Below are 115,343 nucleotides of genomic sequence, written 5' to 3'. Positions count from 1 at the left end.
TATTTCCAATCTTATGCGGGAATTATACGACATACGAGTATTGAAGATGCGATTTTAATCTTAAAAGCCGTCTTCGTTGGATCATTTGCTGCGGTTTTAGTTTCGGGGTTTATTCGAAATACCTTAGGATTTGAACATGTCTTTAATTTGTCGGCTTCCATATTAATTATCGATTTCTTTATTTGTTTATTCTGGATGATTATTCTTCGCTTTTTTGTGAAGAGTTTCTATGAATCCTTTATAAATCAATTTAAGCCTACCATAGGCGTTTTAATCTATGGTGCAGGTTATACAGGAATGTTGACAAAGAATGTTTTCCAAACAGATCGCAGCACGAATTATAAAATTCTAGGTTTTATTGACGACAATGAGTCTAAGATTGGTAAGACGATCGAAGGTATTAAGGTCTATAGCTTGCCAGAGGTTTTGGATAAGTTTGTGGGATCAAATGATGGTTTAGAAGTTATTATGGCCATCAATAATATGTCTGCTAAGTCGAAACGTAAAATTTCAGATATCTTCTTGGATCGCGGCGTTATCGTAAAAGCTTTACCTCCCGTAGATAAATGGGTAGAGGGAGAGTTTGCTATGAATCAAATTCACAACGTGAAGATTGAAGACCTTTTAGGTCGTGAGGTGATTCAGATGAACAATAAGCGCATAGGCGATGAGATTTCGGGGAAGGTCATTTTAGTGACTGGTGCTGCGGGATCTATTGGTAGTGAAATTGTTCGTCAATTAATTGCTTATTTCCCTGCTAAGTTGGTTTTAGTCGATCAAGGTGAATCTCCATTATATGATTTGGAATATGAATTAGCTGGTAAAGTGCCTGCTAACGTGCAGTTAATAGTGAATGTAGCAGACGTATCAGACACGCGACGTGTTAGTAAGATTTTTAAAATACACCGTCCTGATATAATTTTCCATGCTGCGGCCTATAAACACGTTCCTTTGATGGAAAATAATCCTTATGAGGCTATTAAGACAAATGTGATAGGTACCCGGATTTTAGCTGAGCTAGCTTCTGAATTGGGGGTCGAAAAATTTGTCATGGTTTCCACGGATAAGGCGGTGAATCCAACGAATGTGATGGGAGCGACGAAGCGTTTAGCAGAGATGTATACGCAGTCAATGAATCAACTGGAAGGAGTTAAGACCAAGTTTATTGCGACGCGTTTTGGCAATGTATTAGGGTCTAATGGATCCATAATTCCGTTGTTTAAGAAGCAAATTGAGCGAGGTGGACCAGTGACAGTGACCCATCCGGAGATTACGCGGTATTTTATGACCATACCGGAGGCGTGCGAACTCGTTTTAGAGGCGGCTACGATGGGTCAAGGCGGCGAAGTTTTCGTCTTTGATATGGGAGAGTCGGTCAAGATTATTGACCTAGCAAAGAAGATGATTACGCTAAGTGGATTACGAGTTGATAAGGATATTGAGATTCGGTATACGGGTTTACGTCCGGGCGAAAAATTATATGAAGAGTTATTAAATAACGACGAAAATACACTTCCGACGCACCATCCTAAGATCTTAGTGGCAGAAGTAAATACGCCGTCTTACGCTTATATGGAAGTGGCGACGAACGAATTAAACCTCTTGCTATCCAGCGGAGACAATAATTCAATGGTAGCGAAAATCAAGGAGATGATTCCGGAATACAAATCAAATAATTCGATATTTGAGACCTTAGATAAGAAATCGTCTTAACTAATTACACTCTTTTTAACGATCCAGATAGCCGCTAAGGTAAATAGCGGAGCAGCGATTACGTCCACACCATAATGAACGTGTTGGATTAACAATAAGCTAATGAGGACAAAACTGAGTCCGACAGCTGCCCATCTCTCCTTTGAGGTAGGTAAAAAAAAGCAAACAAATACCATCGTGGCCGTATGTCCCGAAAAGAACAGGTCTTTTGTGATGGCTAGATTATCCCCATAGATGAACATTTCAGCGAGGGGATCATGTAAATCCACTAGGCCAATGGGCGGTTCTAAAGCGACTAAATAGATTGATATAAAGCGAAATGCCGTCTCTAGATTAAATGCCCAGGCAAACCAAAGAAATTTTTTGGGCTCATGCAACAAGCGATATAATAGGTAAATAACGGAAATATAGATAATCCCAAAAATCAAGTAGGAAACATTTAGCGCCGGAATTGCGTTAAGTAATGGATCGTTCCACTGAACGCCTTTTCTTAATTGGATCCATTGGAAATAATTATCCGCCTTGATTGGAAAGATAGAGAATACGGCCAAAGCTCCTACGAATTGTAGGGCGAAGGTTCGATTTTTAAAGGCAGCTTTCCAGGATTGTTTCAAGTTTGAATGAAAATTAGGTAATTTAGGAAGCGAAATTAGTGCTAAAAAATAAAATAAGATGAAAAAGATCTCAAAAATTACAGTTTTTGTGTTGAGCATCATCACGAGCGCTTTTCATTTTTCTTGTGGCAGTGCCACAGAAGAAAATGCAAACAAGAAGATTAAACAGACAAATAATATGGATCAGAAACTAGAGAAAATAACTTTTGGAGCGGGATGCTTCTGGTGCGTGGAGGCCGTTTTTCAACGCGTAAAAGGGGTGAAAGCAGTTAACTCAGGTTATATGGGCGGAAAGATGAAGAATCCGACCTACCGGGAAGTTTGTTCTGGTTTGACGGGTCATGCGGAGGTTTGTCAATTAAATTATGATCCGAAGGAAGTGAGTGTGGCTACGTTGCTGGAGATTTTTTGGCAAACACATGATCCCACTACATTGAATAGACAAGGAGCAGATGCGGGAACGCAATACCGTAGCGCGGTGTTTTTCCATACGCCTGAGCAGCAAAAAGAGGCGGATGCCTGGAAGCAAAAATTGAATGATTCACATGTTTTCCCGAATCCAATCGTAACGGAGATTACAGCTGCATCGGAGTTCTATGTGGCAGACGACTACCACCAGAATTATTTCAATGAGAATGGGACGGAGCCTTATTGCCAGATCGTTATTAAACCGAAGATGGATAAGTTTTTAAAGGCCTTTAAATCAAAATTAAACTAGAATCCACCTTTATCGTAGAAACTACGCCGGCGGGAAAGTTTTAAATCCTGCAAAAGGGTTGATTTAACCCGGAGATCGAAGGAATAATTACTTGAACGGCCATAGAACGGACTTGCTATCGGAGTCCAGTTGAAATTCATTTCCCAGCAATGTAGGTCGCGGTGCACGGACATATTCGTGTAGGTCAGGCCTTTGTATTTAAAGTCAAAACCGGAGGTTACCGAGAATTTCCATTTCTCGGAAAGACTTAGGTCCCCTTGGAAACTAAGTCCACTGATGTTTTGGGGTGAAGCTAAACCGGTCTTGTTCATGCTATATTGATAGGAGAAAGAGAAATTCCAAGGCACATTCCAGTCGACATAGTCGTCTAGATTTCGGTTTATTTGGTTCATTTGTGCCTCGCTAGCATTTTTATTTTCTTTTGGCTTAGGCTTTCCTGCTGAGAAACGACGGCCTAAAGAGAAGTTAAAACCTTGTAAACGGGCTAATCCAGCCCCTTGGCTAAACATATAGTCAGGCGTTCTTCGTCCAATATCGAAAAATAGGGGATCAGCCACATAGAGATACGGATCGAAACTTCCACCCATATTAATGTCAAAATCTTTCACACGGGAGGCGAGGTTAAAGCCGATATTGGAGAGGGCGTATTCTTTGGCAAGTAAATTATAACTACCGTTCAAACCGAAATTATCCAATATCCGTACCTTTTCTGTTAGCACACTAGCGGTGTCTGACTTAGTTTTTAACTTCGCCTCTAGCGTATTTTGGATGCCAAAAGAAATCGCCCCCGAGGCACCCCCATAACTCATTGTACGTGGATCAAAAGTGCTGATTCGCCGAATATCGCCTATTTGCTCCTTGCCATCCGTATTGATGAATTTCCGATTATTGATACGCACATCTTGGAAATACCCTAAACTTGGATCAGAGTTATCAGGCGTATAGCTTAAACTAACCGACGGAACTACTGTGTGTCGGATAGCTTCTAAACGACCCTTTTTGAAACGTAATGTCCCAAATAAACGCGTATTCATGCTCGCTGAAAATGCAATCTGCGAATTGAATTTAGGTAAACCTCCCACGGTATCGATGCGGACTGTCGAATCAGCAGGGACATACGTATATTTATAGGATCTAGTATACATATTACCAGACCAAGAAACGCCTGGAGTCAAGTTGATATGTTTCGTTAATTTCAGGTTAGGTAACGATAAAGGAATGCTATAATTAAATTTCGTTTGGGCCTTTTCCCACAGAATCGGAAGCGTACTCGCATCCACCGGAATCACCCCTGCCGGCACATCGTCAGCTCCCGTGGGAATAAAGGGTCTTTGAATGGTTCCTCTAAGTGAATTGGAAGAACGCGGATAGACGTCAAATTCGTAACGCGTGTAGGGATCGCCTATTTGGTTCGTCATTGAAATACCTCCAGAAAAATCTAAACCGACACGAAATTGATCAATGAATCGATCCCCTAAAGAGTTTTTCTTTTTGAAGGGTTGTATTTGGTTTAGGCCAAAGTTAAAATCCGTTCCAGCATCGAAAACTCGAGTACTTGTATTTTGGTTGATTCTAAGGTTAATGCTGGTGCGGACTGTCTGTCCAAAATTACGGGAATACTGCACCGATGAACCGATCGTATTCGACAGGTATTGCTGTGTATTAAACGTATTGAATTGATTGTATGAATTGGAGGCGATGTTAACGGAAGCCGAGAAACTTGAATTTCCTGAGCTGCGTGGCGCATGAGACCATTGCAAGGCAAAGTCGGTCCGCTTTGTCGGGGCAAATTCATCCCCATTCGTATTGCGATTGAAGGCTAAATTAAAGCTTCCCGTATACCGGTAACGCTTATTATATTGCGAATTAGCACCTAGTCCCCAGCCACCTTTGGAGTATATTTGGCCCGTAAATCGTACCCCAATATTTTCACTAGCTGCCCAATAATACCCCCCCTCGCGTAAATAGAATCCACGGCCATTTGGCTCTTCTCCATAGGTAGGCATGATAATACCTGATTTTCCGGCTTCTTTAGGCTGGGAATAGGGAAAAAAGCCAAAAGGTAAGCCAATAGGCAATGGAATATCATTTAATTCAAAGTGAAAGGGGCCGGAGATGATCTCTTTTTTACCCACCACCTTGATCTTACTAGCCTTTATGTGAAAGTGAGGATGCGTTAAATTACAGGTGGTATAAATGGCATTTCGAATGTATAGGTTCTCTTCCTCGTCTTTTTTGACATTTTTACCTTGCACAAATCCCTCTCCTTGTTGTGTGACAATACCTTTAATGATGGCCCGCTTTGTCTTGAAATTATAGCGTATTTCGTCTGAATCGTATTTATCACTTCCCTGCAGAAAGACTGGAAGTCCGATCATTTTTTTAGTTAGCGTATCCTTAGTTCCGATCGCGTAGACTTCATTTTTTGCCCAATCGAGGCGTATATAATTAGCTTCGAGAGAGATTTCTCCGTATTTGACTTTGGCACCTCCATATAGATTCACTACTTGTGCATCTGCGTCTAAGATCGTAGAGTCTACGGCAGAATAGTAAACCGTAGTCTGCAAATTAGCGGCCGTATCTTTCGGGATGGATTTTTGTAAAGTATCCGTCGAAATTACCCGCTGTGCTTTCGCTTCTGAAAGAGAAGAAAAAAGGAGGAGCAGGGTAATAAAAAGGTAATATGTGGATTTCTTTACCAAATGGAATTTAAAAATTATATTTGTACTTATAAATACAAGCCTACAAAATTACATCTTTGCTTGTTATCAACGTATAACAATTAGAAAATAATGTTTAATCAGATAAAATCTATCGGTTTATTTTTCTCGCTGGGTTTATTGCTGACAGCATGGATGCCTAGCGGCATTCAGAAAACGGATAATAAGAATAAGATCAAAGTGGTTTGCTTAGATGCGGGCCACGGAGGTAAAGATCCGGGATGTTTGGGTCCTAAAGGGTCTCATGAAGGAATTGTAACCTTGCATATTATTCAGGAGTTAGGGAGGAAGCTAAAAGCAGCTCATCCGGATTTGAAGATTATTTATACGCGTGATACGGATACATTTATTGAATTGAACGAACGAGCGAATATTGCTAATCGAAATAAAGCGGATCTTTTTATTTCCGTGCATTGCAATGCGGCGGCGAATAAAAATGCGTATGGAACGGAAACCTATACCATGGGTTTGCATAAAACAGATGGTAATTTGAACGTAGCGAAGCGAGAGAACTCCGTTATCTTACAAGAGAAGGACTATCAGAAGACTTATGATGGTTTTGATCCGAGCTCTCCGCTGGCGCATATTATGATGGCGAATTACCAAAGTGCTTTTATGGCGAGCTCGGTAAAATTCGCTTCGAAAGTGGAAGAGCAGTTTACGAAGACCTATCAACGTAAGAGTTTTGGCGTGAAGCAGGCCGGTTTTTTAGTTATCTGGCGAACGGCGATGCCTAGTGTTCTCGTAGAAACGGGATTTTTAACGAACCCAGAGGAAGAGAATTATTTAACTTCCTCCACAGGTCAATCAGAGGTAGCGACGGCAATTGCCACTGCCTTTAAAGCTTATAAAGAAGAAATAGAAAAATAGATACGATGCTTAAAAGCAATGAATTGAAAGTAGGGTTTTTGGCACTATTAGCCTTTTTAATCCTTTATTTCGGATTTAATTTTCTGAAAGGGAATGATATATTCTCATCGGCTCGTATCTATTATGTAGAATACGAGAATGTAGATGGCTTGATGGTTTCTAATCAAGTGATGATAAATGGTATCGAAGTAGGAAAGGTGAAGAAAGTGGAAATTCAACCCTCTAAGTCCAATAGAATTTTAGTCACCCTTCGCCTTAGCCAGGATATGGTGATTCCTGATAAAACAGTTGCGGTTCTATCTGATGGAGCGCTTTTAGGCGGAAAAATAATTCGCTTGCGTCTAGAGGGCAAGGGAAATTTAGCAGAGGAGACCCTTTTAAAAGGCGAAACAGAGGTAGGCTTAACCACCTTATTGAAAGAACGTGCGATTCCTGTGATTGCTAATGCCGATTCGCTTTTAGTTTCCTTTCGTCAAATTTCTACTAAGTTTGACAATACAGGAACCTACCTGAATACCTTGTTGAAAACATCGAATGAAACGGTGTCGAATCTGAATGGATCGGTGAATGGCATTGTAGCTGATAATCGGGCGAATATTGCTCAGATTTCTTCCAATATGAAGACTTTGTCATCAGACTTAATGGAAACCGAGAAGCAATTGCGCCCTTTATTAACAAAGTTCAATTCGGTGGCTGATTCGTTACAAGCACTAAGGTTAGGTAAGACTTTGAAAGAAGTCGATGCTGCGGTCATTTCGCTGAAGAAGATTGTGCAAGGTTTAGAGCGTGGCGAAGGCACGGCGGGTAAATTGATTAAGAATGATAGCCTATATGTAGGTTTAAATAAAACACTCGTTGATCTAGATAAGCTATTGCTTGACTTCAGATTACAGCCGAAACGGTATATTGGCATTTCCGTTTTTGGAAAGAAAAACACCCCTCCTTCTAATTAATCTATGTCTACGATTCAAGTGAAAATTACAGCCAGTCCTGAGCTGTCTGATATTTTAGTCGCTGAACTGAGCGAAATTCAATTCGATATTTTCGAAGATGCTGATTCGGGGGTAATTGCTTATTGCCCTGAAGTGGATTTTTCTGTGGAGGCTTTAGCGGAGATTATGTCCCGCTATGGTTTAGAAACCTACGAAACTAATCGAATTGAGAAGCAAAACTGGAATGAAGTATGGGAAAGTAATTATGATCCTATTCGAATCGAGGACTTAGTGTTGATTCGCGCCAGTTTTCATCCGTCTGAGCCTGGTTTTCAGGTAGAGTTAGTCATTAATCCTAAAATGTCTTTTGGAACGGGTCACCACGAAACGACTTCGCTGATGGCGAAAGCTTTGTTCGATGTGGATATAACGGATAAAAGTGTTTTAGATGCAGGAACGGGTACGGGTCTATTGGCTTTTGTGGCAAAGAAACGTGGTGCGGGATTCGTGCGCGGCTTTGATATCGACGAATGGTCAGTAGAGAATTCTATCGAAAATGCCGGCTTAAATGCTTGCGAAGAGATTCCATTCGTGCTGGGAACTATCCTTGAAGAGGATGAGACCACGTATGATGTATTATTAGCCAATATTAATCGAAATATCTTATTAGCAGAAATGGCGGAGTATGCTGTGCGCATTAAGCCAGGTGGCCTACTTTTCTTGAGTGGTTTCTACACCGAAGACATTCCACTTTTATTGGAATCCGCTGAAAAGCAGCAACTTAATTTAATTTCTCAATCATCAAAAAACAACTGGGCTTGCTTGCAATTGAGAAAAAAACCTTAATTTTAAAGGTTTGACTCTTGTAATCCGGAAAATCGGATGTTTTTAAAATGAAAATAGCTCCTAACAAACCTTTCAAGGTTGTTTATTCTTTATTGTCTCACGAATGCCTCGGGTACTTATTCGAAGTCTTTGTGGTGCAATTAAATGAGAAGGGAGCTTTGACTTGGGAGTATCAAACGCTTACTTCTCGGAATTTCCATGAATTTGAACATTCGCTGGATGAGCGCGATCGCACTGCGGTAGGTTTGATCGAGAGTATGAAACCAATGGCGGTTTACGAGAAGTTCAATACTTCGAAGAGGAAGACGGTGGAGGAATTCTTTTTAAAGACGTTTGACGCGGAAAAAGGAGAAAAGGAAATTCAAGAGGCCGTCATGTCGGTAATTGAGAAGAAGAGGGGTCAGGTTTTTGGACTTATTTGTCCAGAAAAGACACTTTTTATCATGGGAAATGATGGAAATCCGATGCGTCAATCCGTTCAAATCGAAGCGGAGGCCGTAGATGTATTATTCCATTTTATGCGTAATGAGGAGAATACACACTATTTCCCTACGCTGAAATACCTAGGTAATAAATTAGAGTTCCAGCACAAGGAGGCGGTTGTTTTATGTGATGAACCGGCTTGGATGCTGATGAACCAGAAGTTATATCACTTCAATCCAGAATTAGAGGGCAAAAAATTGCGTCCTTTCTTGAATAAGAAGTTCGTGGCGATTCCCAAGAATATGGAGGAAGATTACTTCCGAAAATTCGTGAAGGCCATGGTCGCTCGCTACCCCGTATACGCGAAAGGTTTTGAGATTACAAATACCGAAAAGCCTGTTCAATTCTTGCTTTCTTATGGGCCCACAGCGCCTAAACTAGAGGATGAAGAGACTTTTAAAAAGAAGGCTGCCTTAGAAGCGGCTGATCGTTGGAATTTTGTGTTGTCCTTTCAATATGGCAATAATCGATTCCCTTGGGATGGTCTGTCGTCAGATGCGAATGTACTCTTTGAAAAGAAAGGGGACAGCTATGCTTTCCAAAAAATTATGCGTTCGCATGTGAAGGAAAAAAGAGCTTTCCAGCTTTTGAAAACCTTAGGGTTAAAGATGGAAAATGATGGTAGAGCTTCCATGCAACGTGGAGAGGCCGTTCAATGGTTAACTTCAAGTAAAGAAGCTCTCGATCAAGCAGGTTTTGTAGTTCAGTTTAAAGGGGATGGGCAAGCCCCACGTTATTTCCTCGGAAAGCCAGAAATCAATATTCGCATTGGTGAAAAATTAGATTGGTTTGATATTCAGGCGGTGATTTCTTTTGGGGAGTTCTTAATTCCTTTCTTGAAAATTCGTCAGCTCATCCTCCAAAAGAAGAAAGAATTTCATCTGCCGGATGGTTCTATCGCGATGATTCCGGATAACTGGTTCCATGATTACCAAGATTTATTCTATTTCTCAGAGACACGTCCCGGGGAAGAGGGTGTTTTCTTGCGTCGTCAGCATTATCAGCTAGTGCAGGAATGGGAGAATCAAGACCTAGTGAAGACGGCTTTACGCTCTAAAACGGTCAGTGATTTAACGCTTGAATCAAAAGAATATCCTATTCCTAAGAACTTTAAAGGAACCTTACGTCCGTACCAATTAGATGGTTATCGCTGGATGCGCACGCGTCAGGCGGCTGGTTTAGGCGCCTGTTTGGCGGATGATATGGGTCTAGGTAAAACGGTACAGACACTTTGCTTATTACAGAGTTTGAAGGAACAAGGGGAGACCTTGCCTACCTTACTAGTGATGCCTACCTCCTTGTTATATAACTGGGAGATGGAGGCGAAGAAATTTACGCCTCAACTACGTGTTTTAGTCTATAGTGGACCTCAAAGGGAGAAGCTGCAGGCTCAGATCGGTAAAGTTGATTTACTTCTTTGCTCTTTTGGAATGGTGCGATCTGACATTGAATGGTTCGAAAAGCAAGCCTTTTCGTATGTCATTTTAGATGAGTCGCAGGCGATTAAGAATCCGATGGCGAATATTACCAAAGCCGTTCAAAAACTAAATGCTAAATTCCGTCTCGTCATGACGGGAACTCCGCTGGAGAATTCGACGATGGATCTTTGGTCCCAAATGAATTTTGTCAACACCGGCTTACTCGGAACGCAGCGCTATTTTAAAGATCATTTCCAATTGCCTATCGAAAAGAAGGCGGATATGGAGAAGAAAAAACGGCTATACTTCTTAATTAAGCCCTATTTATTACGTCGCGAGAAGCGTCAAGTGGCCGCGGATTTACCAGCTAAAATGGAATCAGTGACTTATTGCTCGATGACCGAGGAGCAGGAACGTTTGTACGATAAGACGAAATCGTTCTATCGGGATGTTTTATTGAAGCAGATTAAGGACGAAGGTTTACAGAAATCTCGATTCTCCGTATTGCAAGGTCTCACGAAATTGCGCCAGCTCGCGAATCATCCATTGCTTTGCGAGGAGGGTTATACAGGTGATTCTGGTAAGATGGAAGCTGTTTTAGAGAAATTAGAAACAGTATTAGAGCAACATCACAAAGTGTTAATCTTTAGTCAGTTTGTACAGCACCTGAACTTGATTAAAAAGGCTTTAGATGAGCGCGGTATTGCATACGCCTATTTAGATGGTAGTACGCTTGACCGGAAGGGCCAGGTGGAGAGTTTCCAAAAAGACGATGGTCAATCGGTTTTCCTTATTTCCTTAAAGGCGGGTGGTGTAGGCTTGAACTTGACAGCGGCTGATTACGTTTTCTTATTAGACCCGTGGTGGAATCCAGCGGCAGAAGCTCAGGCCATTGACCGGGCACACCGAATCGGCCAAAAGAAAACGGTATTCACCTATAAATTCATTTCGAAAGAAACGGTGGAAGAGAAAATTCTGGCCTTGCAGCAACGCAAGAAGGATTTAGCCTCCGAATTAGTCACGTCAGACGAGAGTATCTTACGCGCCTTGAGCGAGGACGAGGTACTCGATTTATTAAGCTAAAATCTTAACGAGAATATTTTTAGCCACTTCATGACTGATGAAGATGGGTTCTGCGTCATTGATGGAGACGAAAATAGATCGATCAAATTCATTTATCTCTTTAATATCTAGTTTTGCTCCCAGACTCAAATGCAGCTTTGTTAGCAATTGTAAGAATACCGCAGAATCTTGAGCCACTCCCATTAATTTACAGGTTTTGTTTGCCTTGATTTCGGATAAGTGAGAATAGGCTAATTCTGGTAAAACGCCTTCTTTGTTCGGAATAGGGTCACCATGCGGATCGGTTTTAGGGAATCCGAGGTACTCATCTAATTTGTTGACTAAATCATCGGATTCGATGTGCTCTAATTGTTCCGCGATTTCATGCACTTCATCCCAGTTAAAACCCATTTTATCGACTAAGAATACTTCCCAAAGTCGGTGCTTCCGCACAATGGATAACGCAATCTTTTCTCCCGTAGGACTCAAGCGCACGCCTTGGTATTTCTGGTAATTCACCCAACCCTTTTCGGCTAATTTGCGTAACATATCCGTAACGGAGGCTGCTTTCGTTTGCATTAGCTCTGCAACGGCATTGGTCGAAATCTCTTCAGATGTTGCTTCTGAGAGGCGGTGAATGACCTTTAGGTAGTTTTCTTCTGTAAATGAAATTGCCATAGGGCAAATATAGTAAATTAAATTTTTAGGTTAATCTAAAAAATATTTTTAAATTTGTTAAAATTTAAATTATGTCGAGTCCTTGGCGTTCTAGTCCTAAAATGAAATCCCTCTCCGAAGTGTTTGGGACAATACCCGTGCCCACGGGGAATGGTTTCTGGAAGAATTTGCGTGCCTTTATGGGACCTGGTTTTTTAGTCGCAGTAGGCTATATGGATCCAGGAAACTGGGCAACGGATTTAGCTGGTGGCGCTTCGTTCGGCTATACTCTTCTTTCGGTTATCCTTGTTTCGAGCATCTTTGCCATCATTTTACAACACTTAGCCTTAAAACTAGGGGTGGCCTCAGGTCGTGATTTAGCACAAGCCTGCGGGGATGCTTTTTCGAAGCCGGTCGCCATCTTTTTATGGTTCGTCTGTGAAATAGCCATTGCCGCTTGTGATTTAGCGGAGGTGATTGGATCGGCGCTAGCCTTGCAATTGCTTTTTGGGATTCCGATTCTAGCTGGAATTGTGATCACGATATTAGACGTCTTTTTGATTTTATATTTCCAAAACAAAGGCTTCAAGGTCATTGAATCCATCGTTTTATCCTTACTCATCGTCATCGTTTGCTGTTTTGCCTACGAACTATTTATTTCGCAGCCTTCCATGTCGGGCATCATGGCCGGCCTTGTTCCGCAATCATCCGTCGTGATGAACCCGAGTCAACTGTATGTGGCGATTGGAATTTTAGGGGCAACGGTGATGCCACATAATCTGTATCTGCATTCGAGTATCGTGCAGACGCGTGCCATCAAAGATACGGAGGAGGATAAAGAGAAGGCCATTAAATTCGCCACTTGGGATTCTACCTTATCACTTGGATTAGCCTTTTTTATTAATGCAGGGATATTGATTTTAGCCGCCGCCGCCTTTCATGGAAATAACTTACAACATGTGGCGGATATCCGGGATGCCTATCAATTATTGGATCCGGTTTTGGGGAGTAAATTAGCGAGCATCTTGTTTGCTGTTGCCTTATTAGCTTCAGGCCAAAATGCTACCTTAACCGGAACCCTAGCTGGCCAAATCGTCATGGAAGGATTCCTCGATTTACGAATTGCTCCATGGCTTCGTCGCCTCATCACTCGATTGATCGCCATTATTCCCGCCTTTTTTATTACCTGGATTTATGGGGAATCGAAGATAGGGGAGCTGCTAGTCTTTTCTCAAGTCGTCCTATCGATGCAATTAAGCTTTGCCGTGATTCCTTTAGTACTTTTCACGGGGGATAAGCAGAAGATGGGAAAATTTGCGAATTCGGCGCTTTTGCAGGGAATCGTTTGGGCGATTACTGCGATTATTTTAGGCCTGAATATGTACCTGCTGGCTCAGGTGTTAGGATTCCTTTAAACCAAGTGTCGTCACCTAAGTAATCGATAGCTCTCCATTTAACAGCTAGTTTAGGTTCAGGAATTCCTTCTCCTATCGATTTTGGACTTCTGATTTTCCAAATTTCATCTACTAGCCCGTCCGCAAATAATCGCTCCATAGTTTTGGCGCCGCCCTCTACGAGGATGGATTGAATTGGTAAGGACGCTATTTCCGCGGATGATTGCAAAACTAGGGTTTCTCCGCCATCTTGTTGGACTTTTGCCGTTAAGGGCATTCTGCCAGACGGATCTACTACAATCCGTATCGGATTTGCTCCTTTCACTAGTCGAGTTGTTAACGAAGGGTCATCGTTGATGATGGTTTGGACACCCACTAATATACCCTGGTGCTCTGCGCGCATTTGATGTACGCGAATAGCGGATAATTCAGTAGAAAGTTGAACTGGCACTCCTGCAAGACCTGCGATGAAACCATCAGCGGAGCAAGCGTATTTGAAGGTAATATAGGGTCTTTTTAGGCGAAAAAAAGTAAAGAAATGGCGGTTAATCCATTCGCCTTTTTCGGCTAGTAAGCCTATGTGGCAGGTGATGCCTGCGGTTTCTAATGCGGAGACTCCTTTCCCCGCTACTAGTGGATTGGGGTCTAGATTTGCGATATAGACTTCTTTGATGCCGGATTGAATGAGTAAATCAGCACAGGGAGGAGTTTTGCCAAAGTGGGAACAAGGTTCAAGTGTGACAAAGGCAGACGCGCCTTCAACCGATTCGGTGGCATGATGAATGGCATTTACCTCTGCATGTGGCCCACCATAGTGCTGGTGATAACCTTCGCCTAAAATGCAATCATTCTTTATGATGACGCAACCGACGAGTGGATTAGGTGCAACGCGCCCTGTGCCCAGTAAGGCTAGGTCGAAAGCGCGTTGCATCCAAATCTCTTTATTCAACATGTATTGGTTTGCGGTTACTCGATAAATAACTGTAAATCGCAGGAATGATGTATAGTGTCAAGGTAGTCGAGAATAACATACCACCTACTACGGCGATACCCATTGATACTCTACTTTGGGAACCAGAACCTAAAGCTAATGCGATGGGTAAAATACCAAGAATCGTACAAAGCGAGGTCATAATAATAGGACGGAAACGAGCTACAGCCGCTTCTTGAACCGCTTTTGTTTTTTCAGATCCAGACTCTTTTCGTTGGTTCGCAAATTCTACGATCAAAATACCATTCTTCGTGACCAATCCGATGAGTACGATGATACCGATTTGGGAGAAAATGTTCAAGGTTTGGCTGAAGTCCCAAAGCGTTAATAAGGCACCCGCCACCGCTAATGGAACGGTAAACAAGATGATAAATGGATCGATAAAGCTTTCGAATTGTGCCGAAAGGATTAAATAAATCAACAAAATCGCTAAAGCAAAGGCGAAAAGAAGGGAAGAGCTAGACTCTTTGAATTCCTTACTTTGGCCATCATACGCAGTAGAGAAAGAAACATCAAAAGTCTCTTTCGCTAATTTATCCATCTCATTCAATGCTTCACCTAAAGTAACTCCTTTTGCCATCTGCGCGGTCACCGTAGCGGCCACGTAGCGGTTATAGCGGAAGAGCTGCGGCGGCGTACTTTGCTCCGTGATCTTCACCAGGTTATCCAGCTGTATCAAATCCCCACGGTTGTTTTTCACGTAAAGAGATTTCAAATCGGAAACATCATTCCGCATCGGACGGTCGATTTGACCGATGATTTGGTATTGTTTTCCATCCATCACGAAATAGCCAAAACGTCTACCCGATAGACCTAATTGTAGGGTTGTAGCCACGTCTTGTATGGAAACTCCTAGGTTTTGGGCTTTATCACGGTTAATTTCTAGGCGTAGTTCAGGCTTCGTAAATTTCAAGTTGACATCTGCCACCTCGAACTTCGAACTCTCCCGAACTTTGGCCATAAACAAAGGAATATTCTTCTTCAAACTCTCGAATGTCGATGCCTGAATGACAAAGGCAACCGGTAAACCACCGCCACCACGCTGACCAGTGGATAAAGTGGGCTCCTGAATTAAGGTCGCGCGCGCTCCAGTGAATTTCTTAATCTTCGGTTGAATCGCATCCGCAATTTGTTGCTGCGTTCTTCGGGTTCCCGGATCCGCTAAAATAACACGCATACTTCCCGTATTCGAACCTCCATTTCCAAAAGGAGGGGAGGTGATCGAGTAAACGGCATAACGCTCATTTGCAGGAATTTCAGAGATTAAAAACTTAGCCATCTCATCCGTATAATTCAACATATACTCAAAAGTGGCGCCTTCCGGAGCTGTCGCATTAATACGAAGGCCACTCCTATCTTCTAAAGGGGCTAATTCTGATGGTATTGCCTCAAATTTAAACAACGCATAAATAATGCCAAATAAGGTGATCATAATCACCCAAGCCATCCAGCGAATTTTAATAAATGCGGCGAGGGAATCTTGGTAGCCTTTCGTTAAGGCGACAAAGAAAGGCTCAGTAACTGTATAGAACCAAGGTTTTGTATGACTTCCTTTCAATAAACGGGAACTCAACATCGGTGTCAAGGTTAAAGAAACAAAGGCAGAAATAATGACGGATCCCGCAACTACAATTCCAAATTCACGGAAAAGTCGACCCGTAATTCCTTGCAAGAAAATCACTGGCAAGAATACGGCGGCTAAGGTCACCGTAGTTGAAATGACTGCAAAATAGATCTCTTTCGAGCCTTCTATCGCGGCGTCCCAGGGACTTAGACCCTCCTCGATTTTGGTATAAATATTCTCTAAAACCACAATCGCGTCATCCACGACAAGTCCAATAGAAAGAACGATACCTAATAATGTTAACACGTTTACAGAGAAACCAGCCAAATACATAAAGAAGAATACGCCAATTAAGCTGACCGGAATGGCCGTCAAAGGAATAATCGTCGATCGCCAATCCCGTAAGAACAAGAAGATAATGATGGTTACCAATAATATCGCCATAAAGATGGTTTCTTGGACCTCTTCAATCGATTTACGTACATAGCGCGTATTATCGAAACCTTCTTTCATCTCCACATCTGCCGGCAAGGTCAAGCGAATTTGCTCCACTTTCTTGTGAATGGCATCTACGATTTCGATCTGATTCGAACCGGGTTGAGGAATTACTGCGATGGAAATCATCGGCTTTAAATCCCGCTTAAAGAAGGTCTTGTTGTTCTCTGGTGATAGTTCTGCTCTTCCCACATCCGAGAATTTTACCGAACGGTCCCCTTCTTCTTTGATGATCAAATTATTGAAATCTTCCTCCGTGGTCATACGACCCTGGGTTCTCACGGTTAACTCAGTATTAGCCCCTTCGATACTTCCAGAGGGTAACTCGATATTTTGTTTCGCAAGAGCAGAAACGATATCAGGTGCCGTTAAACGAAAGGAGGCCAAACGTTCCGGATCAATATGCAAACGCATCGCATATTTTTGCTCGCCCCATAATTGAACAGAACTAACTCCTGGGATGGTTTGGAATTTCTCCTTGATATTACGTGTCGCTAATTCATTTAATGAAAGAAGGTTCCGCGTGGAAGAGAATACATTAATATTATAAATCGGACCTGCATCAGCGTCCGCTTTCGCCACGATAGGAGGGTCCACGTCTTTAGGAAGCTGCCCCATCGAGCGAGATACGCGGTCACGCACGTCGTTCGCCGCATCCTCGATATTTACCGACAAATCAAACTCGACGGTGATACTCGACCGACCATCGCGGCTCGAGCTCGAGAGGGTACGAATACCAGCGATACCATTGATGGACTCCTCTAAAGGCTCCGTGATTTGGGATTCAATAATATCTGCATTTGCTCCAGTATAAGACGTTTGCACGTTTACTACGGGCGGATCTACGGAAGGATATTCCCGAACACCTAAATAGGTATATCCGATGATACCAAATACAATGATTGTAATGGACATCACAATCGCAAGTACCGGTCTTTTTATACTAATCTCTGAGAAAGATGCCATAGCTGGATTATTTTACGACTTCTTTGATTTCAATTTCACCATCTGGTTTCACTTGAAGGATACCGTTCGTAATCAAGGTGTCTCCGATCGCTAAACCATCTAAAATTTCTACGGTCTTTTCGCCGCGTGTTCCTAAAGTCACTTTAGTAGAAACAGATTTGCCGTTTTTTACTACATATACCTTACTGCCTCTCGCTTCAGGAATGACCGCTTCCGTCGGGATCAAAATCGCTGATCCTTTAGTTTTCAGAATTAAATTCACCTTCGCAAAGGCTCCAGGAACTAATTGATTACTTGGATTAGGAGCTTGTGCTCTAATTTGTAATGTACGTGTTTGAGGGTCGATTTTAGGATCAATCGCATACACACGACCTAAGAAAGTTTTATCCTCATTCTCCGTTTCGAACTCAATAGTACCTCCATTTTTTACTTGGGTGGCATATTTCGCCGGGATGGAGAATTCAATTTTCGCCGGATTCGTATTAGTTAAAGTCGCGATTTTCGTCGTGGGAGAGATATAACTTCCCATACTTATATAGCGAAAACCAATTCTTCCCGCAAACGGTGCGCGCAAAGTGGTTTTTAAGATTTGTGCTTTTAAATCTTCAATGTCTGCCGAAATCGTATTGACCGAGTTTACAGCAATATCATATTCGCGTTGCGAAATAGCTTCTTTTTGAAGAAGGATCTTTTGGCGAGCTTCATTATCCTCTGCTAATTTTTTATTGAAGCCAAGTTTACGTAGACGAGCCTGCAAATCGTCGTCATTAATTCGAAAAAGAACGGTGCCTTTCGCTACTACATCCCCCTCTTGAATATTCAATAAAATAATGCGTCCAGCGACCTCAGAACGTATTTCTACTTCTTCATTGGGCAGAATAGAGCCCGTCGAATTGATCATATCATCTAATCGTGTGGATTTAACGACGGTAACAATCACCGCGGTTTTGCCGCCTTTTCCCCCGGGGCCTCCTTTTTCTTTACCTTTTTCCTTCGTCTCAGCGGGGAAAAAAGTCTTTTTAATTTTGGGATAAAACGCTAATCCTAAGATCAAGGCAATGGTTAGTATAGACAGTAATGTCTTTGTTATTTTATTCATGGTAATAGGTTTACATACTAAGGTAATTAAATCTTTGAAAAGGCTTACCCTATCTTGTAGGCTTAATTGGTTAAAGAATTAGAAATCCAGGGCATAAAGTGCTCATTTTCAATTTCGTTCATCACGAAATGACTCTGCGCATTGCCAATATTTTTTATACTCGCTAGTTTGTGCAAAATAAATTCTCGGTATTCATCCATATCTGCAACGACGATTTTAAGCAGAAAATCGCTGTGTCCTGAAACGCAATAGCATTCCGCTACCTCCGCTAAATTCATCACATCTTTTTCGAATTGATTCAAATATTCTGCGGCGTGCTCTTTTAAGGAAATATCACAAAAAACGGTTAATGTTTTACCTAGTTTAGCTGGGTTAATCATCGCGCGGTAGCCCGTAATCACGCCGTCCTTTTCCATTCGTTTAATCCGTTCGTGGATAGGAGTAGCGCTCATTCCTAGTCGAGCCGCCATTTCTTTGTTCGAAAGAAAGGCATCTTCATGCAGAAATGCGAGGATCTTTTTATCGATGTCATCAATTTTTGCCATGCGCTTATTTTCTCTCGTTTTTTTCTAGAAGTAGGCCTATGGAAACTATTCCTGACAGCGTATCTACGCGCATCGATTGTTCCATTTGAATTTTGTAGTTTCCTTTTCGAGGGAATTTCAGTGCAGGATATACAAGAAATTTTTTCTCATAGATATCGCCAAAACCAGCACCTTTCGGCTTCCCTGTCTTGGGGTCATATAAAATAGCTTCAGCTAAGCCTTTTTGTATGGTTTTGCCCTTTGCATCTAAAATGCTGGGACTGATATACAAATTATAAAAGGGATAGGAATTATTTTGTCGCACCACCACGTAAACCGCATAGCTACTTAAAGAATCAGGAATACTTACGTCAAAACCTATAGGTTGCTTTTGAATCCAACCCATTTCGTCAAAACTCTTCGTCTCATCTAAAGCAACTCCTGATTCACCACAAGCGGTAAGCAGGAGGCTTAGAACTAAGATTATTCCAATACTAGGCTTCAGGTGTGGTAGGCGCTGCACCATCTCTAGGAGGTCTTGGTTTAAACTTCTTTTTCTTCTTGAATGGTTTCGGGGTTGCTGTCGAACCATCCGCTTGAGGCGTGGTACCCTCTGGTCTTGGTGGGCGATTTTCGCCTTCTGGGCGTGGCCCGCGGTTTTCACCTTCTGGACGAGGCCCGCGATTTTCACCTTCTGGGCGAGGCCCGCGATTTTCACCTTCTGGACGCGGCGGTCTAGGTCCACGATCTGGGCGAGGCCCACGATCTTGTCCTTCCGGACGAGGTCCGCGATTACCACCTTCCCGATTTCCACCAGGCTTGCGGTTATTGCGATTGCCTGATTTAATGCCGCCATATTTCTTATCCATCCGCTCTAAATCAGAGTTTAGCTCAGATAAAGTAGGTTTTTCCACTGTAGGAGCATCTGGATTTAGATCCTCAAACGACTCAGGAATAATGCCTTTCTTATTTAAATCAACGATTTCCGCTACGCGATCGCAGCTTACGGGAATCCAAATAGCTTCTTCACCTACAATGCCAAACCACATCATTCGCTTGAAGATGTCTGTCTTTTGCAAGACGGCTTCCCCGCGCTTAGTTTTTATTCTGCCTTCAATCGTTGGAATGCTTTTCAAGGCATCCATATACGTCTCTAATTCGTAGTTCAAGCAGCATTTCAAGCGCCCACATTGGCCACTTAATTTGACTGGGTTGAGGGAAAGATTTTGGTAGCGTGCCGCTGAAGTGGTCACGTTTTTAAAATCAGATAGCCAGGTGGAACAGCATAATTCGCGTCCACAAACGCCGATTCCACCTAATCGACCCGCCTCTTGGCGTGATGAAATCTGTTTCATCTCGACCCGAATCTTAAATTCGGTCGCGAGTAATTTGATTAATTCACGGAAATCGACGCGGTCTTCGGAAGAATAATAGAAGATCGCTTTTGATCCATCGGATTGGAATTCCACATCCGATAATTTCATATTTATCTTAAGATCGTGAATGATTTGACGGCCACGGTACATGGTGGGTAAATCACGCGCCATCGATAGCTCGTGCTTTTCGATGTCTTTATCTGTCGCTATACGGAAGATAGTTTTGACCTTATCGTCGTCTTTGATGTTTTTCTTCAATAATTGAAGTCTAACTAATTCTCCTTGAAGGGAAACAACGCCTAATTGGGTTCCGCTGCTCGAATCGACCATCACGGAATCCCCCGTATGCAATTCTAAAACATCTGTATTGCGGAAATATTCTTTTCTACCCCCTTTAAACTTCACCTCTACGATATCGTAGCGTTGAAAAGAAGGTACATCTAGGTCTGAAAGCCAGTCAAAGACGTTCATTTTATTGCAGCCACCGGTGCCGCAGCCCCCATTACTTTGGCAGCCTTTAACTTCACCAGTTTCGCTGGCAGATCCACAAGATCCGCTAGAACACGATTTACATGCCATATCTTAATACATCTAATCCGATGTCTCTTCTAAAGTTTTTGCCTTCGAATTGAATGGTTTGAGCGGCCTTTTGTGATTTCTGGATCGCTCTTTCCAAGGTATTCGAAGTTCCAGTTAGCGCCATTACACGGCCACCGCTGGTACTAATTTCACCGTCTTTCGACGTTGTTCCTGCGTGGAAAACGATAGCGTCTTCCACTTTTTCTAGCCCTGATAGGACATCACCTTTGCGGTATTCTTCTGGATACCCACCTGCGACTAACATAGTAGTAACAGCGAATTGGTCCAAAATTGAAATTTTTTGTTCGCTCAGCGTGCCATTAGAGGCTGCAATTAACAAAGATAGGAAATCTGATTCGATTCTAGGTAAAACTACCTCGGTTTCGGGATCTCCCATTCTAGCATTGTATTCGATGACATAAGGCTCCCCTTCGTGGTTCATTAAACCGATAAAGATGAATCCTTTGTAGTCAATGTTTTCGGCTTTTAATCCTTTCACCGTAGGTTCGATCACCTTTTGCTTCACGACCTCCATGAATTTTGCATTCGCAAATGGAACCGGCGAAACCGCTCCCATACCTCCGGTATTTAAACCTTCGTCATTTTCGCTGATGCGCTTATAATCTTTCGCTTCAGGAAGTATGACGTAATTTTCACCATCGGAAAGGACAAAAACGGATAATTCGATGCCACGCAGGAATTGTTCGATCACGACTTTGGAACTCGCATCGCCAAACTTCGCCTCTAAAAGCATCTCATTCAAAGCTGTTTCCGCCTCCTGAAGAGTCAATGCGATAATCACCCCTTTCCCAGCCGCTAAACCATCTGCTTTTAACACGATGGGAAGCGATTGTTTTTGAAGATAGGCCAGGCCATCTGCAATCGTATCTTTCGTAAATGTTTGAGAGGCTGCCGTAGGAATGCCATACTTGTGCATAAAGTTCTTCGAGAAGTCTTTGCTGCCTTCGATTTGGGCTCCGTCTGCGCCAGGTCCTACAATGCTTACGTGTTTTAGGTCGTCGTGAGATTCAATAAAGTTCCGAACGCCTTTCACTAAAGGTTCTTCTGGGCCTACTACCACTAATCCGATGTCATGTGCACGGATGGCCGCCACGATTCCATCAAAATCCGTCACGCCGAAATCTAAATTCGTTCCGCATTGTGCGGTTCCTGGATTACCAGGGGCAATGTATAAATTACCTAGGATAGGGCTTTGGCTAATCTTCCAAGAAAAAGCGTGTTCACGGCCTCCAGCACCTAAAATTAAAACGTTCATATGTTGATTAATTGGCTAATTCACTTAAAAACTTAATACGCATTAATCGAAGTTCCTCTTCGGTCACATCTTCAATTTCACAATTTTCTAATGCATCTGCGATGTCATCGGTGTCCGCAGACATAAAATATTCGTAGATTTCGTCTTGTTTATCTAGCTCGATGACCTGATTTATGTAATAGTCTAGGGTCAGTTTCGTTCCAGAGAAGCAAATGGTCTCGATTTCCTCAATCAATTCCGCCATGCTCACCTCTTTTTGTTCGGCAATCAGGTCTAAGTCGATTTTGCGATCCACTTGTTGGATGATGTAAATCTTAATTTTGGACTTATTTACCGTCGATTTAACCACCACTTCCTTCGCAGTTTCGATCTCATTTTCCTCTACGTAGCGATTAATTACTTCGATGAAAGGTTTACCAAATTTCACAACTTTACCCATTCCTACCCCGTTGATTTGGGCCATTTCGTCCTGTGTAGTCGGATAGGTGGTTGCCATTTCTTCCAAAGAAGGATCCTGAAAAATAACGTAAGGAGGTAAATTTTTCTCTTTCGCAATTTTCTTGCGTAGGGTTTTCAGAATTTCGAAAAGTGCATCATCGTAAGCTTTCGCACCTAAGGCCGCACTATCATCATCACTTTCTGTAGGTTCAGCCTCTTTTTCGTAGTCGTGATCTCGGTAAAAGGTAATAGGGAAGGATTGCTTTAGGAAAGCGGTACCGGCCTTAGAAATTTTAAGCACACCATAATTCTCGATGTCTTTTTCTAGGAGGCCAAAGATTGCCATTTGCTTAATAAACGAGATCCAAGGAGATTTTTCGTCTTCGATGGGCACTGGCTTCGATGCGGTTTTGCGCATTTTCGGCTTCTTAGGCGTATCCTCATCTGAATCATCGTCGTCATCGTCGTCGTCTTCATCTACTTCTGGGCTAATCCAAGAAAGATTTTTCCCTGTCCCAAACAAGGATAATTTCTCCTGCTCGTGGCTCGCAATGAAGGAATTGGATTTACCAACTAAGAAGTCTGCGATGTGTTCTGCGTCGAAAAGTTCGCCTGTTTGTTTCACCGCTTTTAAGACCAGACTTACTTCGTCTTCTGCCTTAAAAGTAGGCGTAGGGTGCATACAATTATCGCAGAATCCACAGTTTTCTGCCATGTGCTCCCCAAAATAATGAAGCAATTGCTTGCGGCGGCAAACCCCTAAATTCGTGTAATAGACCATTTCAGAAAGTAGAATTTTAGCATTCTCCTTCTCTGTAACGGCTTTATCTTTATTAAACTTATCTAATTTCAATATATCATCGTAGGTATAGAATAGGATACAAGTTCCATCTAAACCATCGCGTCCAGCTCGCCCCGTCTCTTGGTAATAACCCTCTAACGATTTAGGGGCGTCATAGTGAATCACAAAACGTACATCGGGTTTATCAATCCCCATCCCAAACGCAATCGTCGCCACCATCACATCCACCTCTTCATTCAAGAAAGCTTCTTGGTTCGACATTCTCACCTGTGGCTCTAATCCGGCGTGGTAGGGCAGGGCTTTCACGCTATTCACGTGCAATAATTCGGCAATTTCCTCCACACGCTTTCTTGAAAGGCAATAAATGATCCCCGCTTTCCCATTATGGGACTTAATGAAACGGATTAATTGCTTGTCAATGTCCTTCTTCGATCGGATCTCGTAATAGAGATTCTTGCGATTAAAGGAGGTTTTAAATACAGTTGCATCTTCCAGATTTAAGGTCTTTTGGATGTCGATTTGCACTTTCGGTGTTGCCGTAGCCGTTAAAGCGATGATGGGCATTTTCTCATCGATCGTCTCGATGATAGTACGTATTTTGCGGTATTCAGGTCTAAAATCGTGTCCCCATTCCGAGATGCAATGTGCCTCGTCGATGGCCACAAACGATATTTTAGCTTGTTTCAAGAAATTCAGGTTCTCCTGCTTATTCAGTGATTCTGGGGCGATATATAATAATTTAACCACTCCAGAAATGACCTCAGCTTTTACGCGGTTGATTTCAGCACGCGTTAAAGAGGAATTTAAAAATTGAGCATTAATGCCAAAAGCGACCATTTGGTCCACTTGATTCTTCATCAAAGCGATTAATGGAGAGATAACGATAGCCGTTCCTTCCATCACAATAGCAGGTAATTGATAGCAAAGCGATTTGCCCGCGCCCGTAGGCATCAGAACAAAACTATTCTTGCCTTGAACGGTATTTAAAATAATGGCTTCTTGTTCTCCCCTAAATTGGCTAAAACCAAAGGTTTTTTTTAGCTGTTCCTTCAAGCTATCGATGGTTATTGGATGGGGCATAATGTGATTATATGTGATGTTTCGGCGATTGTTAATTTCTGCGGGCTTCTACTTATCTTTGCCCCTATAAATTCTTCTAACATTGAAATTAAGCAAAAATATCCAATCTACAGCAAAAAATGTTTTAACTCAGGAAGCCGAGGCAATTCTGCAGGTAAGTGCCGGAATTAATTCCGATTTTGAGGCTTGTGTGGAACATTTATTAAGCATTCCAGGGAGAATTGTTTTTACGGGAATAGGCAAATCTGCCATAATTGCCCAAAAAATCGTCGCCACCATGAACTCCACCGGAACTCCGGCCTTGTTTATGCACGCGGCGGATGCGATTCACGGCGATTTGGGGATGATTCAGGAGGGCGATGCGGTGATTTGCATTTCGAAGTCAGGCAATACGCCGGAGATAAAGGTTTTAGTGCCTTTGATCAAGCGTTTGAAAGTGAAGTTAATTGCGATGGTCTCGAATAAGAACTCGTACTTAGGCCAGCAATCTGATTATATATTACACGCCTTAGCGGAACAGGAGGCGGATTTATTGAATCTAGCACCTACAATATCCACGACGGTAGCTTTGGCTTTAGGCGATGCTTTAGCGGTTTGTTTATTAAAATGCAAAGGATTTACGGCACAGGATTTTGCCAAATATCATCCAGGCGGCGCTCTAGGCAAACGCCTCTATTTAAAAGTGGCGGATCTTTATCCGACGCACGATTTCCCAGCCATTCCACAAACGGCTACTATTCAAGAAGCCATTCACGAGATTTCATCGAAGCGTTTAGGTGCGACGGCGGTATTGGATTTAAAAGGTGATTTAGTGGGAATTATTACGGACGGGGACGTTCGCCGTACGTTAGAGAATTCGAAGGATTGGTCATCGATTGTGTTAGCGGATATGATGAATACGACGCCGAAGACGATCGAAGCGGAGGCATTTGCCACCGAGGCTTTGGCCATCATGCAAAGTAAAAATATCACTCAGTTGGTGGTGACGGCAAATAAAAAGGCCGTGGGATTTGTACATCTCCACGACCTGTTGAAAGAGGGTATCGTTTAATAATTAACGCATACGGTTCGATGATTGCACCAGCATCTCGTCCTTGCGGATCAGGCGGTTCGCAATCATATTAGCTAGCAGTGAAACCACCAAAGCGTAGAATCCGTAGCCATATTTTCCCTGAATTTCCGGTTCAAACGTAGGCACCGCCTCCTTGAAAATCACCCAAAAAGCATAGCCCATCGCTCCCGCTAATACAAGGGAATTGACTAGGCCTAGCATCATTTGACGCAGGCGGTTTTTGAACGAGAAAATAGTCACTAAGGTGATAATTGTCGATAAAGTCACTAAAAGCGCTATCGCGATCGTGCTGTGCGCTGCAACTTCTTTCTCATTTTGAAATAATAACCATTGGTTCGCGAAAAGCTCCGCTTTTTGGCCAGATGTGCCTATTTTTTGCCAAATAGAAATGCCCGATGTCGCGATGGCATTGCCAATAATCGCTATGGCTAAGAAAAGGGTTTGTGGTCTTTGAATCATAATTTTATGGAAATGAATAGGCAAAATTACGCATTTTTTGTGAGCTAGAGTCAGTCTTTTCGTTTTGTGGCCTGAAGTCCATGGATCTCTTTTGATATAGAATCAACTGCACCATATAATTCCAAATAGATACCCGCCCTGGGCGTTCTTATAAAACCTATCTGAGTATTTGGTCTAATATTTCCGTAAATAGTAAAGAATACACTATCCATAATCCTCAAAGGTTTCCTAATTGTCAATTCTTTATACACATATTTCAAAGATCTTAGATTATTAGGGTAGTCACTAAGCACTCGAATTTCTACGACAGAGTCATTTTTTTTGCTAATTAGTAGTCTTTTTCCTGTATCCCAGCTACAACAGGTTACATCATAATCACCCAGGATGCTTTCAATTGGTGACGGATTAATGTCTTGCTTTTCACAGCTGAGAACAGCAAGAAAAAATACAAATAGTCCAGCAAAAAGGGTGATGGAGGATTTCATAGGGGGTTGATTTTGGATGCATCTATGTTAGTTTGTAAGTTTAGTGGCCTGAATTCCCTGAATCTGTTGTGTTATAGAGTCAACAGCTCCAAATAAACTCAAAACTGTGCGTGCCTTACGCGTCCTAAACAATCCAACCTCTGTATTTACTCTATAAGTTCCGACGATAGAAAAAAAAGTACTGTCCATGGGATACATAGGTTTCCTAATTGTCAATTCTTTATATAGATATTTCAAGGATCTTAGATTGTTAGGGTAGTCGCTAAGCACTCGAATTTCTACAACGGAGTCATTTTTTTTGCTAATTATCAATCTTTTTCCTGTATCCCAGCTACAACACGTTACATCATAATCCCCTAGGATGCGTTCAATTGGAGAAGGATTAATGTCCTCCTTTTCACAGCTGAGCACAGCAAGAAAAAATACAAATAGTCCAGCGAAAAGGTTGGAGGATTTCATAGGGGATTAATTTAGAATAATTCTAATTTTGTCTACTTGATTGTCTTTTTTTGAACCAAAGCCCAAATGAAGATAATAAACTCCACGAGGTAAATCGGCGACATCTAAATCAATTTTCTTTAGGTCAAATGCGTGTGCCGGATCTATTGAAATATCCTTTTTCTTTTGTTTTAAATCTAAAGATTTTACTGACTTGTTTTTTTCATCATAAAGATCCAGATTGTCAGGTATGCTCTCTGTTTGAAGTGGTGCATCTAAAAGTATTGATAGTGTGGACTGCGTAGGATTGGATGCTATTCGATAGCCACAGTTGTTTACATTGACTATAATGCTCTTTCCTGTGCTACATGTACCATTAAAAGCTTTTATTGTTAGATAAAAACTACCTGTGTTATTTGTTCCAAAACATACTCTATCGTTAGGTACAGTTAGTGTATTGGTATTTAAGAAAGAGCCATAACTTGGCCATCCAGAATAGGTAAAATGAGTTGCGGTTGGTGTCCCCGTTCCAGTAGAAGCAGACATACAATAGCCTAGCGATTTACATATAGAAGTTGAATTATAATTAATTGAAAAAGTCCCATCTGTTGTTAATTGAACGTTTTCGGGACTCCCAACCCAAATAGGGTTCGATGGTTTTGAAAATGAAGTGCCATCGGGCAAAGTGACATTTAACGTAACAATTCCCCATCCTTTATTTGACCCGTTATTAGCCGTTGTAAATGTTGTGCCTGAACCAGAGGTGTTTGTAAATAAATTAGCTGGGCTTGCCGTCCAATTAAATGTAACACCATCAGGCAGATATCTTAAGTTTGAAAAGGTAGTATTTCCACAAATTTTTTCTGTGCCGTTATTCGCATGTATTGTTTCAATGATCCATCTTAAATGTTCTGATATCTTTGTGTATTTACCACCTTGGCCACATCCTGCTTGTAAATCACCGGCTAAATTACTACTAACAATTCCAATAGCAATTGTGGTTGTATCTAAAGGTGAACTAAAATTGGTTAATGGTCCTCCGCTATCCCCATTGCAGGCGTCATTTGTGTTTGGACCGGTTGCGTAAATTTTCTTTTCGCTGACAGAGCTAGAATTATTAACCAAGCTAACATTCGTGGTTAGTAATTGCTGTGAATAGTTTTCTGTGTTTGTTTTACCCATACCATACACTTTACCGCTTTGGCCGTTCTGCCACATGTAGGTATTTGCAGAACTCGCAAGTTTGATAGCCCTTAAGGATGACTCAATAGAAAGAGGTTGGCTTAATTTAATTAAGCCAATATCATTTGATGGGTTAGGATTATTAACAAACTTTTCGTTGTTGGTATATGTCACTTGTAAAGCTGAGTTGCCATTAATGTCATTGCGGTTCATGATTCCTGCATAAACTGGAGAATATCCTGTAGTATGTCCCGCTGTCAAAACCCACCTATCGGCAATAATCATTCCACCACCCGAGGAACTTGGATCCCCCAATAATACATAGAATGGTGCAGTTGTAGCGGTGCCATTGATAATAGTTGGACTTGTCCTAGCTGTTTTTTGTGTTGTTTATTCGCGGGAACGGCGAATACAGCAGATATTGACAAAGAAAAGATAATTATTAGTTGTTTCATAGAACAAGCAAAAGAAGATTAGAAGGATTTATTAAGCTGAATTGGCCTCAATTTAATAAAATAATTATAATTTTATCATCAAATAATGCCAAAAAATAACTTACTTCTCACTCATCAATTTCGCCGCAATTTTTGCCGACGATAAACAAAGCGGAATTCCTCCACCTGGGTGCACGCTCCCGCCTACCCAATACAGGTTTTTGATGTTCTTACGGTAATTCGGGTGGCGTAAAAACGCCGCGAAGCGGTTATTCGACGCATTCCCGTACAAGGCTCCACCGGCAGACGAAGTTCTCGCCTCGATGCTGCGCGGATCTAATAGGTCCTCAGCGACGATGTGTTTCTCGATGTCTACGCCTAAGTTGCGCGATAATTTTGCAATCACATTTTGGCGCATTTTCGCCACGAGCGCATCCCAATCTTGTCCCTCGTTAGCGGGTACATTCATCAATACAAACCAGTTTTCGCCACCTTTCGGGGCGTCGCCTTTTTCCATTTTCGAGGAGATGTGCAGGTAAATAGTAGGGTCGCCGTTGATGGTTTTGTCCTCGAAGATGGTCTTGAATTCGCTCTTATAATCGTCTGAGAAGAAGATGTTGTGTACGCCTAATCCATCGAATATTTGGTCAATTCCCCAGTAAAAAATGATGCCTGAGCTGGATTTCGGCTGGTTTAAAAGCTTTTTAGGTGCCGGCTCTTGCGATAGTAACTTTTCGTAGCTCGGCCGAATATCCGCGTTGCTAGCGATGTAATCGAATGCATACGTGCCTTTATCGGTTGCTAGGCCGGTCGCCGTATTATTGGAAGTAGTGATTTGGGATACCTTCTCTCCTAAATGAAACTTCACGCCTAATTCCGTCGCGAGACGGTGCAGCGCCCGAGGGATACTTATAATGCCTCCTTTGGGGAAAAAGGCGCCTATGTTGTATTCTAAATGGGGTATGATCGATAAAGTCGCGGGCGTTTGGTAGGGATCTGAGCCATTATACGTGGCATAGCGGTCAAAAAGCTGTACCGTTTTCGGGTTCTTAAAACGTTTTGCGTGAGAACGGTGCATCGTGTTAAATAAGCCTAAACGATGTAGGTTTGCATAGCCTTTCAAGGCTTTAGAACCCGTCCAAGTAGATATAGAATGTAATGAATTGTCGAGAAATAGATCACTAATGATGTGGTAGTTTTCGCCGATTCCACGTAAAAAAGCGGATACGTTTTCTGACGATTCTCCTAATTCTGAGGCAATCGCCGCAGCTGTTTCCTCCGGTGCCGCATTCGTCTGTAAGCGAGTGCCATCCTCCCAAAAGTAGCGGCAAATCTCCGGCAATCGCTCATAAGTGAAATAGTCCCGCGGATTTTTGCCTGCCAGCGTGAATAATTCGTCCACTAGGTGGGGCATTGTGAAGAGGGACGGGCCGGCATCAAAACGAAAGCCGTCCATTTTAATCTCGGCTAGCTTTCCACCTACATAGGTATTAGCCTCGAAAACGCTGACTTCGTGCCCCGCCACCGCGCTGCGAATGGCAAAGCCCAAGCTACCCATACCTGATCCGACAATTCCTATTTTTGACATAATACAAAATTAGCTAAAAAAGAATAAAAGGGTAAATGTTTTTCACTCCCTGACCTTTTCCGTAATTTTGCTCGAATTTTAATTTTTTTTATGCTACGTACACATACAAATGGCGAATTGCGCATCGAACACGCGGGCACTGAGGTAATACTTTGTGGCTGGGTTCAGCGTTCACGAGATAAAGGGGGGATGATTTGGGTGGATCTTCGGGATCGTTACGGAGTTACTCAGTTGATGTTAGAAGAAGGAAAATCGTCTGTGGAGGCTTTAACGCTGGCCCGTAGTTTGGGTCGTGAATTTGTGGTGGAGGCGAAAGGTACTGTGGTAGAGCGTTTGTCTAAAAACGACAAGATGCCTACCGGAGATATCGAAATCAAAGTAAGCGAATTGCGCGTATTGAATCCGGCTAAATTGCCTCCCTTCTTAATCGAAGATGAGACCGATGGCGGCGATGATATTCGCATGAAATACCGTTATTTAGACTTGCGTCGTAATCCGATTCGTGAAAATTTGCAATTGCGTCACCGCGTGGGTCGTGAAGTGCGAAATTACTTAGATAAGCAAGATTTTATCGAGGTGGAAACACCTGTTTTGATCAAATCAACTCCTGAAGGTGCGCGCGATTTCGTCGTACCTTCTCGGATGAATCCAGGCGAATTTTATGCCTTGCCGCAGTCTCCGCAAACCTTTAAGCAATTATTGATGGTATCCGGTTTCGACCGCTACTACCAAATTGTGAAGTGTTTCCGGGATGAAGATTTGCGCGCAGATCGCCAGCCGGAATTTACTCAAATCGACTGCGAAATGTCGTTTGTGGAGCAAGAAGATATCCTGAATATGTTTGAGGGATTGATTCGTCATTTGTTCCAAAACGTGAAAGGCTTCGACATCGGAACGGTGCCGCGCATGACCTATGCGGACGCGATGAAAAACTACGGTTCGGACAAGCCGGACATTCGTTTTGAGATGAAATTCGTGGAATTGAAAGGCGACGACGTGGATTTAACGTCTGGCAAAGATTTTCAAGTTTTTGATGCGGCGAACACCGTAGTAGGTATTTGTGTCAAAGGTGCAGCCGAATATACCCGCAAGCAAATCGATGAATTAACGGATTTTGTTCGTCGTCCACAGATTGGCGCAAAAGGCTTAATCTACGCCCGCGTTCAAGCGGACGGCGTGGTGAAATCATCGGTGGATAAATTCTATTCAGAAGCAGATTTAGCGACTTGGGCAGCGGCGTTTAGCGCGGGGCCAGGGGACTTAATTTTGGTTCTTTCAGGTGAAGGAGACAAGGTGCGTAAGCAATTGAGCGAATTACGCTTAGAAATGGGAACGCGTATGGGATTACGTGATCCGAATAACTATAAAGTGCATTGGGTAGTAGATTTCCCACTATTAGAATACGGTGAGGAGGAAGATCGCTGGTTTGCGATGCACCATCCATTTACTAGCCCTAAGCCCGAGGATATTCCGTTGATGTTAGCTGGGGAATTGGGTAAAGTTCGTGCGAACGCGTACGATTTAGTCGTGAATGGGGTGGAAGTAGGAGGAGGTTCGATTCGTATTTTCCAAAAAGACCTTCAGTCGAAAATGTTCGAAGTTCTTGGATTCACCCCGGAGGAAGCTCAAGCACAATTCGGATTCTTATTAGATGCCTTTGAATATGGGGCGCCTCCGCACGGTGGTTTAGCCTTTGGTTTTGACCGTCTTTGCTCGTTATTTGGTGGAACCGATTCAATTCGTGATTACATCGCTTTCCCTAAGAATAACGCGGGACGCGACGTGATGATTGATTCTCCATCTCCTTTAGCGCAAGCTCAATTAGATGAATTGAAGATCAAGACGACGGTTTAGTTTACTGAATAGAATGAAAGAGGGGGCCGCGCAGCGGCCCCCTCTTTTTTTTAAAAATCGTAGTGAAAAACAGGACTCGACCATTCTCCGGCGTTGATATTCAACACCTCTTTAATCTCGCCTTTGTGGATATCGAAAACCCATCCGTGCAAGTGAGGGAATTGGCGATTTTTCCAGGCTTTTTGAACGATGGACGTCTTCGCTAGGTTTTGGATCTGTTCCGCTACATTCAATTCCACTAGTTTATTGAAGCGTGCCGTTTCATCCGTGATGTCATGCAAATCTTCGTAGTGTTTTTCGTAGACTTCTTTGATGTTGCGAAGCCACTTATTGATTAGGCCATAATCTTGGTTCGTCATCGCTGCCTTCACGCCACCACAATTATAGTGACCACAAACAATGATGTGTTTCACCTCTAAGACTTCAACGGCATATTGCAAAACGGACAATAAATTAATGTCTGTATGCACCACCATATTGGCCACATTTCTGTGAACAAAAATATCACCTGGATCCGCATGCGTAATTTCTTCCGCAGGTACGCGGCTGTCTGCGCAACCAATCCAAAGGAAAAGAGGAGTTTGGGTTTTCGACAAATTGTCAAAATAGGTCGGGTCTAACTCTAGTCTTTCGCTAGCCCAAGCCTTGTTACTCAATAATAATTTTTTGTATTCTTTCATGATTATTTCTTTTTTAAATCTGCCTCAATGCCTCTTTCGTGAGCTGTGGCGATAAATTCATCTATAAGTTGTTTGATATCGTGATCCATGAAGTGCACTTTAGACAGATCTATGTAGACTTCAGATCCCGCTGGAATCTTTCGAAGCGCTTCTTTTAAAGACATTTTGTGCAAGAAGGTTACATCCTTTTGGAATTTAATTAATACCTCATTTCCGTTTTGAAAAACCGTAAAGACAGACGAATAATTTGTCAGTATTACGAAGATTAATCCTACTAAGGTACCTATAAAAATTCCCCATAATAAGTCGACACCTACGACCACGGCGACAGTGACTAAAAAGGGAACCCATTGCTTCCAGCCTTCTGCAATTACCTTTTTGAAAGCGGATGGATGGGCAAGTTTATATCCCGTGTACAATAAAACACTCGCTAAACAGGCCAAAGGTATTTTGTTTAAATACAAAGGCAAAGCAAGTACCGCTGCGAGAAGCAAGATGCCATGGAAAAACCCGGACATGCGACTTTTTCCACCAGAATAGACATTTGTAGAGGATCGCACAATCACCGAAGTAATCGGAATTCCACCTAATAATCCACTGGCTACATTACCCACGCCTTGTGCTAAAAGCTCTCTATCTGGCGATGAAATTCGCTTTAATGGGTCTAATGAATCTGTTGCTTCTAAGGACAATAAGGATTCTAACGAAGCGACAATCGCTAATGTTAAGGCGATGGAATACACTTTAGAATTTGTGATAAAACTCCAATCAGGCGAGACTAATCCGCCCCAAACCTCGCTAGTCGAAGCAAAAATAGGCAGATTCACCATATGGTCTTTCGAATTCCCTAAATACCAGTCTGGCGCCCAGATTGCGAAGCTTTCATTCATCGCTACTCCCGCCAAAACCACAAATAAGGAGGCAGGAAGCGCGTTCATAAAGCGAAAAGTTTCGCCTAGTTTCGTCCACGAAAACAGAATAATTAATCCGATGGCAGAAATGAATAAGGCCCCAGCTTTCAGGGTAGAAAAGGAGGCTAAAATTTCTGAAAAGGTATTTTTTCCATCTTTTTGGTCAAATTCAAATTCCCCAATAAAGTTCAAATCATTTCCAATCGCATGTGGGATTTGCTTTAAAATAATGACAATTCCGATCGCAACTAACATGCCTCGAATGACAGATGAAGGGAAGAATCCTCCGATTTTCCCCAATTTCAGCAGCCCAAGAGCGATTTGAATTCCACCGGCAAGTATGACAGCAACTAAAAAGCCAGGGAATGAACCTAGTTCAATAATGGCTGTCGCCACGATGATGGTTAATCCAGCGGCTGGGCCACTAACAGATAATTCTGATCCCGATAAAAGAGAAACGATAGTTCCTCCCACGATACCAGCCACAAGGCCAGCTAATAAGGGGGCTCCCGAAGCGAGGGCGATACCTAGACAAAGGGGTAAAGCGACTAAAAAGACCGCGATTCCTGATTTCCAATCCCCTTTAATAAAGGATTGAATGTATTCTGATTGTTTCATAAAGTTGTTTAAATGGTTCTAAAAATCAATTAAACAGTAAAATCAGGCGGGGTTTGGTGTATATTCAAATATCCTGAGGCAAGTGCATAGTCTTCCCCAGGAATTAGTAATCGAATTAAACTTTCCGAAAATTCATATGGATGCAATAGATGAACAAAGTCCGAATTTTCGGTGGAATCCTCATCTACTAAATCTTCATCATCTGAGTTAATCGGAGGGATATTTTCGGATTTGTGCTGGGAAAGAGGTGCTTGAGTCTGAAAAATTACTTTCGATTGTTGATCTCGTTCCTGGATTAAAATAGGCTCAGTTGCATCGAATTTATCCTTTGCGAATTTCCATTCTTTTTTCAAGCGACCGCCACTACCAAACTCATGGTATTCTCTCCAGCGACCTACTTTTACGCTATCGTCTAAGCGACCGTCTTCCTTTAAACCCCCACTCGGATAAAAGGAATAATAGGTGCCGCGTACTTTTCCATAAAAGCGAGGAATCACCTCTTGAATTTTCTTTTTAGAGGCATCATAATAGTGAATAATGGACCCGGCTGTAAAACCTTTTTCAAAGTAGACCTTATTTTCTAATTCATTTTCTGGACCATAGTTTTCCCAGCGCCCATCTTTTACGCCCATGAAGTAGAAACCTTCCTCGATAAGTTTTTGATTCACATATTTCTTGAAAGGTCCGTGGCAGATTTGAGCATTTTTCGTGTCCTTTGAAGGAATAGAAACGACACGGGATTGAGAAGGGTCAAAGATGAAAATATCCTGAGAATAAGGACTTAGGGCTTCATCTTCCACATATTTCACTACATTAACTTCTTCGACGGTCATGCGAACACCGCTACCATAGTTGCCTAGTTTGCGTTCGGTTTTGATGCTTTCGTATTCGTCTTTTGGCTGGAATTTTTTCTTTGCTGTTTTGACTATTTTTTTACCCAAATCCTTCACCCCTAAGCTCTCTATAAAAGCTTTACTATCTTCTTTGAATTTTTTCGCTTCCGCCGCCTTACCTTCTAATCCAGATGTAAATCGACCGCCTAATAAACCTTTTTCGTGAACAGAGGTATCTATGAGGGGTTTGGACGTTGAAATAGCCCGATTCTGTGCTTGAACGAAAAGGCTCAAACAAAACAGTAAAAAGAAAAGGGGTAAACGAGTCGGCATTATAAGCGCACTTTTAATTTTCCCAAAATTACGAATTAAACTTATTACCTGAGAGACTTTGTGTATTTTTGTAAGGATTTTTTGAGGCCTTATTGCATTACAACATTGGAAAAAGAAGCAAAAATATATGTAGCTGGACACCGCGGAATGGTGGGTTCCGCCATCGTTCGAAAATTACAAAGTGTAGGATATACGAATTTGTTGCTGAGGACCTCAGCTGAATTAGACTTACGGGACCAAGCAAAAGTGGCAGCCTTCTTTGCCACCGAAAAACCTGATTATGTGTTTTTAGCGGCCGCTAAAGTAGGCGGTATTATAGCGAATAGCACCTATCGCGCTGATTTTTTATACGAGAATTTGGCTATCCAAAACAATATCATTCACGCCTCCCTTGTGAATAAAGTTAAAAAATTGCAATTCCTCGGATCGTCTTGTATTTATCCTAAATTAGCGCCTCAGCCTTTAAAAGAGTCCTATTTATTAAGTGGATACTTAGAAGAGACGAATGAGCCTTATGCCATTGCGAAGATTGCCGGCATCAAAATGTGCGAAGCTTATCGGGCACAATACGGCTGTGATTTCATTTCCGTGATGCCTACAAATTTGTATGGCCCGAACGATAATTATGATTTAGAAAATTCTCACGTGCTGCCTGCTATGATTCGTAAGTTTCATGAAGCTAAAGAACGAGGAGAGACTTCCATGACACTTTGGGGAACAGGATCACCGATGCGCGAATTTTTACACGCAGATGATTTAGCCGAAGCCTGTGTCTATTTAATGGAAACATATAGCGATTCCGAACTGGTGAATATCGGCACTGGTATCGACGTAACCATTAAGGAATTAGCCGAAACGGTCAAGCAAATTGTTGGATTCGAAGGATCCATTCAATGGGATACATCGCGTCCGGATGGCACACCTAGGAAATTAATGGATGTAGCTAAATTACATTCTTTGGGCTGGAAACATAAAATCGAATTGAAAGACGGGATCGCATTAGCTTACCAAGATTTCTTAACGAATGTCAATATTCGCAAATAATGGTATCTAAAGAGTGGTTTAGTACCTGGTTTGATTCCCCTTATTATCATATTCTGTATGCGCAGCGGGACGAAAGTGAAGCGGCAGATTTTATCGCCTCGCTTCAGCAAAAACTGCATTTAATTGCCGGAGCTCACGTTCTCGATGCGGCTTGTGGGAAAGGTCGTCACGCCATTACTTTAGCGCAATTGGGATTCACCGTGGACGCCTTCGATTTATCCCCTGCGAATATTGAGGCAGCTCAAGAGTTTGAAAACGAAGACCTTTTGTTTTTTGTACACGATTTACGGGAGCCTTTACCTCTCGAAAACCAATATGATGCGATTTTTAATTTCTTCACTAGTTTTGGTTATTTCGATGATCAAAATGACAATCAAAAAGCATTCAACACCTTCGCTGGAGGGCTAAAAGAGAACGGCTTGCTGGTGTTGGATTTCTTTAATCCCATCCATGTCTTAGCGAATTTAGTTCCTTCTGAAACGGTGATCCGGGAAGGGATTTCGTTTCAAATTAAGCGTTGGTCAGCATCAGGATATTTGCATAAATCAATCGATTTTACAGATAAAGGGCAAAACTATTCTTTTGTAGAGAAGGTCGAATTAGTCGCGAAAAACGACTTCGTTTCCTATGCCGCACAAGCAGGATTTAGTTTAGTCGACCTGAAAGGAGATTACAAACTATCTCCTTTCGACGAGGCAGCGTCGCCTCGAATGATCTTTGTTTGGGCTAAAACAACATTTTAATTCTTCTGAAATTTAATGGACACCTGGTTTTCTAGCTCAGGGAAATTAATCACATAATTCCCCGCTTTAAGCTGTGAGATATCGATAGTTAGAGTAAAATCTCTTCTCTCTACTCTATAATCTCTCATCTCTTTTCCTTGTAAATCACTAATTCGGATTCGGTAGGAAGACGCCGCAAAAGGACTAGGGATGGCAATGTGTAATTCCTCGATAGCCGGATTAGGGAAGGCATAAAAAGTAGCATATGGATTGTCAGCCGTGGCAGCTAAAATCGTTATTCCATAAGATGCTGAGGCCAAACAACCATTAGCATCTTTCAATTTTACTTTATAAATACCGTTTGCTGTTGGTTTATACGTCGTGGCCGTGGCTCCTGAGATGGCTACGTCGTTCAAATACCATTGTATCTCTGTTCCAGTAGATGTCGTTAATATACCTTGATTAAAGGTGATTAGCGGTTCTAGTGGACTCGTTACTGTAATAGTGGACGCAGTTGACAGTACAGGACAAATGCCATTGAAGCTTGAATTCAGCGTATAAGCTCCTGAAGTATTTACGTCTAATTTGTTAGTTGTGGCACCTGCAATGGCTGTTCCATTTTTAAACCATTGGTAGTTAGGCGTTCCAGAGACTGGAGTGCCCGTTAAGGTGATTTTGTTCCCTAAGCAAACAGTGGAGGCCCCTGTCGGACTCACAGCTACAACGGGGCTAGTGCCTGTTGTGACGTTCACTTGTACTTTCGGGCTTGGGCAAGCATATGATTTGAATTTCATTCCGTACAAGTAATAATATCCGGATTGAATTTGCGCGCCGTTAAACAAAGCACCAGTTAATTTTAATACGCCTGGAATTTCATAAGGGTAACCGATGTTCGTTGGAGCGTTAATTGTATCTGCTTTGGTCCGATTACTTCTAAATATAGAAGAGCCATTTGAACAGACGTGAGATAAAAGGTAATTTCCTGCCTTAGGAAAAGGTAGGTTTAGGATAACCGTTTGCCCAGGATCCGTTTTATCGTCGATTAATTGACTGTTGACTGTCGTGGCGTTAGCAGAAGTTCGAGTTGCGGTCAGATCTTTAGTAACAGAGGCAATTAATTCTCCTGAGTCTTTGTCGAAAATTCCAAAAGTCACCGTCCCTGACGTACCTATGTATACGATTGCTGACTCTAAAATAGTGGGTTGGGTCACAGTAAAGATAGGTTCAGGACCAAAGTTACTGTAGTAGTTACCACTCCCAAAGTCCGCTTTAGTTGCCGGCCCCATCGTCGTATTTAAATTATCAAATGCCGCATAAAATGTCCCGGTAGACGGCGCTTTTAATGACGTCCCAGCGCCTAAAAGTGTATTTCCGTTATACCATAAGGGACTCCCGTTGCTCGCCGCTAAACTCAATTCTGACGCTCCACTACAAATGGTTCCTGTGACAATAGGAGCAGCTGGGTTTTCAATAGTTTTATTATTTGAGTAGAGGTCGTTCGCTGAATTTTGATCCCCCGTTAATTGCGGTTTTAACAGGAATGTATAACTCGATCCTGCTATTAAAGTAACATTTCCTGCAAGTGTTACATCTGTTTCTCTTCCAGAGGCTAAGGTACTAATGGTACCTGTTGCGGTACCCACACTAGTCGCACCTGATTTTATCTCCAATAGAACGGGAACATTCGTTTGAGTCAATGCACCTACGTTTTTTACTTTGGCTATAAAACTCGTCAACCCATTGCTAGCACATATGGCTGAGCTTACTTGAGCTACGGAGACCGCGGAAAAATCTTTCGAAGCCTGTAGAATTTGCAAAGCATAATCCTTGGATTCCCCCGAGCTAATACCTCCACAAGATGGCGCGGAACCACTTCCGTTTTCTGCCACCCAACGCATACGGTAATAATTATCTTGCTTTAAGTTACTTGGAATGCTTATTGAACTTGCGGTATTGGCTGAATTAAAGAGCTCCTCTCCTGAGTCAACAAAATCCCCATCTTGGTTCCAGTCAGCGTACAGGCGAACCTGCTTTGATCCTGTTCCAGCAAAGTTGAATTTCACTGGTACGGTTGCTCCTAATTCTGCGGTAAATACGGGCTTAAGCCCAGTGGAATCTTTGACTGTTCCTAAGCTAAATGTTTGGAAATTAGTCGTGGCAGTCGATGGAGTAATAGCACAATATGCCGTCCCGCCGATTCCGGAAACCGCTAAACCGAAGTCTTGATTACTATTCTTTAACGTGCCTTTGTGTTTGATAGTTAAGGTAAAAGTTTGGCCGGGAAGCGTATTGCTGATAACTATTTGCTCTACGTTGTCGCGAATATTGTCGCCTGGGACAGCCAGGCTTGCCGGGTTTGCCGGGTCTAACGTATAAGGCAAAAATGTGGATGAGCCACTAGTCAGCCGAATGTCTAAATCATTCACTAATCGAGGAGTCCGGTCATTCAAACCTGAAGATGTCGACGCCTCTGGGTCAGTCCAGGCCAAAGTGACTTTTAATGGGCCATTTCCTGACGCTATAAAGGTATACGTTTTTGTTTCACCTTGACCTAATTTCCCTTCCGTCAGTTGATGGCTATTCCCTGTATTTTTAACGACTTCAGCCGCTCTATCTAGTTGAATTAGGCCCCAACCCGACTTATAATCTGGGCCTGCGGATTCCATATCTAAAGTCGTATGTATCGCCACCGCCTTTAAGGTGGAGGATAACATAAAGGTATTTTTATTTAGACGGTTGTATAATTGTTGAACCAAATACAGAGAGCCAGCAGCTTGTGGAGAAGACATGGATGTTCCACTTTTAGTATCGTAGGATTTATCATTTGAATTATCCGTAGAGAATATACTGGTGCCTATGGCCATGACATCAGGTTTTACACGTCCATCATCTGTAGGACCCCAGCTAGTAAAGCTTGAAATACTTAGGTCGGATCCCTTCGTTGGAATAAGTGAAGAAATAGACGCAGCTCCTACAGTTAGGATGTTTTTCGCCGTTCCAGAGGTAGAAATGATATCGTAGCCATCGTTTTTAGCTCTAGCTTTATTAGAAGAGTCACTAGTGGATCGGAGTAAATAGTAGGCTCCTGCTGCAGGGCCATTTTCATTACGGCTATTACCGGCAGATTTGACAATTAGGTAGTTAGGGGCATTGTAGGCAATGCGATCCCATGTTTGTGTATTTGCATCATATAAACCAAATTTAAAGTCTTCATCCTCACTCACGGCATCATTTCCCCACCATTGCCATTTTTTCTTGGTTTCATCGTAGACCCAGCCCGCTTGGTATCCATAGGAGTGGTTACTGATTAAAAGTGATGTGGAAGCGGTACTCATTTCTGAATTATCATTAGAAAAATCCCAAAATTTTAAATCCGCCCCATAAGCCATACCTTTCGCTGAAGGACTAATACCACCGGCGATTAAGGTTCCAGCTACGTGTGTAGCGTGGTCATTCGTAGTGGCAATAGTTTGTGCCGCTGTAGCTCTTCCACTAAATTCTTGGTGCGTAGATAATACTCCTCCACCATCCCACATGCCTAATTTGCCTTTAATGGAGTCAGACTTTCCCGTAATGCCGATATTTAACGAGGCGCCTGGATACAAAAGGTTAGTTTTGGTCATTTTAGCCGCCTGTTCATTGGATTCATTCTTTAAATAGAGCGCTTCGCCTATTTCAGAAAATCCCTGAAAATGGAGGGTATTATCTTTTCCTAAATCCACTTTAAGCGGAATACCTCTTTTTTTTGCTATCTCCTGAGCACCCCGGTAAATAGAATCTTGTTGCATGCCCATACGTAAGGCACGCTCTTTTCTGAACGATTCTTGCGCCAGAGCTGAATAGCTTAGTAGGAAAAGTAGGAGTATACGTAGCTTCATAAAGGGCTAATTTAAGAAATTATTTTATTTCTACATTAAACGTTTTTCGGTGGAGTATTGTTTGACCATTTTCGAGTGTGGCTTTTCTATGTTGAAGCGTAGGATAGCCGGCATTCCGTTCCCAACCATAACCAGGGTGCTCAGAAGCTGCTTTTTCCATCCATTCGTCCCGGTAGGTTTTGGCCAAAATAGAGGCAGCCGCTATCGAAAAATACTTCGAATCCCCTTTTACCACACAGGTATGTGGGATTAATGGGTAGCTATAAAAGCGATTTCCGTCGACCAATAAATGCTCCGGCCGATGTTTTAACTGATCCACCGCTAGGTGCATCGCCAATATACTCGCCTTTAAAATGTTGATTTCATCAATTTTCGCCGCATCCACCTCTGCGATGGCATAATCAATCGCATATTCCCGCACTAAACGCTTTAATTCATTGCGTTGACGCAAGGTCATTTGCTTCGAATCTGTCAGAAAAGGATGGTGAAAATCGCGCGGCAAAATAACCGCTGCGGCAACTACTGGACCCGCTAAACAACCTCTCCCTGCTTCATCTAAGCCGGCTTCTAATCCGATAGGGGAATAAAAGGGGAGTAGTGCGGACATGTTAGCGGTTGAATAAAAGGCGTTTCCCCCGAACGGCTTCGTTAAAAGAACCGTTCGAATAAGCTAAGTGACCTGAAACAAAGGTATGTGCCACTGAGGCGGAAAAGGTTTGACCTTCTAAAGGTGACCAGCCACATTGGTACAGAATATTCTCCTTAGAAACGCTGGTCGGTTTTTGTAGATCGATGATCGCTAAATCAGCCCAATATCCCTCGCGAATGTAGCCACGCTCTTCGATTTGGAAACAATCCGCTACCGCATGCGCCGTTTTCTCGGCGATGAGCTCGAGGCTGATGTGACCTTCTTTGGCAATATCAATCATAATTAATAGTGGGTGTTGCACTAAGGGCAAACCTGATGGCGACTTCCAAAATTCCTGGGACTTTTCCTCCCAGGTGTGTGGCGCGTGATCTGTCGCGATAATATCCAATTCCCCGGAGATCAAAGCCTTGCGCAGAGCCGTCTTGTGGTGCGCATCTTTAATCGCAGGATTGCATTTAATTTGATTGTCCAAAGTATCATATTGGGAGGCGTCAAACCATAGGTGGTGAACACAAACTTCCGCCGTAATTCTCTTATCCTTCACCGCTTTTCCTGTCTCGAACAAGGCTAATTCTTCCTCTGTCGATATGTGCAAGATGTGTAAACGGGTATTATTCTTCTTCGCTAAATCCACCGCCATGGAGGACGATAAATAACAAGCCTCCTCGTTTCTAACCAAAGGATGGATGTAAGCCGGGGCGTTTTCTGGGTATTTTTCTTTGAAAAGAGCCGTTCTTGCGCGTACCGTAGGTTCATCCTCGCAGTGCGTCGCGATAAGCATTTCGCAGCTGGAGAATAATTTTTCCAAAGTCTGCGTATTATCTACCAGCATATTGCCCGTCGATGAGCCCATAAATATTTTAACGCCGCAAACATCGCGGGGATTGGTCTTTAAAACCTCCTCTAAATTATCATTTCCGGCCCCCATGAAGAAGGAGTAGTTAGCTAAAGATCCAGCCGCCGCAATCGCGTATTTATCCGCCAATAATTCCTGAGTTAAAGCATTGGGAATTGTGTTCGGCATCTCCATAAAACTCGTCACTCCTCCCGCCACAGCTGCGCGCGCTTCACTAGCGATAGTTGCTTTATGGGTTAAGCCAGGTTCTCTAAAATGTACTTGATCGTCGATCATCCCTGGGAAAACGTGTTTTCCTTTAAGGTCTAAAACCACATCTCCAGGAGTAGGCGTAATTTCTGTAGCTATTTTAGCTATTCTTCCTTCTGAAATACGAAGATCGGACGTGATTATTTTACCCTCATTAACTATTTGGGCATTTTTTAGAACGTAATTAGTCATTTAGATCAGTGATTTTGAATTCTGTTCGGCGGTTTTCTTGGTGTGCTTCTTCGCTGCAATCGACGCCATCGGAGCAACCGTTGATGAGCTGCGTTTCTCCATAGCCTTTGGCTTTGATTCTCGCTGCCTCGATTCCGTGTTCGATGATGTATTTAACGGCTGATTCAGCACGTCTTTGCGATAATTTCACATTATAGCTCGCACTTGCACGTGCATCGGTGTGGGAGCCTAATTCGATGGAAATGTCGGTATTATCCTTTAATACCTGTACGATTTTATCTAATTCTACAGCTGCATCCGGACGAATAGTTGATTTATCTAAATCGTAATAGATCGGATTAACATCAAATAAAGCACCAATTTCCTCGCCCACTTCGGCTTGGCCTAGGATAATTTTGTGGTCAAAAGTCGTGTCAGTCAATTCTTTCTTCAATAATTGCCTTGGAATATCCCGGCCATCCATCAAAAACTCACTGCGCTTGGTTAAAAATTTCTCTTTGCTGGCATTGAAGCTTATTTGGTCGGCAGGATTTAAGTCGATGATGTCTAAATATCCTTTTGCATCCGTAAACATCACCGGCTGAATTTCTCCGTTACGTTTGATTCCTACTTTTGCGTTAGCAATTGGCTTGTTTCTAGCATTCAGGATTTGTGTTCTTAGATGATATAAAGCCACTTTTGCTGGCTCAGAACTCTCCGTGATGGTGATTTCATTCGACCACCAACGATCCTCGGAACCAGTGGACTCGAAATAATAGATATCATCATCCCCTTTTCCACCTACGCGGTTCGAGCTAAAATAGCCTTGGGTCACATCCGATAAAAATAGGCCAAAATCATCGCCCACCGAATTCACCGGTATGCCGAGGTGTTCGATTTGGATTTCATCACCGCTACGGCTAGCCACGAAGATATCTAAACCACCTAGACTAGGGTGTCCATCAGATGAAAAGTAGAGTTTGCCATCTTCGGAAACATAAGGGAAGATTTCGTTACCCCGTGTATTAATAGTCGATCCTAGATTTATCGGTCTTCCAAAACGTCCTGAATTATCCATCGGTGCCCGATACAAATCCAGTCCGCCTTTTCCTCCGCGTCTATTAGAACTGAAATAAAGCGTTTTCCCATCTCTCGAGAAAGCGGGACTTCCGTCCCAGCCAATCGAATCAGAAATGGCTAATCGTTCTGGGGTAGACCAGCTGCCGTCTCTTTTGGTAGATATATACAAATCCACATCCGGCGACGGATCCTTGCTTTTACCCGAATTTCCTCTAGCAAAAACCATCAAATTCCCCTCCTTCGAAAAGGCGGGCGTTCCCTCGTTTGCATTTGCATCCAATAAATTAGGGCTGAACAATTCCAGCTTTTCGATCTCTCCGGGTTTTTTCAGGTGAGCTTTATAGAGACCTAAGAAGGGCAGTCCGTTGTTTTTATAAATCAAAGGCTTCTTCGAACTCGTTAAAATCAGGTCATCCCCCATTTTAATCGGGCCAAATTCCGCTTGATTCGTATTACCCACTAATCCCTGAATCTTTACCGGACTCGGCTTTTTATTGTATTCCTCTACCGCTGGTAAATTATCTAATTCGATTTCGGCCTTCACCACTAATTCGCGGGACGGTTTGGAATCGATAAATTCTTTCAGGTATTTTCTCGCATCCGCATATTTTCCATTCGCTTTCGCGGCGTAGGCAAGATTCAAGTTGATGTTTTTGTCTTCGTAGCCCTTTTCTTTGGCAATTAAATAAAATGGCGTGGCAAACTGGATGCGGTTCGAAAGTCGATAGGACTCCGCTACAAAATAATTTGTTTCAGCGGCTCTGAAGTATCTTTGTGCCAAAGGTTTAACTTCCCGAATCGTCCACTCATATTCCCCTAATTCGAAATTTTGCTTCGCTTTTCTGAACAGACGCGCGTCATAATTACAGCTACTTACTAAGCCGACGATCGCTATCAAAAAGAGGTAAACGCTTGAATAGAATGGCTTTAGGAATTTCATATATGGCTAAACTAACGTAAATGTAAATACAAACCCGATTATTTTATATACCTTTGCCTAAATTTCGACAATCGAAAGCAAGATGACAAACGTTCGTCATCATTTATTCCCAGCAGTGATGTTGTACAATTATGAGAAAAAGAATTTCAAACGACGATAATCGTCGTGACAGCCGACCATCAGAAGGTCGTGCATCAACAGACAGATCCACAGGAAGATCTGCAAGCAGATCAGATGGTCGCCCTTCAGGAGGCCGTGATTTTAACGGACCACGTAATGACTCTAGTGCCCCTCGTGAATTCAGAGGTCCACGCAATGACTCTAGCGCGCCACGTGCACCTAGATCAGAATCAACTAATCGTTTTTCATCAGAACGCAAACTATACCAAGGTGGCGGCGAACGCAAGCCTTATCAAGGCGGAGATCGTAAACCATTTGATGGCGAGCGCAAACCTTATCAAGGAGGCGGCGAACGCAAACCATATCAAGGTGGAGATCGTAAGCCATTTGATGGCGAGCGCAAACCTTATCAAGGAGGCGGCGAACGCAAACCATATCAAGGTGGAGATCGTAAGCCATTTGATGGCGAGCGCAAACCTTATCAAGGAGGCGGCGAACGCAAGCCTTTTGGTAGAACTGAAAATCCAACACGTACACCTTATAAAGGAGATAATCGCTGGGATCGCGATGCGACCCCGAAGGTTGAGGGTTCAGAAGAGTCGACTACACCGCGTGATGAAAATCCAACTGCGCGCATTGAGCGTAAGTATGAGGAGCGCACAGAGCGTTCTGCAGATCGCACGGAGAGTCCAGAAGGATCTCGCAATCCACGTTATTCGGATCGCGAGACCTTTAAAAGCCGTTCGCGTTTTGATGCAGGTCCCGCTTTCGAGCCACAATATAAATTAGATCGCTACAAGGAGCGTGCTCCGGCGAAAATCCAAAAGAAAATCGCCCAAACCGATCGTCGTTCTGACGAAATTCGTTTAAATCGCTACATCGCCAACGCGGGAATTTGTTCTCGTCGCGATGCAGATAAATTAATCGAGGCGGGTGAAATCAAAGTAAATAACAAGGTAATCACAGAAATGGGCTACCAGGTGCATCCGACGGATATCGTAAAATACGGTAACCGTAAGTTAAACCGCGAAAAACCAGTTTACTTGTTATTAAATAAGCCAAAAGACTTTTTAACAACCACCGACGACCCGAACGATCGCAAGACCGTCATGGAATTAGTGAAGAACGCAACAGAATCGCGTATTTACCCGGTGGGACGTTTAGATAGAAACACGACAGGTTTATTGTTGTTAACAAACGACGGTGAATTAGCGGATAAATTAACGCATCCATCGAACGAGATCGAGAAGATTTACCAAGCTGAATTAGACAAGCCCTTGACAGACGAGGATTTCGAGAAAATCAAGGAAGGTTTAATTTTAGAGGATGGCGAAATTAAAGTAGATGATTTAGCCAAAGTCACTCCAGACGGCTACGTCATTGGCGTTAAAATCCACTCTGGCAAAAATCGTATCGTTCGTCGTATTTTCGAACACCTAGGTTACGAAGTAACGAAACTAGATCGCACCACTTTCTCTGGCCTAACGAAGAAAGATCTTCCACGCGGAAGCTGGAGATTCTTGACGGAGAGAGAATTAGTGAAGTTGAAGTATTTGATGTAGTCGAAGCGGAGCTTCGTCTACAGTAGCCAGTAGCCGGTAAACAGTAGACAGTCGCTAATCAGAAACTGACTACTGACTACTGACTACTGGATACTAGTTACTAACAAAAAAGCCTGCTGATTTCAGCAGGCTTTTTTTTCTATATATTCATCAACGACTCTCTTCGTCTCATCTTTCCAGCTGGAATGCCGAACATCATCTTGAAACGACGGCAGAAATACGCGGTGTCTTTGTAACCTACCTCGGAACCGATCGCACGGATGGATTTCTTCGTCGTACGAAGTAAACCTACCGCCGCTTCCATACGCTGGTACTCGATATAATCTTGAGGGTTAATACCCGTTAACATCTTGAAATATTGACCTACATAGTCCTCAGAAACGTTAGCAACGTTTGCTAAAACTTTGTTCGATAAATCACCGCCTAAATGATCCTTGATGTAGGCGAAGATATCGATTAAGCGAGGATCCTTGAAATAAGTCGAGTTCGTCGCTAATTGCTCTACGAACAAACGGTTCTCGATGATGTAACGAATCACTTCAATCACGATCTCTTCCGTTTTGATTTTGATAATTCGTCCTTTACCAATGGCATCAGAAAGATCTTCTTCTAAGATCTTGCGGATGGTTGCCGCTAATTTATCGTCGCGTTTGATTATGAACGGAGGAATATCTAGGGAAGTAAAGAAGTTAACTGAATCGAAAACTTTCGCTTCGAAGGCCACCATTCCGAACGAGTTAGGTTGCGTTCCGATTTGAGCTGCGTCGGTGTTTTGGTCAAAATACAATTCCCGATGTGTCATGAACTCTTCATTGTTCACGGCTTTCGGTTTTTCTGCATTTCCGTAAGTTACGCTGATCATTTTACCGCCAGGGATAAATAGCATATCGCCCTCTTCTACCGGCGTCTCCTCTTCACCAAAAGATACCTCCCCTTTGTACAATATCAAGAGTGAATTTTCTACATCATAGAAATTCTTGATACGAATCGGTTGTAATATTCTAATGTTTCTCGCTTTGATGAATTTGACACCTAAGGACTCAATGATCTTGTTGTAATCTTCCATAATTTATCACCAAACGGTGTAATTAATACGATTTCCTAAATAAACCTGGACAAAACTAATAAAACAGATAATAATTCCAAATTATTTCGTCGATTAATTTGCGTGATTTGTCCTGTTTTTTTTCGGGTATTTATTTGTAATATATCAATAAGAGGCAGATTATCGGATGGAAGTAATTCGGAGCATCTGCTTTGGCCTATTTTATGATTATTTCGAGGAAATTGTAAATTTCAATTTTTTTCAAAATTTAGGGCATTTTTTATGTAAATTTGTGTTTTACTATCACAAAATCAGATGGGCTTATTTAATTTTCTTTCGAAGGATATTGCCATGGACTTAGGTACGGCGAACACCTTGATTATTCACAAAGATCAGGTGGTCGTAGATGAACCTTCCATAATTGCATTAGATCGTAACACCAATAAGGTGCTAGCGGTGGGTCGTCAGGCAATGATGATGCACGAAAAAACAAATGATAACATCAAGACAATTCGTCCCTTAAAAGACGGTGTGATTGCTGACTTTACCGCGGCAGAATTAATGATGCGTGGTTTAATCAAGATGATGGATAAAGGAAATTCCTTCTTTTCTCCAGCCTTACGAATGGTGATTTGTATTCCATCAGGTATTACCGAGGTGGAAAAAAGAGCCGTAAAAGACTCCGCAGAACACGCTGGAGCACGTGAAGTGTATATGGTACACGAACCTATTGCTGCGGCAATCGGTATCGGAATTGATATTGAACAACCGAATGGATCACTTGTAGTAGATATCGGAGGAGGAACCACGGAAGTGGCGATTATTTCTTTGAGTGGTATCGTAGTAGAAAATTCGATTCGTGTAGCGGGGGATGAGTTCACGCGTGACATTAAAGATTACTTATTAAGAGAACATAAATTAGTTATCGGTGAGCGTTCTGCTGAGCAGATCAAGATTCAAGTAGGATCTGCTTTACCAGAATTAGAGAATCCTCCAGCGGATTTTGAAATTCGCGGCCGTGATCAAATGACAGGTATCCCTAAGGAAGTCCTAATCAATTATTCGGAGATTGCCTATGCTTTAGATAGCTCGATTACTAAAATTGAGGTGGCGATTATGGAGACTTTACAAAGAGCTCCAGCTGAATTATCTGGCGATATTTTCCACAACGGTATTCATTTAGCGGGTGGTGGTGCGATGTTGTACGGATTAGATAAGCGTATCGAGAAGAAGACGCAATTGAAAGTGCACGTGGCGGATGATCCTTTGAAGGCGGTAATTCGTGGAACGGGGGAGATCTTGAAAAACTTAGAGAAATACCGTGCGGTATTGATTACCTAGTAGGGGATGAATCAACTGTTTGAGTTTTTATTGCGTCAGCGAAACCTGCTCTTGTTTGTTCTGCTGCAGGGGATCAGTCTTTGGTCTGTGTTTACTTACAATAATTACCAGCATACTATTTATTTTAATACGACGAATGCTTGGGCTGCATCAATTTTGTCCACCCGACAAGAAGTGGCATCTTACCATCAATTGCGGGAAATCAATGGCGAATTAGCCTTAGAGAATCAAAAATTACATCAACAAATTTTTCAATTGCAGGCGCAAGTACAACAGAAGGCTGATCTTCCGGTATTTTTTAGCACAGCTGCCTTAGATCGCTACAAACCCATTGCTTGTAAAGTAATTGACCAAAGCACGCGTAACTCCCAAAACTATTTAACCATCGAAAAAGGCTACAAAGACGGTATTAAGCCCGGAATGGCCGTAATTTCTTCGACTGGAATTGTGGGGAAGGTGATTTCATGTACCCAGGATTTGGCTTTAATCGTATCAGTTTTACACACAAGCAATACGGTTTCTTCGAAAATCAAATCATCCGGCGAACTAGGCTACCTTAAATGGCCAGGCTACCAGACGGAAGTGGCAGAGCTAATGGATGTATCCAAATACAAGAAAGTGGTCAAAGGCGATACCATCGTCACCTCCGACTATAATGCGGTGTATCCTCCTAATATTCCGATTGGGATTGTGGCTAAAGTCGGTTTGCAGGATGACGGCACTTTCCATGACATTAAAGTAATGTTATTGACTCATTTCTCCACACTGCGGTATGTGTATGTGATTGAGAATAAATTTTCGGGACAGCAGGAGAAATTAGAACAAGCTAAACCTAAAATCGACTAACATGAGCGCAAATTTTCAATACAAGTGGTTGATTGCGGTTGTTGTATCGATCGTCGTTCAATTATTATTCTTGCGGGATTTGGCCTTATTTTATTATGGATTTTGCTTCATCTATTTATGGGCGATCGTGAAAGCACCGATTGATACGCCGCCTGTTTATCTAATTTTTGGTGGATTCGCCTTAGGCTGGTTATTAGATATATTTTATAATACGCACGGCATGCATGCCTTTGCAACGGTTTTAGTGGCTTGGTTGCGACCAGCCATCTTTAGCTTTTTGACACCTGCGAATGGGTATGATGAGCGGTCTTCCATTAGTTTTGATGAGATGAAATGGATGTGGTTTTTCCCCTATTTAGGTATGATGTTGTTCACGCATCATCTCGTATTGTTTCTATTAGAGGCAAGTAATGCCAATTTATTCGGACTCAGCCTGTTGAAGGCATTTTTAAGTACCCTTTTGGGACTTGTCGTATTTACTTTGTTAGAGTTATTTAACAAAGGCAAATAAGTCTTTTTGTCATCTTTCATTCTTGGCGTTTAAATTGTAAGCATAGGGATATCTTATAGATAAACCGCCATGAGTACAGAAACAAGTTCAGCCATCGCGCTGACAGAATCGCAATCAAGATCACTCTTCGAAAAAGAGTTTGTGCCTCACCTAGATGCGATGTATAATTTTGCCCTTCGACTAACGAATGACGAGGATGATGCGCATGATTTAGTGCAAGATACGTGCATGCGCGCATTTCGTTTTATTGGGTCTTTTGAACCTGGTACCTATGCCAAAGCCTGGTTATTCCGCATTCTCAAGAATAACTTCATCAACGATTACCGAAAAAAATCCCGAGGTCCATCCAAAGTAGAATTCGAATGGGTGGAGCAATCTTTTGCCGGGGACGACGATCCGGAACCCGCTTTTCAAGCGGATTTGAAGGCTGAAACGGTGAATGAAATGCTAGGGGATGAAATTACGACTGCCATTCAGGCTTTACCTGTTGATTTTAGGATGATCATCATCCTGTGTGATTTAGAGGAGTTTAGCTACGAGGAAATGGCCAAAATCCTGAATATACCCATCGGTACCGTACGTTCTCGACTCCACCGCGCTCGTGCCTTTTTAAAAGAAACCTTAGCCTCCTATGCGGAAAAGAGGGGCTATAAAACTGACATGTTGTCAGCCTAGTCAGGAACTAATTTAGTAGAAGCTCTGTTATAAAAATTATGAAGACGAATTGTTCCCACCAATCTGATTGCCTGAAGCTGATCCAACGAATCTTGGATAAGGAAGCGACTGCGGAGGAAGAGTCAACATTTTTAGCTAACAAGGATCAGTGTTTGCCTTGTAAAGAAGGACATGAGCTGGAATTAGCTTTGCGTAAAGCATTAAAATCCTCCTGCCACTCGAAATGCCCATCCAGTTTGATGGATAGCATTCGTTTAAAAATATCATCGATTCTACTGCTTATATTGCTCTTAATTCCCTTATTTTGTTGGTTCATATAATCATCAGAATTTTTGGAAGGCAAACTCATCATATTTTCCGCCCCTTCGGGCTCTGGCAAAACTACTATAGTTAAAGAATTATTAGCGCGCAATGCTGATTTAGGCTTTTCTATCTCGGCGTGTACGCGGGATAAACGGGGTCGCCATGAGGAGCACGGAAAGGATTATTATTTTTTAACGCCCGATGACTTTCGCCAAAAAATCGCAAATGATGAATTTGTGGAATGGGAAGAGGTCTATTCTGGTGCCTATTATGGAACGCTAAAATCAGAGATTGAGCGCATTTGGGCGACAGGAAAGCACGTGATTTTTGATGTGGATGTTCGTGGAGGCTTGGCCTTGAAAAAATATTACGGGGATCGCGCATTAGCGGTTTTCGTGAAGGTTCCTACCCTCGAAATGCTGGAAGATCGTTTGCGTTCACGTGGCACAGAAGACGAAGAGGCTTTGTCGAAGCGTATATTTAAGATGAAATTTGAGTGGTCATTCCAGGAACAATTTGATGTAATTTTAGTGAATGATAAGCTGGAGGAGGCCTTGGCTGGTGCGCAAACCTTATACGATCAATTGAAGAAAGCATGAAAGTAGGCCTGTTTTTTGGTTCTTTTAACCCCATTCACCAGGGTCATTTGATCATTGCGCAGGCCGTGTTGAATCAGACGGAGGTAGACCAAATTTGGTTCGTCGTTTCTCCCCAAAATCCACATAAAAAAACCAAAAGTCTCTTGCACGAATTTGATCGTTTAGATCTAGTGGACCGGGCTATTGCAGATAATTTTGCCTTCAAATCGTCAGATATCGAGTTTCTTTTAACGCGTCCTTCCTACACGATAGATACGCTGGTTCATTTAGCCGAGCGTCATCCGGAGACCGAATTCAAACTCATTTTAGGGGGCGATAATTTAGAACAGTTCAAAAGCTGGAAAAACTACCACCAAATACTTGATTATTATGGCCTCTATGTCTATCCCCGAGGAGAAGAGCCAAGCTCAGATTTGTGGGAACATAAGAACGTTCAGCGGATCGAGGCGCCTGTTTTACATATTTCGGCTACCTATATTCGGGCCTGCATTCAACAAGGGCAATCCATTAAATATCTAGTTCCTGATGAAGTGGAGGCCTTAATCTCTACTAAAAACTTCTACCTTTAGGCCTTTCCGCCTAATCGATGAATTCCTATTTTTCTCGTTTTCCTTTTGTCCGAATCGTCCTGTTTTGGATGTTGGGAATCCTATTTTCAGGAAGTCATTATTGGCTTTTTCTTTCATCCCCTTTACTTTTCTTCCCCTCTCGTACTGTAAAAAGTATAGGTATTTCGGCACTGCTGATCGCGAGTTCGATGGCCTGGACTGATTATTTAAAACCCCTAGTAAGCAAGCCCCCTAGCGACGCCTGGGTTTTTCAAGTGGAAGGTCAAGTGGAGCAAAAACCCAAAAGCTGGTCTGTTTTAGCTCGCTGTTTAGGTACTCGGAATTCCTCAGCGATTTGGAGCCCAAGTCCGGGATTATATCGGCTGTATATGTCTAATCAAATACCCAGGCCTAGGTCAGGGGATGTCTATGAAGTTCGCGCAGGATTAAAGTCGTTTCCTGCACCACTCTTCCCACATGAGAAAGATTGGCGAGAGTATTATGCGTTGAAGGGCATTGGGGGATCGGCCTATGTTTCGGTAGATCGAATTCGGCTTTTGCGGAAAGGCGTGGAGGAGGCGAGCTTTTTCGAAAAAGCGCAGGGCTATTTTGTTAGTTTGTTAGAGCGCGCTTTTGAGCCGGGCCGTGATCGGGATGTCGCGGAGGCGATGTTGTTAGGCGTGAAGACGAAGATTGATTTTGAAACACTGTCCACCTATTCGGCTCTAGGGGCGATTCACATTTTGTCGGTTTCTGGACTACATGTGGGTCTTTTGTATATGGGTCTTTCCTTGATTTTTGGTTTTTTATTGAAGCGCCGGCCGGTGGGACCCTATGTGTTTTTTGGGTTGATGATGGCCTTGCTGTGGTGCTATGCGGGGATTAGTGGTTTTTCTTTGCCGGTGCTGAGGTCCGCTTGGATGTTTTCAGTGATTTTATTTGCCAAAACCTTCCTCCACAGACAAGAGAGTCTGAATACCCTCGCCTTTAGCGCTTTTGTGCTGCTGTTTATACATCCAGCCTCTTTGTATGACCCAGGTTTTCAACTATCTTATTTAGCGGTTTGGGGATTAATCGCCTTTCAGCAACGCTGGGCTAGGCTTTTTCGATTTACAGGGTTGTTTCGCTGGCCTTTGACCCAAATTTGGGAATTAACCTGTGTCGCTTTAGCTGCTCAAGTACTTACCTGGCCATTGATTGTGTTTTACTTTCATCAATTACCGCACCCGGTTTCTTTTTTTCTACTTAATCCCTTTTTGATTCTGTTCTCTTCTATTGCGCTCTTTTTAGGTTTTTTGCTACTGGGGATTGGCTCTTTTTTGCCCGAATGGGCCTTTCAGCCTTTGGCTTATTTACTTTCAACTAGTTTTCGATTACTGCATGGATTGATGTTTCAATGGGTGGAGCGCTTTACCTCGGTGATTCCTTTTTTGCGCATTTCGCCGCTTGAAATTTTGGTTTATTTTATGGCTATTGCCCTCTTAGTTTGGGCGCCTCGTAGGTGGAAAGGTTATGCACTCGTTAGTTTGTTGTTTTGGCAAACACCAAAGTCAGAACCAGCGGCGTACCTGAGTACTTTAAAGGGCGAGGCAGTTTGGGTTGAAAAATTAGGACGACATTCCATTGCCTCCTTACCTGTATCTGTTGAACCTGCCTGGATTCAATCACATCTAAGCCCATTGTGGTCGAACGAAGGAGTGAAGGATACCTTGACGCGGCGCTGGCCTTTAGAAGGAAATATTCAATGGAATTACCATGGCAAGCATTTTGCCTATGTTCGACAACCCACGGAAGGTAGGGGGCAATCCTATTTGATTTTGGGCAAAGAGATAAAATACAAGAACCCGATCTGGCTAAAAAGCTGGCGGGGTGCCACTTGGTATTTCATGAAGAAACCCTCTGCTTATTGGATGGGAGTGTTGAATCCTTATCTACCGCGGCGCTATTATTTCTTGGATGAGCGGCCTGCTATCCAATTATAAAAAAAAGGCTGCCGGTGAGGGCAGCCTTTCGGAAATTAGCTTGGCTTCTTCTCGTTGCGCTTACGCTCACTTGGATCTAACCAAATTTTACGCATACGTAATGATTTCGGAGTGATTTCTAAGTATTCATCCTTTTGGATAAACTCCATACACTCTTCTAATGAGAAGTTTAATTTAGGAGCAATTTTTGCGTTTGTGTCCGTACCAGACGCACGCATATTCGTTAATTGCTTTGATGCTTGAAGGTTCACTTCGATGTCATTTTGGCGATTATGCTCACCTACAACCATTCCAGTATAGATTTCTTCACCTGGATCGATGAAGAACACCCCTCTATCTTGTAATTTATCAATGGCATAAGGAATAGCAGGACCTGTATTCATCGAGATCAATGATCCGTTGATACGACCTGGAATCGCTCCTTTAAATGCTTCGTATTGAATAAAACGGTGGGCCATGATCGCCTCTCCGAAGGTAGCCGTTAACACTTTCGAACGTAATCCAATCAAACCACGGGATGGAATGTTGAATTCTAAGTGTTGTAAGTCCCCTTTAGGTTCCATGATCAATAACTCGCCTTTTCCTTGAGTCGCTAATTCGATTACTTTACCAGCTACTTCTGCAGGAACGTCTACTACTAATGATTCGATTGGTTCTAGGCGCTCTCCATTTTCTCCTTCTTTAAAGATAACCTGAGGCTGACCTACTTGTAATTCATAACCTTCACGACGCATCGTTTCGATTAATACAGATAAGTGAAGAATACCACGACCAAACACTAAGAATTTATCTTCGCTATCTGTCGTAAGCACTTTTAAGGCTAAGTTTTTCTCTGTCTCTTTGAACAAACGATCACGTAAGTGACGAGATGTCACTAATTTACCCTCCTTACCAAAGAAAGGGGAGTTGTTAATCGTAAACAACATGTTCATCGTAGGCTCATCGATAGCGATACGCTCTAAAGCCTCTGGATTCTCTGCATCAGCGACTGTGTCACCAATTTCGAAATCTTCGATACCTGTAATGGCACAAATCTCACCACACTCAACTTTTTCTACTTTTACTTTTCCTAGACCTTCGAATACTTGAAGTTCTTTGATACGCATTTTCTTCGTTGAACCATCCGCTTTACATAAAGCAATTTGCATGCCTTCTGTTAATGTTCCGCGCTCTAAACGACCGATCGCGATACGACCCACGAAAGAAGAATAGTCTAATGACGTAATCTGCATTTGTGGTGTACCTGCTTGTACTTTAGAAGCTGGAATGTGCTCAATAATTGCATCTAACAAAGGAATGATATTATCTGTTGGTTGTTTCCAGTCAGTACTCATCCATCCCTGCTTAGATGAACCATAGATGCAAGGGAAGTCTAATTGATCTTCTGAAGCCTCTAGGTTAAACATCAAATCGAATACACTTTCGTGTACTTCGTCTGGGCGACAGTTTTCTTTATCTACTTTATTTACAATCACGATAGGCTTTAAACCTAAAGCAATAGCCTTAGATAAAACGAAACGTGTTTGAGGCATCGGGCCTTCGAAAGCATCCACTAATAAGATAACACCATCTGCCATACGTAGAACGCGTTCTACCTCACCGCCAAAGTCGGCGTGACCAGGTGTATCAATAATATTAATTTTTACCCCGTTATAACGAACAGATACGTTTTTAGACGTAATTGTAATCCCTCTTTCTCTCTCTAAGTCGTTATTGTCAAGGATCAAATCTCCAAATTCTTGATTTTCTCTAAAAATCTTGGAGGCATGAATGATTTTGTCAACTAGGGTCGTTTTACCGTGGTCAACGTGGGCAATAATGGCAATGTTGCGAATGCTTAGCATAAAAATGTATTCGTTGAATGAAACGAAATTCCTTTAATTGGGAAATTCAAGGTGCAAAGGTAGGTAATATTTCTTTGAAAAGTACTATTAGCAAATTAAGAAACAAGTGCTTTCGGATTATTTTTCGTAGGACGCGCGACACTGTTCGCTTCGATTTTTGCTAAAATGCCTGCTGCATCGATTCCGCATAGGGCATAAAGTTCTTTTTGCTCCCCATGTTCGATGATTTCGTCTGGAACTCCCAGGCGAATTAGTAGAGAGGTATAGCTATGGTCGACCATGAATTCAGCAATGGCTGAACCGAATCCGCCTTGAATTGCGGCGTCTTCTACGGTAATGACCTTCTTAAATTCTTTAAAAATGCGGTGCAATAATACTTCGTCTAAGGGTTTTACGAAGCGCATATCAAACAAGGCAGGTTTTAGTCCTTGAGCACGCGCAGCTTCGCAAGCAGCGATTGCTTCATTGCCAATATGGCCAATGGACAAGATGGCGATTTCTTCCCCCTCCAGTAATTGCACTCCTTTACCTATTTCAATTTCCTCTAAGTCAGTTCTCCAAGCGGGCATAACACCCTCTCCACGTGGATAGCGAATGGTCATCGCTTTTTCATGGGACTTGAACGTATCTAAAGACGCTGTGTACATGATATTACGCAACTCTTGCTCATTTCGCGGGGCAGCCACAATCATATTAGGCACACAACGCATGAAGGCTAAATCAAGTAGACCATGGTGCGTAGGCCCATCTGCTCCCGCTAGTCCAGCGCGATCTAAACAAAAGATGACCGGTAGTTTTTGCAAACAAACATCATGTACGACTTGGTCGTACCCGCGTTGCATGAAGGAACTGTAGATGTTGCAGAAGACGGTTAAGCCTTGTGTAGCTAGTCCAGCGGAGAAAGTTACGGCATGTTGTTCCGCAATTCCCACGTCAAAAGCCCGATCAGGCATCGCCCGCATCATAATATTCATCGAAGATCCCGATGGCATCGCCGGCGTGATTCCCATGATTTTAGGATTCTTTTCGGCTAGTTCTAATAGCGTATGACCAAAAACCTCCTGGTATTTAGGTGGCTGTGGATCATCAAACGTTTTCTTATGAATTTCACCCGTCGTTTTATCAAATTTACCTGGCGCATGCCAAAGAGTTTGATCTTTTTCGGCTAGTGAATACCCTTTTCCTTTGGTCGTTATGCAATGCAAAATCTTCGGTCCAGGAATATCTTTTAAGTCATTTAAGACGGTCGTTAAATTATCAATATCGTGACCATCAATCGGGCCAAAATACCGTAAATTAAGCGATTCAAATAAATTACTTTGATTTAAAAGGGTGGCTTTCAACCCATTTTCGATCTTCGAAACAATCTCTTGTGCCGTCTTCCCGAACTTGGACATCTTTCCTAACAGATTCCAAACATCATCTTTCACCTTATTATAGGTGTGAGACGTGGTGATATCTGTTAAATATTCTTTCAAGGCCCCCACATTTGGGTCGATTGCCATGCAATTATCGTTCAAGATAATCAGCATATTGTTCGGGATATCGCCCGCGTGGTTCATGGCTTCGAAAGCCATTCCTGCGGTCAGCGATCCATCCCCAATCACAGCGATGTGCTGCCTTTGTGTTTCTTTTTTATAGCGTGATCCCACCGCCATTCCTAACGCTGCTGAGATAGAAGTAGAGGAATGACCTACGCCAAAGGTGTCGTATATGCTTTCAGAACGCTTCGGAAAACCGGAAATACCTCCTATGATGCGATTCGTATGAAAAATATCCCGGCGTTCTGTTAAGATTTTGTGTCCGTAAGCTTGGTGCCCCACATCCCAAACCAATTGATCGTCCGGGGTATTAAATACATAATGCAAGGCTACTGTTAACTCGGTTACACCTAAAGAGGCGCCAAAATGGCCTCCGTTCACCGATACGTTGTCGATAATAAACTGACGCAATTCGGCGCAAACTTGAGTTAAGTCTGATTTCGGCAACTTACGCAAATCCTCCGGAGAGTTGATTTTACTAAGTAATGGACCGGCTTCAAATTGCATAGACGCTTGTGATGTAATGGTGAAAGAGTAACAAGGCAAAGGTAAAAATGTTTTTAAGCCTTAGTCATTTTTTTGACTCGCTTTGAATAATCTTTTTTGTTCGTAATCGGTTAAACTGTCGTATCCGGACTGTGATATTTTGTCCAAAATGGAGTTTAACTCTTCCTCTGGAACTATTTCGGGTTCTTTTCTAGTTTGAATTTTCTGGTTTACTACCTGTACAAATTCTTTAATTTTAATTTCAAATATGGCTTGAGGGCGGGAGGCGGCTAAAAAGTTTTTGGCAAAAATAAATCCTAATATTGCCCCTCCTAAATGGGCAATATTCCCTCCAGCGTTCGATCCGGTCGTTTCAATGAAGGACCAAAGCACATAAAATGCGGAGATGTATTTTATTTGCACCTGCCCTAATAAAAGTAAACGCACCTCGTAATTAGGTCGAATCGTGGCTGCGGCAACTACCACCGCAAAAACCCCGGCAGATGCCCCATTCATAAAATTAGGCCCTTTCTCAATGAAAAAACTTACGGTATTCATGGTGATGATAAAGGCTACCGCTCCGGCCAATCCGCCATAAAAGAAGAGTTGAACGAGGCGCTTATTTCCGATAAAATCCTGGATAATAATACCGAACCAATACAGGAACATCATATTAAACACCAGGTGGAAGACCTCGATGTGCAAGAAAAAATAGGTGAGCAGACTCCAAGGTCTTTGGAGGATCAGATCAAGAGAGGATGGAAGAGAAACTTGCGCAAAAAAGGCGTCAAATAATTCAGATTTTCCAGCGATCAATAAGCCTACACGGACGATCATTAAAGCGATGAAAATGGCTCCATTAGCTATAATAATCTTCAGTAAGCCTTGTCCAGGCTGCTGTATAATATTTTTTATATCGGTCCAAATACTGCGCATGTTAATAGAAGCTGTCTCGTTTTTGGCGCCAAATCAATAATAAAATCACGGCAAATAGCATACCGCCTAAATGGGCAAAATGGGCCACATTATCCCCTTCAGCAGCGGATCTGCCAGCATAAAGCTCATAAAAGGCAAATCCCATCACTAGGTATTTTGCTTTCACCGGAATGGGGATAGGAAAGACAAACATCTCGGAATTAGGGAATAAATAGCCATAAGCCATCAAGATACCGAACACGCCTCCAGAGGCGCCTACCACCGGGTTTTGGGTAGTATAGTTTTTATAATGTTCAATCGCGCCGGTGGTATTCAATTTTCCTTCATTGATGGCTGAACTTCCATCGAAACGGTTGAAATAGTCCATCAAGAAATCAGAATTTGGGTTCGAAATAGCTAATTCCAACGCCTTACGAATACTCGCGTAATCATGAAAATATTGAATCGCCTCGTGTAATAAACCAGCGCCTACACCACAGAAGAGATAGAAAAATAAGAAGCGCTGTCCGCCCCAGATTTTTTCTAAAATAGATCCGAACATATAAAGCCCAAACATATTCATCAACAAATGTATAAAATTCGCATGAATGAACATGTAGCTGATGATTTGGAAGTAATGGAAATTACTAGACTGGAAGAAATATAAGGCAAATAATTCATCTGGGATGAAGCTTGATCCTAAGAACATGGCGACATTGATGAAAATCAAATTCCGTACCGTGGGTGTTAAATTTCTGAGCATATTATTCTTCGTATCCCCAGTCGATGGAGTTTTTCATGTCTTTAATTAATAATCCAGCCGTTTTAAAGGCGCCGCGGATCTCGTCTACTTTGTCGTATTGTCTACTTTCCTTGAAACCCTTGTAAAGCTGAAGAAGTTCATCGGTCAAGCCATTCATTTCTGCAGGGATTTCTTCTTGTAACCCTAAAACATCTTCTAAAATGCTGACGTATGAACTTTGTAAATTCGAAAATGTTTCAGCCGAGATGGATTCAAAAGCTACTCCACCTGTATAAATAGAGTTGATCTTCTTTAACAAGGTAAACAAGTGAGCGATCGCCACAGCCGTGTTTAAATCGTCGTTCATACCATCGTAGCAACCTTGAATCGCGTCGTTGATTTCTTTTTCCTGTGCGGCATCTGGATTTGCCGTGATATCCGTTGGATAGGCTAATTTTTTGATGATCCGCAAGCCATTGGCAATTTTCTTATAGCCTTTTTGGGCAGCTTTTAGTGCTTCATTCGAGAAGTCTAACGTACTGCGGTATTGTGACTGCAACATAAAGAAGCGCACCGTCATGGGACTATATGCCTGCTCTAAAAGCGCATGACTGCCCGCAAATAATTCGGATGGCAAGAACGAGTTTCCAAGGGATTTACTCATTTTTTGGCCATTCACCGTTAACATATTTGTGTGCATCCAATACCGAACCGGGGCGCGACCATAGGCGGCTTTTGCCTGAGCAATTTCGCATTCATGGTGTGGGAATTTCAAGTCCATCCCACCTCCATGTATGTCAAATGTATCCCCTAAGTATTTATGACTCATGCAGGTACACTCTAAGTGCCAGCCTGGAAAACCCTCTCCCCAGGGAGATGGCCAGCGCATAAGGTGTTCTGGTGAAGCTTTTTTCCAAAGCGCAAAATCCAACGGATTTCGCTTTTCGCCCACACCATCTAAATCCCGTGTTTCGGTTAATAAGTCTTCGATAACGCGACCAGACAAATGGCCATAATTACCGCCATTCTTATTATAGGTCTCGATGTCAAAATACACCGAACCATTCGATTCGTAGGCTGATCCCTTCTCAATTAAAGACTTTGTTGTCTCTATTTGTTCCACGATATGACCCGTCGCCGTAGGCTCAATACTTGGAGGCAAAACATGGAATTTTTCTAATACCTGATGGAAATCCTGTGTAAAGCGATGAACGATCTCCATCGGCTCTAACTTTTCCAGTTTGGCCATCTTACCTATCTTATCTTCCCCCTCATCGCCATCGCCTACTAAGTGTCCTACGTCCGTAATGTTACGCACATAACGCACCTTGTATCCGATATGCAATAAATAGCGGTTTAGGATGTCAAAAGAGGTAAATGTGCGCAGATTGCCTAAGTGAACATAATTATAAACCGTGGGCCCGCAGACATAAAGTCCCACGTGATTTTCGTGTATCGGGGTGAAAAGTTCTTTTTCACGACTCAGGGTATTATAAATTTTTAAGGGCTGCATGGTAAGCGGATCGTTTCTGATCGAAAGAGAACAATATTAATTAAAATTAATTGGATTCTTTTAATTCACCAAACCCAAACGCAATTCATTACCTTTGTATTTATTTTGCATTAAATCGTTTTTGGCATGTTTTTGAGAGAAGTAGGAGACGACACTCGATTAAAGAAGACCTTTCTGGAATTACCGGTTCAACTTTATGCATCGGATCCTAATTGGATTCGTCCGTTGAACAACGATGTGGAATCAATTTTTGATTCACGTAAGAACCCCCATTTTAAGCAAGGAGAGGCAATTCGCTGGATTTTGTTTTCGGATTCTAGTGAGCCTATCGGTCGAGTAGCCGCTTTTTATGAGCGGAATACGAAAGAAGGCGAGGTGCCCGTGGGTGGAATGGGCTTTTTTGAGTGTGTGGAGAATGAAAGTGCAGCTGTCCTACTTTTTGATGCCTGCAAAACTTGGCTAGCGGAGAGAGGAATGGAGGGGATGGATGGCCCGATTAATTTTGGGGAGCGCGATGGTTTCTGGGGTTTGATGGTCAAAGGCTGGGAGTTTGAGCCTACCTATAAAATGCCTTGGACGAAACCCTATTACATTCCTTTCTTCGAGAATTACGGATTTAAAGATTATTTTCAGCAATATGTATTCGTGTCGCCTATTGCAGGAGCAAACGTCACGCCGGGCATTGAAGAAAAAGCACAACGCATTTTTAATAACCCTGATTACGTTTTTCAACACATCGAAAAGAGTAATTTGACCAAATACGCGGAAGATTTTCGCTTCATTTTCAATGCTGCCTGGGCTAAATTCCCCGGGGTGAAGGAAATGAGTTCGGAATCTGCCCAAAAACTAGTGAAAACCATGAAGCCCATCATCGATGAGCAATTATTGTGGTTTGCCTACACAACCGATGGGACGCCAGTGGCTTTCTTTATTGTCATCCCTGATTTGAACCAAATCGTCAAACACCTGAACGGGAAACTGAACTGGTGGGGCATGATTAAATTCCTTTTATTAAAGATGAAAGGAACGTTGACCCGTACTTGTGGGGTGATTTTTGGCGTAACTCCAGATCACCAAGGCAAGGGAGTCGAATCAGCTATTGCCCTTCGATTCCGAGAAGTCGCTCGAACGAATCCTTTCTATCCCTATGCAACCATGGATATGAACTGGGTGGGGGACTTTAATCCTAAAATGCTTCGATTTGTCTCCCAGTTAGGAGCCACGAATGATAAAACTTTTATTACCTACCGGTATTTTTTCAACCCAAACCAAGTCTTTAGTCGTTGTCCTAAAGTAGGTTAAAACATTTATTATGAGCTTATTATCCATTGGAACCGTAGCGTTCGACGCCCTTGAAACCCCTTATGGGAAAACTGATAAAATCATCGGTGGATCTTGTACTTACATCGCCTTATCTGCGGCCTTCTTTTTACCTAAGGTAAATGTGGTAGCTGTGGTGGGTGATGATTTTCCCCAAGAATACATGGACACGTTGACCTCACGCGGAATAAATCTAGATGGCTTACAGATTAAGAAAGGGGAGAAATCCTTCTTTTGGGCAGGTAAATACCATAACAATATGAATTCCCGTGACACCTTGGTGACGGAATTAAATGTGTTAGCAGATTTTAAACCAGCTATCCCAGCATCTTATCAAGATTGTGATTATTTAATGTTAGGAAACTTAACTCCACAAGTTCAAATGGAGGCTATTCAAGGACTAAACAAACGTCCCAAATTAGTCGTTATGGACACGATGAATTTCTGGATGGATGTAGCGATGGATGATTTGAAGCGTGTTTTGACGATGGTGGATGTGCTTTGCATCAATGATGAGGAGGCACGTCAATTATCCGAGCAATATTCGCTCCGTACAGCCGCGAGATTAATCATGGCAATGGGACCTAAAACCTTAATTATTAAGAAAGGGGAGCACGGTGCCTTGTTATTCCAAGGGGATCGCATGTTCTATTGCCCAGCTTTGCCATTAGAAGACGTGTTTGATCCGACGGGAGCTGGGGACACCTTTGTAGGTGGATTTATCGGTTACCTTGCAAAAACAGACGATATCTCCTTCGAAAACATGCGCAAAGCGATCGTCCACGGTTCGGCGATGGCCTCTTTCTGTGTAGAGAAATTCGGAACTGAGCGTTTATTCGAAATTACGGAAGCAGATTTAGCTAGCCGCGTAAATGAATTTAAAGAATTAGCCTCGTTCTAATTCTTAACCCACGATAACTTCGTGCATTTGATCCAGGTTCAGGTATTTAGCAGCCATGTCTCTAATATCCTGGGCCTGGATATTTTGTATATGATCTTGGAACTGGTCATAATAATCAGGCGCCAGGCCATCTAATTGAATTACCCTTACTTTTTCGGCGATATCGAAAGCTTGCGTCAATTCGCCGGTGAAGCTTCCCATCAGGTAATTTCTTACGATGTCTAATTCCTCTTCTGAGACTAAATCGTTTTGAAGAATGTTTATTTCTTTTTTGATTTCTGCCAAAGTCTCATTCACATTTCCCCCATTTACATCCGTTCCCACCACCCAATAGCCGCCGCGCGGGTAAGGGGTTAAGCTGGAGGAGATGCCATAGGTGAATCCTTTGTCTTCTCTGATATTTTTCTGCAATCTAGATCCAAAATAGCCACCCAAAACGGTATTCATCAGGCTAAAATTAAAATAGTCCGGATGGGCTCTAGAAATGGCAGGCAGACCGAATCGAATGGAACTCTGAACGGATCCCTCTTTTTCTTCCCTTATTTTTAGGGGCTTGGGCGCAGGCTGAAGGGTTGGAATATGAATCACCGGGCTACTAAACGAAATTTGTCCCAGAGTCTGATCTAAAAATTTGATCTGCTCCTCTGATATCTTTCCGGAAAGGAAAATAACCGGTTGCTGTGTTTTCCAAGTAGCTTCAAACTGCTGAACAATTACCTTTTGATCTAAACAATCAAAATCATCTGCCAAAGTGAAACGGCCATACGGGTCGTTTGGAAAAATCTGTGCTCTAAATTTTTGGCTCGCTGAATAGGAGGTTTTCTCCCAATTGAGTTTCGTTTTTTGGCGCTCAATTTCAATCTCTTTTTCTACTTCGTCGGCGGGAAATATAGCGTCCTGTAGAATCTCTGCCACAAGCGGAAGCAAGGATTCAAAATGCTTATTCAAGCCATATACGGTAAAAGTACCATGGTCTAAACTGGCTTGGATATCCCAAAATGCTCCGAAAAAATCAAAATCTTGATTTATAGCTTGCGCTGAATGGGTAGACGTCCCTCTTTTCATCAGCGAAGCCGTCATTCCCGCTAATCCCGCTAAAGGGCTATGAATCGCCCCTGCTTTGGTACTTAATTCAAATTTAAAAACCTCCTGTTCGCCAGCAGAAACGACCCAAACCTGAATTCCATTCGCTAAGGTGAACTGATTAGGTGTAGGGAATAAAATTTTATCCACCGGATAGGCGGCTGGGGCAATACTGCGATCTAGCATATTATTTAACGGGCTGATTAATTCCCGCAATGAGCGTTAAACGTAAGGTATTCGCAAGTGGACTCCCTTGTCCACTAGGGACTAAGTAAGCAAAGTCAAGACCGTATTTCGAGTCCATCTTAAAGCCTACGCCAAAGGTAAAGTACTTGCGATTTCCCTTCATTTCACTCTCATTAAAATAGCCTGTTCGTAAGGCAAAAGAATTATTAAATAAATATTCAGCACCGATAGAGGTAGTCACCTCTTTGATTTCCTCACTAATCCCGTCTGGCGCATCTCCTAAAGATCCAAAAATCCCGCCAATCGCTGAAACCGTCGCCGGATCCGTGCCTACCATTTTCCCATTTACGTAGGCAGGAGGTGTAGGAACCATCAATTTATTGAAGTCAACGGTGAATGTTAATTTATTCAAATCATCTATCTCGTGTGTGGCAGCCATACCGACACGTAAATTCGTAGGAATAAAGTTCTTCTCTGTTCCACCGTAGGTTACCTTACCTGATATGTTTGAAAGCGTAAGGCCATAGCTATATTTCCAAGGGGCCGTTGTGGGCTTCGAATAAAAGACAGAGATATCCGCTGCCACCGTTTCGGCTGGCTTCAAGGCATTGCTAATTCCTCCGCCACCTTGGTAATTGCCTAATAAATTCGAATTAATGTATTTCAAATTCATTCCTAAAGAAAGTGCCGGCGATAATTTTCTAGCGTGCGAAATACCTAGCGCAAATTCTTTTGAATTAAAATTACCTGCACTTGTTCCATTATCTAAAGTCGCTTGGAACATCCCTTGATCAAAATAATCAACCGAAAAGCCAAAGACTAAATTCTTCTTCGTCACCGTATAGCCCGCTATGTTATAGAGTGCCATGTCATTGACTAGGTTGCGTAACCAAGGCGTATAAGACATAGAAAAACCCATTTTCTTATCTGTGGTTGCTAATTTTGCCGTATTCCAGCGAATGGCATTAGCATCTACGGATAAGGCCACTCCCGCGTCCCCCATCGCAGCAGAACGCGCATCAGGTGCTACATTTAAGAATAGCAGGGTGGGGGTAGGAATTCGTCCAGCATTGATTTGGCCTGAAACTAATGTCGTTTGAGCAAGGACATTAAATCCTAGTGTGCATAAAATCAGGGTCACTAAATGTTTCATGGGCTATTTTATATTTCCTATACGACCGCTAAAGCTTTGAAATGGAGCTCCCGTATCGTAAGTTAATTCTAATTGATAGTAGTTGATAAAATCTAATTGGTTTTTCTCTTCTGCACTCCAATCGATCGAGAAAGTTTGGTTGACAGAATCACTTCCAGGAACCAAGCCGGTTTTCTCTAAAATTTGTTTCCCTAAGTTACTATAAATTTTTAGTTTGTAGAAGTAGCTCGTCCAACGTTTCTCTTGTATAAAGGAGAAATTACTTCGTTCTGTCATTGGATTAGGATAAATTCTCAGCGAACTGTTCTCTTTCGTTAAAGAGGAAACCGTGAAATCAAACGAACAAAATCCCTGATTCGTATGTAGGTCAAAACAATTGGCTTTAATTCGATAATTTCCAGGTTTTAAAGATTGAAACGGGAAAAGGAGTGTTCCTTGTTTGCTATTATTCAAGTCGGGTGAAAAAAGATTGGCGATGGGGATTTTTAAGGTGTCGTTTACGGTCAAATAAGCTAATTCGCCTTTAGGTCCCACAAATCGAAGCGAGCTGGCGTCTGTTATGTTAATTTTTAAAATCGGATTAGGGGAGCAAGCTTGTATATTAGATTCGTTTAATAAGCTTGCTGAAAGCACGGGAGGAGTGCTTTCTTTTGCCTCTGAACTCGCTTTCAATACACTTCGCATTCCGCCTCCGTAGTTTTCTGTGGCAGTACGTGCAATCCATTTTAATCGAGACGCAGGTAGGTTAGCTAGACTGAATTTGCCTTTTTGGACGGTGGCAGCGTGCGTGCCCTCTAGGTTTCCAGGGATGCGGTAGTTGTATTTATCTGTTTTTGTTCCCAAAGTCTGTACGGATCGTTCCTCCCCATAATAATATACCTGGATTTCTCCATCGATGCTAGGGGTGGTTTGGCCTTGAATTAAGCCAGAGGGCAACGTGTCTATTTTAATACTCAGCTGTTTTTGATTCCAAGGTAGATTTAACGAAGGATCACCTAAAAGGGTGATATTGCGGTTAATAACACCAGATTGACTATCATTTTTAGCATCTCTGAATATATCCCCTAAGCGGTAATCGGTAGTATTTAAATGATTAGTTAATTGTCTATAAAATGCTTGCCCGAATAGATAATTGCTACTCTGAAAAACGGGTCTTGTCGTCGAAATAAGTGCAATGGCTCCCCCCTGATTCGACAATAGACTAATTTCTGCGCCAGACATTTGATTAGGATCATCGAAACGCCCAAACTGGCATGTAGCCGTTAAAAGGATGGGCAGGTGTTGGCTGTTTTTCAGGTTTTGTAATTCGTTATTGGTAATGATTTTTTCGTCTGTCCAAGCTGATTCTGATCCATGACCCAAGAAATGAATAAAATCAGCCTCTTGGTTAAATAAGTCGAGGCTTGCTTTTTTGCCAGCGGCAGACGTATATATTCCGTTAGCTACTTCTTGAGGAAATTGATCTAGGTAGGTTTTTTGAACCTGGAATGCCTCCGGAATTAACCCAGCGAAGTCTTCCGCATCTTGTACGTGAATATTTGAATCGCCATCATCGGCTAGCCAAGCGAACCGATAGGGCTGTTTGCGATTTTGGGACTCATAACTAATAAGTTTATTCACTACCGTATTTGCTTCTTCAAAGGATCTGGCTGGAATCCGACCAATGCCTACCGATAAGGCTTCATTTGTCGCGTCATTACCTTCGAGCCATTCTCCTTGATTCTCTCCCAATATCCCGAAATAATCATCAGACACATAGGTCTGCAAGGGTTGTAAGGATTCCCTACTTTCATAGCTGGGCACATAATTCAATCGTTCCGAAGCCGAGGCGACCTTATTTATGCCTTTATAATCGACTGACGCATCACCAAAAAAAAGTACGTAGCGAGGTTTCTTCCATCGAATAAAATCTCGAATAGCCGTCACATCCAATTTTCCGGCAGAAAACTCATGATAAATTTCCTGAGTCGAATAGGTTTTTGTACTGATTCCTTTCGACTTTTTATAGGCCGCTAAGAGTTTTGCCACGGGAAGTATAGAAGGGCTAGATATGATAATCAGGTCAGCCGATGATTCTGCTCGAATATTTTGATTCGCAATGATTTCCCCCGTTTTCGGATCGGATGCTTTCGATGGATTGAAAATCAATAGTTCAGTTCCTGGGGATATCTGACTTAGGGCTAGGCTCGCGGAGGTTTGTGTTATTTTTTTCCAGCTATTTCCTGCTTTTTTTAGCCAAATTTGGTGATTAGCCTGTAAATTTTGAATTGAAATAGTGAAGGAGGAATCCGACTTATTGGCTAAAATATAATGCGGATTTTCGTTTAGAGCATTAAATTTTCGTGGGTATTCGAGGTCGATATAGTCAAGGTAACCTGAGCCTGTCGTATTGGAATAAGCTAAGTTCCACGTCCAGTTTTGGTCTTTTATCTCTGGAATGACGCGCGCAGAAAAGTGTTGAACAAAAGCTTTCTGGTCGTAGCGCCCACCTGTGGTGGCGGGAAACACCATAGGATTAATCGTATTTCCTGGAATGGAAAAATTGAAGGTTCCTGGAGCGACGGAAGAGGAGGCAAGTTTGCCCGAAAGAACGCTAGCAAGCCCCGTTTTATAATCCGCTAGAGGATATTGAATAGTTCGGTTTACATTGCCAAAAAATCCATCCCCCAGCCACTCTCGTCCCGATTGCAAAAGGTTATAGGTTTCAGGCTCGTAATGAAATCGGCTTAATCCATAATCGACAGTCTGCCCGGCCGAACCAGCTGCGACCGATATTTCCGTAATCGCTTTCGGTGCAGGATCATCTAAGCGAATGAAATAAAAAGTAGTGTCGCTGTAGTGATTCGGTAATTTTTCACCGTAAAAAACAATAGTCTCTCCTTCTTTCAGAAAAGGGATAGGTTGCAAGTCAATAGGTCGTGAAGTCGAGTTAGCTTGTGGTAATTCTCCAATTTCATGACCATACACACCGATTTGAGTCGCCTTTTGGTTTAGTTTGGAAAGCCAGGATGGAGTGATTTGGTAAATTCCTGATTGGGTGATGCCGACTTTTAGCCATCGACCGCTAGCTAAAACCGAACTTTGAGCATGCCCTGTAAAGGCTGCCAAAAGCAGGAGTAAACAAATGTTAAGAAATGTCAATCGGTAACACGTGCGCATTTTTGGCAATTAAGTAATTTCGGCCTGAATTAATTTCTTTGCAAATGTAACGGGTTCGACGAAGTTTCCCTTTGATAAAGGAAAGGTTTTTTAATTGAAAGGCCGTACCCTCTGCTAATTCATGAACGGGAATACCAGCTGGGGACTCCATATCAAATGTTTTTAATATATCGACTAAAGGTTGGTAGCCCGTAGAGGATGCCGCCGGATTTTTTAAATAAGCGCTTAATACTTTCACGAGTTCGGCAGGGAGCAATTCCTCATCTAAAATCGGTTCGAAAAGTACATAGAATTGTGACTTCCATTCTTGTCCGTGTGGAAGCACTTTATTCTTATGAGCCAGATAGGTAGTCAGGTGCGCGACTTCATGGATATAGGTTACTAGGAAGGCATAAGGATTGAGGTTGTGATTAACAGTGACCTGGTGGCCTTTTGCTGGACTAAAGCGGTAATCCCCTAGTTTAGAATCCCGGGATTTACTGACGATAAAGTTAAAAGAATAATCATGCCAAAGTTGAAAGCAGTATTCCGCTACTTTGGGAGGGAAGTGATCAAAAAAAGAATCAATCTTTTTATTCTTCATCCTGATTTTAAGCACAAAAAAAGTCCATCGCATGCGATGGACTTTTTTGTGATCGTTGTGCTAAAATTATTTAGCAACAGCAGTGTCAGCAGCAGCAGTGTCAGCAGCAGCAGAATCTGCAGGTGCAGCAGCAGCAGCAGAATCAACAGCCATAGAATCAGCAGAAGCTTCTGCTTTCTTCTCACCACAAGATGCTAAAGTTACCATTGCAGCAACGAAAGCTAGAGCGAATACTTTTTTCATTTCTTATTTTGTTTAAGGTTTGAGTTACAAATCTACGGCATTATTTTATAAGTACAAATAAATGCAAATAATTTTTTAAGAATTTTTTAAGGAATGGGGTGATAATTATGAAAATGTGGCCATACGGCGCATATTTGACTTAAAAATCCTTAAGAATTAGGGCTTAGCCAAATAGCTAAATTAGATAAGTCCTATTTTATTAGATCTTTGAAGCGGTCGTAGAACCCACTTGACTTAAAGGTGAAAGTCTTGTGCAAAATATAATTAGAGACAAAGCTATATCCCATTCCATGGAAGGTGGTCCCTATTTGGGTGATATTTAATTTCTTAACCGAATAGGGAATGTGTAAAAAGAAATCCGGGTAGCGGGCGTGAATGAATTCGTATGGAATGGTGCTAAAAATCCAGGTGATTCCACCCGAAAAGCTAGCTACTAAGACGTATTTAAACATCTCGCGTCTGGTTTGTTGGCTTTGGCGAGCATTAAATGCGAAAAGTTTTGTTAAGAAAAATCCGACTACTAAGGCGATAAAATAGGCTGGAAGGATAGAGTCTTCGTAGGATACGCGGAACCAATCTTTAATCAATCCACCAGCTAAAAGTTGAACACAAGCCCCTAATCCTGCCACCACAAAGTAGGCGAATAAGTCTTTCTGGTTAAATAGGGCTGGTTTCTTTTTGTTCAAGTGCCTAGGTTAAAAGAGATTTTTAACGATGCTTGGATATACGCCTAATAACAAGGTGCCTACCGTACAAGCCCACATCGCGAATTTAACTAAGCCAGGCAATTCGATGCGTTCGATATCCCCTTCTTTGAAATAGATCGCAATGATACCTTTGAAATAATAATAAACGCCGACAGCAGACATAATGATAGCTAAAATCACAGGATAATAGACATGTCTGTTAAAGATGTCTGAGAAGACAAAGAATTTACCCCAAAAACCCGCTGTTAACGGAATACCCGCTAAGGACAATAAGGAAATGGTAAAGCAGAAGGCTAGACCTGGATTTTGTTTCGCTAAACCTTCGAAAGAACTGAAGTTCTCCGGCTTCTCTTTACGTCCAGTTTGGTACTCTGCTACAAGCATCACCACACCAAAAGCAACGATAGTCGCTAAGGTATACGATAAGGAATAATACAAGATGGTGGATGGCGTACTGACTTGATTCGCGCTCACCGTTAATAACATATAACCAGCATGGGAAATACTCGAATAAGCTAACATGCGTTTAACTGATTGCTGGTAAACCGCTGTGACATTACCCACTAAAAGCGTCAACATACTGATATAATAGATCGGGTAAACCCAGGTTCCGTACATTGTTCCGAATGGCCCCGAAAGTAATTGGAATAAGGCGGCAAAACTAGCTGCCTTCACAACAGTCGACATAAACATGGTGAAAATCGTAGGCGCTCCTTCGTATACATCGGGCGTCCAGAAGTGGAATGGTGCTGCTGAGATCTTAAATAAGAAGCCGATTAATAGTAATAATACTCCGATAGAAAGGAAAACAGGAGTCGATTCCGGTGGTGTATTGGCGATGGCTAAAGCAATGTTCGCTAGGTAGAATGATCGAGTAGCTCCGTATACGAGGGTAATTCCGAATAACAAAATACCCGTCGCAAATGATCCCATCAAGAAGTATTTCAACGCTGCTTCGTTCGAGCGTAAATTACGTTTATCCGATCCAGTTAGTACATACATGGCCACAGATAATATTTCTAGACCCACGAAGAACATGATCAAATGGTCGAATGAAACCATTAAAATGGCACCCACGACCGAGAATAATAAAATCGCATAGTATTCTGCAGGATGGGTATGTTCTTCATCGATACCAAAGCCTTTGGAAAAACTAACGACCATAAAAGCAGCTAACTGAATGATTAAACTGAAACTGATCGATGTATTGGTGGTATGGAACATGTGTCCGTACCACAACATTTCGTGATTCCAGTCCAAAGCCGTTAATGCCATGCTGCCCGCTAAAAATATAAGCGTTGCTGCTTGAATGGTCTTTCTCGAAAACCAAAAGCCTAAGAATAAATTTAAAATACCTAGAAGTGATAATGCAATGATAGCCGTCATAATGCTTTTTTACTATTTTATTTGAACCATTGAATTAATTGCTGAACCGCTGGTTCACTAAAACCTAAAACTGTCGATGGGAATATACCACCTAAAATTACAAGTGCGCTTAAAGGAATCAATACCGCTTTCTCTGCTCCTGTTAGCTCCGCAAAATCAGCCGTAATTCTAGACACATTCCCGAACATCGACTTCTGAATTAAACGCAACGTATATACGGCACCTAAAATAATGGTGATACCAGCGATGATGCCTAAAGTCAAGTTTTGGTCAAATACACTCTTCAATAATAAGAACTCACCCACGAATCCATTCGTTAATGGAAGGGCCACCGAACCTAAGCTCAAGATCACAAACGTGACCGTTAATGGATACGAGAATTGCGTGATACCGCCTAATTGGGCGATTTCTCTTGACTTCGTTCTGCGCTCAATGATTTCGATTACGAAGAATAAACCGATGATATTGATACCGTGAGATAACATTTGGTAGAGCGCTCCTTGAATACCTTCGATGCTTCCCGTCAAAATACCGGCAGACATCAAACCAACGTGAGCAAAAGACGAATAGGCTAATAAGCGCTTCGCATCTTTTTGTTGAATAGCGATAATGGATCCATAAATCACCCCGATTACGGAGAGTACAGAAGCCGTCAAGCCCCAAGTCGCAACGCCTACTGGGAACATGGGTAATACAAATCGGATAACACCGTAAGTACCCATTTTCAACATGATACCCGATAATAACATCGTTCCTTGCACAGGAGCAACGGTATAGGTGTCAGGCTGCCACGTATGGAAAGGGAAAATTGGCATCTTGATGGCAAATGCCAAGAAGAAAGCGGCGAATAAATAGCCTTGTTGATCAGCGCTTAGGCCTTTCGCCGTTTGGTATAATACTTCGATATCCGCTGAATGAAATTCGCCGGGTGTTTGTAAATACACATACACCAGGGCGATTAAGAAGAATAATGACCCAAACAAAGTGTAAACAAAGAATTTAAATGTAATGGCATTCTTGTTCTCGCCACCATAGATGGCTGCTAAGAAGTAGATCGGTAATAAGGAGGCTTCGAAGAAGAAATAGAATAAGAAAGCATCTTTCGCTAAAAAGGCTCCCATTAAAGCGGTTTGCATGGCAAGCATCAAACCCTGGAATTGTGCCTTATTTGCCCGGTCTGTATTTGCAGTAGTCGCTACGATGAAAGGCACTAATAAAGCACAAAGACCGATGAGAACACCACTAATTCCATCTACATACAAAGAGAAAGACAATCCTGCCTCAGCCACCCAAGGGGCAGAGAAGGAAACAGGGCTCAAACTCGCCTCTTTTAAAACAAAGACCGTCGCCGCTAATTCGATGATGGATGCCGCTAGGGAAATGGCAAACGCATTTTTTGGCTTGAAAATCAACAAGGCTGATCCAATCAAAAGCGGAAATAAAAGTATAAATAGTAGATACATAGCTATGTGGCGATCGGTTGATTAATGAAGGATCGTACTCTTTAAACTAACAAATAAGATGACAACGATGGCCGCGACCATGCAGAATAAGTAGATACCTACGTTACCTGTCTGAGCCCTGCGGAATTCGGTCGAAGCATATTTAACAAAACGGCCTAGGCCTTCTACGAATAAATCGATTACTAAAAAGTCGATTACTTGGAAGAAGAAATTAGACAAGAATGCGATCGGTTTCACAAAAAGCAGTTCGTATAATTCGTCGATGTAGAATTTGTGGTAGATTACCTTTTGAATACCTGAAATCTCTGTGTCCTCTGATGGCACCGACTTCTGCATTCCGAATAAGTAGATCGCTAGGAATGCTGGTAAGAAAGCCGCTAACAAGGGTGCGCCACCTTCTAAGCTCAAGAAATTCACTTCTCCTGCTTCTCCCACCTCAGGTAATAAAGGCGCTAACCAATGAGCCAAGAATTCATTTCCTCCCGCAAAATGAGGCAAGTTTATCAATCCACCACCCACTGAGAATACCGCTAATATGATTAAAGGCAAAGTCATCGTGAGAGGCGACTCATGTAAATGATGTGCTTGTTTTTCGGTTCCTCTGAATTCTCCATAGAAAGTAAGGATGAAAACGCGGAACATATAGAAGGACGTTAAAGCCGAGCCTAAAATCGCTAAGCCCCACATCAACGGATCGTGGTGGTATAGGCTAGCTAAAATCTCGTCTTTAGAGAAGAAACCCGCAAATGGAGGAATACCTGCAATCGCGATTGTCCCTAGCATAAAGGTGATGAACGTGATAGGCATCTTAGATTTCAATCCACCCATGCGGCGAATATCTTGTTCGTCTGACATCGCGTGAATCACAGATCCGGCTCCTAAGAATAATAAAGCCTTGAAGAAAGCATGTGTCATTACGTGGAAAAACGATGCGGTATAAGCGGAAGCTCCTAAACCCATAAACATGTAGCCTAATTGGGATACCGTTGAATAGGCAAGGACTTTTTTGATATCGTTTTGGAATAAGCCGATTGCAGCACCTAATAAAGCCGTTACTAATCCTATCCAACCTACAAAATGCAATACTTCTGGACTTAATTCAAATAAAGCGTTCGCGCGAATGACCATATAAATACCGGCCGTCACCATCGTCGCTGCGTGAATCAATGCGGATACAGGAGTAGGACCTGCCATCGCATCCGGAAGCCAAGTAAACAAAGGAATCTGGGCTGATTTACCCATCGCACCGATAAATAAACAGCATGCGATAAGACTTAAGTCAGTGGTATAGTCGCCACTTTCTATGGCTGCAAAAATTGTTTGAAAATCGGTCGTCCCAAAATCCTGAATCAACAAGAATATTCCCACTAGGAATCCTAAGTCACCAATACGGTTCATAATGAAGGCCTTGCGGGCTGCATCTCCGTAGGAATTCTTTTGGTTCCAAAATCCGATTAATAAGTAAGAACACAAGCCTACGCCTTCCCATCCGATGAATAAAACGGTAAAGTTTGCTCCTAAAACTAGGATTAACATGAAGAAAATAAACAGGTTTAAGAAGGCAAAAAACTTGCCAAAACCCGCATCATGCGCCATATACCCAATCGAGTAAATGTGTATCAAGGTGCCTACTCCGGTGATAACTAGGAGCATTAAAATGGACAATTGATCGATTTGAAATGCAAAAGGAATCTCTAAAGAGCCTACCTTAATCCATTCTGCGATGGTAAGAATTTGCGCTTGGCCATCAAAATTCAAGAATAATTGAAGCGATAAAGCGAAGGCAACTAGGGGAGGAATGGTTCCAATAATTCCCGCGATTTGCTTCGGTATTTTAGGATAAGCTAAACCATTAATAGCAAAACCTAGTAAGGGTAAAAGAGGAATGAGGAATAATAAAGACATAGTAATAGCTGCGCTTAATTAGTTTTTCAATTTGCTTAGTACACCGATATCGATGCTCTGGATATTTCGGTAAATCATAACAATGATGGCTAATCCTACAGCCACTTCTGCTGCGGCTACCGCCATGATGAAAAAGACAAATATTTGGCCGGCAGGATCCGAATAGTAAGAGGAGAAAGCGGCTAACAATAGGTTAACGGCATTTAACATTAATTCGATCGCCATGAATACGATAATCGCGTTTCTGCGAGTTAATACGCCCATTATGCCAACACAAAACAAAGCAGAGCTTAAAATTATGTAGTGGGTTAACGGAATCGTACGAATAATTTCGGGTATTGATTGCATAGTCTTAAATAATTACAAAGGCTTCAGGCAAAAGCCTGTCCAAAAAATGCATTTATGCGAGGCAAAAATACGAAAATTTCTGATAGCCCCGACATCAAAAATGCCTTAACGCTGAAAACCTTGCAATTTTATTTCGGTTAGTTTGCGCTTCGTGTCCATTGGGAAATCACCCTTCATCATCCAGTCATAATAGGACGGGTCAGACTTTAAAACTTCGAGCACCGGTTTGCCTATATGTTTACCAAAATTAAAGCAAGCCACGCGCTCTTTATTATACGTCATTCTATTAGCGAAGTCAATTGAATTAGAGGCACTTAGTTCGTGAAGTTTGTCCATGTCATTCTGGATAGGGAAAACTTCATTGCCCTCCGCATCCTTCGTAGAACGGGTCGCATAGTGTTTTACTTGTGCATTCAAAACTTCTAAGGTAGCAAGCACATCAGCTTCGGCGCCGTGAGCTCCTATTAATTCCTTGCCACAATAAAACTGGTACGCTGCGGTTAAATTCCGCGGCTCCATCAGGTGGAAAATGCGTTGAGCATCCACTAAATTTCTATTTTTCATGTCAAAATCCACCTCAGCACGTAACATCTCCTCCACTAACAGGGGCACATCGAATCGATTAGAATTAAATCCAGCTAAATCACAGCCGTCTAAAAAAGTGGCCAATGATCTCGCAACCATGCGAAATGAGGGCTCATCTTTCACATCTTCATCGTAAATTCCATGTACTAAAGACGCTTCTAATGGAATCGGGATACCCGGATTCACGCGACGCGTTTTAACCTCCACACTTCCATCTGGATTGGCTTTAGCAATCGAAATTTCTACGATGCGATCCCGGTTAATTTGTATGCCGGTTGTCTCTAAATCGAAAAATGCGAGGGGTTTCTTAAGGTGTAATTGATGTTCCATGGTATTTTTTAAAATGGGCCAAACCAAAGATAAGTTATTATTACCTTTGTTACATGAATTTTCAACCGAAAGCGCTTTTTTTTGACTGGGATCACACCCTCTGGGATCATGACTTAAATGCCCGCGAAGTATTGCTTGATTTAGCGCTCGAATATGACTTTTCCTTCGACCCTGAAACCTATTGGAAAACCTTCGAAAAAATTAATAATTCGTTATGGGATCAGTATGCAGCAGGAGAAATTTCGCAGTCGGAATTAAGGGAAATACGTTTTGTCCGGTTTTTCCAGGAGCTCGGTGTTTCGGGGTCCGCAGAAGAGTTTGGAGATAAATACCTCGAACGTGCGCCGCGAAAGACGAATTTGATGCCGGGGGCATTTGAAATCATACAAGATTTAGCGGAGCATTTCCCACTCTACATTTTAACGAATGGCTTCAACGACATTCAATACGTGAAAATTGATGGAGCCGGAATGCGGTCATTTTTCAAAGAAATCATTACCTCTGAGCTAGTGGGTACGAAGAAACCGAGTCCTTTGTTTTTTCAATATGCCCTATCTCGTGCGGGAATTCAAGCGGAGGACGCCTTGATGATCGGTGATCACGTAGAAGCCGATGTGCGTGGAGCTCTTCAAGCAGGAATTCCAGCCATACATTATAATCCTAATTCCGTGAAAACGGATTTACCTTACGACATTCAACATTTAGATGAATTAAGGGGATTACTCAAAAATCGATAATTGATTGTCGCTTGATTTTCGGTCAAAAATCTTTTTATCCCGAATGAATTTCTTGTTTTCCTCTAGGAATAAAATGAACTTTTCGATTTGCTCGTATTGAGCGCTGAAATCGATATTATTTACGTCATAGGATTCAACATAAACCTGCTTAAAGTCCGTAATGACATAGTCTAAGCGTTGTATACCGTATTTTTGAAGACCTAACAGGTAGAGATTTTGGTGATTAGTTAAGAAGCGATTTGGCTCATAATAGGCCGTACTCTTCAGGTCAAAAGCTACCGTATCACCCACACCATCCACATATCCGTAAATCATCGCATTTTTATAGCGGGATTCCACGTAAAACTGCGTCTTGTATTTAACCGGTAATAAACCCCGCGCTTGATCGATGATTCCCTCCGCAAACGCCTCTTCATTTTCCCCTAGGGTTACTGCTCGCTCAAAATCAATCCCCTTTTGTTGTGCATTCGTTGTGGGCTTTCTGACTCTGTTGATGCGATCAATTAGCTCGATTTCATCCACGATGATTTTGCCATTCGAATCACGGGATTGATTCGCATAGAGATTAAAGGAATTTAAAAGCGTGGGATATAAGCGGTAAATCATACGGCAATTTATTGAATTTGAAGGCGAGTCACAATTTCATCTTCGATTAAATGCGATTTTGTGATCTCTGCCACATCTGCTACTTGTACGTTACCATAGAAAACGCCTTCAGGATAAACGACCATCGTGGGACCTTTTCCACAGAAATCAAGGCATCCAGATTTTTGCACACGGATTTTAGCTGTTCCACCTTGCGCAGCATAACTCGCTCTAAAGGCATCTACTAATTCCATTCCGTGACCAGAGCCACAACATTTTTTAGGGGCGTCTTTATCATTAGCGCAGATAAATACGTGTTTTTCAAAGTGCATAATTTAGCTATTTAAGAGTAGTACGATAGGACAATGGTCCGAATGTTTAACGTCAGGAAGGATAGAGGCATGTTGGATTTTTTCTGCCAAAGCCTCAGATACCATCTGGTAATCAATGCGCCAGCCCAAGTTTTTGTCCCGAGCTCCCGCGCGGTAAGACCACCAGCTATAGTGGTGCGGATCAGCGTTAATGGCTCTGAAGGAATCTACAAAACCACGGTTCACAAATCCTTCCATCCATTCACGCTCTTCCGGTAAGAAACCAGAACTGGTCGTATTTCCTTTCGGGTTATGAATATCGATGGCTTTGTGGCAAATATTGTAATCACCCGAAATGATTAAATGCGGGAATTCAATCTTAAGGGTATTAATATAATTTTGAAAATCGGCTAGCCAGTCCATTTTAAAGGCTTGTCTTTCATCCCCACTGGAACCAGAGGGCATGTAGACGCTCATCACGGAGAATCCGTCATAATCGGCGCGCAGCACGCGACCTTCAGCATCGTATTTGTCAATTCCGCAACCTACAGACACGTTATTTGGCCTAACCTTACTAAATATAGCCACTCCGGAATAGCCTTTTTTCTGGGCAGAATGCCAAAAAACTTCATAGCCTAAAGCGAAGATTTCTTTCAAATCAACTTGCTCAATATCTGCTTTCAACTCTTGAATGCAAACTATATCGGGATTTTCTTCCTGAAGCCAAGTAACGAAACCTTTTGTAATCGCGGCACGAATGCCGTTCACGTTATAACTAATTATTTTCATTCGGGAATACCTCTGTTTTGAAATAATGAATAACATGTGCTTTCAAAAGAATTTCCTGCTCTTTTAGGGGCAAAGAAGGAATCGCTTGGGTATTTTCCCAATGCGGCCAGCCGTCCTCATCCAATCCTTCTAATTGGTAAAAATGGCTATAGCTCAACACCTTACAGGTGGCGATGTGCAGTAGATCTTGCTTTTGTTCTTTAGTAAAATGCGCATGTCCTTGACCTAATTCCTGAACGCCTATCAGTAATAAAATAGGCTCCATCTCCGAAGGACGCTTGCCAAACGAGTTTTCAAAAAAATCGAGAATCATCTCCCATTCTTCAATTACTAATGCCGGCTCGAATTCCATGTGGATTTATGATTAAATGAGGTGCAAATTAGGCACAAAAAATGATTAATTGCCGTAGATGTCGTAATTTTGAAAACCAATAACCAAAAAATCAGTTTATAAAATGCAAGAACTTGCAAAACCACTTCTCCTAACGAACAAAAGAATCTTAAAAAAAATGAAATCCTTCTCAATACCCTCTTTGTTTAAGAGCAACTTGATCGGTCGAGTGAAAGAGGCGAGGCGAGTTAAGGATAAATTAAAGAAAGATTTTACGCCTACTCACCTTGATTTTGGTCCCGTAGAAGTACTTCTTTCTCGTCATTTCGGCTTTTGTTATGGGGTGGAAAATGCAGTAGAAACAGCCTATCAAATTATTGATCAAAACCCGGATCGCCGCATCTTTTTGCTTTCAGAAATGATTCATAATCCTGCCGTTAATGCAGATTTATTTGATCGAGGTGTTCGATTTATTCAGGATACGTCAGGTAATCAACTAGTTGACTGGGAGGAACTAAGTTCAGAGGATGTGGTCATCGTTCCTGCTTTTGGGACTACTTTAGAGATACAATCGATTTTGCAATCACGTGGAATCGACCCCTATGCCTACGACACGACTTGTCCTTTTGTAGAGAAGGTTTGGAATCGTGCGGATGCCATTGGGAAAAAAGAATATACGGTCATCGTGCATGGAAAGCCGAGTCATGAGGAGACCAAGGCTACATTTTCGCATTCTCAGGCGATTACTCCTACGTTGATTGTGAGGGACATGAAGCAGACTATTGCTTTGGCCGCTTATATTAAACAAGAAAAATCGGCAGACGAGTTCTATGCAGAATTCGCTGGACAGTATTCGCCTGGTTTTGACCCTTCGAAAGATTTGAAGCGTATTGGTGTGGTAAATCAGACGACCATGCTCGCAACAGATACGCAAGAAATTGTGGATTATTTACGCCAAATCATTCGTCTCCACTTCCAAGTTGCTCCAGAAAACATAAAGGATTATTTTGCGGACACGCGTGACACGCTTTGTTATGCAACAAATGATAACCAAAGTTCAACCTACGGTTTATTAGCAGAAAAGGCCGATTTCGCTATAGTAGCGGGAGGGTATAATTCCTCTAATACGGCCCATTTAGTTGATCTGTGTGTGGAGAAATTACCCACCTATTTCATAAAGAATGCGGAAAAACTTATTTCTGAAAACCAGGTATTGCATTTTGATAATGCCGTAAAACAGGAGTGTATGTCATTCTCTTTTATCCCCTCTAATCAGAAAGTTCGCGTGCTTTTAACTTGCGGGGCCTCTTGTCCAGACGCGGTTATGGAAGAAATCTTACGAAAACTGGTATCGTTTTTTCCAGGAGCAAGTGACGTAGACGAAGTGGTTAATATGTATCTACAATCTTTTTAACAGCAGGCAAATAGCCTTCGCCGAATAGATTTACGTGCACTAAAAGTGGATATAAATTATACAAGGGAATTCGTTCATGATATCCTTTTTGTATCGGAAAATTCGCGTTATAGGCTTCATAGAATGCCTCATCAAATCCACCAAACATCGTTGTGAAGGCAATTTCAGCCTCTCGTAAGCCGTAATAACAAGCTGGATCCACTAGCGTAATTAAGCCATCGGGGTTCGTCATGGCATTTCCAGACCAAAGGTCCCCATGAATCAAAGCAGATGCTTCATTCGGAAGTAGGGAAGGTAATTTTTCAAAGAGTGATTCGAATTTAGTCTCTAAAGCGGAGTCGATTTTGCGATCGTATACTGCTTGCGCAAGTTGCTTACGCAGGCGATTCTCCGTAAAAAAGGCCACTCCATCTTTATTCCAGGTGTTAACCTGCGAGGCAGCACCTAAGTAGTTCGTATAATCTAACCCGTGTCCTTTTGGGCTAGTATTTTTATGCAAAAGCGCTATTTTTTCACCAAAATCAGGCCAATATTTTGCCACCTTTTCTCCTGATGGAATACATTCCATCATCAGGTATTCTTTTTCTTCCATGGCACCTGCGCCTATCACGCTAGGCACTGAGATGGAGGAGGTTTTCCCCATCAAATCTAGGTTCTTGGCCTCAGCTTCGAACAAACCTTGGTGATCGCCCTGGTTCCATTTGATAAAATACTCCTCCTCATTTTTCAATTTAACGCGCACTGCTAAATTAAAATTACCCCCATAGAAAAATTCTAAATCCTTTACTTCGGTGTTTTCACCTAAATGATGCTGGATAATTTTATCAATAAATTGGTATTGTGCTTGCGTTTCGGATGACATAGGTCAAAAGTACTATTTTCTTTTATAAAGCGGAACCGTAGAGCAAGGTTCTCCAAAAAACAAGCTCTTTGCTACCGGCTGTAATAATTGGGTGATTTTTAGATACACTTCAGTAGGAACGGATTCTTTCGAACAACCTTTTATGACGATTTTAGCATCTTGAAAATCTGTTGGATTAATTTTTGCAAGCGCCTGGTCGAATAAAACCTTTTCTAAATCATGTAAATCGCCAAATACCAAGGTTTTGGCAAATGGAGTCAAAGAAACACCCAATAACATATAGGCCCAAGTAGGAATGATGGCATCTGCGCTGCATCCCACGGCTACATGTTTATCTTGATAGCTCGACCAATCTTGGTCAGCTATAAATGTGCGAAAGTCTTTTTCTCGCAAGGCAATCCCTTGAAATAATTGATCCTTGATATCGATAAATAGTCGGTCACCAGCCACACGTAAATCTTCTAGGTCGATTTGCGTTAGTCCACTTTGGTTCACCCGATTAATAATTTCCTCTGCCATTTTAAAGTGATTTTAAAGCGATTTTAAAGTCGGTTTTGTCCCCATATACTCTTTTAAATAGTCGGGCTCTTTTGTAACGAGATTCTCGAATCTTTGGTTCAAATAAGCTTCATAAGCTAAATGACCCATTTGGGCTGCGTCAGGGCACAAAGGCTCGTCTAAAAAGGTGATTGACTGATGCTTGCAAGATGCTTGCCATTTAGCAGCTCCATTACCGAAGGCAATCAAAGGCGCATAATCTTGAAATGAATCATCCCCTAAAATATGTGCCTGCTGCGGCATCATTTCTTTTAATTGCGCATCATAAACGGCCGCATAAACTTCCATTCTTCGGGCATCTAACAAGGGCAAAAGTAAGCATCCCTTCGGAGTTTGAACTTCGGATGCTAAAATCTGCAGAGTAGGTAAGCAAATCAAGGGCTTGTCTAAAGCAAAGCATATTCCCTTTGCCGTGGCTAAACCAATACGTAATCCAGTATAAGAGCCCGGTCCATTTGAAACTGCCACGGCTGCTAAATCAGCTAATTTTTTACCAGCAGTCTTCATTGCTTTTTCGATCAGCAAGGTCAAAGCCTTCGAATGGGATCTCTCCTCTGAGACTAATTCATGACTAATCAATTGCCCCTTTTCATGCAAGGCAATGGAACAATTTAGCGTGGAAGTTTCTAAACTAAGTATCAGGCTCATTTTGTCAATGTAATTAATTCAATCCCCTTTAAGAGGGTAGGGTCATGTGTAAAAGACCATTCATTAATACCTTTTTTCAGGTAATAATGGTGCACAATTTCTTGCTCTAAAAGCGCCGCAATTACTTTCTTGTTGCCTTGTAGTTCTTTCACAATGGACGAATCCCATTCCGGTTGTAGGCGATCTAACTCCTTAGTTAAATTCGCGTATAAATTATCTTTTTGCGTTTCCTTTAAGACATCCCGCATTTGTTTTTCCAAAGGACTTTCGTAGATAAACTTGCTTGACTTCACCCAGTGTACAAATTCGCCATATTCGGCCTCATTCAAGTGAAAACTTGCCGCCGCTGAGATATGTGCATGTTTTAATTTATACAAGCGGGCATATTGGAAGACGATTTTCTCTTTTAACAATTGCTGTGTCAAACTGTTTGCCTGTGGTCTGCCCACAAAAACATCGGGCTCAATACCTCCACCAGCATTCACCTTTCTACCATTACGTGTTTTAAATTCTTGTTTCGTGGTGTCCTTTTTTTCAGAATAATCAATGGCCTGAATGCATCGTCCACTCGGGATATAGTATTTAGCTGTGGTAATCTTTAATTTAGCTCGGTAAGGCAAATCGCGCGTTACTTGCACTAAACCTTTTCCAAAACTCCGTTGCCCCACCACTGTCGCTCGATCATAATCCTGCAAAACGCCCGCCACAATCTCGGCTGCGGAGGCCGAATTTTGGTTGATCAAAACGAGTATAGGCAGGCTGGTATCCCAACTCGAATTCAACGCCTTGTAGGTCGCATTCCACTCCTTTAATTTACCCTTTGTACTCACAATGGGTGTTTCTTTCTCTAAAAATAGATTGCAAATATCGACCGCTTGGGTCAACAAACCACCTGGATTATTACGTAAGTCCAAAATCAATTTCTTCATCCCGTCCTTCTTCAGTTGAACCAGGGCTGCTTTCATTTCTTTGGTAGCCGATTGATTGAATTCTTCTAATTCGATGTAAGCGATTCCTGGTCGAATGATGCCAGCGTAGCCTACATTTTTGATTTGAACGGTGGACCTGTTGATGCTTAAGGTCATCTGCGTGTCCCCACGTTTAATTTCTGCGACAAGCTTACTATCTCGAGGGCCTTTAATTAGTAGTCCTGGATCAGAATCTTCAGTTATAGGATTGCTATTGATGGATACTACTTGATCCCCTATCTGTAAGCCAGCTTGCAATGCGGGGCTATTTTCGTCCACGAAGGTGATATAATAAGCTTTGTCTATCCAGGAAGCCCGGATGCCGATTCCTTCGTATTTCCCCGTTGTTAACGTAGTGAATTCGTCCAAATCCTCTTCCGGATAATAGACCGTATAAGGGTCTAATTGGTCTAGCATTCCGTCAATGGAATTTTGCACGGCCTTGTTAGGGTCGATCGGATCCACATAAAATTGATTCAATTCTTTAATCACACTGGCATAGATGTCCAGGTTTTTAGCTAGGTCAAAAAGCTGGTCAGCCCGATTAAATGCCCACAAACCCAATCCCAACAAAAGGAATAAAGAAATCTTAGCTACTTGTTTCATTCGGCTGGGTAAATTTATCGAGGATGGCGACCATTTTTTTGTGGATTTTGTCCGATGGTTCAATTGTAGAGCCAATATAGACAAAAGCCAATACATCTGGAAGCTTCGCCTTTCCTTCGATTTGAAAATGGGGTTTGTTTAATCGATAAGCCTCGCGGATGCGACGTTTTAGGGTATTTCTGTCCACTGCTTTGGCGAAACGACGCTTCGGAACAGAAATTAAAATCTGAGGATTCTCTAAATCCTTTTCAAAAGGATTCTCCTGGATGTATAAAACACGAAAAGGATAGACAAATCGTTCTTTAACGATTCGACTATCCTTTTCGAATAAGGAATCTATAATTTTAATGTGCGTTAGACGCTCTGATTTAGAAAATGTAAATTTCAAAGCAGGAATACTAAGTGTACAACAATAGCAAACCAGAAATCTTCCTTTCTAAGATCTATGGCTTATTTGCCTCTTTTTTCGTCTGAAACAGATAACTTGTGACGTCCTTTAGCACGACGGTTTGTCAATACGCGACGACCGTTTGCCGTAGACATACGCTCACGGAAACCGTGTTTGTTCTTTCTCTTACGTACGGAGGGTTGAAAAGTTCTTTTCATTTCTTTATTTGTTAAAGCAGCCTAAACTTTCATTTATGGCCTGCAAAGGTAAAACAACTATTTATTTGTTGAGCTTTCGGCGGTTAGGCCCTCGCTAAACTGGTCCTTAAACCTTGATTTCTACGTCTACTCCTGATGGCAATTCTAATTTCATTAATGCATCTACTGTTTTAGCAGAAGAAGAAAAAATGTCAATTAGACGCTTGTAAGTACATAATTGAAATTGCTCACGTGCTTTCTTGTTAACGTGTGGTGAACGTAAAACAGTGAATTTTTCAATTTTCGTTGGAAGTGGAATAGGGCCAGAAACAACTGCTCCTGTAGCTTTTACCGCTTTAACGATTTTTTCAGCCGATTTGTCTACTAATGAGTGGTCAAATGACTTCAGTTTAATGCGAATTTTTTGATTCATAAAAGATGGTTCTTTAAATGGTTAAGCAGCGAAAGAACCATTTACTCCGCTACTTAAATTAATAAGGACTGCAAAAGTACAGAATCTCCATTAATTATACAAGCCTTAAAAATTTGTTTTTTGGAGAGCGCGTTGTTTATCAGTTAAATAGCTTGTTAGTTCGGACCTATAAATTGCCGGGTCTAGCGTTTTTAATTTTTCCATTGCCTCTTCTGCATACGAAATTTCACCTAGTAATAAGGCTTGATGGGCATAGATCGGATAATAAGCAGGATTTTGTTCGTTCCATTGCAAGGCAGCTAAGGCAGCATCGTATCCGGTTTTGGCAGGAATAAGAGGGAGCGCTTGCTGCAAGACAGCTACTTGGAAAGGGTGTTTTTCTAGCATTTTGCGCGCTTGTGAAGCAGTAGTGATGGGCGCCGTTTTCACAGGATAGGCTGAGGCGTATTTCCAAAAAGCTAAAATGCCCGGAAGTGTTTGCCCCTGAGCGGTGTCTGAAGCGATAGTCAAATTTAATTGGTTCAAGGCAAGCAATGGTTTCTCGTGGTAAAACGCTTGCCATGATTTTAAAAGGGCTAGTTCTGGGAACAAATTCGCATGCGTTTTTTGCCAAGTCTGTAAATCATAAGTGGGTGCCTTTCCTTTCCAAAACACCAATCCATTATATAGATAAACTAAATCTTGTAAATCAGCCTTAGGTACAAAGGAAGGATTCATGGGTGCGGTGGGAACCCCAGCGGCTAAGAGGTTAGCCTGAATGCCCAGATCCTCTGAAGCAGTAAATGCTGGTTTAAGTTTACGGTAAATAACATCAGAATAAAGATTATTGCCGGCATATAGTGGATTCTCCGGGTCGAGAGCATGGGCGCGTTCGTAAAAATAGGCCGCAGAATCAGGGGAGGCGAGTCTTTCGTATTGCAAAGCGATTTGTGTCGCAATGCGCGGATCGTTCAAATCGCTTTTCTGCAACGTGAACAGGGCATCAAAAGGATGATTTTCCGCTGCGAAAACATTCGCTAAAGCCACGGAAAGCGCAGGATCTTGCTTTGTGCTTTGACTTGCTGCTACATAATAAGCAAAAGTCTCCGTGTCGCCCGCCTGCTGGGCAAGCGCCGCGAGACTCAGATTACTTTTTGTATTTATTCGACTGTGTAAGGTGGCGTTTTTATATTGAATTTCAGCCATTTGTTGATCCCCTACTAAGCTAGAAATATCCCCTGCATAGTTTTCCTTAGCAGCCATTCCAAGGTGATAGGCGCTTGAATTAAAGGCAAATACAGCTCCCATGCTGAGTAAAAGAATACCAATCTGAATTAAATGTAGCGGCAGCAGAGCGGCCTTGTGAATAACCTTGTGTATGGGAAGATTTTGGATCAGTAATGGACCAAAATTCCGAAGGATAAACAAAGGGAATACCAATCCCATAATTACCTGGTTAATTAGATTCCAGCTTTCAATAGCTTGAATTCCAGGGGTATTGCGATGCCACAAAAGGGGAATTAAGGCTGATAAAGAAAGCAGACCTAAACCCACCAGGGTTTTGTTGTCTTTGTTTTGGTAAATATAAATCCCCACAGCTAAAAGAATCCAAATGAAAGCTGGGATGGCCGTTCGAACCCCTAAGTCGAATCGTTGATTCCCGAAAGTCAATAACAGATTTATCCCCCAAACTAATCCCAAAATAGTGCGATTCTTTTTAGAAGCGGCTCTTTCGCGCCCATGTGCCATTCCCATTAAAAACGTAGGAATACTAGCGGAACTTAATAAAGATAAACCAGCTAAAGCCACTAGACTCAGGCTAAAAATCTGCCCACTTACGATCTGGGCTAAAGAAGAAAAGGATGCATCGGAAAGGCTACAACTGACGATTCCAATCCATAAAGTGGCCCCTAATAGGGCTTGCCAAACCGCTAATAAAGAAAACAACAAAGCAAAAACCCCGATGATCGCGAGTGTAAATCCGATGATTTCCGGAGTTGCATCTAAGGAGGTAGATTGAATCTGGAAGTTTTGGCGAATAAAATAGACCGTGCTATGTAAATTTTGACCGGCTTGCGAGTCCACTACTTTTTCAAAGGGCATCATTTCTGAGACTTCCACCCAATGAAAAATTTCCGAACCCCCTTGAATCCATAGTGCGATGGACGCTAAAAGCAGGGTTAAACTAGCATAATATATACTTTTCGAAAAGGAGGGGAGAGTCCAGCTCATATTTTGGTCCAAAAATGAATTCCTAAATTTCATACAAACTACGATTCATTCAAAGAAATTGCCTGATTTTGGCAAAAAATAGTTGAAAAATACTAATTTCAGTTTTGGTAAATTCGAATTTAGAGGCTAATTTTGCAGTCCGAATGTTACATGCATTCGTAAACAACTTAAAATTTAGTTTTTTAGCTAACAAATTAAAATTCAAATGGCAAACGCAGTTAATAAAGGAAAAGTTACGCAAGTAATTGGACCCGTTGTCGATGTGAGCTTCGAAGGTGAAGGATCACATTTACCAGCGATCTTGAATGCTCTTTCAGTAACGAAATCAAATGGTCAAACGCTTGTTCTTGAGGTGCAACAACACTTAGGAGAGGATCGTGTAAGAACAATTGCGATGGAAGGAACGGAAGGTCTTCAACGCGGTCAAGAGGTAATCGATAAAGGAACTCCGATGACGATGCCGACTGGCGAAGGAATTAAAGGGCGTTTGTTTAACGTAGTAGGGGATGCCATCGATGGTATCGCTCAGCCTAAGTCTGATAAAGGTCTGCCGATTCACCGTGCAGCGCCTAAATTTGATGAATTAGCAACTACAACAGAAGTTTTATTCACAGGAATTAAAGTGATTGACTTATTAGCTCCTTATGTTAAAGGAGGTAAAATTGGTTTGTTCGGTGGTGCCGGTGTAGGTAAAACCGTATTGATCATGGAGTTGATTAATAATATTGCTAAAGCATACGAAGGTCTTTCGGTATTCGCAGGTGTAGGTGAGCGTACTCGTGAGGGTAACGACTTATTACGTGAGATGATTGAGTCAGGCGTTATTAAGTATGGTGAGGAATTTAAGCACGCAATGGAAGCGGGTGAGTGGGATCTATCTAAAGTAGATCAAACAGAACTTGCGAAGTCTCAAGCCACCTTAGTGTTCGGTCAAATGAACGAGCCTCCTGGAGCACGTGCACGTGTAGCTTTATCAGGATTAACCGTAGCGGAATATTTCCGTGATGGGGATGGCGAAGGTCAAGGTCGTGATATCCTATTCTTTATCGATAACATCTTCCGTTTTACACAAGCGGGTTCTGAGGTATCTGCCCTATTAGGTCGTATGCCATCTGCGGTAGGTTACCAACCAACCCTAGCTACAGAAATGGGTGCGATGCAAGAGCGTATCACTTCGACGAAGCGTGGTTCCATTACATCGGTACAAGCGGTTTACGTACCTGCCGATGACTTAACGGATCCAGCTCCAGCAACTACGTTTGCCCACTTAGATGCAACAACCGTATTATCACGTAAGATTGCAGAATTAGGTATCTACCCAGCGGTGGATCCATTAGATTCGTCATCCCGTATTTTATCTGCTGAAGTTTTAGGAGATTCTCACTACAATACAGCTCAACGGGTGAAAGAAATTTTACAACGTTACAAGGAATTACAAGATATCATCGCGATCTTAGGTTTGGATGAATTATCTGAAGAAGATAAATTAGTCGTTTCTCGCGCTCGCCGTGTTCAGCGTTTCTTGTCACAACCTTTCTTTGTGGCAGAACAATTTACAGGCTTAAAAGGCGTTCTTGTTGACATTAACGATACGATCAAAGGTTTCAACGGAATCATTGACGGAGGTTATGACAATTTACCAGAAGCTGCTTTCAATTTAGTGGGAACCATTGAGGATGCGGTAGTAAAAGGAGAGAAATTATTAGCTGAAGCTGCTAAATAAATAAAATTATGTTTGTAGAAATTATTACACCGGATCGTAAAGTATTTTCAGCAGAAGCATCTGTTGTGACTTTGCCTGGCGTTAATGGTTCCTTCCAAATTTTAAATGACCACGCAGCGATTGTTTCTACTTTAGCTAAAGGAGAATTATCAGCGGATAAAACGGTCTTTCAAATCGAAGGAGGAGTTGTTGAAGTTTTGAATAATCGAGTACTTGTTTTAGCCGAAGGCGTTAACTAACATTCTCATGAAAAAACTTGCCATCTTATTATTTTCAACGGTCTTATTTAGCTCATGCTCAGAAAAGGCCTTCTTAACAGGATCAATTTTAGCCACCGTAAAGGAAAGCAATATTCCGCTTCAAAAGATCCAGTTCTACAATGATAACGGCTTGATTTTAGAAAGAGAGATGAACTCGACAGATGCGAATGTGAAAGCAGGAGCCTTAGTTTTTAAAAACGGTAAGTCGATAAATCGCGTCAATTTAGAGAAGCAAACTCCTGGGACTTTATTAAAAGAAGACGGAGATAAATTATTGGTTTCTTTTGATAATCCGGCTAAAGAATCAAACAGCTTAATCTTTGCACCTGTTTTAGGAGAGCGTGGAGAATATTTTTATCAACTAGTGGATGAGACGGGTAACTCTACTATTTCTCGTTTAAATTTTGAAGGTAGTAAATACCTGGTTTACAATGAGAAATACGAAGGTTTGACTAAGTCCGTGACTAAAACACCACGTGTTCGTTTGATGATTATGAAATCTTCATTGAATGGATTGAAAGTAAATTCGAAAAGAATGAAGGGTAATCGAGTACAATAATCAATTGCTTTTATAGGAATTTGGAAATAGGATGCTTGCATCCTATTTTTTTTTAGTCCATTTTTGCCCAAAGGTAGGTTTGCCTACAAATAGGATTCACATGAAAGCAGAAGATACGATTGATTTCCATATTAAGACGGGATGGTATGCCATCAGTCGCATGTATAACACCTATGCAGCGCAGTTTGATATGACCATGGCCATTGGCTATGTGTTGTTGCATATAGATAAAAATGGAACTCCGGCTACGAAAATCGCTCCAGCCTTGGGATTAGAAGCGCGTTCTTTGACCCGAATGCTGAAGACCCTAGAGGACAAGAAGTGGATCGAGCGTTCGGCTAATTATGAAGACAAGCGGGTGGTTAAGATTTTTTTAACCGAGATAGGAAAGAAGAAGCGTGATCAGGCTAAAAAAGGTGTAATTGCCTTCAATAAGTTGATTTATGATCGAGTAGAGCCAGAAAAAATGAAGACTTTTTTCGAAGTTATGGCCTCTGTAAATCAAGTAATGGAAGTCGATGCGGGAGAAATATTAAAAACTATCTAGAAAAAAACGTATTTCGGGATACAAGTATTAAAGTAGATCCTTATTTTTGTCAGATAAATAAAAACATAAGCGTTATGAAAAAATTAATTTTGGTATTCGCGTTAATGCCTTTCTTATTCACTTCCTGTGTAGGAAAGAAGAAATTAGCGGATTTGGAATCACAATTAACTCAATTACAAGCATCTAGTAGCTCAGCTTTGTCTAAATCAAAAGCAGACTTATCGGATTGTCAATCTTTAACAGCTAGCCTTCAAGGTGAATTAAAGAAGAGAGATTCGGATTTAGAAGCAAAAAATGGCCAATTGAAAACTTTACAAGAGCAATTGGATTACTTCAAAAAGACAAATACTAACTTATTAGATCGTTTATCTGATCTTTCTGTTATCAATAAATCAGGTGCTGAAAGTATCCGTAAGTCATTAGATGCCTTAAATGAGCAAGGAAAATACATTAAGGATTTGAACTCGTCTATTCAACGTAAAGACTCAATGAATTTATCTTTAGTGATGAACTTAAAGCGTTCTTTAGCGGATGTGAATGATGAAGATGTAACGGTAGAAGTGAAGAAAGGGGTGGTTTATATCTCTATCTCTGATAACTTAATGTTTGCTTCAGGTAGCTCAGTGGTAAATGCGAAAGCAATAGCAGTTTTAGCGAAGGTGGCGAAAGTATTGAATGACCACAAAGAGCTAGACGTATTAGTAGAAGGACACACAGATTCTCAGCCTATTTCTACGGATTGTATTCAAGATAACTGGGATTTATCGGCTAAGCGTGCTACTTCAGTGGTTCGAGTATTGCAAACGAAATTCGATGTGGATCCAGAGCGCTTAACGGCAGGAGGACGCGGAGAATATGAGCCAGCAACAGCGAATAAAACAGCTAAAGGTCGCAAGGAGAATCGCCGTACGGAGATTATTGTAACGCCTAAATTAGATCAATTCTTCAGCTTAATGTCTCCTCAAGGGAACTAAGCTTTAGTAAATAAATGAAAAGGGCCTCGATGAAAATCGAGGCCCTTTTTTTATGTTATTATGTTTTAGCTTAATTGCCCCCTGACGAGATCTAGTTTTCTGCGAGATACGGGAAGCGATTGATTTAAAATTGTTTTGACCGTCTTGGTATCGATTAAGTCATGCCCTATCACATTTAGCTTGTTGACTAAATAAGACTTGTGAATGCGAAGGAAAGTGCCTAATCGCAGTTGAGATTCAAATTTCTTAAGTGTCTTAGCCATCAGAATGGTTTGGCCATTCTTTAAAAAGATCGTGGTATAATTACCTTTTCCTTCAATGCTGACAATGTCCTCCACTGGGCATTGATCTATTCCGGGAATTTTCAAGGTTTTTCTCATTCTTTGGTCAGATTACAAACAAACCTAAGCTATTTGAGAAGATATTTAGTAAAAAGAATTATTAAGCGGTCTTGTATTTATTTAGCGGTCAAGTCTTGGGATGATTTTGGGGCATAAAAAAAGAGGTCTTTTGCAAGACCTCTTTTCAATGTAGCGGGGGCCAGACTCGAACTGACGACCTTTGGGTTATGAGCCCAACGAGCTACCAACTGCTCCACCCCGCGATATAATTGGGAGTGCAAAGATGCACGTTTCTTTCAGAAAAAACAAGTATCTTTATAGATATTATTCTTGTCTTTCCCAGTTAAGGCAGCTTTTATTTACATTTCTATGACCCCGGAACACAAGGCAGGCTTTATCAGTATTATTGGGAAACCCAATGTAGGAAAGAGCACGCTGATGAATGCATTAGTGGGGGAAAGGCTTTCGATTGTGAGCTCGAAGGCGCAAACTACGCGTCACCGAATTTTGGGGATGCTGAACGGAGAACATAAGGGTACTGAATACCAGATCGTTTACTCAGATACGCCTGGGGTTTTATTACCTAAGTACGAATTGCATAAATCCATGATGTCTTTCGTTAAAAGCTCCATAGAGGATGCGGATGTCGTGTTGTATGTGACGGATGTATTTGATGAATTTGAAGATTTGGACTTTTTGACCAATTGGAAAGATTTCACAGAAACACCTATTCTTGTTTTATTAAACAAGATCGATTTAGTGACCATAGAGAAATTAGAGGAGAAAGTCGCGTATTGGCAGGGGATTTTCCCCGGTCGTCCGATTATTCCTATATCGGCTTTAGAATCGGTTCATTTGGACCAAATCTTTAGTCACCTCATGGAACATTTGCCAGTTCATCCGCCCTTTTTTGATAAGGACGAACTGACGGATAAACCAGAAAAATTCTTTGCCTCTGAGATTGTTAGAGAGAAGATTTTCTTGAATTACAAGAAGGAGATTCCTTATTCTTGTGAGGTAGTGGTTACATCCTTTAAGGAAGAGCCGACTATTTTACGTATTGCTACAGAAATTTATGTGGAACGGGTGTCGCAACGTGCGATCATCATAGGACATAAAGGAGAAAATATCAAGAAAGTGGGTATCCAGGCGAGGGAGGATTTAGAGAAGTTTTTTGGTAAAAAAGTATTTTTAGAGCAGTTTGTCAAAGTGGAGCCGGATTGGCGTGCGAAGACCGACAAGCTGCGTTCATTCGGGTATTCACTCGATTAATTTAACATAGAATGTCAAATATTATTGCAATTGTGGGGCGTCCCAATGTAGGGAAATCTACTTTGTTCAATCGCTTGATCGAACAAAAGAAAGCTATCATGGACAATGTGTCCGGGGTGACGCGCGACCGCCATTATGGTTACGGTCAATGGATAGGACGTTTCTTTACCGTGATTGACACGGGAGGATACGTGCATGGTTCAGACGATAAATTTGAAGGAGCAATTCGGGAACAAGTTGAACTAGCCATTGAAGAAGCGGCTGTTTTATTATTCGTAGTAGATTGCTCTACCGGTTTAACGGATTTAGATAAGGATTTTGCGAACGTTTTACGTCGCTCGAGTAAGCCCGTGATTTTGATCGCGAACAAGGCCGATACTTACGAGAAGGGGTATGCTGCCGCAGAATTCTATGAATTAGGCTTAGGCGATCCATTTGCGATCGCAGCCGAAAGTGGTAGTGGCACGGGTGAAATGCTTGATATGATGGTTTCTCATTTTAAAGAGGAAGGAATTGAAAATCCAGAATTAGGTATTCCTCGCGTAGCGATTTTAGGTCGCCCTAACGTAGGAAAATCATCTTTCTTGAATGCGATTTTAGGTAAGGATCGCTCCATCGTGACAGATGAGGCGGGAACGACTAGAGATGCGATTCACAATCACTATACGCTGTATGGGAAGGATTTCATTATTACAGATACGGCAGGTATTCGCCGAAAAGCGCGAGTAGACGATAACATCGAGTATTACTCGGTTTTGCGTTCGATGAAGGCTTTAGAGGAATGCGATGTGGCTATTATCCTTATTGATGCAACTACGATCGATCCATTGACCGGTTTAGAGGCGCAGGATATGAACATTATCAGCATGGCGGATAAAGCTAAAAAAGGAATCGTTTTAATGATTAATAAGTGGGATTTAGTGGCGAAAGACACGAATACCGCGGTTCAATTAGAGAAATCGATTAAAGAGCGTATAGCTCCTTTGAATTACATGCCGGTCATCTTTACATCGGTGATGGAGAAGAAGCGTATCTTCCAAGCTTTGGAATTAATGTTAACTGTGTATGGTAACCGTTCACAAAAGATTTCTACGTCGAAATTAAACGATGTGATGCTGGAAGTGATTGCGAGTTATCCGCCACCCGCCTGGAAAGGAAAATACATTAAGATTAAATATTGTACGCAGGTTTCGACACCGTATCCGACCTTCATATTCTTCTGCAATTTACCGCAGTATATCAAGGAAAGTTACGAGCGATATTTGGAAAATCAGATGCGAAAAGCCTTTGATTTATCAGGTACACCTATTTCTTTATTCTTTAGAAAGAAATAATTGGGATATTTGGGAGAGGCTGATGAATCCGATTTGGCCTCTTCCACCTACACCATAGATGCGATCCCCTACGAGACACAGATTATGGTAAGAGCTTTTTCCTAAGCTAATCCATTGCTTCTTTTTATGGTCAAAAGCCGAGCTTTCTGCCGGCCCAGACAGAATCCAATACGGATCTGCCCATAAAATTTTCTCCACATAATAGGCGGGTGCTCCAGCTACAGGCGACCACGATAGACCAGCGTCCCTGCTCTCTAACACCGGAACTGGCCCCTCTTTAATGCGTGAATAATTACCACCGCCGATCCATAAATTCTTCGCATCGCGAACGCCTAAACTAAAAAACCCGGTTCCTTCGCCCCCTGGAATTTCAGCGTAAATACTTTTCCAATTTAGCGCATCTTCACTTAAAAGTACCCTCGCTTTTTCCCCTCCTCCGGTGACGATATAATAACCCTGCTTTGTTTTCTGTAAACTTGATCCACTGGCTGCAAAAGCGGCTTCCCCTTTTTGTAAAACTGGGTGGCTTGAAGGGTTCAATAAATCATAAGCGCGGCCTTTATCAGTTATGCGGACAAGTCCATAAAAAGGCCCCGCTGGATCCGATAAAACTAATCCCTGTTTGCCGTCCCAAAGAATCGCATCAAAGAAATAGCCCTTCTCCTTGATTTGATAGGCTAATTCCCAGCTCATTCCGCTATTCTCGGTTCGAAATATTTTAGCTGCTCCATTCTCAGCTGGACCAGCGCTCATGAGCAAAACGGTTTTATCGTCTAGTATCGCTAGATCTCTGAAATCCAAGGAATCAGCTCCAGGAACTTGCGAAACTGTAAAATGTTCGCCTCCATCGCTCGAATGAATCACGGTGCCCCGCGTTCCTGCTATCCAGATGTGTGAATCCAGGGATCGGATTGCTCGAAAAGAGGCTTTTGTTTCCAGTGTTATGGGAGTCCATTGCGCTAAGTTTTGGGAAACTCCACAAAAAAGTAGTGCGAATAATAAGGTGTTTTTTCTCATATCGATATAGTGCTGCAAATTACGGATTTTGGCAAATAATGATTATTTTTGAACCTTATAGCTTAAAATTTATTCGTCGACACGAAAAGGAACACGAAAATTAATACATGGAAGAATTAAAACCCAAATCCCTTAATTTCTTAGAAGAAATCGTTCAGGATGGTATCGCGTCTGGGAAATACCCACAAGGTATTTTGACTCGTTTTCCACCTGAGCCGAATGGCTACTTGCACATTGGTCACGCGAAGAGTATTTGCTTGAACTTTGGATTAGCTCAGCGTTTCGGAGGGGGGACTAATTTGCGTTTTGATGATACAAATCCAGTGACGGAGGAAACCGAGTATGTGGAGTCGATTAAGAAAGATGTTTCTTGGTTAGGCTTTACTTGGGCTAATGAATTATATACCTCAGATTATTTTGAGGATTTATACTTATTCGCTGAAAAATTAATCTCGCTTTCTTTTGCCTACGTAGATGATTCCTCGGCAGCAGAAATCGCGGCTCAAAAAGGAACACCTACCACTTCTGGCACGCATAGTCCTTTTAGAAACCGTAGTGTGGAGGAAAATTTGACCTTATTTCGGGAGATGCGCGCGGGTAAATATGCGGATGGAGAAAAAGTCTTACGTGCGAAAATAGACATGGCTCATGCGAATATGCACATGCGTGATCCCTTGATGTACCGTATTCGCCATGTAAAACACCACCGTTCAGGAGATAAATGGTGCATCTATCCGATGTATGATTTTGCACATGGCCAAAGTGATTCCATCGAAGAAATTACCCATTCCATCTGTACCTTGGAATTCGACGTTCACCGTCCATTATACGATTGGTTCTTAGATAAATTAGGGATTTTTCCCTCTCATCAATATGAATTTGCGCGTTTGAACTTGTCCCATACGGTGATGAGCAAGCGTAAATTATTGCAATTAGTGAACGAGAAAGTAGTCAACGGCTGGGATGATCCCCGCATGCCTACGATTTGTGGTTTACGCAGACGTGGTTTTACACCTGCCTCCATTCGCAATTTCTGCGAGCGTATCGGGGTGGCGAAACGCGATAATTTGATTGATTTAAGCTTACTAGAATTCTGTATTCGGGAAGACTTGAATAAATCTGCCGATCGCGTAATGGCGGTGTTGGATCCCATTAAATTAGTGATCACGAATTATCCAGCAGATAAAACGGAGGATTTACTCATTGAAAATAATCCAGAGGCAGAGCAAATAACGAAGCGCTCCGTGCCATTCTCAAATGAATTATACATCGAGCGTGATGACTTCATGATCGATCCACCTAAGAAATTCTTCCGCTTAGGCGTAGGATTGCAGGTGCGTTTGAAAGGAGCTTATATCGTCACGTGTACGGATTTTAAAGCGGATGCGGCAGGTAATGTGACTGAAGTTCATGCAGAATACATTCTAGAAAGTAAGTCAGGACAAGATACGAGTGGCGTTTCTGTGAAGGGAACGATTCATTGGGTGTCTGTGGCTCACGCGGTAGAAGCAGAGGTTCGCAACTTTGATCGCTTATTGATCGTAGAAGATGCCTCTGAACTGGGGGATGATTATTTGAAATTCATTAATCCAGAATCACTTCAAATTATTCCAAAAGTGTATGTGGAACCAGGATTGAAAGCGGCGAAAGAGGGACAAGCACTGCAATTTATTCGCAAAGGATACTACAGCTTGGATGCAGATTCGACGTCAGAAAAGTTGGTGTTTAATCGCACAGTGACTTTGAAAGACACCTGGGCTAAAGAAAAAGGCAAATAATTATTTTTTCGCGAAAAGCGAATCCACGAAAGTGGTCTTGTTGAATACTTGGAGATCGGAGATTTTTTCTCCCACTCCAATGTATTTGACAGGGATCTTGAACTGATCCGAAATACCAATCACCACCCCACCTTTTGCCGTACCATCTAGCTTCGTAATCGCCAATGAAGTAATCTCGGTTACTTTAGTGAACTCTTGCGCTTGTATGAAGGCGTTTTGGCCTGTAGAACCGTCTAAAACCAGCATCACCTCATGTGGTGCCTCTGGAATAAATTTCTGAATCACGCGCTTAATTTTACCCAGCTCGGTCATCAAGTTTACTTTAGTATGTAATCGTCCTGCCGTATCGATGATGACGATATCTGCATTCATTTCAACTGCTTGCTTAACGGCATCAAAAGCGACTGCTGCTGGATCCGTATTCATGCCATGGTCGATCACCGGAACTCCTACGCGCTCACCCCACAATTTCAATTGATCTACTGCTGCCGCACGGAATGTGTCGGCTGCACCTAATACGACCTTTAAGCCATTTTGATGAAATTGGGACGCTAATTTACCGATGGTAGTCGTCTTTCCCACTCCATTCACGCCCACGACCAGGATGACATAGGGTTTTTGTGTAGGCTCAGTGAAAGCATTTTCAAGAGAAGAGGATTGATTTTCCTCTAATAAAGCGGCAACTTCTTCTCTTAATACCTTGTCTAATTCTTCTGTAGAAACGTATTTATCACGCTCCACGCGTCGCTCGATACGCTCAATAATCTTCAAAGTAGTGGCTACTCCTACGTCTGAGGTTAATAAAATTTCCTCTAATTCATCGAGTATACCTTCATCTACTTTCGATTTTCCGACAACAGCACGTCCGATTTTAGAAAATAAACCGGTGGAGGTCTTCTCTAAACCTTGCTCCAAAGCTTGAATTTCTTCTTGCTTTTGCGGTTCTGGCTTCTTTTTTAAAAAATCGAATAATCCCATAGTATAGGTTATAAAACGATACGAAGGTAAACAAAATAAAAAAAGTCCCTTCAAGAAGGGACTCTATTTTTTTTAAGATAGGTAAACGGGTATTGAAAAATTAGTTTCTCAATGCAGCGTTAACGTCATCTTGAAGGATGATTTCTTCTTTGAAGGTATAAGCTCCTGTAGTAGGATTCTTAACCGCCTTAATAATCTTAGCGTACTTAACGCCGCCTTCTTTTTTCAGAGTTGCAACTACTTTCTTAGCCATGGTTCAACCTATTTAATTTCTTTGTGTAAAGTAACTTTTTTCAAAAAAGAGTTATATTTTCTTAACTCAATACGTGCTGTCGTATTCTTACGATTTTTTGTCGTGATGTAGCGAGACATGCCTGGAAGACCAGTTTCTTTGTGCTCAGTGCATTCTAAGATTACTTGAATGCGATTTCCTTTCTTTGCCATAATAGATAAATCATTTATCCGCCTCTGCTCGAAACGGAATGCAAAGGTAGGATAATTTATTTTTTCCCCAAAGCCTTTGCTAAAAATAGATGTAAAAATTTATTTTTCCCCGTTAGATTTCTCATTTTTGTTTAATGAATTCCATCCAGTATCAATTTCTTCCCGAAAACTTTCAGAATTCCGACCCGAATAAATTTCGCGTCGAGGATTTGAAATCGGAGGAAATGATCATTTCCCTGGGACCCCAGCACCCATCAACGCACGGCGTAATTCGTTTAGAAGTTATTTCTGACGGAGAGTGGATCAAAGAAGTGGTTCCTCATTTAGGGTATTTACACCGTTGCTTCGAGAAACATGCGGAAGCGCTGCCTTTCAATCAAATCATCCCGTATGTGGATCGATTGGATTATATGGCGGCTATGAATTCGGAGCATGCCTATGTGATGGCGGTGGAAAAGATGCTGGATTTAACAGGGAAGCTTCCTAAACGCATTGAATACATTCGCGTACTTGTGGCGGAATTAAATCGGATCGCGTCTCACTTTGTGGCGATCGGAACGTATGGCTTGGACATAGGTGCTTATACTCCCTTTTTATGGCTAATGCGGGACCGAGAAGACATTCAGCGACTGCTGGAGTGGTTATCAGGTGCCCGAATGCTCTATAATTATGTGTGGGTTGGGGGGCTGTTCTATGATTTGCCTGTGGGATTTGAAGAGAAAATACAGGAATTGATTCCTGTTTTAAAGAATACCATTAAAGAAGTAAAACAATTAGTAGAGGATAATAGTATATTTATTAAGCGGACAGCAGGTGTGGGTGTTTTGCCCCTGAACGCGGCGATTAATTATGGATGTACGGGTCCGGTATTGCGCGGTTCTGGTTTACCTTTTGACCTTCGAAGAATCGATGGCTATTCGGTTTATCCGGAATTAGAATTTGATATTCCAGTGGGAGTAGGTGCGATGGGTACGGTAGGAGATTGTTGGGATCGAAATCACGTACGTCTGCGCGAATGCGAGGAATCGATTAGGATAATTGAACAATGTTTAGTGGCCTTGCTAGGGGATGAGAAAAGGACGAGAGATTTTGATCCTCAGGCTTTGGTTCCTAAAAAAATTCGTCCTAAAGCGATGGATGCCTATGTGAGGGCCGAAAATCCGAAAGGAGAACTCGGTTTCTATATTCGTACGGACGGTCGCTCAGATATCCCACAACGATTGAAAGTACGCGCTTGCTCTTTCCACCACTTGTCTGTCCTTCCTTATTTAGCGAAGGGGACATATTTAGCAGATTTAGTAGCCATTATTGGATCCTTAGATTTAGTGATGGGTGAAGTAGATAGATAAAATGAACAAAGAATTTTTAGCAGCCCTCGAAGAGGAAATTAGTCGTTTAGATATAGGCCAAAGCCCTAGCGAGCTCTATGACCCCATCCATTATTTAATGAGTTTAGGCGGCAAACGAATTCGTCCAGTCCTTTGTTTATTGACTTATTCCTTGTTCAAATCTGACTGGGAAAAGCAAGTTCCTGCAGCTTTATCGGTAGAAATTTTCCATAATTTCACTTTGATGCACGACGACATAATGGACAAAGCTCCCATCCGTCGCGGTAAACAAACAGTGCACGAAAAATGGAATGACAACATCGCCATTTTATCCGGCGATGTGATGCTTGTGAATGCCTACCAATACCTAAATAAGGTTCAAGGCTTAAGTCTGGAGGCTTTTCAACATTTGTTGGGTCGCCTTTCACGTATCGCAGCAGAAGTGTGTGAAGGTCAGCAATTTGATATGAACTTCGAAAGTCGGGATGATGTGCAAGTCGAAGAATATATCGAAATGATTCGTTTGAAAACGTCGGTTTTGATCGGATTCTCGATGGAAATGGGCGGTTTACTGGCTTCGGCGCCTTCATCGGTTTCTGATTCCCTTTACCGAATTGGAGAAACCATCGGTCTAGGTTTTCAATTAAAAGACGATTTACTGGACGTCTATGGTGACCCGGAGAAGTTTGGGAAGCAGCCAGGCGGAGATATTTTAGCGAATAAAAAAACCTATTTACTGATTAAAGCATTTGAAAAAGCGACGGGTTCTTTGTTAGCCGATTTAACGCGTTGGGTTTCCGCCAACGAGTACGACGCTGCAGAAAAAGTGAAAGCAGTGACCGCGATCTATGATTCGCTCGGTTTAAAGGCGGAAACAGAAGCTGTGATTAGCACTTATTTCGATGCCGCTTTTGCGGAAATTCAATCTTTAGCCATTTCGGCAGATCAAAAATCAGCCTTGGTAAAATTCATGAGCGGGTTGGTTGATCGAGAAGTTTAACGTAGTTTTGTTTACCTATGGTCTCGATTTTACTTATTGCTGTGACGATTATCATTTCTCTAGCCGCTTGGCAGAAGCCAGACTGGATGGGGAAAATGCTCATGAACCCGTATCGGATTCAACACAGAAACGAATATTGGCGTTTTATTAGTTCTGGATTTATCCACGCTGATTTTATGCACCTGTTTTTTAATCTGTTTTCCTTCTTCTTTTTTGGGGTACAATTAGAGCAGATATTCAATCAATTATTTCCAAGTATTGCGTCCGAATTATTCATCGTTTTTTATCTGCTAGCGATTTTAGTGGCGGATTTGCCTACCTATTTCAAACAGAAAAATAACCCCAATTATAATTCCTTAGGAGCCTCAGGGGCAGTTTCTGCCGTGATTTTTGCGGGAATATTGTTTTTTCCCACGGAGAAAATATACTTATTCGGATTCTTCGGAATTCCAGGATTTATCTATGCGGGTTTGTTTACGTGGTATTCGGTGGAAATGGATAAGCGTAGTCGTGATTTCGTGAATCACAGCGCCCATTTATATGGCGCTTTATTTGGCCTTGCAGCGATGACGCTTTTGTATCCTCAAGTGTGGATCAGTTTTGTGGAACAAATAACGGCCATGCTTCGATGAAAAGAATTGCGATTTTAGGAAGTACGGGTTCCATCGGGACGCAGGCGCTAGAGGTAATTGCGGAGTATCCATCCGAGTTTTTGGTGGAGGTATTAACTGCCCAAAACCAAGCTGATTTACTAATTTCCCAAGCTTTAGCCTGGAAACCGGCACACGTGGTAATCGGGAATGAGGCGAAATATGCAGAAGTAAAATCGGCTTTAGCGGGAACTGGGATTCATGTTCATTCTGGCGCAAAGGCGCTAGAAGATGTCGTGACATTGGATTCCGTGGACATCGTCTTAACGGCTTTAGTAGGTTACGCAGGCTTATTGCCTACCGTGAAAGCGATTAAAGCAGGCAAGCCAATTGCCTTAGCGAACAAGGAAACCCTGGTGGTGGCGGGAGCGCTGATAATGCCTTTAGCGAGAGAGATGGGCGTACCTATTTTGCCGGTTGATTCAGAACATTCGGCGATTTTTCAATGTCTGATGGGCGAAGCCCATAATCCCATTGAGAAAGTAATATTAACCGCTTCAGGTGGCCCATTTAGGGGTTTTAACCGAGATCAATTAGCGCAAGTAACACGTGCTCAGGCTTTGAAACATCCGAATTGGACGATGGGAGCGAAGATTACAATCGATTCGGCTAGTTTGATGAATAAAGGATTAGAAGTAATCGAAGCGGCTTGGTTATTTAACGTGAATGCGTCTGAAATTGAGGTGGTCGTTCATCCGCAATCGATTGTACACTCTTTGGTGCAATTCGAGGATGGTTCCATCAAGGCGCAATTGGGTTTGCCAAATATGAAATTACCCATTCAGTTTGCTTTAGGGTACCCGAATCGAATGAAGGCGAATTTTCCGCGCTTTGATTTTAAAAACTATGCTTCTTTAACTTTTGAGCAGGCAGATACCAAGACATTCCGTAATTTAGGGCTTGCATTTCAGGCTTTAGAGCAGGGAGGAAATACGGCTTGTTTGTTGAATGCAGCTAACGAAATAGCAGTTGCTGCCTTTTTAGAGGACAAAATCGGATTTTTAGCCATGTCCGACTTGAACGAATATTGTATGAGTCAGGGAACTTTTGTGGCGAATCCGGCATTAGAGGATTATATTGAAAGTGATCGAATGAGTAGAATAATAGCCCAGGAATGGGTCAACAAAAATAGAAAATAGCGAATTATGGAAGGTTTAGTGATGGCAGGACAATTGATTTTAGGATTGTCGATTTTAGTAACATTGCATGAATTTGGTCATTATATTACGGCCAAATGGTTCAAAATGCGCGTCGAGAAGTTCTACCTTTTCTTCGACTTTTTATTTCCAATACCGACTGTATTGAATTTTGCTTTGTTCAAAAAGAAAATAGGGGATACCGAATACGGTTTAGGCTGGTTTCCACTCGGAGGCTATGTTTCCATCGCCGGTATGATCGATGAAACCCAAGATGCGGCGACCTTAGCTAAAGACCCAGAGCCCTGGGAATTCCGCGCTAAACCCGCTTGGCAGCGTCTAATCGTTATGCTAGGTGGCGTGATCGTGAACGTCATCACAGGAGTTGTGATTTTTGTATGCCTAACTTATTCGAATGGGAATAACTTTATTTCTAAAGAAGAATTAAACAAGAACGGCATCGTCGCGATGGAAATAGGCCAGCAAATCGGTTTAAAAACAGGCGATAAGATTATCCGTGTAAACGGCGCAGATTACAAACAATTGTCTGATTTGCGCGCTTCAGATGTACTCTTAGGCGATAATTCGTCCTATACAGTTCAGCGTGGCGACCAAACCGTCGAAATCAAAATTCCATCGAATTTCATTGAAAAATTAAGCGATAAAAAAGCGGCTTTCATCGAACCGATGGCATCCTTTAAAATTGCGGAAGTAGCTGCGCCAGAGGAGCCAGGTTTCTTCGATCAATTTTCGGCTGCTAAACCAGCGGAGCTTTTACCGGCTTATGCGGCAGGATTGAAAAAGGGGGATGTAATCACTTCGGTGAATGCGAGTCCAGTTCATTTTTACCACGAAGTGAAAGAATTATTAACGAAAGAAGCTGGAAAGCAGATTCGCTTAGGAATTTTGCGTGGAGGCGTTGCTGATACGCTGAGCATGCAGGTCGCTTCATCTGGTCAAATAGGATTTGTGCCTGAAATGCTGATTGAAGTAACTCACGAAGATTATTCTATTGCGCAAGCAGCGAGTATCGGAACGGGTCGTGCTTTTTCGGTGATCTCCGATAATATCAAAGGATTTAAGAAAATCGCCTCAGGCGATGTTTCCGCTTCTAAGGCATTGAGTGGACCGATCGGAATTGCCCAAATGTTCGGTGGTGTATGGGATTGGAGTCGTTTTTGGATGTTAACGGGATTGTTATCTATGGCTTTGGCCTTCATGAATATCTTACCCATTCCTGCCTTAGACGGGGGACACGCCATCTTCTTGATTTATGAGATGATTACGGGGAAACCTGCCTCTGATAAAGTACTAGAAATGGCACAGCAAGCGGGAATGTTAATCTTGTTAGCCTTGATGGCCTATACGTTTGGAAACGATATTTTTAAAGCCTTCTTCTAATTGAAACTGCTTGTTCTGTTTTTCGGGCTTCTTTTTCCGGGATCAATGGAGGTTCATCCTTTTCATAATTCGGTGACTGAGATGACCTATAATGCCAAGGATCAGGTTTGGGAAATAAGTTTTCGACTTTTTCAAGACGATTTAGAACAAACGATGAGTGCGGTTTCAGGTAAAAAATTTACGATGATTCCGGGGGATAATGCCTCAGAGCGCGCATTAGAAATTTACCTTAGAAAGCATTTCCGATTTCACGCGGGCAAGCAAATTTCGACACCCTATCGGTGGGTAGGAACGGAGCTGCAGCAAGATGTGGTTTGGGTGTATGTAGAAATTCCCACCTCCTCGGATTTAGCCGGATCTTATCTAGAAAACTCCCTTTTTTTAGACGAATTTGATGACCAAACGAACATCGTTCAATGGTCTTTTTCAGGCCAAAAAAAATCCTATCTTTTCCGAAAAAGTCAGGGCATTCAACAATTATTAAGATAATCATACTGCCATCTTGTCTTTTGGCATAAAATTTGATTAATATCGTTCGCTCATGTAGGAGCAGAATTTAAATATGTGGTATGAATAATCCAAATGACCTTTTTAAGCATTTGCAACTTTCAGATATGTCTGATTTTGAAAATATAGAATTGATTCCCATCGGTTCTGAAGGCATGGACAATGATGACAAAATGGGCGTTTTGTCAGACCAATTGCCTATCCTTCCGATTCGGAATATTGTTTTGTTTCCAGGGATGGTAATTCCGATTACCGTATCCCGTCAAAAATCGGTTCGTCTGGTTAAGAAAGCGTATAAAGGCGATCGTACAATCGGTGTATTAGTGCAAGCGAATAATTCGAAAGAGGAGCCTACTCCGGACGATTTATATAAAATCGGTACCGTAGCTCACATCGTCAAGATGTTTGTTTTACCAGGCGGAAATACAACGATCATCGTACAGGGGCGCAAGCGTTTCGAAGTAAGTGAATACATTAAGACCGAGCCTAATCTTTTGGCGCGTGTTTCTTATATCGAAGACACCTTCCCTAAAAAATTAAATAAAGAAAATAGAGCACTCGTTTCAACTTTGAAAGAGTGCGCATTGAAGATATTAAATCTAAATCCAGAGATTCCTCGCGAGGCTCAAATCGCCTTAGATAATATCGAAACCTCTGCCTTTTTAGTGCATTTTCTTTCGTCTAATATCAATGCGGAATTGAAGGAAAAGCAAGCCTTATTAGAGACCTTGGATGGGATCGAACAGGCCACTCATTTGCTCGAACATATGTTGAAAGAAATTCAGCATCTAGAGTTGAAACGTGAAATTCAGAGCAAGGCTTCGAGCGATATCGATCAGCAACAACGCGACTATTACATTCGCCAGCAGATTAAAGTATTGCAGGAGGAGTTAGGCGTGGAGAGTCCAGAGCAAGAATTGGATGGATTGCGTGCGAAAGGGGCTAAGAAGAAGTGGTCGAAAGAGGTAAATGATTTCTTCCAAAAAGAACTAACTAAACTTCAGCGCACGAATTCTATGTCAGGAGAATATCCGATGTTAATGAATTACGTAGAATTGATTGCGGATTTACCTTGGGGAGAATATACGAAGGATAATTTTGATCTTTTGAAGGCGAAGAAGGTGTTAGACGCGGATCATTTTGGCCTAGAAAAAGTAAAAGAAAGAATCATCGAATACCTAGCTGTATTGAAGATGAAGGGTGATATGAAGGCGCCTATCTTATGTCTTTATGGCCCTCCAGGGGTAGGAAAGACGTCATTAGGGCGTTCGATTGCGAAGGCTTTGGGACGTAAATATGTCCGTATGGCCTTAGGGGGTCTGCGGGATGAGGCGGAAATCAGAGGTCATCGCAAAACCTATGTGGGAGCGATGCCAGGAAAGGTGATTCAAAGCATTAAAAAAGCAGGCTCATCTAATCCCGTGTTTATTTTAGATGAGATTGATAAAGTGGGATCAGATCACCGCGGAGATCCATCTTCTGCTTTGTTAGAGGTATTAGACCCCGAACAAAACAGCGGCTTCATGGATAATTACCTGGAGTGTGATTATGATTTATCTCGCGTGATGTTCATCGCAACGGCAAATAATTTAGATACGGTTCATCCAGCTTTGCGCGATCGTATGGAGATTATCGAAGTGAGCGGATACACGATGGAGGAGAAGGTCCAAATCGCCAAAAAACATTTATTGCCTAAGCAAAAAAAGGAACACGGTCTCGAAAAGGCAGAATTCTCGATGAACGATGGAGCAATTCAGAAGGTGATCGAAGGATACACGCGCGAGTCTGGCGTTCGTAAATTAGAACAAGAGATAGGTCGCGTGGTGCGTAAAATCACCAAATCGATCGCGATGGATCAGGAGTATTCGCATAAAATTTCAGCTACCGACGTGGTGAAGCTGCTAGGTCAGGAGCATTTCGATAAAGATACGTATGAGAATAACGAATATGCGGGTGTAGTGACTGGTTTAGCCTGGACTCCGGTAGGAGGGGATATTTTGTTTATTGAAACATTATTGAGTCGAGGAAAGGGAGTTTTGACCCTTTCGGGTCAATTGGGGGATGTAATGAAAGAATCGGCCATGGCTGCTTTGAGCTTTTTGAAAGCACATTCGGAGGAGTTTGGGATTGACTACCGCATTTTCGATCAATATAATTTGCACATACACGTCCCAGCGGGAGCCGTGCCTAAAGATGGTCCATCTGCGGGTATCACCATGTTGACAGCTATTGCTTCTGCTTTAACGCAACGCAAAGTAAAGTCGAAATTAGCGATGACCGGGGAGATTACCTTGCGCGGCAAAGTATTGCCTGTGGGAGGAATCAAGGAAAAGATTTTAGCTGCAAAAAGAGCTGGCATAAAAGAGATCATCATGTGTTCGAAGAACCGCAAAGATGTGGAGGAAATTGAGGCAAATTACATCTCCGATTTGAGCTTCCATTATGTGGAGGATGCGAAGGAAGTGCTAGCCTTAGCCTTATTAAAAGAGCAGGTGAAGAATCCCGTCAAGTTTGTTTTTCAGGCAGAGCCTACTGCTAGTTCATCGGCAGCCGTATAATGAATCTCCCCCATCTCTAAACAATATTGGATGATGCGCAGGGCTTCTTGCGAAGCTATGGGGCGGAGGCATTCTACTAGATTTTGAACAGGCAATGGGCCGTTCTTCAAATAAGTCAGAATCAATTTGCATTCTGATTCAAGGCCTTCGGGGATATTTTTCCCGGAGGCTTCTTTTTTGCTTTGCAAACAGTTATCGCAAACGCCACAAGCCTTTTTTAACGATTCCCCGAAATACGAAGTTATCAATAAGGTCCTACAGGCGTTCGGATGTTTCACATAGTGAATCATCGCATCGATCTTTTTCTTAGACCTTTCCTTCTTTTTCAAATACTCAGACCAGATGATCGGCAAGTTTTCAATATTCGCTCTAGGCGTCAAAAAAATCAGCTTAGGGAGACCATTTTGTTTATCATATTCGATTAGCTCAAATTTTTCTAATAGGGCTAAATTACGCTCGACTTCTGCGGGAGGAATCTTAATTTGGTGGGCAAAATCGGCCTCCGATATGCTCACAAATTGAGTATATAGGTTTCCACCATAGATTCTAAGGAGCCCTTTCAAAAAGGATTCGAATTTTTCATTTCGAATTTGGAAATCGTATAATTCGGTGGAGCTGACGATAAAGCGGATTTTCGATGGGTTTTGGAAAGCGTCGTTCAATAAAATCAAGCCCTCATTCTCCAGCATTTTTAAGGCAAAATAGGTCTGAGAACTGGGTAGATTAAAGCGCTTGCATAGGTCTACCCAATCGAAATCATAGCTTTGTAATTCCCCGCTCCCCTCGGCTACCTGCAAATAATTGGAAACGGCCTGGTAGGTCCGTTTGATTATTTCAGACGTAGGAAAGGATTTTTCCCATTGGGCTTCTAGGTCCAGTATATCTTTTTCTTCATAGAGAATCGCCGCATAAGCTTTTTTCTCATCGCGACCCGCTCGACCGGCTTCTTGGTAATACGCTTCGATCGTGTCAGGTAGATCCATATGTACGACTAAACGCACATCGGGTTTATCGATTCCCATGCCAAAAGCATTCGTCGCTACCATGCAATCAATCTTCCCTTCTATCCAGTCTTTTTGACGTGCGCTTCTGACCTCGCCCGGAAGACCGGCGTGGTAAAATGTGCTGGATAATCCAGCTTTGGACAGCATATCAGCAATTTCCTGAGTTTTTCTTCGATTACGGACATAGACAATAGAGGAACCAGGGACGCGCATAAGCATCGAACATAATTTCTTTTCTTTATCGGCCTCGTAGAGAACGGAATAGGAGAGGTTAGGGCGGCTAAAACTTTTTTGGAAGACAGCAGCTTGTTTAAATTGCAGCTTCTCCATGATATCTATTTTAACCTCCTCATTGGCGGAGGCAGTCAGCGCGATACAGGGGACGTTCGGAATTCTTTCGCGGAATGAGGCTATCTCCAGATAAGGCGGGCGAAAATCATATCCCCATTGAGAAATACAATGGGCTTCGTCGATGACTAAAAGGCTAATGTTCATTTGCTTTGCACGCTCGATGAACAGATTTGTTTTTAATCGTTCGGGCGAAACATAGAGGAATTTCGTGTTGCCATAAATGCAATTATCCAGCAAAATATCGATTTGGCGTTTGCGCAAACCGGAAAAAATAGCCGTAGCGGGAATGCCGCGGCGATTTAGCTGATCTACTTGATCTTGCATTAAGGCAATAAGCGGTGTAATGACAAGACAAATTCCCGGCAAGGCTAGCGCAGGCACTTGAAAACAGATGGATTTTCCACCACCGGTAGGTAATAAGGCAAGCGTGTCTTGTCCCTGTAAGACAGACTGAATAATTTCCTCTTGCAGGGGTCTAAAGGCCGTATGCCCCCAGTATTTTTGCAATATGTCCTTAATTTCCGCCATCATCTAAACAAATCTACCAAAAAAGAACGAACTCCTCGAACAGATTTTTAGGAATTCCTGAGAAGAAATTCTTATTTTTAGACCCAAAAGAAGGCAGATATGTTATCAGAGAAGGATTTAGATCAATTATCGAAGCGCGGAATAAGCACCGCAGAAATTAACCAGCAACTTGATTTTTTTAAATCCGGTTTTCCTTGGATGATTTTGGAGAAATCTGCCTCAATAGGTAATGGAATTTTTCAGTTTACGGAGGAGCAGCAGCTAAACGAGTTTGTGGACCGTTTTGATCAGCAAAAATCAACATTGTCCATTGTAAAGATGGTTCCTGCCTCTGGGGCGGCAACGCGCATGTTTAAATCCTTGTTCGAATTTTTGTCGACCGGTGTGGAAAATAAGGAATGCACGAAGTTTTTCGACGAGCTGGATCATTTTGCTTTTTGGCCAGAATTAAAGTCTCTCCTAGTCGACAAGGACGACTCCGCAGATATTCTTCAGAAATTACTAGGTAAAGAGGGGATGGATTATGGCCAAAAACCTAAAGGCCTTCTTGCCTTCCATTCCTATCCGGATGGAGCTCGAACTCCCTTGGAGGAGCATATCGTGGAGGCCGCAGCGTATGCTTCGAATGGCCAAAAAGCCCGTTTGCATTTTACCGTTTCCCCCGAACACCGGAGTGGTTTCGAGCAATTAGTTGCCCGCATTTCGCCTATTTGGTCAAATAAAACAGGAATAAGCTTCGAGATTTCCTTTTCAGAACAAAAGCCCGCGACGGATACGATTGCAGTCAATCCTGATAATACCGTATTTCGCGAGGCGGATGGTTCACTTCTTTTCAGACCTGCGGGCCACGGCGCCTTGTTAGAGAACCTAAATGACCTGAAGGCGGATGTGATCTTTATTAAAAATATTGATAATGTCGTCCCTGATGCACTAAAACAACCCACTATTGAATACAAGAAAGCATTGGGTGGATTGTTGTTGTGGATTATAGAAGGAATAGAACATCTAGACAAGCAATTGCAAGAAAATCCAACCGAGGAGACCATCAACGAGGCGTTAACAGAAATGGCTACTTATTTGGGTTTTATGCCTTCGGCGGATTTTGCTGCCTTGCCGCAATCCGAAAAAATCGCAAACATACGTGCCATTTTAGCTCGCCCTACCCGCGTTTGTGGGGTGGTTAAAAATACGGGGGAGCCAGGCGGCGGGCCTTTTTGGTGCCAGGACGAAAAGGGAAATTTTACCTTACAGCTAGTGGAATCAGCGCAGATTAATAGGAAGGAGGAGGGCCAAAAAGCCAAATTCCACCAAGCCTCCCACTTTAATCCAGTCGATCTAGTTTGTGCCACGCGTGGTTTGAACTTATTGAATTATCGGGATATGAATACCGGGTTTATTACAGACAAGACGAAGGATGGAAAAGAATTAAAGGCGATGGAGCTGCCCGGACTTTGGAACGGAGCCATGTCTGACTGGAATACGCTTTTCGTAGAAGTACCCTTAGAAACATTTAATCCAGTTAAAACGGTGACCGATTTAGTGCGGCCTGCGCACCAAAACAGATAGGATTTTTTTTGTTTGTAAAAAACTCCTTATTTTTGTCGCCCCTGAGAAAGAGATTTTAAAGGAAGTATATAAATGCTTGATTACAAAAACCTTGCCCGGTATCCAGGCAAGGTTTTTTATTTACCTTTATACTAGGTAAAAAAGCAGGTATCAAGCCTTTTATCAGGTAGTAATCAAATTAATATGGCCTTAGAACAAACATGGCGGTGGTTTGGTCCAAACGACCCCGTTAAATTATCCGATGTTCGCCAAGCTGGCGCAACAGGAATTGTGAATGCATTGCATCAAATCCCGAATGGACAAGTTTGGCAATTAAGCGATATTCTGGAACGAAAAGAGATTATTGAAGCAGCAGGTCTAACCTGGTCGGTGATCGAGAGTATTCCCGTTCATGAGGATATCAAGACTCGTTCTGGTAATTACAAGCACTATATTGAGAACTACAAGACGTCTATTCGAAATGTAGGAGCAGCTGGCTTAGACCTAGTTTGCTATAATTTTATGCCCATTTTAGACTGGACTCGGACCGATTTAGATTTTCGTTTCCCGGATGGAAGTACGGGCTTGCGTTTTGATGCAGCTGAATTTTGTGCCTTCGAATTGTTTCTATTGAAACGCCCAGGCGCAGAAGTGCATTATACCGGCGAGCAAATTGCAAGAGCTAAAAAATGGTTCGATGGATCTTCGCAGGTACAACAGGATAAACTAATACGCAATATTATCGCCGGACTTCCTGGATCCGAAGAAAGCTTTACGTTGAAATCTTTTCAAGAGGCGTTGGATACCTATGCGGAAGTGGGGGAGAAGGAATTACGGGCTAATTTATATGATTTCATTCGTGAGATAACGCCTGCCGCAGAGGAAGCGGGAGTCAACTTGTCGATTCATCCAGATGATCCACCGTATCCAATTTTGGGATTACCTCGCGTAGTCAGTACAGAAAGTGATGCGCTACAATTATTGAATGCCTACGAAAGTAATGCGAATGGACTTTGCTTCTGTACAGGAAGTTATGGGGTTCGAGCGGATAACGATTTAGTGGGCATGGTGGAGCGTTTAGGCCACCGCTTTAATTTCATCCACTTGCGTGCAACGCGCAGCGATCAATACGGAAATTTCCATGAAGCCGATCATTTAGATGGCGATGTGGATATGTTTAGCGTAATGAAAGGACTAGTGAATGAGCAAAATAAGCGAATCGCATCAGGACGTCAAGATTTCCGTTTACCCTTCCGTCCAGATCATGGACATCGGATGTTAGATGATTTGCAAGAAGGCAAAAAAACGAATCCAGGATATACGGCTATCGGCCGTTTGCGTGGATTAGCCGAACTCAGAGGCTTGGAAATGGGGATTCGGGGGTTTTTAAAATAATTTTCATTCCCCCTTTTTATTTCTACTTCTTATTGTTAACTTTGCACCCCCATTGGTGTGGGAGAACTCTGCCTAATTGAGTTTTCTGCGCTTTACGGGGATTAAAAGAATTTTAAATTTTAAACGGTAATTATTCCAAAATGCCAACTATTCAGCAATTAGTGCGCAAGGGACGTGAGCAAATGACTTGGAAATCTAAGTCACCAGCTTTGGATTCTTGTCCACAAAGAAGAGGAGTTTGTACTCGTGTGTACACGACTACTCCTAAAAAACCAAACTCAGCGATGCGTAAAGTAGCGCGTGTACGTTTGACAAATCAAAAAGAAGTGAATGCCTACATTCCAGGTGAAGGTCACAACTTACAAGAGCACTCGATCGTTTTGATCCGTGGTGGTCGTGTAAAAGACTTACCAGGTGTACGTTATCACATCATTCGTGGAGCTTTAGATACAGCCGGTGTTTCTGGTCGTTTACAGTCTCGCTCGAAGTACGGTGCTAAGCGTCCTAAACCAGGTCAAGCAGCAGCAGCGAAAAAGTAATTATTATTAACAGAAAGATCCAGTATGCTCGTTATGGCAGAAGTTTGGGTCGAATTTAAAAAACTAACAACATGAGAAAGGCGAAACCAAAAAAACGCTACGTATTACCTGATCCTAAATTTAAGGATGTATTAGTAACTAAGTTTGTAAACAACTTAATGTACGATGGAAAGAAATCTACTGCATTTACCATCTTTTATGATGCGTTAGATAAAGTAGAGGAGCGTACAAAAGAAAACGGTTTAGAAACTTGGAAAAAAGCATTAAATAATGTGATGCCATCCGTGGAGGTTAAGAGCCGTCGCGTAGGTGGAGCAAACTTCCAAGTACCAACAGAAGTACGAGCTGAACGTAAAGTTTCATTGGGAATGAAGTGGTTAATCGGTTACTCACGTAAGCGTGGTGACAAAACAATGATGGATCGCCTAGCGAATGAAATCATTGCAGCATCGAAAGGTGAGGGAGCAGCAGTGAAGAAGAAAGATGATACACACAGAATGGCAGAAGCGAACAAAGCGTTCTCTCACTTCCGTTTCTAGTTTAGTAGAATTATATGAAGAGGCTAGCCGCAAGGTTAGCCTCTTTTTTTTGCCCAAAAACTTGTGCCGGGATTAGTACTTAATCGAGCGGGCTAATGGAGTATTCCTGAAATTTGTTTAGCTTTGATCAACAATCAACAAAATTATGATTTCTAAGAAAGCAAAATATGCTTTAAAGGCGCTAAAAGTATTAGCTCAGTCCTACGAGAAGGGACCCTTATTGATTTCGCACATTGCTGAATCGGAGAGAATACCTAAGAAATTCTTAGAGGCGATCTTATTAGAGCTTCGTAATCATGGAATTTTGCAGTCCCAAAAAGGGAAAGGCGGCGGTTATTACCTACGCATCCCTCCTGCAGAAGTAACTTTTGCCAAAATCATTCGCATTGTAGACGGTCCCATCGCACCTGCCTTATGTGTATCCTTACACTTCTACGGAAAATGCGATGACTGTGCTGATGAAGAAACTTGTCAGCTAAGAACAGTACTAACAAAATGGCGAGATGCTAACTTATCTGTTTTAGAAAATACGACTTTAGAGGAGCTTATGTAAGCTCCTTTTTTTATTCGTATAGGTGATCCAAGTTTTTCATCTTGAATTCATCGTTATCTAATTCTAAAAACTCTTCCCAAAATGGATTTTCTGGAACGGACGCCTTGCAAATAATAGGCGTTTGTTTAATCGGGTGGATGAAATACAGGCGGCGCGCGTGCAAATTAATGCTTGCGTCGATGTTCGGTTTATCAAAACCATATTTAATATCTCCGCGAATCGGGCAATTTAAGGAAGCTAATTGTACGCGAATTTGGTGTGGTCTACCAGTGATCGGTTCAACCTCCACTAAATAATGTAAGTTGATTTTGCCCAAAATCTTATAATTCAATTCCGCCTTCTGCGCTTTATCTTCTGGGTAATCATACGCCGTCGTCATATTCTTCGCCTCATTCTTTAAAAGCCAATGCGTTAATTTACCCTTCTCTGGATAGGGCTTCTTGCGAGTGACCGCCCAATACGTTTTCTGAATATCCCGCTTCCGGAACATCTCCATCATTCGCTCCAGCGCTTTCGACGTACGAGCAAAAATAACTAATCCACTAACCGGACGATCTAAGCGATGAACGGGATGCAAGAACACAGCACCTGGTTTTTGGTATTTTTCCTTGATATACTCTTTTAAAACATCTGTCAGCGTAACATCGCCAGTGCTATCACCCTGTACGAGAATTCCTGCGCGTTTATTCACGATCAGGAGGTGATTGTCTTCGTATACGATGTGATAGTCTTTCATGTTCTTTTAATTATTTAGGCCAAAATCTCTCCGCCCATTTCTCGCACAAAGGTAGGATTATTTCGCGATATGCTTATTGTGTTCAATTATTTTAAAAATTCCTTTCTTGATTTTCAGTCGATTACGAAAAATAGTATAAAAAGATTAGGTCATGATTTGTTAATAAAGAATTAATCCTACATCTTTGCACTCCCAATCGCTAGGAACAGAAGGTTTCTAGGGCAAGACTGAGAGTAAATCGAGTGATTAGATTCACACCAGAGCGGGTTGCTTTGGACGGTTTATTGGAG

The 115,343-nt window shown here is 42.1% G+C and carries 103 protein-coding genes and 1 tRNA gene (1 of these 104 running past the window's edge); 43 read left to right on the top strand and 61 right to left on the bottom strand.

Going from position 1 to position 115,343, the window contains the following annotated elements; genetic code table 11:
- A protein-coding gene (locus ACST13_RS06870; RefSeq protein WP_459522471.1) for a polysaccharide biosynthesis protein crosses the window boundary here: on the top strand, positions 1-1,713 show its 3' portion. Its footprint begins 204 nt before the window's first position; the window shows 1,713 of its 1,917 coding nt (coding positions 205-1,917); the start codon falls outside the window, past its left edge; its stop codon occupies positions 1,711-1,713.
- On the opposite strand, the gene ACST13_RS06865 is transcribed toward ACST13_RS06870, so the two are convergent.
- Positions 1,710-2,327 (bottom strand): phosphatase PAP2-related protein, encoded by a 618-nt coding sequence (locus tag ACST13_RS06865; protein WP_459522470.1) that lies wholly within the window; start codon positions 2,325-2,327, stop codon positions 1,710-1,712. The two genes, ACST13_RS06870 and ACST13_RS06865, sit on opposite strands and share 4 nt — an antisense overlap.
- Before the next feature lie 58 nt (positions 2,328-2,385).
- On the opposite strand from ACST13_RS06865, the gene msrA reads away from it, so the two are divergent.
- Positions 2,386-3,045, top strand: a complete 660-nt coding sequence (gene msrA, locus ACST13_RS06860; protein WP_459522469.1) for a peptide-methionine (S)-S-oxide reductase MsrA — start codon at positions 2,386-2,388, stop codon at positions 3,043-3,045.
- Here msrA and ACST13_RS06855 read toward each other — a convergent pair.
- Positions 3,042-5,747 carry a putative LPS assembly protein LptD gene (locus ACST13_RS06855; protein WP_459522468.1) on the bottom strand — a complete coding sequence of 902 codons (2,706 nt, stop codon included), beginning with the start codon at positions 5,745-5,747 and terminating at the stop codon, positions 3,042-3,044. The two genes, msrA and ACST13_RS06855, sit on opposite strands and share 4 nt — an antisense overlap.
- 90 nt (positions 5,748-5,837) lie before the next feature.
- On the opposite strand from ACST13_RS06855, the gene ACST13_RS06850 reads away from it, so the two are divergent.
- The 4 genes from ACST13_RS06850 to ACST13_RS06835 are packed head-to-tail and all read left to right on the top strand — an operon-like array spanning position 5,838 to position 11,397.
- Positions 5,838-6,635 carry an N-acetylmuramoyl-L-alanine amidase family protein gene (locus ACST13_RS06850; RefSeq protein ID WP_459522467.1) on the top strand — a complete coding sequence of 266 codons (798 nt, stop codon included), beginning with the start codon at positions 5,838-5,840 and terminating at the stop codon, positions 6,633-6,635.
- A 5-nt stretch (positions 6,636-6,640) separates the two neighbouring features.
- Positions 6,641-7,588 carry an MlaD family protein gene (locus ACST13_RS06845; protein ID WP_459522466.1) on the top strand — a complete coding sequence of 316 codons (948 nt, stop codon included), beginning with the start codon at positions 6,641-6,643 and terminating at the stop codon, positions 7,586-7,588.
- Between the two features lie 3 nt (positions 7,589-7,591).
- A complete protein-coding gene (gene prmA, locus ACST13_RS06840; protein ID WP_459522465.1) occupies positions 7,592-8,413 on the top strand; it encodes a 50S ribosomal protein L11 methyltransferase in 822 nt (273 codons plus the stop codon).
- A gap of 47 nt (positions 8,414-8,460) precedes the next feature.
- Positions 8,461-11,397 carry a DEAD/DEAH box helicase gene (locus ACST13_RS06835; protein WP_459522464.1) on the top strand — a complete coding sequence of 979 codons (2,937 nt, stop codon included), beginning with the start codon at positions 8,461-8,463 and terminating at the stop codon, positions 11,395-11,397.
- Here the strand turns inward: ACST13_RS06835 and ACST13_RS06830 are convergent.
- Positions 11,389-12,054: a metal-dependent transcriptional regulator gene (locus ACST13_RS06830; protein ID WP_459522463.1), complete on the bottom strand. Its 666-nt coding sequence runs from the start codon at positions 12,052-12,054 to the stop codon at positions 11,389-11,391. The genes ACST13_RS06835 and ACST13_RS06830 overlap by 9 nt on opposite strands.
- A gap of 71 nt (positions 12,055-12,125) precedes the next feature.
- Between ACST13_RS06830 and ACST13_RS06825 the strand changes: the two genes are divergently transcribed.
- Complete coding sequence (locus ACST13_RS06825) at positions 12,126-13,448, top strand: Nramp family divalent metal transporter (RefSeq protein WP_459522462.1); 1,323 nt, start codon at positions 12,126-12,128, stop codon at positions 13,446-13,448.
- On the opposite strand, the gene ribD is transcribed toward ACST13_RS06825, so the two are convergent.
- The 8 genes from ribD to ACST13_RS06785 form a co-directional block, all read right to left on the bottom strand.
- Positions 13,396-14,379, bottom strand: coding sequence for a bifunctional diaminohydroxyphosphoribosylaminopyrimidine deaminase/5-amino-6-(5-phosphoribosylamino)uracil reductase RibD (ribD, locus tag ACST13_RS06820; RefSeq protein ID WP_459522461.1), 984 nt, complete (start codon positions 14,377-14,379; stop codon positions 13,396-13,398). The genes ACST13_RS06825 and ribD overlap by 53 nt on opposite strands.
- Complete coding sequence (locus ACST13_RS06815) at positions 14,369-17,443, bottom strand: efflux RND transporter permease subunit (protein ID WP_459522460.1); 3,075 nt, start codon at positions 17,441-17,443, stop codon at positions 14,369-14,371. Before ACST13_RS06815 ends, ribD begins: the two co-directional genes overlap by 11 nt.
- 7 nt (positions 17,444-17,450) lie before the next feature.
- Positions 17,451-18,542, bottom strand: a complete 1,092-nt coding sequence (locus tag ACST13_RS06810) for an efflux RND transporter periplasmic adaptor subunit (RefSeq protein ID WP_459522459.1) — start codon at positions 18,540-18,542, stop codon at positions 17,451-17,453.
- A 62-nt stretch (positions 18,543-18,604) separates the two neighbouring features.
- Positions 18,605-19,087, bottom strand: coding sequence for an Lrp/AsnC family transcriptional regulator (locus ACST13_RS06805; RefSeq protein ID WP_459522458.1), 483 nt, complete (start codon positions 19,085-19,087; stop codon positions 18,605-18,607).
- A 4-nt stretch (positions 19,088-19,091) separates the two neighbouring features.
- Complete coding sequence (gldH, locus tag ACST13_RS06800) at positions 19,092-19,592, bottom strand: gliding motility lipoprotein GldH (RefSeq protein WP_459522457.1); 501 nt, start codon at positions 19,590-19,592, stop codon at positions 19,092-19,094.
- The gene (gene ricT, locus ACST13_RS06795; protein WP_459522456.1) at positions 19,561-21,021 is read right to left on the bottom strand and encodes a regulatory iron-sulfur-containing complex subunit RicT; all 1,461 of its coding nucleotides are present in this window, start codon (positions 21,019-21,021) and stop codon (positions 19,561-19,563) included. Before ricT ends, gldH begins: the two co-directional genes overlap by 32 nt.
- Positions 21,011-22,297, bottom strand: coding sequence for a phosphoribosylamine--glycine ligase (purD, locus tag ACST13_RS06790; RefSeq protein WP_459522455.1), 1,287 nt, complete (start codon positions 22,295-22,297; stop codon positions 21,011-21,013). Before purD ends, ricT begins: the two co-directional genes overlap by 11 nt.
- Positions 22,298-22,304: 7 nt before the next feature.
- Positions 22,305-24,617, bottom strand: a complete 2,313-nt coding sequence (locus ACST13_RS06785; RefSeq protein ID WP_459522454.1) for a RecQ family ATP-dependent DNA helicase — start codon at positions 24,615-24,617, stop codon at positions 22,305-22,307.
- An 82-nt stretch (positions 24,618-24,699) separates the two neighbouring features.
- On the opposite strand from ACST13_RS06785, the gene ACST13_RS06780 reads away from it, so the two are divergent.
- A complete protein-coding gene (locus ACST13_RS06780) occupies positions 24,700-25,668 on the top strand; it encodes a KpsF/GutQ family sugar-phosphate isomerase (RefSeq protein WP_459522453.1) in 969 nt (322 codons plus the stop codon).
- A 3-nt stretch (positions 25,669-25,671) separates the two neighbouring features.
- On the opposite strand, the gene ACST13_RS06775 is transcribed toward ACST13_RS06780, so the two are convergent.
- From ACST13_RS06775 to crtD, 5 genes are all read right to left on the bottom strand, one after another.
- Complete coding sequence (locus ACST13_RS06775; protein WP_459522452.1) at positions 25,672-26,148, bottom strand: DUF4293 domain-containing protein; 477 nt, start codon at positions 26,146-26,148, stop codon at positions 25,672-25,674.
- Between the two features lie 50 nt (positions 26,149-26,198).
- Positions 26,199-26,633, bottom strand: a complete 435-nt coding sequence (locus ACST13_RS06770; RefSeq protein WP_459522451.1) for a hypothetical protein — start codon at positions 26,631-26,633, stop codon at positions 26,199-26,201.
- A gap of 27 nt (positions 26,634-26,660) precedes the next feature.
- Complete coding sequence (locus tag ACST13_RS06765; protein ID WP_459522450.1) at positions 26,661-27,092, bottom strand: hypothetical protein; 432 nt, start codon at positions 27,090-27,092, stop codon at positions 26,661-26,663.
- A gap of 6 nt (positions 27,093-27,098) precedes the next feature.
- A complete protein-coding gene (locus tag ACST13_RS06760; RefSeq protein ID WP_459522601.1) occupies positions 27,099-28,607 on the bottom strand; it encodes a trypsin-like serine protease in 1,509 nt (502 codons plus the stop codon).
- A gap of 201 nt (positions 28,608-28,808) precedes the next feature.
- Positions 28,809-30,275, bottom strand: coding sequence for a 1-hydroxycarotenoid 3,4-desaturase CrtD (crtD, locus tag ACST13_RS06755; protein WP_459522449.1), 1,467 nt, complete (start codon positions 30,273-30,275; stop codon positions 28,809-28,811).
- 90 nt (positions 30,276-30,365) lie between these two features.
- On the opposite strand from crtD, the gene aspS reads away from it, so the two are divergent.
- The gene (gene aspS, locus ACST13_RS06750) at positions 30,366-32,129 is read left to right on the top strand and encodes an aspartate--tRNA ligase (RefSeq protein ID WP_459522448.1); all 1,764 of its coding nucleotides are present in this window, start codon (positions 30,366-30,368) and stop codon (positions 32,127-32,129) included.
- Positions 32,130-32,179: 50 nt separating this feature from the next.
- On the opposite strand, the gene can is transcribed toward aspS, so the two are convergent.
- From can to ACST13_RS06735, 3 genes are read right to left on the bottom strand one after another with little or no spacing between them, the layout of a single operon-like run.
- A complete protein-coding gene (gene can / locus ACST13_RS06745) occupies positions 32,180-32,809 on the bottom strand; it encodes a carbonate dehydratase (RefSeq protein ID WP_459522447.1) in 630 nt (209 codons plus the stop codon).
- Positions 32,810-32,811: 2 nt separating this feature from the next.
- Positions 32,812-34,338, bottom strand: a complete 1,527-nt coding sequence (locus tag ACST13_RS06740) for a SulP family inorganic anion transporter (protein ID WP_459522446.1) — start codon at positions 34,336-34,338, stop codon at positions 32,812-32,814.
- A gap of 29 nt (positions 34,339-34,367) precedes the next feature.
- The gene (locus ACST13_RS06735; protein ID WP_459522445.1) at positions 34,368-35,465 is read right to left on the bottom strand and encodes a toxin-antitoxin system YwqK family antitoxin; all 1,098 of its coding nucleotides are present in this window, start codon (positions 35,463-35,465) and stop codon (positions 34,368-34,370) included.
- Between the two features lie 144 nt (positions 35,466-35,609).
- Between ACST13_RS06735 and fcl the strand changes: the two genes are divergently transcribed.
- Together fcl and ACST13_RS06725 are read left to right on the top strand one after the other, a co-directional pair.
- The gene (fcl, locus tag ACST13_RS06730) at positions 35,610-36,548 is read left to right on the top strand and encodes a GDP-L-fucose synthase (RefSeq protein ID WP_459522444.1); all 939 of its coding nucleotides are present in this window, start codon (positions 35,610-35,612) and stop codon (positions 36,546-36,548) included.
- Entirely contained in the window at positions 36,548-37,291 is a 744-nt protein-coding gene (locus ACST13_RS06725; RefSeq protein WP_459522443.1) for a class I SAM-dependent methyltransferase, read from the top strand. Before fcl ends, ACST13_RS06725 begins: the two co-directional genes overlap by 1 nt.
- Here ACST13_RS06725 and ACST13_RS06720 read toward each other — a convergent pair.
- From ACST13_RS06720 to ACST13_RS06705, 4 genes are read right to left on the bottom strand one after another with little or no spacing between them, the layout of a single operon-like run.
- Entirely contained in the window at positions 37,288-41,148 is a 3,861-nt protein-coding gene (locus tag ACST13_RS06720) for a S8 family serine peptidase (RefSeq protein WP_459522442.1), read from the bottom strand. The two genes, ACST13_RS06725 and ACST13_RS06720, sit on opposite strands and share 4 nt — an antisense overlap.
- Positions 41,149-41,167: 19 nt before the next feature.
- Positions 41,168-41,755: a ribonuclease HII gene (locus ACST13_RS06715; RefSeq protein WP_459522441.1), complete on the bottom strand. Its 588-nt coding sequence runs from the start codon at positions 41,753-41,755 to the stop codon at positions 41,168-41,170.
- Between the two features lies 1 nt (position 41,756).
- Complete coding sequence (locus tag ACST13_RS06710; RefSeq protein WP_459522440.1) at positions 41,757-43,094, bottom strand: dihydroorotase; 1,338 nt, start codon at positions 43,092-43,094, stop codon at positions 41,757-41,759.
- On the bottom strand, positions 43,087-45,093 hold the full coding sequence (locus tag ACST13_RS06705; RefSeq protein WP_459522439.1) for an OmpA family protein: 2,007 nt from the start codon (positions 45,091-45,093) through the stop codon (positions 43,087-43,089). The genes ACST13_RS06710 and ACST13_RS06705 overlap by 8 nt, the downstream gene beginning before the upstream one ends.
- A gap of 131 nt (positions 45,094-45,224) precedes the next feature.
- Between ACST13_RS06705 and ACST13_RS06700 the strand changes: the two genes are divergently transcribed.
- A complete protein-coding gene (locus ACST13_RS06700; RefSeq protein ID WP_459522438.1) occupies positions 45,225-46,775 on the top strand; it encodes a pseudouridine synthase in 1,551 nt (516 codons plus the stop codon).
- A gap of 139 nt (positions 46,776-46,914) precedes the next feature.
- Here the strand turns inward: ACST13_RS06700 and ACST13_RS06695 are convergent, their stop codons facing one another.
- Positions 46,915-47,841 carry a helix-turn-helix domain-containing protein gene (locus ACST13_RS06695; RefSeq protein WP_459522437.1) on the bottom strand — a complete coding sequence of 309 codons (927 nt, stop codon included), beginning with the start codon at positions 47,839-47,841 and terminating at the stop codon, positions 46,915-46,917.
- Positions 47,842-48,135: 294 nt separating this feature from the next.
- Between ACST13_RS06695 and ACST13_RS06690 the strand changes: the two genes are divergently transcribed.
- From ACST13_RS06690 to ACST13_RS06675, 4 genes are all read left to right on the top strand, one after another.
- A complete protein-coding gene (locus tag ACST13_RS06690) occupies positions 48,136-49,161 on the top strand; it encodes a rod shape-determining protein (protein ID WP_459522436.1) in 1,026 nt (341 codons plus the stop codon).
- A 6-nt stretch (positions 49,162-49,167) separates the two neighbouring features.
- Entirely contained in the window at positions 49,168-50,007 is an 840-nt protein-coding gene (gene mreC / locus ACST13_RS06685; RefSeq protein ID WP_459522435.1) for a rod shape-determining protein MreC, read from the top strand.
- Position 50,008: 1 nt separating this feature from the next.
- Positions 50,009-50,518 (top strand): hypothetical protein, encoded by a 510-nt coding sequence (locus tag ACST13_RS06680; RefSeq protein WP_459522434.1) that lies wholly within the window; start codon positions 50,009-50,011, stop codon positions 50,516-50,518.
- Positions 50,519-50,587: 69 nt separating this feature from the next.
- On the top strand, positions 50,588-51,193 hold the full coding sequence (locus tag ACST13_RS06675) for a sigma-70 family RNA polymerase sigma factor (protein WP_459522433.1): 606 nt from the start codon (positions 50,588-50,590) through the stop codon (positions 51,191-51,193).
- Between the two features lie 145 nt (positions 51,194-51,338).
- On the opposite strand, the gene ACST13_RS06670 is transcribed toward ACST13_RS06675, so the two are convergent.
- The gene (locus ACST13_RS06670) at positions 51,339-51,509 is read right to left on the bottom strand and encodes a hypothetical protein (RefSeq protein ID WP_459522432.1); all 171 of its coding nucleotides are present in this window, start codon (positions 51,507-51,509) and stop codon (positions 51,339-51,341) included.
- Between the two features lie 16 nt (positions 51,510-51,525).
- Here ACST13_RS06670 and gmk point away from each other — a divergent pair, with 16 nt between their 5' ends.
- From gmk to ACST13_RS06655, 3 genes are read left to right on the top strand one after another with little or no spacing between them, the layout of a single operon-like run.
- Entirely contained in the window at positions 51,526-52,095 is a 570-nt protein-coding gene (gene gmk, locus ACST13_RS06665) for a guanylate kinase (protein ID WP_459522431.1), read from the top strand.
- Positions 52,092-52,664 carry a nicotinate (nicotinamide) nucleotide adenylyltransferase gene (gene nadD, locus ACST13_RS06660; protein WP_459522430.1) on the top strand — a complete coding sequence of 191 codons (573 nt, stop codon included), beginning with the start codon at positions 52,092-52,094 and terminating at the stop codon, positions 52,662-52,664. Before gmk ends, nadD begins: the two co-directional genes overlap by 4 nt.
- Before the next feature lie 17 nt (positions 52,665-52,681).
- On the top strand, positions 52,682-54,625 hold the full coding sequence (locus tag ACST13_RS06655; protein WP_459522429.1) for a ComEC/Rec2 family competence protein: 1,944 nt from the start codon (positions 52,682-52,684) through the stop codon (positions 54,623-54,625).
- Positions 54,626-54,660: 35 nt separating this feature from the next.
- Here the strand turns inward: ACST13_RS06655 and typA are convergent, their stop codons facing one another.
- The 5 genes from typA to cysS all read right to left on the bottom strand — a co-directional run bounded on the left by typA (position 54,661) and on the right by cysS (position 61,666).
- Positions 54,661-56,469, bottom strand: coding sequence for a translational GTPase TypA (gene typA / locus ACST13_RS06650; protein WP_459522428.1), 1,809 nt, complete (start codon positions 56,467-56,469; stop codon positions 54,661-54,663).
- A 95-nt stretch (positions 56,470-56,564) separates the two neighbouring features.
- On the bottom strand, positions 56,565-58,517 hold the full coding sequence (dxs, locus tag ACST13_RS06645) for a 1-deoxy-D-xylulose-5-phosphate synthase (protein WP_459522427.1): 1,953 nt from the start codon (positions 58,515-58,517) through the stop codon (positions 56,565-56,567).
- Between the two features lie 60 nt (positions 58,518-58,577).
- On the bottom strand, positions 58,578-59,432 hold the full coding sequence (locus ACST13_RS06640; RefSeq protein ID WP_459522426.1) for a rhomboid family intramembrane serine protease: 855 nt from the start codon (positions 59,430-59,432) through the stop codon (positions 58,578-58,580).
- 1 nt (position 59,433) lies between these two features.
- Positions 59,434-60,174: a rhomboid family intramembrane serine protease gene (locus tag ACST13_RS06635; protein ID WP_459522425.1), complete on the bottom strand. Its 741-nt coding sequence runs from the start codon at positions 60,172-60,174 to the stop codon at positions 59,434-59,436.
- Position 60,175: 1 nt separating this feature from the next.
- Complete coding sequence (gene cysS / locus ACST13_RS06630; RefSeq protein ID WP_459522424.1) at positions 60,176-61,666, bottom strand: cysteine--tRNA ligase; 1,491 nt, start codon at positions 61,664-61,666, stop codon at positions 60,176-60,178.
- 126 nt (positions 61,667-61,792) lie between these two features.
- On the opposite strand from cysS, the gene ACST13_RS06625 reads away from it, so the two are divergent.
- The gene (locus ACST13_RS06625; RefSeq protein WP_459522423.1) at positions 61,793-62,968 is read left to right on the top strand and encodes a hypothetical protein; all 1,176 of its coding nucleotides are present in this window, start codon (positions 61,793-61,795) and stop codon (positions 62,966-62,968) included.
- A 10-nt stretch (positions 62,969-62,978) separates the two neighbouring features.
- Positions 62,979-63,887, top strand: a complete 909-nt coding sequence (locus tag ACST13_RS06620; RefSeq protein WP_459522422.1) for a PfkB family carbohydrate kinase — start codon at positions 62,979-62,981, stop codon at positions 63,885-63,887.
- A gap of 3 nt (positions 63,888-63,890) precedes the next feature.
- Here the strand turns inward: ACST13_RS06620 and ACST13_RS06615 are convergent, their stop codons facing one another.
- The 11 genes from ACST13_RS06615 to ACST13_RS06565 all read right to left on the bottom strand — a co-directional run bounded on the left by ACST13_RS06615 (position 63,891) and on the right by ACST13_RS06565 (position 77,018).
- Positions 63,891-65,156, bottom strand: coding sequence for a M16 family metallopeptidase (locus tag ACST13_RS06615; protein WP_459522421.1), 1,266 nt, complete (start codon positions 65,154-65,156; stop codon positions 63,891-63,893).
- 1 nt (position 65,157) lies between these two features.
- A complete protein-coding gene (gene porV / locus ACST13_RS06610; RefSeq protein WP_459522420.1) occupies positions 65,158-66,309 on the bottom strand; it encodes a type IX secretion system outer membrane channel protein PorV in 1,152 nt (383 codons plus the stop codon).
- 3 nt (positions 66,310-66,312) lie between these two features.
- The gene (porU, locus tag ACST13_RS06605) at positions 66,313-69,417 is read right to left on the bottom strand and encodes a type IX secretion system sortase PorU (protein ID WP_459522419.1); all 3,105 of its coding nucleotides are present in this window, start codon (positions 69,415-69,417) and stop codon (positions 66,313-66,315) included.
- Between the two features lie 19 nt (positions 69,418-69,436).
- Positions 69,437-70,051 carry a SprT-like domain-containing protein gene (locus ACST13_RS06600; RefSeq protein ID WP_459522418.1) on the bottom strand — a complete coding sequence of 205 codons (615 nt, stop codon included), beginning with the start codon at positions 70,049-70,051 and terminating at the stop codon, positions 69,437-69,439.
- A 66-nt stretch (positions 70,052-70,117) separates the two neighbouring features.
- Positions 70,118-70,294 (bottom strand): hypothetical protein, encoded by a 177-nt coding sequence (locus ACST13_RS06595; RefSeq protein ID WP_459522417.1) that lies wholly within the window; start codon positions 70,292-70,294, stop codon positions 70,118-70,120.
- Between the two features lie 191 nt (positions 70,295-70,485).
- Positions 70,486-70,980: a GtrA family protein gene (locus tag ACST13_RS06590; protein ID WP_459522416.1), complete on the bottom strand. Its 495-nt coding sequence runs from the start codon at positions 70,978-70,980 to the stop codon at positions 70,486-70,488.
- Between the two features lie 9 nt (positions 70,981-70,989).
- A complete protein-coding gene (locus tag ACST13_RS06585; RefSeq protein ID WP_459522415.1) occupies positions 70,990-72,387 on the bottom strand; it encodes an NADH-quinone oxidoreductase subunit N in 1,398 nt (465 codons plus the stop codon).
- 17 nt (positions 72,388-72,404) lie between these two features.
- Positions 72,405-73,850 carry a complex I subunit 4 family protein gene (locus ACST13_RS06580; RefSeq protein WP_459522414.1) on the bottom strand — a complete coding sequence of 482 codons (1,446 nt, stop codon included), beginning with the start codon at positions 73,848-73,850 and terminating at the stop codon, positions 72,405-72,407.
- Positions 73,851-73,871: 21 nt separating this feature from the next.
- A complete protein-coding gene (nuoL, locus tag ACST13_RS06575) occupies positions 73,872-75,755 on the bottom strand; it encodes an NADH-quinone oxidoreductase subunit L (protein ID WP_459522413.1) in 1,884 nt (627 codons plus the stop codon).
- Positions 75,756-75,773: 18 nt separating this feature from the next.
- Positions 75,774-76,103 carry an NADH-quinone oxidoreductase subunit NuoK gene (nuoK, locus tag ACST13_RS06570; RefSeq protein ID WP_459522412.1) on the bottom strand — a complete coding sequence of 110 codons (330 nt, stop codon included), beginning with the start codon at positions 76,101-76,103 and terminating at the stop codon, positions 75,774-75,776.
- 105 nt (positions 76,104-76,208) lie between these two features.
- A complete protein-coding gene (locus tag ACST13_RS06565) occupies positions 76,209-77,018 on the bottom strand; it encodes an exonuclease domain-containing protein (protein WP_459522411.1) in 810 nt (269 codons plus the stop codon).
- A gap of 53 nt (positions 77,019-77,071) precedes the next feature.
- Between ACST13_RS06565 and ACST13_RS06560 the strand changes: the two genes are divergently transcribed.
- A complete protein-coding gene (locus ACST13_RS06560; RefSeq protein WP_459522410.1) occupies positions 77,072-77,755 on the top strand; it encodes a YjjG family noncanonical pyrimidine nucleotidase in 684 nt (227 codons plus the stop codon).
- Here ACST13_RS06560 and ACST13_RS06555 read toward each other — a convergent pair.
- From ACST13_RS06555 to ACST13_RS06540, 4 genes are read right to left on the bottom strand one after another with little or no spacing between them, the layout of a single operon-like run.
- Positions 77,738-78,361, bottom strand: a complete 624-nt coding sequence (locus tag ACST13_RS06555) for a hypothetical protein (RefSeq protein ID WP_459463391.1) — start codon at positions 78,359-78,361, stop codon at positions 77,738-77,740. The genes ACST13_RS06560 and ACST13_RS06555 overlap by 18 nt on opposite strands.
- 8 nt (positions 78,362-78,369) lie before the next feature.
- Positions 78,370-78,672 (bottom strand): (2Fe-2S) ferredoxin domain-containing protein, encoded by a 303-nt coding sequence (locus ACST13_RS06550; protein WP_130895352.1) that lies wholly within the window; start codon positions 78,670-78,672, stop codon positions 78,370-78,372.
- Between the two features lie 3 nt (positions 78,673-78,675).
- On the bottom strand, positions 78,676-79,440 hold the full coding sequence (locus ACST13_RS06545) for an exodeoxyribonuclease III (protein WP_459522409.1): 765 nt from the start codon (positions 79,438-79,440) through the stop codon (positions 78,676-78,678).
- Entirely contained in the window at positions 79,427-79,792 is a 366-nt protein-coding gene (locus ACST13_RS06540) for a hypothetical protein (protein ID WP_459522408.1), read from the bottom strand. The genes ACST13_RS06545 and ACST13_RS06540 overlap by 14 nt, the downstream gene beginning before the upstream one ends.
- Positions 79,793-79,949: 157 nt before the next feature.
- On the opposite strand from ACST13_RS06540, the gene ACST13_RS06535 reads away from it, so the two are divergent.
- Positions 79,950-81,185: a 4-hydroxy-3-methylbut-2-enyl diphosphate reductase gene (locus tag ACST13_RS06535; RefSeq protein WP_459522407.1), complete on the top strand. Its 1,236-nt coding sequence runs from the start codon at positions 79,950-79,952 to the stop codon at positions 81,183-81,185.
- Here ACST13_RS06535 and ACST13_RS06530 read toward each other — a convergent pair.
- From ACST13_RS06530 to ACST13_RS06495, 8 genes are all read right to left on the bottom strand, one after another.
- Positions 81,160-82,047: a fructosamine kinase family protein gene (locus ACST13_RS06530; RefSeq protein WP_459522406.1), complete on the bottom strand. Its 888-nt coding sequence runs from the start codon at positions 82,045-82,047 to the stop codon at positions 81,160-81,162. The two genes, ACST13_RS06535 and ACST13_RS06530, sit on opposite strands and share 26 nt — an antisense overlap.
- Before the next feature lie 12 nt (positions 82,048-82,059).
- A complete protein-coding gene (locus ACST13_RS06525; protein WP_459522405.1) occupies positions 82,060-82,566 on the bottom strand; it encodes a DUF2480 family protein in 507 nt (168 codons plus the stop codon).
- 12 nt (positions 82,567-82,578) lie between these two features.
- Positions 82,579-83,253, bottom strand: coding sequence for a tRNA (adenosine(37)-N6)-threonylcarbamoyltransferase complex dimerization subunit type 1 TsaB (tsaB, locus tag ACST13_RS06520; RefSeq protein WP_459522404.1), 675 nt, complete (start codon positions 83,251-83,253; stop codon positions 82,579-82,581).
- Positions 83,250-84,827: a S41 family peptidase gene (locus tag ACST13_RS06515; protein WP_459522403.1), complete on the bottom strand. Its 1,578-nt coding sequence runs from the start codon at positions 84,825-84,827 to the stop codon at positions 83,250-83,252. Before ACST13_RS06515 ends, tsaB begins: the two co-directional genes overlap by 4 nt.
- On the bottom strand, positions 84,811-85,215 hold the full coding sequence (locus tag ACST13_RS06510; RefSeq protein ID WP_459522402.1) for a ribonuclease P protein component: 405 nt from the start codon (positions 85,213-85,215) through the stop codon (positions 84,811-84,813). Before ACST13_RS06510 ends, ACST13_RS06515 begins: the two co-directional genes overlap by 17 nt.
- Before the next feature lie 62 nt (positions 85,216-85,277).
- The gene (gene rpmH, locus ACST13_RS06505) at positions 85,278-85,433 is read right to left on the bottom strand and encodes a 50S ribosomal protein L34 (RefSeq protein ID WP_459463408.1); all 156 of its coding nucleotides are present in this window, start codon (positions 85,431-85,433) and stop codon (positions 85,278-85,280) included.
- 106 nt (positions 85,434-85,539) lie between these two features.
- Positions 85,540-85,845: a 30S ribosomal protein S10 gene (gene rpsJ, locus ACST13_RS06500; protein WP_130895342.1), complete on the bottom strand. Its 306-nt coding sequence runs from the start codon at positions 85,843-85,845 to the stop codon at positions 85,540-85,542.
- 105 nt (positions 85,846-85,950) lie between these two features.
- Positions 85,951-88,056, bottom strand: a complete 2,106-nt coding sequence (locus ACST13_RS06495) for a tetratricopeptide repeat protein (protein WP_459522401.1) — start codon at positions 88,054-88,056, stop codon at positions 85,951-85,953.
- 205 nt (positions 88,057-88,261) lie between these two features.
- Here ACST13_RS06495 and atpD point away from each other — a divergent pair, with 205 nt between their 5' ends.
- The 5 genes from atpD to ACST13_RS06470 all read left to right on the top strand — a co-directional run bounded on the left by atpD (position 88,262) and on the right by ACST13_RS06470 (position 92,119).
- Positions 88,262-89,779: a F0F1 ATP synthase subunit beta gene (atpD, locus tag ACST13_RS06490; RefSeq protein ID WP_459522400.1), complete on the top strand. Its 1,518-nt coding sequence runs from the start codon at positions 88,262-88,264 to the stop codon at positions 89,777-89,779.
- Between the two features lie 8 nt (positions 89,780-89,787).
- Positions 89,788-90,018: a FoF1 ATP synthase subunit delta/epsilon gene (locus ACST13_RS06485; RefSeq protein WP_459463414.1), complete on the top strand. Its 231-nt coding sequence runs from the start codon at positions 89,788-89,790 to the stop codon at positions 90,016-90,018.
- Positions 90,019-90,025: 7 nt separating this feature from the next.
- Complete coding sequence (locus ACST13_RS06480; RefSeq protein ID WP_459522399.1) at positions 90,026-90,598, top strand: hypothetical protein; 573 nt, start codon at positions 90,026-90,028, stop codon at positions 90,596-90,598.
- 100 nt (positions 90,599-90,698) lie between these two features.
- Positions 90,699-91,145 carry a MarR family winged helix-turn-helix transcriptional regulator gene (locus tag ACST13_RS06475; RefSeq protein WP_459463418.1) on the top strand — a complete coding sequence of 149 codons (447 nt, stop codon included), beginning with the start codon at positions 90,699-90,701 and terminating at the stop codon, positions 91,143-91,145.
- A 74-nt stretch (positions 91,146-91,219) separates the two neighbouring features.
- On the top strand, positions 91,220-92,119 hold the full coding sequence (locus ACST13_RS06470; protein ID WP_459522398.1) for an OmpA family protein: 900 nt from the start codon (positions 91,220-91,222) through the stop codon (positions 92,117-92,119).
- Between the two features lie 65 nt (positions 92,120-92,184).
- Here the strand turns inward: ACST13_RS06470 and ACST13_RS06465 are convergent, their stop codons facing one another.
- Both ACST13_RS06465 and ACST13_RS06460 read right to left on the bottom strand, forming a co-directional pair.
- Positions 92,185-92,499 (bottom strand): LytR/AlgR family response regulator transcription factor, encoded by a 315-nt coding sequence (locus ACST13_RS06465; protein ID WP_459522397.1) that lies wholly within the window; start codon positions 92,497-92,499, stop codon positions 92,185-92,187.
- 151 nt (positions 92,500-92,650) lie between these two features.
- Positions 92,651-92,723 (bottom strand) — tRNA-Met (locus ACST13_RS06460).
- Positions 92,724-92,829: 106 nt separating this feature from the next.
- Between ACST13_RS06460 and era the strand changes: the two genes are divergently transcribed.
- Together era and der are read left to right on the top strand one after the other, a co-directional pair.
- A complete protein-coding gene (gene era, locus ACST13_RS06455; protein ID WP_459522396.1) occupies positions 92,830-93,732 on the top strand; it encodes a GTPase Era in 903 nt (300 codons plus the stop codon).
- An 11-nt stretch (positions 93,733-93,743) separates the two neighbouring features.
- Complete coding sequence (gene der, locus ACST13_RS06450; protein WP_459522395.1) at positions 93,744-95,066, top strand: ribosome biogenesis GTPase Der; 1,323 nt, start codon at positions 93,744-93,746, stop codon at positions 95,064-95,066.
- Here der and ACST13_RS06445 read toward each other — a convergent pair.
- Positions 95,046-96,083 (bottom strand): WD40/YVTN/BNR-like repeat-containing protein, encoded by a 1,038-nt coding sequence (locus ACST13_RS06445; protein ID WP_459522394.1) that lies wholly within the window; start codon positions 96,081-96,083, stop codon positions 95,046-95,048. The genes der and ACST13_RS06445 overlap by 21 nt on opposite strands.
- Before the next feature lie 107 nt (positions 96,084-96,190).
- On the opposite strand from ACST13_RS06445, the gene ACST13_RS06440 reads away from it, so the two are divergent.
- Positions 96,191-97,861 carry a glutamine--tRNA ligase/YqeY domain fusion protein gene (locus tag ACST13_RS06440; protein ID WP_459522393.1) on the top strand — a complete coding sequence of 557 codons (1,671 nt, stop codon included), beginning with the start codon at positions 96,191-96,193 and terminating at the stop codon, positions 97,859-97,861.
- On the opposite strand, the gene ftsY is transcribed toward ACST13_RS06440, so the two are convergent.
- The 3 genes from ftsY to rpmG all read right to left on the bottom strand — a co-directional run bounded on the left by ftsY (position 97,862) and on the right by rpmG (position 99,283).
- Positions 97,862-98,839, bottom strand: coding sequence for a signal recognition particle-docking protein FtsY (ftsY, locus tag ACST13_RS06435; protein WP_459522392.1), 978 nt, complete (start codon positions 98,837-98,839; stop codon positions 97,862-97,864).
- Between the two features lie 100 nt (positions 98,840-98,939).
- Positions 98,940-99,092: a DUF4295 domain-containing protein gene (locus tag ACST13_RS06430; protein ID WP_459463434.1), complete on the bottom strand. Its 153-nt coding sequence runs from the start codon at positions 99,090-99,092 to the stop codon at positions 98,940-98,942.
- An 8-nt stretch (positions 99,093-99,100) separates the two neighbouring features.
- Positions 99,101-99,283, bottom strand: coding sequence for a 50S ribosomal protein L33 (gene rpmG / locus ACST13_RS06425; protein WP_459463436.1), 183 nt, complete (start codon positions 99,281-99,283; stop codon positions 99,101-99,103).
- A 134-nt stretch (positions 99,284-99,417) separates the two neighbouring features.
- Between rpmG and ACST13_RS06420 the strand changes: the two genes are divergently transcribed.
- The 7 genes from ACST13_RS06420 (at position 99,418) to lon (ending at position 107,863) form a co-directional block, all read left to right on the top strand.
- Positions 99,418-100,632 carry an NADH-quinone oxidoreductase subunit D gene (locus ACST13_RS06420; protein WP_459522391.1) on the top strand — a complete coding sequence of 405 codons (1,215 nt, stop codon included), beginning with the start codon at positions 99,418-99,420 and terminating at the stop codon, positions 100,630-100,632.
- Between the two features lies 1 nt (position 100,633).
- Complete coding sequence (locus ACST13_RS06415) at positions 100,634-101,611, top strand: polyprenyl synthetase family protein (protein WP_459522390.1); 978 nt, start codon at positions 100,634-100,636, stop codon at positions 101,609-101,611.
- 17 nt (positions 101,612-101,628) lie between these two features.
- A complete protein-coding gene (locus ACST13_RS06410; RefSeq protein WP_459522389.1) occupies positions 101,629-102,243 on the top strand; it encodes a rhomboid family intramembrane serine protease in 615 nt (204 codons plus the stop codon).
- Positions 102,240-103,400, top strand: coding sequence for a 1-deoxy-D-xylulose-5-phosphate reductoisomerase (locus ACST13_RS06405; RefSeq protein WP_459522388.1), 1,161 nt, complete (start codon positions 102,240-102,242; stop codon positions 103,398-103,400). Before ACST13_RS06410 ends, ACST13_RS06405 begins: the two co-directional genes overlap by 4 nt.
- Positions 103,401-103,406: 6 nt before the next feature.
- Complete coding sequence (gene rseP / locus ACST13_RS06400; RefSeq protein WP_459522387.1) at positions 103,407-104,798, top strand: RIP metalloprotease RseP; 1,392 nt, start codon at positions 103,407-103,409, stop codon at positions 104,796-104,798.
- 45 nt (positions 104,799-104,843) lie between these two features.
- Positions 104,844-105,287 carry a DUF6702 family protein gene (locus tag ACST13_RS06395; RefSeq protein WP_459522386.1) on the top strand — a complete coding sequence of 148 codons (444 nt, stop codon included), beginning with the start codon at positions 104,844-104,846 and terminating at the stop codon, positions 105,285-105,287.
- Positions 105,288-105,367: 80 nt separating this feature from the next.
- A complete protein-coding gene (gene lon / locus ACST13_RS06390; protein ID WP_459522385.1) occupies positions 105,368-107,863 on the top strand; it encodes an endopeptidase La in 2,496 nt (831 codons plus the stop codon).
- On the opposite strand, the gene ACST13_RS06385 is transcribed toward lon, so the two are convergent.
- The gene (locus tag ACST13_RS06385; protein ID WP_459522384.1) at positions 107,824-109,725 is read right to left on the bottom strand and encodes a RecQ family ATP-dependent DNA helicase; all 1,902 of its coding nucleotides are present in this window, start codon (positions 109,723-109,725) and stop codon (positions 107,824-107,826) included. The genes lon and ACST13_RS06385 overlap by 40 nt on opposite strands.
- 120 nt (positions 109,726-109,845) lie before the next feature.
- Between ACST13_RS06385 and ACST13_RS06380 the strand changes: the two genes are divergently transcribed.
- From ACST13_RS06380 to ACST13_RS06360, 5 genes are all read left to right on the top strand, one after another.
- Complete coding sequence (locus tag ACST13_RS06380; protein ID WP_459522383.1) at positions 109,846-111,312, top strand: DUF4301 family protein; 1,467 nt, start codon at positions 109,846-109,848, stop codon at positions 111,310-111,312.
- 183 nt (positions 111,313-111,495) lie between these two features.
- Positions 111,496-112,686 (top strand): mannonate dehydratase, encoded by a 1,191-nt coding sequence (gene uxuA / locus ACST13_RS06375; RefSeq protein ID WP_459522382.1) that lies wholly within the window; start codon positions 111,496-111,498, stop codon positions 112,684-112,686.
- 140 nt (positions 112,687-112,826) lie between these two features.
- Positions 112,827-113,225, top strand: coding sequence for a 30S ribosomal protein S12 (gene rpsL / locus ACST13_RS06370; protein WP_459463456.1), 399 nt, complete (start codon positions 112,827-112,829; stop codon positions 113,223-113,225).
- Between the two features lie 71 nt (positions 113,226-113,296).
- Complete coding sequence (gene rpsG / locus ACST13_RS06365; RefSeq protein WP_459463458.1) at positions 113,297-113,764, top strand: 30S ribosomal protein S7; 468 nt, start codon at positions 113,297-113,299, stop codon at positions 113,762-113,764.
- A gap of 145 nt (positions 113,765-113,909) precedes the next feature.
- A complete protein-coding gene (locus ACST13_RS06360) occupies positions 113,910-114,317 on the top strand; it encodes an RrF2 family transcriptional regulator (protein ID WP_459463460.1) in 408 nt (135 codons plus the stop codon).
- A 10-nt stretch (positions 114,318-114,327) separates the two neighbouring features.
- Here ACST13_RS06360 and ACST13_RS06355 read toward each other — a convergent pair whose 3' ends face one another.
- Positions 114,328-115,053 (bottom strand): RluA family pseudouridine synthase, encoded by a 726-nt coding sequence (locus ACST13_RS06355; RefSeq protein ID WP_459522381.1) that lies wholly within the window; start codon positions 115,051-115,053, stop codon positions 114,328-114,330.
- Between the last annotated feature and the right edge of the window lie 290 nt (positions 115,054-115,343).

It is taken from the genome of Aquirufa sp. A-Brett2-W8, from assembly GCF_054558755.1.
Note: the sequence above shows the minus strand (reverse complement) of the source record. Positions and strands in the feature narration are given on the sequence as shown.

Coding starts and splice junctions, on each gene's coding strand:
- ACST13_RS06415 (WP_459522390.1), top strand. CDS start 100,634: ATGAACAAAGAATTTTTAGCAGCCCTCGAAGAGGAAATTAGTCGTTTA.
- rpsL (WP_459463456.1), top strand. CDS start 112,827: ATGCCAACTATTCAGCAATTAGTGCGCAAGGGACGTGAGCAAATGACT.
- ACST13_RS06705 (WP_459522439.1), bottom strand. CDS start 45,093: ATGAAATTCCTAAAGCCATTCTATTCAAGCGTTTACCTCTTTTTGATA.
- rseP (WP_459522387.1), top strand. CDS start 103,407: ATGGAAGGTTTAGTGATGGCAGGACAATTGATTTTAGGATTGTCGATT.
- uxuA (WP_459522382.1), top strand. CDS start 111,496: ATGGCCTTAGAACAAACATGGCGGTGGTTTGGTCCAAACGACCCCGTT.
- ACST13_RS06835 (WP_459522464.1), top strand. CDS start 8,461: ATGAAAATAGCTCCTAACAAACCTTTCAAGGTTGTTTATTCTTTATTG.
- ACST13_RS06560 (WP_459522410.1), top strand. CDS start 77,072: ATGAATTTTCAACCGAAAGCGCTTTTTTTTGACTGGGATCACACCCTC.
- porV (WP_459522420.1), bottom strand. CDS start 66,309: ATGAAACATTTAGTGACCCTGATTTTATGCACACTAGGATTTAATGTC.
- ACST13_RS06360 (WP_459463460.1), top strand. CDS start 113,910: ATGATTTCTAAGAAAGCAAAATATGCTTTAAAGGCGCTAAAAGTATTA.
- ACST13_RS06445 (WP_459522394.1), bottom strand. CDS start 96,083: ATGAGAAAAAACACCTTATTATTCGCACTACTTTTTTGTGGAGTTTCC.
- rpmG (WP_459463436.1), bottom strand. CDS start 99,283: ATGGCAAAGAAAGGAAATCGCATTCAAGTAATCTTAGAATGCACTGAG.
- ACST13_RS06355 (WP_459522381.1), bottom strand. CDS start 115,053: ATGAAAGACTATCACATCGTATACGAAGACAATCACCTCCTGATCGTG.
- ACST13_RS06580 (WP_459522414.1), bottom strand. CDS start 73,850: ATGTATCTACTATTTATACTTTTATTTCCGCTTTTGATTGGATCAGCC.
- prmA (WP_459522465.1), top strand. CDS start 7,592: ATGTCTACGATTCAAGTGAAAATTACAGCCAGTCCTGAGCTGTCTGAT.
- ACST13_RS06810 (WP_459522459.1), bottom strand. CDS start 18,542: ATGAATAAAATAACAAAGACATTACTGTCTATACTAACCATTGCCTTG.
- ACST13_RS06720 (WP_459522442.1), bottom strand. CDS start 41,148: ATGAAGCTACGTATACTCCTACTTTTCCTACTAAGCTATTCAGCTCTG.
- ACST13_RS06405 (WP_459522388.1), top strand. CDS start 102,240: ATGAAAAGAATTGCGATTTTAGGAAGTACGGGTTCCATCGGGACGCAG.
- ACST13_RS06420 (WP_459522391.1), top strand. CDS start 99,418: ATGAATTCCATCCAGTATCAATTTCTTCCCGAAAACTTTCAGAATTCC.
- ACST13_RS06470 (WP_459522398.1), top strand. CDS start 91,220: ATGAAAAAATTAATTTTGGTATTCGCGTTAATGCCTTTCTTATTCACT.
- ACST13_RS06525 (WP_459522405.1), bottom strand. CDS start 82,566: ATGGCAGAGGAAATTATTAATCGGGTGAACCAAAGTGGACTAACGCAA.
- ACST13_RS06515 (WP_459522403.1), bottom strand. CDS start 84,827: ATGAAACAAGTAGCTAAGATTTCTTTATTCCTTTTGTTGGGATTGGGT.
- ACST13_RS06695 (WP_459522437.1), bottom strand. CDS start 47,841: ATGGAAGATTACAACAAGATCATTGAGTCCTTAGGTGTCAAATTCATC.
- ACST13_RS06785 (WP_459522454.1), bottom strand. CDS start 24,617: ATGCCCCATCCAATAACCATCGATAGCTTGAAGGAACAGCTAAAAAAA.
- lon (WP_459522385.1), top strand. CDS start 105,368: ATGAATAATCCAAATGACCTTTTTAAGCATTTGCAACTTTCAGATATG.
- tsaB (WP_459522404.1), bottom strand. CDS start 83,253: ATGAGCCTGATACTTAGTTTAGAAACTTCCACGCTAAATTGTTCCATT.
- ACST13_RS06545 (WP_459522409.1), bottom strand. CDS start 79,440: ATGAAAATAATTAGTTATAACGTGAACGGCATTCGTGCCGCGATTACA.
- ACST13_RS06710 (WP_459522440.1), bottom strand. CDS start 43,094: ATGACTAATTACGTTCTAAAAAATGCCCAAATAGTTAATGAGGGTAAA.
- ricT (WP_459522456.1), bottom strand. CDS start 21,021: ATGGCATGTAAATCGTGTTCTAGCGGATCTTGTGGATCTGCCAGCGAA.
- rpmH (WP_459463408.1), bottom strand. CDS start 85,433: ATGAAAAGAACTTTTCAACCCTCCGTACGTAAGAGAAAGAACAAACAC.
- ACST13_RS06850 (WP_459522467.1), top strand. CDS start 5,838: ATGTTTAATCAGATAAAATCTATCGGTTTATTTTTCTCGCTGGGTTTA.
- ACST13_RS06825 (WP_459522462.1), top strand. CDS start 12,126: ATGTCGAGTCCTTGGCGTTCTAGTCCTAAAATGAAATCCCTCTCCGAA.
- ACST13_RS06715 (WP_459522441.1), bottom strand. CDS start 41,755: ATGTCCGCACTACTCCCCTTTTATTCCCCTATCGGATTAGAAGCCGGC.
- ftsY (WP_459522392.1), bottom strand. CDS start 98,839: ATGGGATTATTCGATTTTTTAAAAAAGAAGCCAGAACCGCAAAAGCAA.
- ACST13_RS06440 (WP_459522393.1), top strand. CDS start 96,191: ATGGAAGAATTAAAACCCAAATCCCTTAATTTCTTAGAAGAAATCGTT.
- ACST13_RS06775 (WP_459522452.1), bottom strand. CDS start 26,148: ATGATTCAAAGACCACAAACCCTTTTCTTAGCCATAGCGATTATTGGC.
- ACST13_RS06495 (WP_459522401.1), bottom strand. CDS start 88,056: ATGAGCTGGACTCTCCCCTCCTTTTCGAAAAGTATATATTATGCTAGT.
- ACST13_RS06585 (WP_459522415.1), bottom strand. CDS start 72,387: ATGACGGCTATCATTGCATTATCACTTCTAGGTATTTTAAATTTATTC.
- ACST13_RS06770 (WP_459522451.1), bottom strand. CDS start 26,633: ATGAAATCCTCCATCACCCTTTTTGCTGGACTATTTGTATTTTTTCTT.
- atpD (WP_459522400.1), top strand. CDS start 88,262: ATGGCAAACGCAGTTAATAAAGGAAAAGTTACGCAAGTAATTGGACCC.
- typA (WP_459522428.1), bottom strand. CDS start 56,469: ATGCTAAGCATTCGCAACATTGCCATTATTGCCCACGTTGACCACGGT.
- der (WP_459522395.1), top strand. CDS start 93,744: ATGTCAAATATTATTGCAATTGTGGGGCGTCCCAATGTAGGGAAATCT.
- ACST13_RS06540 (WP_459522408.1), bottom strand. CDS start 79,792: ATGGAATTCGAGCCGGCATTAGTAATTGAAGAATGGGAGATGATTCTC.
- ACST13_RS06550 (WP_130895352.1), bottom strand. CDS start 78,672: ATGCACTTTGAAAAACACGTATTTATCTGCGCTAATGATAAAGACGCC.
- aspS (WP_459522448.1), top strand. CDS start 30,366: ATGCTACGTACACATACAAATGGCGAATTGCGCATCGAACACGCGGGC.
- ACST13_RS06595 (WP_459522417.1), bottom strand. CDS start 70,294: ATGAAAAAAGTATTCGCTCTAGCTTTCGTTGCTGCAATGGTAACTTTA.
- ACST13_RS06430 (WP_459463434.1), bottom strand. CDS start 99,092: ATGGCTAAGAAAGTAGTTGCAACTCTGAAAAAAGAAGGCGGCGTTAAG.
- mreC (WP_459522435.1), top strand. CDS start 49,168: ATGAATCAACTGTTTGAGTTTTTATTGCGTCAGCGAAACCTGCTCTTG.
- ACST13_RS06845 (WP_459522466.1), top strand. CDS start 6,641: ATGCTTAAAAGCAATGAATTGAAAGTAGGGTTTTTGGCACTATTAGCC.
- ACST13_RS06410 (WP_459522389.1), top strand. CDS start 101,629: ATGGTCTCGATTTTACTTATTGCTGTGACGATTATCATTTCTCTAGCC.
- nuoK (WP_459522412.1), bottom strand. CDS start 76,103: ATGCAATCAATACCCGAAATTATTCGTACGATTCCGTTAACCCACTAC.
- gldH (WP_459522457.1), bottom strand. CDS start 19,592: ATGGTGCAGCGCCTACCACACCTGAAGCCTAGTATTGGAATAATCTTA.
- ribD (WP_459522461.1), bottom strand. CDS start 14,379: ATGTTGAATAAAGAGATTTGGATGCAACGCGCTTTCGACCTAGCCTTA.
- ACST13_RS06530 (WP_459522406.1), bottom strand. CDS start 82,047: ATGTCATCCGAAACGCAAGCACAATACCAATTTATTGATAAAATTATC.
- nuoL (WP_459522413.1), bottom strand. CDS start 75,755: ATGTCTTTATTATTCCTCATTCCTCTTTTACCCTTACTAGGTTTTGCT.
- ACST13_RS06600 (WP_459522418.1), bottom strand. CDS start 70,051: ATGAAGAATAAAAAGATTGATTCTTTTTTTGATCACTTCCCTCCCAAA.
- era (WP_459522396.1), top strand. CDS start 92,830: ATGACCCCGGAACACAAGGCAGGCTTTATCAGTATTATTGGGAAACCC.
- ACST13_RS06675 (WP_459522433.1), top strand. CDS start 50,588: ATGAGTACAGAAACAAGTTCAGCCATCGCGCTGACAGAATCGCAATCA.
- nadD (WP_459522430.1), top strand. CDS start 52,092: ATGAAAGTAGGCCTGTTTTTTGGTTCTTTTAACCCCATTCACCAGGGT.
- ACST13_RS06555 (WP_459463391.1), bottom strand. CDS start 78,361: ATGATTTACCGCTTATATCCCACGCTTTTAAATTCCTTTAATCTCTAT.
- dxs (WP_459522427.1), bottom strand. CDS start 58,517: ATGCAATTTGAAGCCGGTCCATTACTTAGTAAAATCAACTCTCCGGAG.
- ACST13_RS06535 (WP_459522407.1), top strand. CDS start 79,950: ATGAAATCCTTCTCAATACCCTCTTTGTTTAAGAGCAACTTGATCGGT.
- crtD (WP_459522449.1), bottom strand. CDS start 30,275: ATGTCAAAAATAGGAATTGTCGGATCAGGTATGGGTAGCTTGGGCTTT.
- ACST13_RS06815 (WP_459522460.1), bottom strand. CDS start 17,443: ATGGCATCTTTCTCAGAGATTAGTATAAAAAGACCGGTACTTGCGATT.
- cysS (WP_459522424.1), bottom strand. CDS start 61,666: ATGCAGCCCTTAAAAATTTATAATACCCTGAGTCGTGAAAAAGAACTT.
- rpsG (WP_459463458.1), top strand. CDS start 113,297: ATGAGAAAGGCGAAACCAAAAAAACGCTACGTATTACCTGATCCTAAA.
- ACST13_RS06640 (WP_459522426.1), bottom strand. CDS start 59,432: ATGCGCAGTATTTGGACCGATATAAAAAATATTATACAGCAGCCTGGA.
- rpsJ (WP_130895342.1), bottom strand. CDS start 85,845: ATGAATCAAAAAATTCGCATTAAACTGAAGTCATTTGACCACTCATTA.
- ACST13_RS06725 (WP_459522443.1), top strand. CDS start 36,548: ATGGTATCTAAAGAGTGGTTTAGTACCTGGTTTGATTCCCCTTATTAT.
- ACST13_RS06485 (WP_459463414.1), top strand. CDS start 89,788: ATGTTTGTAGAAATTATTACACCGGATCGTAAAGTATTTTCAGCAGAA.
- ACST13_RS06625 (WP_459522423.1), top strand. CDS start 61,793: ATGTTTTTGAGAGAAGTAGGAGACGACACTCGATTAAAGAAGACCTTT.
- ACST13_RS06805 (WP_459522458.1), bottom strand. CDS start 19,087: ATGGCAAAAATTGATGACATCGATAAAAAGATCCTCGCATTTCTGCAT.
- ACST13_RS06620 (WP_459522422.1), top strand. CDS start 62,979: ATGAGCTTATTATCCATTGGAACCGTAGCGTTCGACGCCCTTGAAACC.
- ACST13_RS06465 (WP_459522397.1), bottom strand. CDS start 92,499: ATGAGAAAAACCTTGAAAATTCCCGGAATAGATCAATGCCCAGTGGAG.
- ACST13_RS06670 (WP_459522432.1), bottom strand. CDS start 51,509: ATGAACCAACAAAATAAGGGAATTAAGAGCAATATAAGCAGTAGAATC.
- ACST13_RS06740 (WP_459522446.1), bottom strand. CDS start 34,338: ATGAAACAATCAGAATACATTCAATCCTTTATTAAAGGGGATTGGAAA.
- ACST13_RS06700 (WP_459522438.1), top strand. CDS start 45,225: ATGAGAAAAAGAATTTCAAACGACGATAATCGTCGTGACAGCCGACCA.
- can (WP_459522447.1), bottom strand. CDS start 32,809: ATGAAAGAATACAAAAAATTATTATTGAGTAACAAGGCTTGGGCTAGC.
- purD (WP_459522455.1), bottom strand. CDS start 22,297: ATGAACGTTTTAATTTTAGGTGCTGGAGGCCGTGAACACGCTTTTTCT.
- ACST13_RS06480 (WP_459522399.1), top strand. CDS start 90,026: ATGAAAAAACTTGCCATCTTATTATTTTCAACGGTCTTATTTAGCTCA.
- ACST13_RS06680 (WP_459522434.1), top strand. CDS start 50,009: ATGAGCGCAAATTTTCAATACAAGTGGTTGATTGCGGTTGTTGTATCG.
- ACST13_RS06475 (WP_459463418.1), top strand. CDS start 90,699: ATGAAAGCAGAAGATACGATTGATTTCCATATTAAGACGGGATGGTAT.
- ACST13_RS06615 (WP_459522421.1), bottom strand. CDS start 65,156: ATGCTAGATCGCAGTATTGCCCCAGCCGCCTATCCGGTGGATAAAATT.
- ACST13_RS06380 (WP_459522383.1), top strand. CDS start 109,846: ATGTTATCAGAGAAGGATTTAGATCAATTATCGAAGCGCGGAATAAGC.
- msrA (WP_459522469.1), top strand. CDS start 2,386: ATGAAAAAGATCTCAAAAATTACAGTTTTTGTGTTGAGCATCATCACG.
- ACST13_RS06565 (WP_459522411.1), bottom strand. CDS start 77,018: ATGGAACATCAATTACACCTTAAGAAACCCCTCGCATTTTTCGATTTA.
- ACST13_RS06765 (WP_459522450.1), bottom strand. CDS start 27,092: ATGAAATCCTCCAACCTTTTCGCTGGACTATTTGTATTTTTTCTTGCT.
- ACST13_RS06655 (WP_459522429.1), top strand. CDS start 52,682: ATGAATTCCTATTTTTCTCGTTTTCCTTTTGTCCGAATCGTCCTGTTT.
- ACST13_RS06830 (WP_459522463.1), bottom strand. CDS start 12,054: ATGGCAATTTCATTTACAGAAGAAAACTACCTAAAGGTCATTCACCGC.
- ACST13_RS06690 (WP_459522436.1), top strand. CDS start 48,136: ATGGGCTTATTTAATTTTCTTTCGAAGGATATTGCCATGGACTTAGGT.
- ACST13_RS06395 (WP_459522386.1), top strand. CDS start 104,844: ATGGAGGTTCATCCTTTTCATAATTCGGTGACTGAGATGACCTATAAT.
- ACST13_RS06635 (WP_459522425.1), bottom strand. CDS start 60,174: ATGCTCAGAAATTTAACACCCACGGTACGGAATTTGATTTTCATCAAT.